Source organism: Streptomyces sp. RLA131 (genome assembly GCF_056270125.1).
In genome coordinates, this window is record NZ_JBWDOQ010000002.1 from 956,009 (window position 1) to 1,069,763 (window position 113,755).

Below are 113,755 nucleotides of genomic sequence, written 5' to 3' on the forward strand. Positions count from 1 at the left end.
GGAGAACGTAATCATTCGGGGGAATCGCCACCCCCGTCCGGCACGCCTGTTTTGCCGGTTTGTCGGACCAGCCGACGATCCCTCTCATCAGTGCTTCACCGGCGATCACGAGAGGGCGTCCCCCTGTGCGGCGAGCTGTCATCCTGGGCGTGTCCGTGGTGCTGGCGGCAGGGGCGCTCGCCGCCTCTCCCGCCGCCGCGAACGCGCCGGATCCGGTCTTTGACGAACTACGCGCGGCGGGGGTGACCGTCGCCGCCCAGCAGGCCGCCGTGGCCGGCATCCGCTTCGGCGCGTGCCCGGCCGACACCCGCCTCAAGGCGCCCATCCAGTGCGGCCGGGTGCAGGTGCCGGTGGACTACGCGCACCCCCAGGGCGCGAAGATCTCGCTGCTGGTGAGCCGGCTCAGGGCCTCGGGTCCGGCCGCGCGCCGCCAGGGCGCGCTGGTGTTCAACCCGGGCGGCCCCGGCGCTTCCGGCCTGTGGTTCGCGCGTCTGGGGCAGGCCGACATGCCGGCGCCCACCAGGAAGATCTGGGCCGCCACGGCCCGTACGTACGACATGGTGAGCTTCGACCCGCGCGGTGTCGGCCACTCGTCGCCGATCTCCTGTGTGAACCCTGCGACGTTCCAGCACGCTCCGACGGCGGACCCGCGGCACCCCACCGCCGCGGTCAAGACCCGTGAGCGGGCCCGGGCCCTGGCCCGGGCGCGGGGCTGCCTGAGGCGTTCCGGCGCGCTGCTGGGCCACATGACGACGGCGGACATCGCACGCGACATGGACGTGATCCGGGCGGCACTGGGCCAGCCGAAGCTGAACTACTTCGGGGTGTCGTACGGGACGTATCTGGGCGCGGTGTACGCGCACCTGTTCCCCTCGCACGTCCGCCGCATGGTGCTGGACAGCGTCGTCAACCCGGACACGCGCGGCATCTGGTACGGCTCCAACCTGGAGCAGAACATCGCGTTCGAGAAGCGCTGGGCGAACTGGCGGGCCTGGGCGGCGCGCCACAACAAGGTGTACCGGCTCGGGTCGACACCCGGCCGGGTGCTGGCCTCCTTCAACAGGGCCATGCGGCGTCTCGCCAAGCACCCGGCCGGCGGGAAGGTGGGCCCCGGTGAGCTGCACGGACGCGCGGTGCAGGCCTCGTACTACGACACGGAGTGGGTGTCCTTCGCCTACCAGTTGTCGAGCTATCTGCGCGGCGACGCCAAGCCGCTGACGGCGGCCGCGACTCCCGCCCCGGCCACCGCCAAGGCCGACGAGAACGGCGAGGCGGTGTATCTGGCCGTGCAGTGCGGCGACGCGCCGTGGCCGCGCGACTGGCACACCTGGGACCGGGACAACACGCGGCTGACGAAGAAGTACCCCTTCGAGACCTGGTCCAACGCCTGGCTCAACCTGCCGTGCGCCTCCTGGCCGGTGCCCTCCTCGCACCCGGCCGACGTGCGGGTGTCGCCGGACGCGGGGCTGCCGCCGGTGCTGATGGTGCAGGCCGAGCGCGACGCGGCGACGCCGTACGCCGGTGCGCTGGAGCTGCACCGCCGGCTGCCCGGCTCACGGCTGGTCACCGAGGCCGGACGCGGCTCGCACGGGCTGATCAGCTTCCGCAACCGCTGCCTCAACGACCGTGTCGACCGTTATCTGCTGACCGGGCGCACGGACACGCACGACGTGCGCTGCACCGGGCACCCGCTGCCCGTGCCGGCGGGCCCGCGGGGTATCCGGGACGCGAACTCGGGCCGCTTCTACTGATCCGGCCGCTGATCCGGCCGCCGGTTCAGGAGGCGGCGAGACCGGACTGCTCGTGGTGGGTGATCCGGACGCCGCTGTCCCCGAAGGTGAGCCGGCAGGTGTCGGCGCGGTAGGTCGCCACGGCCACCGCGGCGACCCTGCCGGCGCTCACGTAGCGGGTGGTGACGACCAGCACGGGGGCGCCGGGCAGCCGGTCGAGCTGCTTGGCGTCCTCGGCGCGTGCGGAGCCCAGTTCCACGGCGCGGTCCTCCCCGTCCAGCGACAGGGCGTGCAACTCCCCCAGTACGGCGGGCCCGTGGGCGGCGGGGCTCAGATCCGCCGGCAGCCCGGGAACCGAGACGGGCGGGACGTAGAGCAGTTCGGTGGCGACCGACTGGCCGCGCATGACGCGCTCCCGGCGGACGGTGTGCACCGGCTCGTCGGCGCCGGTACCGAGGGCCTTGGCCACGGCCGGCGGGGCGGCGGCCTCCACACAGCCGATGGTGCGCCAGGCGTCGCCGCCGGCGGCGGGCCACTCGCCCTGCGACGGACCGACGGACACGCCCATCCGCGGCGGCGCGACGGTGGTGCCGACCCCGCGGCGCCGCTGCAACCGGCCTTCCAGCTCCAGCTGTTCCAGGGCCTGCCGCAGGGTGGCGCGGGCCACCCCGAAGCGGGCGGCCAGGTCACGCTCGTTCGGCAGGATCTCCCCGACCATGAACTCGGAGTCCAGAGCGTCCGCGAGCACGTTCTTGAGGTGCCAGTACTTGGGTTCCGGCACCGTTTCGAGCTGCGTGGTCCCCACCCTGTCCTCCGATTTCCGAACCGCTCTTTATTAAAGGTCCTTGCACTATTACGCGACCATAGGGCGGCCCCCGGAGTTGGTCAAGACCAATCCTCGATCCGGGGAGGTCGGGGGAACGGACGTTCTACGCGGTGTTCATGAGGTGTTCGCAGCGCCGATAGCCTCGGGTCCCGTGACTTCAGTGACGGTGGTGACCGGCGCGAGCCGGGGTATCGGGGCGGCGGTCGCGGTGCGGCTGGCCGGGCCCGGACATGACGTGGGCATCGGCTACGTGCAGGACCGCGAGGCCGCGCGGGCGGTGGCGGAACAGGTCCGCGCGGCGGGCGGCCGGGCGGTGGTCTGCCGGGCCGACACCTCGGACGAGCAGCAGGTCGACGCGCTCTTCGACGCCGTACGGGACGGCCTCGGACCGGTCACCGGTCTGGTCAACAACGCTGCGGTCACCGGGCCGTTGGGGCGCTTCGCGGAGACGCCCGTCGAGGTGATGCGGCGGGTCGTGGCGGTCAATGTGACCGGCGCGATGATCTGCGCCCGGCGGGCCGCCCGCGAGATGTCCACCCGGTACGGGGGCGGGGGCGGCGCGATCGTCAACATCTCCTCGGGGGCGGCGACGCTGGGCGCCCCCGGCGAGTACGTGCACTACGCGGCGAGCAAGGCGGCCGTCGACGCCCTGACGCTGGGCCTGTCCAAGGAACTGGGGCCGGACGGGGTGCGGGTCAACTCGGTGCAGCCGGGCGTGATCCTGACCGGGATGCACGCGGCCATGGGCGACCCGGACCGGCCGCGGCGGATGGCGCAGGGCGTCCCGCTGGGCCGGGCGGGCGAGCCGGATGAGGTCGCGGCGGCGGTGGCGTGGCTGCTGTCGCCGGAGGCGTCGTACACCACCGGAACGATCCTGCGGGTGGCCGGCGGACGCTAGGCCCTGTCTGACAAATAGCGCCGGCCGCCCGGAGGGCGGGTCCCGCGGCGTCTGGTGCGTGCGATCGCAAGGCGGAGGATCGCCCTCGTAGTGGGCTACTCGGGCGACTCCGACAACGCAGCGAGCGTGCGTGCCAGGCGCCGTGGGACAGGCGGGATTTGTCAGACGGGGCCTAGCGCGGAGGGCCTCCGCCGCTGTTTCGTCCTCGATCGCCGGGCGGGCTCGTCCGGCGATCGGGGACGACGCCACGAAGGCTGGGCCGGGCCGCCGGGGCGGGTCAGCGGCGGTCGGGGTCCCGGGCAAGGGCGGCCAGGGTGTTCCACAGCAGCCGCTGGACCGGGCGCGGCAGTCCGGGGAGGAAGAGCGTCTGGTCCTCGCCGTGGTTGAGCCGGGCTATCCGAAGCAACGGGGTGCGGCCGGTCCCGGCCTGGAGCCGCAGCATCTGCTCCAGGATCCCGGCCGGGGTGGAGATCGCGCGGAAGGTGACCGGCGTGTCCGAGCGGTTGGCGAAGGCGTGCACGGTCCCGGGCGGGACGCTGACGCTCCGCCCCTCCTCCACGTACCGTCGCCGCCTGCCCGTCCGTACCCACAACCGCCCCTCCAGGACGGCGAACTCCTCGGTCTCCCTGGTGTGCAGATGCGCGGGCGGTCCGGCCACGCCGGGCGGGAAGGTGCTCTCGATCTCCAGCAGCCGGCCGCCGTTGTCCCGGCCGCTGCGCAGGATCGTGATCACGACACCGTCGCGCAGTCTGATCTCGTCGAAGTCGGTCATACGGGTGTGGACGGATCGGGCGCCGGGTTCTGTGACATGACGCCCCGCAGTTTTCCGGGGTTGGTGAGGATGTAGACGGTCGTGACGAGCCCGTCGGCGACATCGAGGGCGAGAACGGTGTGCGGTGTGCCGCGCGAGGTGATGAGGACGGCGGGGGCGCCGTTGATCTCGCGGAGACCGAAGCCGGGTTCGGGGACGGAGGTACCGGCGATGCCGCGCAGGAAGCGGCCGACCTTGCCGGCGCTCTCGATGATCCGCAGCGGGGCCTTCCGGACGCCGCCGCCGTCGCCGACGAGCCGGACGTCGGGGGCGAGCAGGGCGAGGAGGTCCTCGAGGTCACCGCCGACGGCCGCGGCGAGGAAGCGCTGGGTGATCTCGGCGGTGCGGGCGGGGTCGGCGTCGTAGCGGGGGCGGCCGTCCTCGACATGGCGGCGGGCGCGTCCGGCGAGCTGGCGTACGGCGGGTTCGGCGCGGTCGAGGGTGGCGGCGATGTCGGCGTACGGAAGGCCGAAGGCCTCGCGCAGGACGAAGACGGCGCGCTCCAGCGGGGACAGTGCCTCCAGCAGGACGAGCACGGCCAGGGAGACGGACTCCGCGAGCACGACGCGTTCGGCTGCGTCGGGGACGGTGTGTTCGAGGTCGGTGGCGACCGGCTCGGGCAGCCAGGGCCCGACATAGGTCTCGCGGCGGGAACGGACGTGCCGCAGGCGGTCGACGGACAGGCGGGTGGTGACGGTCACGAGGAAGGCGCGCGGGTCGCGTACGGCGTCGTGGTCGGCGTCGGCCCAGCGCAGCCAGGCCTCCTGGACCACGTCCTCGGCGTCGGCGAAGCGGCCGAGCATGCGATAGGCAACGCCGGTCAGAAAGGCGCGGTGCTGCTCGAAGACCCCTGCCGCGATGTCGTCGGTCACGGCTACCATCCTCACACCTCCGGGCCGGGGACTCGTGACCGACCGGTAGGAATGAATCCCTGCCGTAACAGGGCCGCAATCCGGCGCTCACGGGTGCGGGACACAATCCATCGCGTTCTACACCCTGTTGCACTCATAGGAGCACGATGTCCGGACAGGTCGCAGACAAGTCAAAGATCCCCGTAGCAGGCGGGCCCGGCAGCGGCGGGCCGCTCGACCGATGGTTCCGGATATCGGAGCGCGGCTCGGACTTCCCCCGTGAGATACGTGGCGGCTTCGCCACGTTCTTTACGATGGCATACATTCTCGTCCTCAATCCGATCATCCTGGGCAGCGCCAAGGACAAGTTCGGTCATGTGCTCTCCACCGGGCAACTGGTGACCGCCACCGCGCTCGTGGCGGCCGTGATGACGATCATCATGGGTGTCGGCGGCAACCTGCCGCTGGCCATCGCGGCGGGCCTGGGCCTGAACGCGGTGGTCGCCTTCCAGATCGCCCCGCTGATGAGCTGGGACGACGCGATGGGAACCGTGGTCCTGGAGGGCCTGGTCATCTGCGTCCTGGTCGTCACGGGGCTGCGCGAAGCGGTGATGCACGCGATCCCGCAGGCCCTCAAGCAGGCGATCAGCGTCGGCATCGGCCTGTTCATCGCCTTCATCGGCTTTGTCGACGCCGGCTTCGTCTCCCGTATCCCGGACGCGGCCCACAGCACCGTCCCCGTCCAGCTGGGCGGCACCGGCACGCTGTCGGGCTGGCCGGTGCTGGTGTTCTGCCTCGGGGTGCTGCTGACCATCGCGCTGCTGGCCCGCAAGGTCAAGGGCGCGATCCTGATCAGCATCATCGCGATGACGGTGCTGGCGATCGTCATCGACGCGGTCGCGAACGTCGGCAGCTGGGGCCTGACCACCCCGAAGCTGCCCGACCACGTCTTCTCCGCCCCCGACTTCGGACTGATCGGCCACTTCAGTCTCTTCGGCGCCTTCGGGCAGGTCAGCGCGATCACGGTGGTGCTGATCGTCTTCACCCTGATCCTGTCGGACTTCTTCGACACCATGGGCACCGTTGTCGGCATCACCGCCGAGGCCGGACTGCTGGACGAGGAGGGCAAGGTCCCCAACCTCGGCCGGGTGCTGCTCATCGACGGCGCGGCGGCCGTCGCGGGCGGCGCGGCCTCGTCCTCGTCCAACACCGCGTTCATCGAGTCGGCGGCGGGCGTGGGCGAGGGCGCCCGGACCGGCTTCGCCAATGTGATCACCGGTGGTCTGTTCGCGGTGGCGCTCTTCCTGAGCCCGCTGCTGACCATCGTGCCGCTGCAGGCGGCGGCTCCCGCGCTGGTCGCGGTGGGCTTCCTGATGATCACCCAGGTCAAGAACATCGAGTGGGACAGCTACGAGATCGCCATCCCGGCCTTCCTCACCATCGCCGTGATGCCGTTCACCTACTCCATCACCAACGGCATCGGCGCCGGCTTCGTGGCCTACGTCGTGCTCAAGGCGGTGCTGGGCAAGGCGCGTGAGGTGCACTGGCTGCTCTGGGTGACCTCGGCGCTGTTCGTGGTGTACTTCGCGATCGACCCGGTCGAGCAGCTGCTCGGGGTGCGCTAGCCCCCCGAGCCCCCCCGAGAAGGGGAGCCCCGACCGGGACGGGGGTGCCCGGTCGGGGCCGTTGGCCGGGCCGGCGCTGCGCGCGGGCCCGTATCTGGAGCAACTGACGGCGCGGGGCGGGAGTTCCCGCCCCGCGCCGTCTTTTTTCGCGGGACACGCGCGCGTAACCCGCGAGCCCCGGACGAAACCCCGAATTCACCGCTCGCGCGACCGCTCCTGACAATCGTCGGAACGGCATCGTCGCAGGTGACGCGGCGGAACGCGGCGGGCCCCATCGCGTTACAGCGTGGTACTGCACCCGGTGTCGGCGAACTCCTAGTGTCAGCCGTCAACAGACCGGATCCCGGAGGGAAACCCATGAGTCGAGTAGTGCGCGCCGCGCTTGTGCAGACGAAGTGGACCGGCGACATGGAGTCGATGATCGCCCTGCACGAGCAGTACGCCCGTGAGGCGGCCGCGCAGGGTGCCCGGATCATCGGCTTCCAGGAGGTGTTCAACGCCCCCTACTTCTGCCAGGTGCAGGAGGCCGAGCACTACAAGTGGGCCGAGCCGGTGCCGGACGGCCCGACGATCGTCCGGATGCAGGCGCTGGCCAAGGAACTCAACATGGTCATCGTGGTGCCGGTGTACGAGGTCGAGCAGGCGGGCTTCTACTACAACACCGCCGCCGTGATCGACGCGGACGGCTCCTACCTCGGCAAGTACCGCAAGCACCACATCCCGCAGGTCAAGGGCTTCTGGGAGAAGTACTACTTCAAGCCGGGCAACCTGGGCTGGCCGGTCTTCGACACCGCCGTCGGCAAGGTCGGCGTGTACATCTGCTACGACCGCCACTTCCCGGAGGGCTGGCGTGCCCTGGGCCTGGCGGGTGCGGAGATCGTCTACAACCCGTCGGCCACCTCGCGCGGCCTGTCGGCGTACCTGTGGCAGCTGGAACAGCCCGCCGCGGCCGTCGCCAACGAGTACTTCGTGGCGGCCATCAACCGGGTGGGCGTCGAGGAGTACGGCGACAACGACTTCTACGGCACGTCGTACTTCGTGGACCCGCGCGGCCAGTTCGTCGGTGACGTGGCCTCGGACAAGGAGGAGGAACTGGTCGTCCGCGACCTGGACTTCGGCAAGATCGAGGAAGTCCGGCAGCAGTGGGCGTTCTACCGGGACCGCCGTCCGGACGCCTACGGCCCGCTGACCGAGGCGTGAGGGGGAATCCGGTGAGCCGAACCCTGATCCGCGGCGGACTGGTCATCACCGCCGCCGAGGAGATCCACGCGGACGTCCTCGTCGAGGGCGAGAAGGTCGTCGCCCTGGCCGCCACCGGCAGCGCCGTGGCCGAGGGCTGGACCGCCGACACCGTGATCGACGCGACCGGGAAGTACGTCATCCCGGGCGGTGTGGACGCGCACACCCACATGGAGCTGCCGTTCGGCGGCACCGCCGCCTCCGACACCTTCGAGACCGGCAGCCGGGCCGCCGCGTGGGGCGGTACGACGACCATCGTGGACTTCGCCGTCCAGTCGGTCGGCGAGTCGCTGCGCAGCGGTCTGGACACCTGGCACGCCAAGGCCGAGGGCAACTGCGCGATCGACTACGCCTTCCACATGATCATGTCGGATGTCACCGAGAACAGCCTCAAGGAGATGGATCTCCTGGTGGACGAGGGGGTGACGTCCTTCAAGCTGTTCATGGCCTATCCGGGGGTCTTCTACAGCGACGACGGCAAGATCCTGCGGGCCATGCAGCGCGGCGCCGCCAACGGCGGGCTGATCATGATGCACGCCGAGAACGGCATCGCCATCGACGTCCTGGTCGAACAGGCGCTGGCGGCCGGCCAGACGGACCCCCGCTACCACGGCGAGGTGCGCCGGGAGCTGCTGGAGGCCGAGGCCACCCACCGCGCGATCAAGCTGGCCGAGGTCGCCGGCTCCCCGCTGTACGTGGTGCATGTGTCGGCCGCCTCCGCGGTCGCGGAGCTGGCTCAGGCCCGCGACCGGGGGCTGAACGTCTTCGGTGAGACGTGCCCGCAGTATCTGTTCCTGTCCACGGACAATCTGGCCGAGCCGGACTTCGAGGGTGCCAAGTACGTGTGCTCGACGCCGCTGCGGCCCCGGGAGCACCAGGCCGAGCTGTGGAAGGGCCTGCGCACCAACGATCTGCAGGTGGTCTCCACCGATCACTGCCCGTTCTGCTTCTCCGGTCAGAAGGAGCTGGGCCGGGGTGACTTCTCCAGGATCCCCAACGGTCTGCCGGGGGTGGAGAACCGGATGGACCTGCTGCACCAGGCGGTCGTCGACGGTCGCATCTCGCGGCGCCGCTGGATCGAGATCGCCTGCGCCGCCCCGGCCCGGATGTTCGGCCTGTACCCGCGCAAGGGCACCATCGCCCCGGGCGCCGACGCCGACATCGTCGTCTACGACCCCCACGCCGAGCAGGTCATCTCCGCCGAGACCCACCACATGAACGTCGACTACTCGGCCTACGAGGGCAAGCGCGTCACCGGCCGGGTCGAGACGGTGCTGTCGCGCGGCACCGTGATCATCGACCAGGACCGTTACCTGGGGCGGGCCGGCCACGGCCGCTACCAGACCCGCGAGACCTGTCAGAACCTCATCTAGGGATTCCAGGGAGCAGAGCACATGGATTTCGGTCTCGTACTCCAGACCGACCCGCCCGCCTCGGGTGTGGTCGAGCTGATGAAACGCGCGGAGCGCCAGGGCTTCACCCACGGCTGGACGTTCGACTCGGCGGTACTGTGGCAGGAGCCGTTCGTCATCTACAGCCAGATCCTGTCCAGCACCGAGCGGATGATCGTCGGCCCGATGGTCACCAACCCGGGCACCCGCACCTGGGAGGTCACCGCCTCCACCTTCGCGACGCTCAACGACATGTTCGGCAACCGCACCATCTGCGGCATCGGCCGCGGCGACTCCGCGATGCGGGTGGCCGGCCGCAAGCCCAACACCCTGGCCCGTATCGAGGAGGCCATGCACGTCATCCGGGAACTCGCCGAGGGCCGCGAGGCCGACCTCGGCAGCGGCACGACCGTGAAGTTCCCCTGGGTGCGCGAGGGTGCCGAGCTGCCGGTGTGGATGGCGGCGTACGGGCCCAAGGCGCTGGCCATGACCGGTGAGAAGGCCGACGGTTTCATCCTCCAGCTGGCCGATCTGTACCTCACCGAGTGGATGGTCAAGGCGGTCAAGGACGCGGCGGTGGCGGCCGGCCGCGACCCCGCCGACGTCAGGATCTGCGTCGCCGCCCCGGCCTATGTCACCGAGGACGACTCGCCCGAGGCGCTGGCCCACGCCCGTGACCAGTGCCGCTGGTTCGGCGGCATGGTCGGCAACCACGTCGCGGACCTGGTCGGCAAGTACGGCCAGTCCTCCTCGATGGTCCCGGAGGAGCTGACGGATTACATCAAGGCCCGTCAGGGGTACGACTACTCCCACCACGGCCGCAGCGGGAATCCCGACACCGCCTTCGTACCGGACGAGATAGTCGACCGCTTCTGCCTGATAGGCACCGCGCAGCAGCACATCGACAAGCTCAACGCCCTCAAGGCACTGGGCGTCGACCAGTTCGCCCTCTACAACATGCAGGACGCCAAGGAGTCGACCATCGACACCTACGGCACGACGGTCATCCCGGCCGTCAACGGCTGAACACCGCCCCCCACCCCGCCCGCCCGCACGGCACACGTTCGACCGATCCGGCGTCCCCCGCCTCGAACGAAGGGGCTGCAGCCATGACAGCCACCGAGCCCTCCTCCGCCCAGAGAACCCAGGCCGACGGCCGCGTCGAGCTCCCCGCCGACGCGGTACCGTCCGGCCCCTACGCCAACGAGGACCTGCTCCCGGTCCCGTTCGCCCAACGCAAGTGGACCACGTACAACTTCGCCGCCCTGTGGGTCGGCATGGCCCACAACATCGCCTCCTGGACCCTGGCCTCCAGCCTTGTCGCGCTCGGCATGGACTGGAAGCAGGCGGTCCTGACGATCGCCCTGGCGAACGTCATCGTGCTGCTGCCGATGCTGCTGACCGGCCACGCCGGGCCGAAGTACGGCATCCCCTTCCCGGTCTTCGCCCGCGCGGCCTTCGGCATCCGGGGCGCCAATCTGCCCGCCCTGGTGCGCGCCGCCGTGGCCTGCGCCTGGTTCGGCATCCAGACCTGGATCGGCGGCTCCGGCATCTTCCTGCTGGCCGGCAAGCTGTTCGGTGACAGCTGGGCGAAGGCCGGTGAGATCGGCGGCTACCCCTGGACGCAGTGGCTGTCCTTCGCCGTCTTCTGGGCGATCCAGATCGCGATCATCGTGCGCGGCATGGAGACGGTCCGCCGCTTCGAGAACTGGGCGGCGCCCTTCGTCATCGTCGGTGCCGTCGCCCTGCTGATCTGGATCAGCGTGAAGGCGGGCGGCTTCGGCACGCTGCTGTCCCAGCCGTCCCAGCTGGGCTGGGGCAGCGGCTTCTGGAAGGTCTTCTTCCCGTCCCTGATGGGCATGATCGGCTTCTGGTCCACCCTGTCACTGAACATCCCCGACTTCACCCGCTACGCCTCCACCCAGCGCGCCCAGCTGTGGGGCCAGTCGCTCGGTCTGCCCACCACCATGACGCTGTTCGCCCTGCTGTCGGTGCTGGTGACCTCCGGCTCCGAGGCGGTCTACGGTGAGGCGATCTGGGACCCGGTGGCACTGGCCGCCAAGGTCGACAACTGGGTCGGCATCGTCTTCGCGCTGGTCACGGTACTGATCGCCACCCTGTCGGTGAACATCGCGGCCAACACCGTCTCGCCGGCCTTCGACCTGTCCAACATGGCGCCGCGCAGGATCAGCTTCCGTACCGGGGCACTGATCACCGCCGGTGTGGGTGTGGTGATCTTCCCCTGGAAGCTGATCTCCAGCCCCCAGGCGTACATCTTCACCTGGCTCGGCACGGTCGGCGGAATGCTCGGCACGGTGGCCGGCATCCTCATCGCCGACTACTGGATCGTCCGCCGCACCCGGCTCGACCTGGCCGACCTGTACAAGGCGGGGGGCCGCTACTGGTACGACGGCGGCTGGAACTGGCGGGCGCTGGTGGCCTTTGTCGTCGGCGGTGTGCTGGCGATCGGCGGCTCGTACTCCAACGTCGTCAAGGGCGTGAAGCAGGGGCCGTTCCCGGCCGACGGGCTGATCCCCTTCCTCAAGCCGCTCGCGGACTACGGCTGGGCGGTCGGGCTGGCCGCCTCCCTGGTCGTGTACTACCTGCTGACCCGGGTGGCCCCGGACAGCAACACCCACAGCGACGTCCACAGCGACGTCCACGGCGAGACCCATGGTGAGACCCACGGTGAGACCCACGGGGTCAAGGACTGAGACAGCCGCACGGCAGGCGCCGCGGGGCCCGGGTCGGAGCTACGACCCGGGCCCCGCGGCGCGCTGTGCCTCGTGGGCCAGGAGCGCGACATAGACGGAGGTCAGCTGCTCCCAGTCGTCCAGATCGGTGCCGAGCAGGGCCTCGATGCTCTGCAGCCGCCGGTAGAGGGCGGGGCGGCTGACGTGGTGCATCTGGGCGGCCAGTGACTTGTTGCGGCCGGTGTCGAGGTAGGTGCGCAGCACGTCGAGCAGGTCGGGGCTGCGCAGCAGCGGGCCGAGTTCGCGTTCGATGAAGGCCTGGAGTTCCGGCTCGTCGCGCAGCAGCCGTACGAGTCCGCGCAGCCGTACGTCGCGCAGCCGCGCCACCGGGGCCGCCGGGGGCCCGGCGACCGCCGCGTCGGCGACATGGACGGCCTCGACGAAGGAGCGGCGCAGCTCGTCGAGTTCGGTGCAGTCGAAGCCCGCTCCGGCCACCGCGGTCCGGCCGGCGGCCGCCAGCCCCTCGTGCACCTGGACGACGACGCGGCGCACGGCGGCGTCCGCGTCCTGGTCGTACGGGACGCTGAGCAGGACGGCCGTGCCCGCGGCACCGATACGCGCCACCAGCCCGGCGACACCGGGCTGGTCGGCCAGGACGCGGTCGATCAGCTCGGGCATGTCGTCGGGGCCGTTGTCCTCCAGCAGGCGGACCACGACGGGGACGAAGGTGCGCCGGTTGACCGGCAGCCCGGCGGCCCGGACCCGGGTGAGCAGCTGCTCGGGGCGGGCGGTGCCGGAGGCGAGGTCCAGCAGCAGCGACTCGGCGGCCTGGTCCTCCCAGCCCCGGTCGCGGTCGCCGAGCAGCCGGTGCATGACCAGGGCCTCGGCGGCGCGGGCGGCCAGCACCTGTCCGTACTCCTCCGGGCCCTGGTAGCCGAAGAGCACCATGCGGCCCCACTGCCGTCCGCGGGCCTCCAGCGAGGCCACGATCCAGCCGTCGGGGCCGACCGTCACCGGGCCCGCCGCACCGGACAGCTCGGCCACCTGCCGGGAGACCCGGTCCCAGTCCCGCAGCAGGTCGCTGAGGGATCCCTTGTCGCCGGCCGAGGCCAGGACCCGCTGCGCCAGGTTCACCAGGACCACCGGGCAGCCGCTGTAGGAGGCGATCTCGTCGAGCACCTGCTGCAGGGTGGCGCCGGACAGGTTGAGGGTGGTCAGCGAGGACCTGACGCGGTCGGAGAGGTCGAGGGCGGCGAAGCGGCCGTGCGCGAGCCGGGAGTGCACCTCCTCGGTGAGCCGGGCGAAGGGTGCCGGGCGGTGCAGCACGATCAGCGGCACCCCGCAGCGCTCGGCGGCGCGGCGCATCGGCTCGGGCGTGGTGCGGAAGGCCCGGCCCAGCCCGAGGACGACCGCCGCGACGTCGGCCCGCTGCATCGACTCGATGTACTCGCGCTGGGCGCGTTCGTCGCCGGCCAGCAGCAGCCCGGTGGTCAGCACCATCTCGCCGCCGTTGAGCATGACCCCGACATCCAGCGCCTCGGCGACATGCAGCCAGCGCACGGCCCGGTGCAGATGGGCGGAGCCCGCCACGACCTCGGCGCCCCAGGGCGCCACCAGGTCCAGGTCCAAAACGTCGCGCACGGTGAGCCGTCCTGCCGTGGCCTGCGGCTGGATGGCCGGTATCTGCTCGCTCACAGCGGTACGCCTGTCGCTCGTGCTGCCCCCGGGTGGAGTGTATGCGCAAGTTGTTCACCGCTCGTTGGGATCCACGGCATGTGACGGCGCTAGGAACGGTTCGGCACACACGGCACACAGCTCTCGGGAGGACACCCATGTCGAAGGCATCCGTGGACCGGCGGTCCGTACTGCGCGGAGGGCTGGCAGCCTCGGGGGCGCTGCTGGTGCCCACGGCACTGGCGGCGGCGCCCGCGCAGGCGCTGGCGGGCCGCCCCGGGGCGCCCTGGGGCGTGCAGGCCGGCGATGTGACGGCCGGCTCGGGCCTGGTGTGGGTGCGCGCGGACCGAGCGGCCCGGATGGTGGTGGAGACGTCGGCGACCGGTTCGTTCCGGGATGTCCGCCGCCGGCCCGGCCCGCTGCTCGGCCCGGGTACGGACTTCACCGGCACGGTGGCGCTGCACGGGCTGCCGCCGGGCGAGCAGATCCACTACCGCGTGGTGCTGGCCGACCCGGACGACCCCCGCCGTACCGGCGAGCCGGTGTCCGGCACCTTCCGTACGGCGCCCGCGCGGGGCCGGGACGGGGTGCGGTTCGTCTGGTCGGGGGACCTGGCCGGGCAGGGCTGGGGCATCAATCCGGACATCGGCGGCTACCGCATCTACGAGGCGATGGGCGCCCTGGACCCGGACTTCTTCCTGTGCAGCGGGGACAACATCTACGCGGACGGCCCGATCGCGGCCACCGCGGCCCTCCCCGGCGGGCGGACCTACCGCAACGTCACCACCGAGGAGAAGTCCAAGGTGGCCGAGACCCTGGCGGAGTTCCGCGGCAACTTCCGCTACAACCTGCTGGACGACAACCTGCGCCGCTTCAACGCCCGGGTGCCGTCGGTCGTCCAGTGGGACGACCACGAGGTCCGCAACAACTGGTATCCGGGCGAGGTGATCGCCGCCACCGACACCCGCTACACCGAGAAGAGCGTGGACGTGCTCGCCGCCCGCGCCCGGCAGGCGTTCTCCGAGTACTTCCCGGTCTCCACGCTGCGCCGACCCGACGGCCGCGTCTACCGGGTGCACCACCACGGGCCGCTGCTGGACGTCTTCGTGCTCGACATGCGCACGTACCGCAACGCCAACTCGGCCGACACCCAGACCGTTGACCCGCAGGGCATCCTGGGCGCCGGACAACTGGAGTGGCTGAAGCGGGAGCTGGCCAGGTCACGGGCGACGTGGAAGGTCATCGCCGCCGACATGCCGCTGGGGCTGGTCGTGCCGGACACCACCGAGGGCAGGGCCAACATCGAGGCCGTCGCCCAGGGCGACCCCGGGGTGCCGCTCGGGCGTGAGCTGCAGATCGCCGAGCTGCTGCGCTTCGTCAAGCACCGCCGGATCACCGGCACGCTGTGGCTGACGGCCGACGTCCACCACACCTCGGCCCAGCACTACGACCCGTCGCGGGCGGCCTTCACGGATTTCGAGCCGTTCTGGGAGTTCGTCTCCGGCCCGCTCAACGCCGGGGCCTTCCCGGCCAGTTCCCTGGACGGGACCTTCGGGCCGGACCGGGTCTTCGTCAAGGCCCCGACGGCGTCGAACGTCTCCCCCGCCGACGGTTTCCAGTTCTTCGGGGAGGTCGACATCGACGGCGGCTCGGGCGAGCTGACGGTCCGGCTGCGCGAGCAGGACGGCACCGTGCTGTTCACCCAGGTGCTGCAGCCGGGACGTGTGGGACAGTAGCCACCCGCGTGCGGTGTGTGACGGCCTGAGACAATGGGGGCGATGAACGACTTCACGTACGACGAGGTGGGCGCGACCCGGGATCCCGGGTCGCTGCCCCCGCCCGGCCACCACCTGCTGCGTACCCGGGTCCGGCTCGGGGACGGGCAGCGGGTCTTCGCGGCGGCCGGGCGGGCGCTGCTGCGCTGGGACATGCAGCGGGCCGCCGGGCTGCGGATCGCGGCCGGCACGCCCGACGCCTCGCCGGGGGTCCGGGTCGTGATGCGGGCCGGGCCGGTCCGGATTCCGTGCGAGGTGGTCTGGACGGTCGCCGAGGAGCGGCGGACCGGCTTCGCGTACGGCACCCTGCCCGGGCATCCCGAGTGCGGCGAGGAGTCGTTCGTCGTGGAGTACGAGGCCGGCGGGGCGGTCCGGCTGGACGTGACCGCGTTCAGCCGGCCGGCGGCCTGGTACGCGCGGGCGGCGGGGCCGGCCGGACGGCTGGTGCAGCGCCTGATGACCCGCCGGTACGGCCATGCCCTGCGTCGGCTGGCGCAGCGGCAAGCCCAACAGTAAAACTACAGAAGGAGAACTTAACGGACATGATTCACCCTTTACTCGTCGGTCATAAAGCGTTTGTGATCACGCAACAACAGTTAGGCATGGTGATGACATGCCTCAACTGACGTCTGCGACCACCACGACCCGCCGGCACCACTGGCGGCGCGACCTGATCGAACTCGCCGCGCTCTTCGGGGCCGTCGCCACCGCCGATCTGCTGGCCAATCTCGTCGCCCACGGCCCCCAGGGCCCCGTGCTCCTCGGTGTCTCGGCGGCGGCACTCGCCGCGACCGCCGGTTTCCACACCTGGTGGGCACGCCATCACAGCCATTCACCGCCCGCCGGAACCGCCGGGGATCATGTCCGTCGGACCCTCGAACCGGCCGGCACCCAGGACCGCGGGCCCGCCCTGCTGTGGCGGCTGCGCACCACCGTGCGCGACACACCGGGCAGCCTGGGTGCGGTGTGCACTGCGCTGGCCGCGCACGAGGTCGACATCCTCACCTTCCAGGCCCACCCGCTGGGCGACGGCACGGTGGACGAGTTCCTGCTCCGGGCCCCCGCCCCGCTGACCACGGGCACGCTGATCCGGGCCGTCTCCACGGCGGGCGGCCGCGACACCTGGATCGAGCGGGCCGACGCCCACGACCTGGTGGACACCCCGACCCGGATGCTCAACCTCGCCACCCGTACCGCCATGGACGCCGCCGAACTGCCGCTGGCGCTGCGCCAGTTGTTCGGCCGTTGCAGCATCCGCTCGCTGCCCGCCCACAGCGGCGGCCGGGCACCGCACGAGGACGTACCGGAGGACGTACTGGAGGGCACCGTGATGCGACTGCGCGACCCGTCCGGCGGCAGGATCATCGTGGAGCGCGCGTATCTGCCGTTCACCCCGACCGAGTTCGCGCGGGCACGGGCCCTGGTGGAGCTGGACGCGCACCTGGGTGTCCGGGTGCCGGCGGGCCGTGACGTACTGACGCTGCCGGAGGGCAACGAGATCACCGTCCGCCGGGCCGGCCCCGAGGACCTGGCCGCCGCCCGCGCGATGCACGACCGCTGCTCCGCGGCGACACTGAACCAGCGCTACCACGGCCCGGTGGGCGACGCCGACCGCTACCTGGCGCACCTGCTCAGCCCCCGGTTCGGGCAGACCCTCGCCGTCGAGACCGCCTCGGGGCGGATCGTGGCGCTGGCGCACCTGCTCTGGGACGGCGACGAGAACGAGGTCGCCGTCCTGGTCGAGGACGACTGGCAGCGCCGGGGCGTCGGCGTGGAACTCATGCGCCGGCTGGCCGCGCTGGCCGCCGAGGCCGGCCGCGACAGCGTCTACGCGGTGACCCGCTCGACCAACACCGGCATGGTCGCCACGATGCGCCGCCTGAGGCTGCCGCTGGACTACCAGGTCGAGGACGGCACGCTGGTCATCACCGCGACGCTGTCGCCCGCGGAAGCGCACGCTCCGTCGACGCGCTGAGCGCCCGGTCCAGGTCGGTCCAGAGATCCTCCGGATCCTCCAGGCCGACCGACATCCGCAGCAGCGACTCGCTCACCCCGGCCCGCCGCCGGTCGCCCTCGTCGACGATGCGATGGCTGATCGAGGCCGGGTGCTGGATGAGGGTGTCCACACTGCCGAGGCTGACCGCCGGGGTGATCAACCGCACCCCGGCGGTCACCGCGTGCGGGTCGCCGCGCACCTCGAAGGCGATCATCGCGCCGCCGATCCGCGGGTAGTACGTCCGGGCCACCCGGGGATCCAGGGCCAGCCGGCCGGCCAGCAGCGCCGCCGTCTGCGACGCGGCCCGTATCCGTACGGGTAGCGTGGCCAGCCCGCGCAGCAGCAGATAGCCGGCCAGCGGGTGGAGTACGCCCCCGGTGGCGAACCGCACCTGGCGCAGCCGCCGGGCGAACTCCTCGTCACAGGCCACCACTCCCCCCAGCACGTCTCCGTGCCCGCCCAGGTACTTGGTCGCGCTGTGCAGGACGATCCTGGCACCGCTGTCCAGCGGGCGCTGGAGTACGGGCGTGGCGAAGGTGTTGTCGGCCAGCAGCGGCACCGTGCCGCAGGAGTGGGCGACGGCCCGCAGGTCCACTTCGGCCAGGGTCGGGTTGGCGGGGGTCTCCACCATCACCAGGCCGGTGTCGGGGCGGATGGCGTCGGCGATACCGGCCGGGTCCGTCCAGGTCACCTCGGTGCCGAGCAGGCCGCTGCCCAGCAGATGGTCGCTGCACCCGTACAGCGGGCGGACCGCGACCACGTGCCGCAGCCCGATGGCCGCCCTGGCCAGCAGCACGGCGGTGAGGGCGGCCATGCCGCTGGCGAAGGCGACGGCGGCCCCGGCGCCTTCCAGGCGGGCGAGGGCGGTCTCGAAGCGGGCGGTGGTGGGGTTGTCCAGCCGCGCGTAGACCGGCTGCCCGGCGGGGAGTTCACCGGTGGCGGCGAAGGCGTCCAGGCGGGCGGCCTCGGCCCGGCTGTCCCGGCACGGGTAGGTGGTGGACAGATCCAGGGGGACGGCGTGCAGGCCCAGCTCCGCGAGGTCCTCGCGACCGGCGTGCACGGCCTCGGTGGCGAGCGATCGTGACTCCATGGGTGACTCCATCGGTGACTCCATGGGACCGATCGTGAACAATTACCGGAGAGTAGTGGCGGCAGCCCGTGCTACGTTCGAACGATGCCCGATTCCGTGCTTATGGATCCGGTCGATCTGGAGATTCTGCGGCTTCTGCAGAACGACGCCCGGACCACCTACCGCGACCTGGCCGCCGCCGTCGGGGTGGCGCCCTCGACCTGTCTGGACCGGGTCGCCCGGCTGCGCCGCAGCGGGGTGATCACCGGCGACCGGCTGCGGGTCGACCCCGCCCGGCTCGGCCGCCCGCTGGAGGCCCTGCTGTCGGTGCAGGTGCGGCCGCACCGCCGGGAGCTGATCGCCCCGTTCGTCGAGCGGATCCGGGCGCTGCCGGAGTCCCGGGCGCTGTTCCATCTGGCCGGGCCCGACGACTATCTGGTGCATGTCGCCGTGGCCGGCACGGGCGACCTTCAGCGGCTGGTGCTGGACGAGTTCACGGCGCGGCCCGAAGTCGCCCGGGTGGAGACCCGGTTGATCTTCCAGCAGTGGGACTGCGGCCCGCTGCTGCCCCCCGCCGCGGCGGCCCAGTGATCCGCCTGATCCTCCGATCCCCCTGATCCATAAGGGAGATGACGTGGTCGGCGGCGGCATACGAAGATGTCCGCATGTCCACGATCGAAGACCGCACACCGGGCACGCCCGGCACCTCACCCCGGCGGATCGCCGACGCCTATGTCGACGCCTACTGCGCGCTCGACCCGGTCACCGGCACCTTCGTCGGGGTGGCGGGAGTCCAGGACCGGCTTCCCGACTACTCCCCCGCCGGACTCGACGCCCTCGCGGACCTGGCCCGCCGGACCCTCGCCGAACTCGACGCCGCCGAACTCGCCGCCGAACCCGATGCCGGACCCGACGCCGAACCCGACGCCGGACCCGACGCCGAACCCGACGCCGCAGGGCCTGTGGACGACGAAGCCGAGCGCCGCTGCGCCCGGCTGCTGCGGGAGCGGCTGACCGCGGCACTGGCCGTGCACGAGGCGGGCGAGGGACTGCGCGGCGTCAGCAACCTCTTCAGCCCGGCCCACTCGGTGCGTGGCGTCTTCATGATGATGCCGACCGCCACCGACCAGGACTGGGCCGCGATCGCCGCCCGGCTGCGGGCCACCCCGGCGGCACTGGCCGGATACCGCGAGTCGCTGGCCACCGGCCTGTCCCGCGGACTGCCGGCCGCCCCCCGCCAGGTCACCACGGTGATCGGCCAGTTCGGCGAGTGGCTGGACGACGGCACCGGCCGCAACTGGTTCGCCGAGCTGGTCTCCGGCGGTCCCGAAGCGCTGCGCGAGGAGCTGGACGCCGCGGCCGCCGACGCCGCCTCCGGGGTCGCCACCCTGCGGGACTGGCTGCGCGATGTCTACGCCCCCGCCGTCACCGGCGCCCCGGACGCCGTCGGCCGGGAGCGCTACGCCCGCTGGGCACGCTACTGGACCGGCTCCGACCTGGATCTGGACGAGGCGTACGCCTGGGGGTGGGAGGAGTTCCACCGGCTGGACGCCGAGATGCGCCAGGAGGCGGAGAAGGTACTGCCCGGCGCCACCCCGCTGAAGGCCCTGGCCCACCTGGACACCGCCGGCGAGGCCATCGAGGGCGTGGACGCCGTCCAGCAGTGGCTGCAGAACCTCATGGACCAGGCCATCGACGCACTCGACGGCACCCACTTCGACCTGGCCGAGCGCGTGCGGCGCGTCGAGTCCCGGATCGCACCGCCCGGCAGCGCCGCCGCGCCGCACTACACGGCGCCCTCCCTGGACTTCTCCCGGCCCGGCCGCACCTGGCTGCCCACCCTCGGCCAGGACCGCTTCCCGGTCTGGGACCTGGTCACCACCTGGTACCACGAGGGCGTCCCCGGTCACCATCTGCAACTCGCGCAGTGGGTCCACGTCGCCGACCGGCTCTCCCGCTACCAGGCCACCCTCGGCCATGTCAGTGCCAACGCCGAGGGCTGGGCCCTGTACGCCGAGCGCCTGATGGACGAACTGGGCTTCCTCACCGACCCCGGACACCGCCTGGGCTACCTCAACGCCCAGATGCTGCGCGCCTGCCGGGTCGTCCTGGACATCGGCATGCACCTGGAACTGGCCATCCCGGCCGGCAGCCCCTTCCGCCCGGGCGAGCGCTGGACCCCCGAACTCGGCCGCGAGTTCTTCGGCCGCTACAACGGGCTGTCCGCCGCCATGCTCGACAGCGAGCTCATCCGCTACCTGGGCGTCCCCGGCCAGGCGATCGGCTACAAGCTCGGCGAACGCGCCTGGCTCGCCGGCCGCGAGGCCGCCCGCGCCGCGCACACCGCCCGCGACGGCTCCTTCGACCTCAAGCGCTGGCACATGGCCGCCCTCTCGCAGGGCTCGCTCGGACTCGACGACCTGGTGGACGAGTTGTCGCGGCTGTGACCCGAGCCCCCTTCCCCGCATGCCCCTTCCCGGCACACCTCCTGCCCCCACACCCCTTACCCCCGCCCCACCACCCGAACAGGACGGTTCAACCTCCATGCGCCTGCACGCCACGCACACCGACGACGGCCGTCTGGTCCTCACCGACGGCGACCGGGTCACCCTGCGCGAGCAGCTCCCCGACGAGGCCGCACAGCTCGCCGGCGGCGAGCCGGGCACGCTGACCTGGCTCGGCGGTACCCCGGGCGCCGGCACGGTCGTGGCGGCCGGGATGACGGTCAAGGCCGCCGAGGCGGGCCTGTTCGCCCCCGGGTGGGGGCTGTTCGCCATCCAGCGGACCGAGGACCTGGTGGCGCTGGGCGGCATCGGCTTCCACGGCCCGCCCTCGCCGGACGGTGTCGCCGAGATCGGCTACGACCTCGTACCCGGCGCCCGTGGCCAGGGCTGGGCGACCGACGCGGCCCGGCTGATATCACGCTGGGCACTGACCCGCCCGGAGGTCCGTACCGTCCTGGCCACCACCGACCCGGACAACCTCCCCTCCCAACGGGTCCTGGAACGCGCCGGGTTCACCCGGGTCGCCGACCGGGACGGAATGCACGCCTACGAACTGCCCGGCCGCCCGCCGGCGTCCTGACGCGGCCGCCGGAACAGCCTCCCGGGCCGACGTCTCTTTACCCGCTCTTGGGGTACACGCGGGCCATCGACGACCGGCCACCACGGGAGGGTGTGTGAACAGCATGGACGCCAGCCGGAACCAGGAGACCGAGGACGAGCGGGCCAACCGGCGCTGGCAGGAGCTGATCCAGGAGATCCGGGTCACCCAGACCGGGGTGCAGATCCTCTTCGGCTTCCTGCTCACCGTGGTCTTCACCCCCAGGTTCCACCAGCTCGCCGACACCGACCGGGTCATCTACGTCGTCACGGTGGTGCTCGGCGCGCTGGCCACCGGCGCGCTCATCGGCCCGGTGTCCTTCCACCGGATCGTCTCCGGCCGCCGCCTCAAGGAGCAGGCCGTGGCCTGGGCGGCCCGGCTCACCTTCGTCGGCGTGATCCTGCTGCTGCTGGCACTGACCTCCGCGCTGCTGCTCGTCCTGCGGGTGGCCACCCATGACGTGTTCGTGCCGTGGCTGGTCGGCGGCGTGGTCAGCTGGTACCTGCTGTGCTGGTTCGTACTGCCGCTGTGGGCCCGGTACCGGCACACGAGCCGCGACTGATGGTGCGTCAGCAGCCGCAGTCCGCCGCCCCGGCCGGCGCGGTGAGCGGGTCGGCCGGGCGGCTGCCGGGGCCGTCGGCGGTCTCGTAACCGAAGCCCTCGCGGATCCAGTACTCCATGCCGCCGAGCATCTCCTTGACCCGGTAGCCCCGGCTCGCGAGGGCGTGCGCGGCACGGGTGGCGCCGTTGCACCCGGGGCCCCAGCAGTGGACGACGACGGGCCGGCCGGGGTCGAGGAACCCGGCGGCGAGCAGCGGGATCCGCTCGGTGGGCAGATGTACGGCGCCGGGGATGCGGCCCTGGTCCCACGCCCGGGTGGAGCGGGAGTCGACGACCGTGAAGCCCGGGTCGCCGCCAGCGGCGAGGGCGGCGGCGACGTCGGACACATCGGTGTGGAAGGCGAGGCTCGCGGCGAAGTAGGCGGCCGCCTCGGCCGGTGCGGCGGGCGGGACGGCCAGGACGGGACCGGTGATGAGCTGCTGTGTCATGGCCACGAATCTACGGAGCCCGTACCGCGCCGGGAAGTGGCTTTCCCCGGCGGAACCGTTGCCCCGCCGGGGATTCCCCTGCTAGATATCGGCCATGACCGTTCATTCCCTCGACCCCACCGACTGGCGCATCCTCGAAGCCCTCCAGGCCGACGGCCGCGCCAGCTACGCCGAGCTGGCCCGGGCGGTGTCCATGTCCCCCAGCGCGGTGACCGAGCGCGTACGGCGGCTGGAGGAGGCCGGCGTCATCAGCGGCTACTCGGCGGTCATCGACCACGACCGCATCGGCCTGCCGATCCTGGCCTTCGTCCGCCTGCGGTACCCGCACGGCAACTACAAGCCCTTCCACGACCTCCTCGGCTCAACCCCGGAGATCCTGGAGGCCCACCACGTCACCGGCGACGACTGCTTCGTCCTCAAGGTCGCCGCCCGCTCGATGAGCCACCTGGAGGAGACCGCCGGCCGTATAGCGGGCCTGGGCTCGGTCACCACCAGCGTGGTCTACTCGTCACCGCTCGGGCGTCGTGCGGTGACGCAGGGCTGAGCCCGCAGCCCCCGCCGAAACCCCCGCCCCGGCACGTCGGCCGGAGGCCGGCACCGCCGCCCGAAGCCGCGAAGCGCGCGAGGACGGCAGACAAGAGGCGCCGTCACCGCTCGGGCGTCGTGCGGTGACGCAGGGCTGAGCCCGCAGCCCCCGCCGAAACCCCCGCCCCGGCACGTCGGCCGGAGGCCGGCACCGCCGCCCGAAGCCGCGAAGCGCGCGAGGACGGCAGACAAGAGGCGCCGTCACCGCTCGGGCGTCGTGCGGTGACGCAGGGCTGAGCCGCGGCGGCCCTTGACGACCTGGAGCTGGGCGGGGATGCGCTGGAGCAGGTCGGGGACGTGGCTGACGATGCCGACCGCGCGGTCGCGCTCGCGGAGGGCGTCGAGGACGTCGAGGACCTCGTCGAGGGTCTGCTCGTCGAGGCTGCCGAAGCCCTCGTCGATGAAGAGGGTGTCCAGCCGCATGCCGCCGGCCTCGTCGGTGACGACGTCGGCGAGGCCGAGGGCGAGGGCGAGGGAGGCGAAGAAGGTCTCGCCCCCGGACAGACTCGCGGTGTCGCGTTCGGTGCCGGTCCAGGAGTCGACGGCGAGGAGGCCGAGGCCCGAGCGGGAGCCTCGGGAGGCCTTGGCGTCGCTGTGGACGAGGGTGTAGCGGCCGGAGGACATCCGGTGCAGCCGGATGCTGGCGGCGGCGGCGACCTGTTCGAGGCGGGCGGCCAGGACGTAGGTCTCCAGCTCCATCCTGAGCCGGTTGTCGGAGGAGGTGCCGGCGGCCAGTTCCGCGAGGCGGCGGATGCGGGCGTACTCGTCGCGGGCGGGGGCGAGCCGGACGGCGCCGGCGGCGGCCTGGGCGCTGAGGCGGTCGAGTTCCGCGCAGCGGTCGCGGGCGGCGGTGGCCCTGGAAGCGGCGTGCTGGAGACGGCGGTTGGCGGACTCGGCGGCCCGGGTGGCCGCGTCGGGGTCGGCGGGCGGGCGGGCCGCGGCTTCGGTGAGGTCGAGCGCGGTGAGGTCGGCGGTGACGGCGGCCTGCTCGCGCTGCCACTGCTCGGCGCGGTCTTCGAGGCGCTGCCGCTCGGACGGCGGCAGCAGGGCGGCGGCGGCCGAGCCGGGCGTGTCGAACCCGGCCCGGTAGGCGGCGTCGGCGAGTTGGGCGTCGGCGTCCTTGACGCGGCGGGCGGTGTCCTGGGCGGTGCGGACCGTCCCGGCGGCGTGCGCGATCCGCCCGATGTCGGCGCCGAGGGCGGTGCGGCGGTCGGAGACGGTGGCGTACCCGCCGCGGGCCCGGGTGAGTTGGTCGGTGAGCTCTGCGTGCCGCAGGTCCAGGTCCTCGCGGTGGGCGGTGAGCGTGGCGATGCGGGTGGCGGCCTGCTGGCGGGCGTCGGTGCGGCGGGCGTGCTCGGCCTCGGCGCGGTCGAGGGCGTCGGCCGCGCCGCGGGCATCGTCGGCGAGGGCGGCGTTGTCGGCGTGGTCACGGTCCACGGCGGCGTGGGCGGCGGCGAGTTCGGCCTGCGGGGTGTCACCGGCCTCGGCGCGGGCGGCTTCGAGGGCGGCCCCGGCGCGGCTCACCGCGTCCTGGGCCTCGCCCTGGGCTGCGAACGCCGACTGGTAGGCCGCGTGGGCGCGTTCCTCGTCGTCGGCGGTGACCTGACGGGCGGAGGGCCGGGCGGGTTCGGGGTGCCGGTCGGAGCCGCAGACCAGGCAGGCGTGGCCGTCCCTGAGCTGGGCGGCGAGTTCGGCGGCGATGCCGGCGATCCTGGCCTCGCGGGCGTCGTGCCAGGCCTCGCGGGCGTCGGCGGCGGTGCCGCGGGCGGTACGCAGGCGTTCCTCGGCCCGGTGCAGCACGCGGGCGTACTCGTCGCGGGCGAGGGCCGCGTCGAGCCTGCGGCGGGCCCGGTCCCGGGCGGCGTCGAGCTCGCCGGCGCGGGCGGCGGCGGTCCGCGCGGCGTCGACCCGCCGCCGCAGCGAACGGCGGCGGTCGTCCCAGCCGTCGAGCCAGCCGTCGGCGTCGGCGACGAGCTGCTCGGCGGCGGCCGTCTCGCGCTCCAGGCCGTCGCGCTCGGCGGCGATGCCGGCCGCGCGCTGTTCGGCCTGTCCGGCCTCGGCGAGGGTGCCGAGCTCCTCACGGAGCCGGTGTTCGTGTTCGGTGAGCTGGTCGGCGCCGGCCTCGGCGAGGGCGGCCGGCAGCGCCCTCCTGGCCGCCCGCTCGGCGGCCTGAGCGCCGCCGTGTTCACCGGCGGCGCGTTCCCTCAGGTCGAGAGCGGGCTCGACGGCCGCGGCGCGGCGCGCCGACCCGAGCCGGTCGAGGGTCTCCTCGCGCCCGGGGCGGGCGGCGTCGAGCCCGGCGGCGCGGCGCACCGCGGCGTCGTGCCGCTGCTGGAGCGCGTACAGCTCGCGTACGGAGTCGGCCTGGCGGCGGGCCAGCGTGTGGGCGGCCTCGGCCTCCTCCAGGGCGGCCCGCGCGATGTCGGCCTGCTCACGGGCGGTGGAGCGGAGCACGGCCGCCCACTGCAGGATCCGCTCGGCAAGGCCCTCCTCGCCGGGCGCCCACTCCTGCGGCGGTTCCGCGTCCTCGCCGGCCGCCTGCCGGAGGCGGTGGGCGAGGCTGACGAGTTCGGCGTCGCCGCCGCGGAGCTGCTGTTCGGCGGTGCGGCGGCGGTCGCGGAGCCAGTCCTCGACGGCCTTGAAGCGGCGGGTGTCGAAGAGCCGGCCGAGGAGCGCGGCCCGGTCGGTGGCCCCGGCGCGCAGAAACCCGGCGAACTCGCCCTGCGGCAGCAGCACGACCTGGCAGAACTGCTCCTTGCTCATCCCGATGAGCCGCAGCAGCTCCTCGCCGGTCTCCTGGTGGGACCTGGACAGGGCGCGCCACTGCCCGTCGGTGTGTTCGCGCAGCAGTGTGACGGCCTTCTCGGCGGTCATACCGCTGCCGCGTTTCTTGGGGCGGAGCTGTTCGGGGCGGCGGGTGATCTCCAGCCGCCGCCCGCCGACCGTCAGATCGAGGACGACCTCGGTGAGCGTGTCGGGGCCTGCGTGGTCGCTGCGCAGCCGGGTGGCGGGGCGGGCGCCGGGCACGCCGCCGTAGAGCGCGAAGCACACGCCGTCCAGGACCGAGGTCTTGCCGGCGCCGGTCGCGCCGTGCAGCAGGAACAGTCCGGCGGAGGACAGCTCGTCGAAGTCGACGCTCTGGCTGCCGGCGAACGGGCCGAAGGCGGTGAGGGTGAGGCGGTGCAGTCGCATGTCAGTCGGTCTCCGCCCGGGCCCCGGCGGCGCGTACCGCGTCGAGGGCGGCGCCGAGCACGTCCCGTTCGCGGGGATCGGGGGCGGAGCCGCGTACATGGGTCACGAAGTCCTCGGCGATCTGCTGGTCGGTGCGGCCGCGCAGCCGCTGGGCGTACGAGGCGAGCGGGTCGTCGCCGGTGTGCTCGGGGTCGAAGGCGAGCGCGAGGGCGTGCGGGAACCGTTCGCGCAGCCGGGCCATGGGCTCGTGCGGGCGGCCGGGATCGGTGAGGGTGGCCTCGACCCAGGCCTGCTCGTGCCGCTCGTGGGCCGGGTCCTCCAGCAGGTCGTCGAGCCGTCCCCGGAGCCGGGCGAGCGGCCTGGGCACCGGGCACGTCACGCGCTCCGCCGTCACCGCGCCGTCCGCGCCCAGGTCGACCAGCCACATGCTCTTGCGGTGACCGGCCTCGGAGAAGGAGTACGCGAGCGGCGAGCCCGAGTAGCGCACCCGGTCCGTGATCGTCTGGCAGCCGTGCAGATGCCCCAGCGCGGTGTAGTCGACGCCGTCGAACACCCCGGCCGGCACGGCCGCGACCCCGCCGACGGTGATGTCCCGTTCGCTGTCGCAGGCGGCCCCTCCGCTGACGAAGGCATGCGCCAGCACCACCGACCGCGTACCGGCCGGCCGGGCCGCCAGATCCGCCCGCACCCGGTCCATCGCGGCGGCCAGCACCTCGGTGTGCCCTGCCCTCGCGAGCCCGAACTCCTCGCGTACGAGAGCCGGTTCGAGATACGGCAGCCCGTAGAAGGCGACCTCGCCGTGCTCGTCGGCCAGCACGACCGGCGTCGCGCAGCCCGCCGGGTCGGTCCGCAGATGGATCCCGGCCCGCCCGATCAGCCCCGACGCCACCCCGAGCCGCCGGGCCGAGTCGTGGTTCCCCGAGATCATCACCGTCGGCACGCCGAGGGCGGCGAGCCTATGCAGGGCGTCGTCGAACAGCTCCACGGCGGGCAGCGACGGCAGAGCCCGGTCGTAGACGTCCCCGGCGACCAGCACGGCGTCGACCCGCTCGGCCCGCACCGTGTCCAGCAGATGGTCGACGAAGGCCGCCTGGGCGTCCAGCAGCCCCACCCGGTGGAAGGACCGCCCCAGATGCCAGTCGGAGGTGTGCAGCAGTCTCACGTGTCCGCCCCGGCCCGCATCTCGTACACCCTCCCACGCCGTTCAGCAGGCACCACCGTAACCCCGTACGACCCCCTGCTCCCTCACGGCCCTCAGTGTCGCACCCGGGTACGACAACGCGCCGAAGCAGCGGCGGCGGGGCCTGTCGCGGTGGCCGCGCCGGTTCTGATGTCGAGGGGCGGGCGTTTCCGGACTCCGTGTACGGCCTTCGCCGTCACGTTGTACGGCACGATCGAGCACCTGCCGGGCAGCGTGGACGACGGGGTCGTGGTCGACGACCTCACGCGCATGCTCGGCGAAGCCGTGGCGACGATGCGGTACGAGAGCCTGACGCGGGATGTCCTGGACCGCTACGCCGATGCTCGGACGCCCCCGGACATCCCCGGCCCCGACGAGGGTCCCGGCCCTGACGATTTCCCCGACGAGCCGGGCCTCAGCCCCGGGCTGTGACGTCTACGCCCAGCTGTCGACGTACGCGCTGCCTGCCGCCTCGGCGACGGCCGTGCCCGCCGTGACGTCGGCGAGCCAGCCCCGGAAGGCGTCGAGCTCCTCCTCCGGTATGCCCAGGTCGATGCGTACGTCGGCGCCGTAGTGGACGTCGCGCACGGTACGCCCCGCCGCGCGCAGCTCGTTCTCCAGGCGGCCGGCGCGCTGGTGGTCGACGGCGACGGTTACGAGGGCGAGCTTGCGGCGCTCGACGGTGCCGAGCTCGTCCAGAGCGGCGGAGACGGCGCCGCCGTAGGCCCGGACCAGACCTCCGGCGCCGAGCTGGATACCGCCGTAGTAGCGGGTGACGACCGCGACGACGTCGCGGATCTCGCGGCGCAGGAGCACCTGGAGCATGGGGGTGCCGGCGGTACCGCCGGGTTCGCCGTCGTCACTGGCCTTGTGGACGCGGCCGTCGGCGCCGATGACGTACGCGAAGCAGTTGTGCGTGGCGCCCGGGTGCCGGGCGCGGATCTGCCGGACGAAGTCCTGCGCGGCCTGCTCGGTGCCGGCGGGGGCCAGTGCGCACAGGAAGCGGGAGCGTTTGATCTCGCTCTCGTGGACGCCCTCGCGCCCGATCGTCAGATACCGCTCCGCCATGACCGCCACCCTATGCCGGGGCGGGACGCCTCACGCGCGCCGGTGGCCCCACTGCGGGCCGACCTCGGCCCACTCGCGGTCCCACTCGGTGGCGCGGCGCCGGTCGAGGCCCCACCGTACGGTCCTGAGGCCGCCGGCCAGGACGGCCCAGGCCGCGCCCGCGACCACCGTTCCGGCCAGGCCGCCCTCGGCCTCGGCCATGGCGGTGCCGGCGGGTGGCTCGGTGAGGTGGCCCTGCCGGTCCAGCCAGACGCCGGCCCGGGTACCGGCCGCGCTGCCCGACTCGACGGGGGCGTCGCCGGTACGGGCGGAACCGTCGGACGCCGTCCAGCGGACCGTGGCCCGGACCTGGCCGTGGCCGGAGTAGGTGACGACGGTCGGGGCGTTCTCGGTCAGCACGGCCGAGACCAGGTGCCGGTCCTCGCGCTGCCGGAGCAGGGAGTCCTCCACGCCCCAGGCTGTCACCGCGCCGGCGACGGGCACGCCGACGACGGCGAGCGTCCCGAAGACCAGCACCACCCAGGCCTCCGTGACGTCCGTACGGCGCCGGAGCGGGTTGCGCCGCCAGCGCCACAGCCTCACCTTGCCGACCATCGACTGCCCCCTGCCCCCTGCTCGCGCGGACTGTGCTTCCACCGTCGCAGGCGCGGCGCTACCGCGCGAGGCAGGACCGGAGCTTCGCGGGAGGTCCCCCGCAGCCGGGGCCCGGTGTGGTATCCGGGCCCGCGGGGTCAGCGCAGCCGGGGGATCTCGATGGCGGGGCAGCGGTCCATGACCATCTCCAGGCCGGCGTCGCGCACCCGGTGGTACGCCTCCTCGTCGACGACGCCGAGCTGGAACCAGACCGCCTTCGCGCCGATGGCCACCGCCTCGTCGGCGACCGGGCCGGCGAGGTCGCTGTTGACGAAGACGTCCACCACATCGACGTCGAAGGGGATCGCGGACAGCGACGGGTACCCCTGCTCGCCGTGCACGGTCTCGGCCTTGGGGTGCACCGGGACCACACGTTTGCCGTGGCGCTGGAGGACGTCGGCGACCCCGTACGCGGCCCGGCGGTCGTTGGTCGACAGGCCGACGACGGCCCAGGTGTCACCGAGCCCGTTGAGAATCTTGCGGATCACCGCTGGGTCGCCGTACAAGGCTTGCCTCCTGAGGGATGGAAGGTCTGCTGTCCTGCCCAACCGGCGGCGGACGCGGGAGATTCCCCGCCGCGACCCGCTCCGGTCACCGCGGGCCGCTCCGCCAACTCGGGCAGCATCACAGGAATTCGGAGGTAGCGTGCCGCTATGTCAGATGTACGCCCCGCACGCCCCGAGGACGCCGCCGAACTGGTAAGGCTGCGCCGCCTGATGTTTCACGCGATGAAGGGCCTCGACGAGCCCGGCGAGTGGGAGGCGGCCGCCGAGGAGCTGCTGCGCGCGCAGCTCGCGGGCGGGACGGGCGCCGTCGTGGGGGCGTTCGTGGTGGACAGCCCCGGCGGCACCGGCGGCCGCGGCGGCACCGGCGGCACCGCCGGTCTCGCGGCGTGCGCGGTCGGCACCGTCGAGCAGCGGCTGCCCGCCCCGGGGCACCCCACGGGGCGGTTCGGCTTCGTCTTCAACGTGTGCACCGACCCGGGCCACCGCGGCCGGGGGTACGCACGCGCCACCACCGAGGCGCTGCTCGACTGGTTCGCCGCGCAGGGCGTCACCCGGGTCGATCTGCACGCCACGCCCGCCTCCGAGCACCTCTACCGGGGGTTCGGTTTCGCCGAGCACTCGACGGCCCTGTCGCTGGACGTGTCAGCCCGCTGACGTCGGCGGGCTCTCGGCGATCAGCGCCGTACCGACCCGACGGAAGCCCAGCCGCGCGTAGATGCGGGCGACGTCCTCGTCCCCGGCGGACAGGAAGACCGTACGCATGCCGTTGGCGAGGGCCTCGGACACCAGCGCGGCGGTGACCGCGTGGGCGAGGCCGCGCCGGCGCGCGGCGGGCAGGGTGCCGATGCCGACGATCTCGCAGACGTCGCCGATGGGGTTGTACTGGCCCGCGCACAGCGCCACCGTGCCGTCGACGGCCGCCGCGTACACGGTGAGTCCGGCGTCGATCCGGGCGGTGGCGCGGGCCATGGCGGCGGGGGCGGCGTGCAGCGGCACCAGCGCGGTGAGGGCACGGGCGTCCGCGGTGCCGACCTGGGTGCCGGGGGCGGCGAACGCGAGGTGCGGAACGGTGACGGCGGTGGGCAGCGCCGGGTCGCCGGCCCCGAGGATCCGTATGGACAGGCCGTCCTGCGGCGCGGGCACCGAGGCGGGCGAGGCGCCGGGGTCCAGCACCATCAGGGGATGCTCGTGCACGATGAGGCCGGCCGCCTCGGCGGCGGCGCGCAGGCCGGGGGCGCTCTCGTGGACCCACTCGAAGGCCTCGGGGACCAGCAGTTGGCGCTGGCGGGTACGGACCCGCGCCACGTCGGTGGCGTCGGCGGGCACGGGGTGTCCGAGCGTGGGCCGGGCGTAGAGCGGCCAGCCGGCACCCTCGCGGACGAAGAGGGTCAGCGGGCCGTGGTCCTCGGCGCGGCCGCCGGAGCGGGGGACGGCGTCGTAGAAGCCCTCCAGCCGCCGCAGCACGGAGGGGTCTGCGGACCCGGCGGCCGCTGGGAACTCGGCGGACTCGGCGGGCTCGGCGGACTCGGCGGACTCGGCGGACTCGGCGGCGGTCATCCGGGCAGCCCCAGCCCTTCCAGGACGACGGCGCCGGGCAGGCCGGCCAGGGCCTTGCCGGGGACGAGCAGTTTGCCGCGCCGCCGGCCGCTGCCGATGACGACGTACGGGGAGTCGGCGACGGCGGCGTCCACCAGCAGCGGCCAGGCACGCGGCAGGCCGATCGGCGTGATGCCGCCGTACTCCATGCCCGACTCGCCGACGGCGGTGTCCATGGGCGCGAAGGACGCCTTGCGGGCACCGATGTGGCGGCGGACGAGGCCGTTGACGTCGGCGCGGGTGGTGGCGAGCACGACGCACGCGGCGAGGGTGACGTCCTGGCCGCGCCGGCCGGCGACCACGACACAGTTGGCGGACTGCTCCAGGGTCACGCCGTAGGTCTCGGCCCAGACGGCGGTGTCGGCCTTGTCGGGGTCGCTGTCCACATGGATCAGCTCCTCGGCCGGCACCTCGCCCTGCCAGCCGGCGAGCGCGGCGGCGACGGGCGGGGCGAGCAGCTCCAGGACCTCGGCGGCCGGGCGGCCACGGTCGAACGTTCCGATGGGTGTGGGCATATGAAGCACGCTAGCCCAGCCCTCCGGCGCGACAGCCCGGGGGGGCCGGAGGGCCGGGAGCGGGAGCCGGGGCCCCGGGCAGCCGTATTCGATCCCATGTTCTATTCTGGGTGTCATGACCCGCCACCTCCAGGGCTCCCTCTTCGACAGCGCCGGGCTCGGCCTGCTGCCACCCGCCGGCCTGCGCCGCACGGTGCTGGGCCTCGGGGCCTGGATCGACGAGCTGCCGGGCTGGGTGACGGGCGCCGACGAGCTGTTCGACGCGCTGGTGGACACCGTGCCCTGGCGGGCCGAGCGGCGGGTGATGTACGAACGCGAGGTCGCCGTACCGCGCCTGCTCGCCGACTACGGCCCGGGTCGGCGGCTCCCGCACCCGCTGCTGGCCGAGGCCCGCGAGTCGCTCGGCCGGCACTACCGGGCCGAGCTGGGGGAACCGTTCGTCAGCGCCGGGCTGTGCCTCTACCGCGACGGACGCGACAGTGTGGCCTGGCACGGCGACCGCATCGGCCGGGGCGAGACGCACGACACGATGGTGGCGATCGTCTCCCTGGGCGAGGCGCGGCCGCTGCTGCTGCGCCCCCGGCACGGCGGCGGACCGACGCTGCGGCGCTCACTGGGCCATGGCGATCTGCTGGTCATGGGCGGTTCCTGCCAGCGCAGCTGGGACCACGCGGTGCCCAAGACCACGGCCGGCGCCGGCCCCCGGATCAGCGTCCAGTTCCGGCCGTACGGGGTGGCGTGAGCGCCGGGTCCTCCTCCGCCTCAGGGGCCTGCGGCACCCCCGGCACCGTCCGTTCGGCCAGCGCCAGGGCGACCAGTTGCTCGGCCGTCGCCCCGTCGGGAATGGGCACGGGGGGCGGCGTGCGCAGCGGGGGCTGCCAGCCGGCCTCCGGGTCCCAGCGGCGTACGACGCGGGCGGGCGCCCCCGCGACCACCGCGTGGTCGGGGACCTCGCCCCGCACGACGGCGCCGGCGGCGACGACGACGTTGCGGCCGAGGCGGGCGCCGGGCAGGATCACCGCGCCCGCGCCGAGCCAGCTGCCGGAGCCGATCTCGACCGGCGCGGAGCGGGGCCACTGGCGGCCGACGGGCTGCTCGGGGTCGTCGTAGGAGTGGTTGTCGCTGGTCACGTAGACATACGGGCCGCAGAAGACGTCGTTGCCGAAGACGACCGGCGCGGAGGCGATGACATGGCTGCCCCGGCCGAGTACGACGCCGTTGCCCAGCCGCAGGACGGGGTCCGGGCCGAGGTCGAGACCGGGCATCATGCCGGCGGTGAGGGTGACCTGCTCGCCGATGACGCAGTGGTCGCCGAGGTGGATCCAGTGCTCGCCGAAGACCGTTCCCTGGGGGAAGGCGAGCCGGGTACCGGTGCCGATGCGGCCGAAGCCGAGCGGGCCGGGGCGCTCGGCGGTGACGGCACCGGCGGACTGGAGCCAGCGCCATCCGCGATGGACCGCGCGGGAGGCGGTGCGACGGCGCCAGGCCGTCAGCGACCGGACCCAGGAGGAGAACAGGTTCTCGTTTTTCGGCACCCGCTCACCGTACAGCGGCGCACGGCAGGGCTCGGCCCGTACTCCCCCGCGGGCGGTCGCGCCGCTACTGTGCGGGACGACACATCACGGACCGGAAGTGAGGCGGGGACCCATGGCGGAGCGGGCGGCGGCGTTGGTGGCGGGCGTGGCGGGGCACACACCGAAGCTGGATCCGGAGGCGTTCACCGCGCCGACCTCGGTGGTCCTGGGCAATGTCACCATGGCCGCCGGGGCGAGCGTCTGGTACCACGCGGTGCTGCGCGGGGACTGCGAGTTCATCTCGGTCGGCGCCGGCAGCAACATCCAGGACAACTCCACGGTGCACGCGGACATCGGTTTCCCTGCTGTGATCGGCGACCATGTCACCGTCGGCCACAACGCGGTCCTGCACGGCTGTGTGATCGAGGACAACGTCCTGGTCGGCATGGGCTCCACCGTCCTGAACGGCGCCCGCGTCGGCGCGGGTTCGATCGTCGCGGCCAACGCCCTCGTCCCGCAGGGCATGCAGGTGCCCCCGGGCTCACTGGTGGCGGGGGTACCGGCCAAGGTGCGCCGCGAGCTGACCCAGGAGGAACGGGACGTCGTGACGCTCAACGCCGAGCACTACGTGCTGCTGGCGATGGCCCACCGCGACGCGTTCGCGCAGGACTGAGCGGGCCCGGCAGGCGGCCGGGCCGCCGCGGTTCAGTCCGTCGCGGCCGCCGCGGTCCGGTCCGCGGCGGTCCGGTCCGCGGCGGTTCAGTCCGCGGCGGCCGCGACCGGGTCCTGTTCGGACTCCAGGGACGCGGCTGCCGCCTTCGCCCGGCGGCGTACGACCAGGAAGGAGGCGAGCCCGATCAGCAGGGCCGCCGCGAGGCCGGCCCAGGAGAAGCGCTTGAGCCAGGGCTCGGCCACCACGCCGACGTAGTAGATGACCGCCGTCGTGCCGCCGGCCCAGGTGATGCCGCCGAGGACGTTGGCGGTCAGGAACTTCCAGTACGGCATCTGCAGCACACCGGACAGCGGTCCGGCGAAGATCCGCAGCAGCGCGACGAAGCGGCCGAAGAACACCGCCCACATGCCCCAGCGTTCGAAGGACGCCTCGGCGGAGGCTATGTGGCCGGGCGAGAAGTGCTTGGGGAATCTGCGGCCCAGCCGGTCCAGGAGCGGGCGGCCGCCTCGGCGGCCGATGGCGTAGCCGATGGAGTCGCCGATGATCGCCCCGGCCGACGCGCAGCCGCCGACGATCCAGGGATCGACATGACCCTGCGAGGACAGCAGCGCCGAGCTGACGAGGATGATCTCGCCGGGCAGCGGAATGCCCAGGCTCTCCACCCCGATCACCAGCGTCACCAGCAGGTAGATACTGACCGGCGGGATGGTTCCGAGCCACTCCTGGACGTGCAAGGCTGTTTCCTCCCCGAGGCGCTGGCTCTGACCGCAGCGTAGCCCAGTTGCCGGAGCCCGCCGCCGCCCCGGCCGGACGGGGGCCCGGACGGGGCCCGGACGCGGGCCGGTCCCAGCCAGGCTCAGGCGTTCGGGCGCAGCGTCCAGACCACGGTCATCTCGCCGGTGACGGCCTCGTCGTCGCGCTGGATGGCGATGGCGACCGGGAACTCGGGGCGCAGGCCGGCGTCGAGTTCGGCGACGACCTCGGCGGCCGGGCGGCCCAGGGTGGCGGTGGCGGTGACCGCGCCCTTGGCGAGCTTGCGGTAACCGATCTCGGCGCTCACGGCCAGCGGAACGGCTCGCGTGAGCTGGTCCCCGAAGGCCGCCAGGACGATGGCGCCGCTGGCGGACTCCGCGAGGGTGAACATGGCACCGGCGTGGGGGCCCGCGACGTGGTTGTGGAAGTCCGGCTGGTCGGGGAGGCGGACGACGGCCCGCTCGGGGGTGGTTTCCAGGAACTCCAGGTTGAGGGTCCGGACCATGGGAACGGTGGCGGCGAGCTGCTCGCCGACGGACATCTTGGCAGCGGTCATGGCCATGATGTTACTCATGAGTAGCTATCTGGCGCCACCTGCCGCCGGTCCGGAAAACGGCTTTGCCGGACCACCGTCCGCACGCCATAGTCCCCCGGGTGACCTCACCGGCTACTCCCCCGGACACACCCCGCCCACAACCGCCGCTGTCCCCGCGGTCCCGCCCGGCCCGGCTGCCGGAGTGGGCCGAGCGGAACTTCCTGCTGCTGACGGCGTCGGCCATCGTGACGAACCTGGGCAGTTCCGGCGCGGCCATCGCCTACGCCTTCGCCGTCCTGGACGCGGGCGGCAGCGGCACCGACATCGGACTGGTCGCGGCGGCCCGCACCCTGCCGCTGGTGGTCTTCCTGCTGATCGGCGGCGCGATGGCGGACCGGCTGCCACGCCACCGGGTCATGGTCGGCGCCAACCTCCTCAACGCCCTGTCGCAGGCGGCCCTCGCCGTACTCGTGCTGTCCGGGACGGCCCGGATCTGGCAGATGGCGGCGCTGGCCGCCGTCGGCGGCGCCGGGTACGCCTTCTACGCGCCCGCGGCCGAGGGCATGGTGATGGCGACCGTGGACGGTACGCACGCCGGCCGCGCCTTCACCCTCTTCCGGATGTGCGTCAACGGCTCCAACATCGGCGGGGCCGCGCTGGGCGGGGCGCTGGCCGCCGCCTTCGGCCCCGGCTGGGTACTCGCCGTCGACGCGGGCTGCTTCGCGCTGGCCGCGGCGCTGCGGGCCTTCCTGCGGGTCACCGGCCTCGCGCGGCCCGCCCATGGAGCGGGCCTGCTGCACGATCTGCGCGACGGCTGGCGGGAGTTCGCCGGCCGGCGGTGGCTCTGGGCGATCGTGCTGCAGTTCTCGGTGGTCAACGCCGTGGCCACCGCCGCGCTGGCGGTGTACGGACCGCTGGTCGCGGACGAGCGGCTGGGCGGGGCCGGCCCCTGGGGCATCGCGCTGGCCGCCTTCGGGGTGGGCACGGTCGGTGGCGGACTGCTCATGCTGCGCTGGCGGCCGCGCCGCATCCTGCTCGCCGGCACCCTGTGCGTCTTCCCCTGGGCGCTGCCGCAGGTCGCCCTGGCCGCCGCCGCGCCGGCCCCGGTGCTGATCGCCTCGATGCTGGTCAGCGGGGTGTCCATCGAGGTCTTCGGCGTGACCTGGATGCTGGCCCTGCACCAGGAGATCCCCGAGGCGAAGCTGTCCCGGGTCTCCGCCTACGACATCTTCGGTTCGGTCTCCCTCATCCCCGTGGGGACCGCCCTGGCCGGCCCCGCCGCCGGCGCCCTCGGGCTGTCCGCCGCCCTGTGGGGGTGCGCGGCGCTGACGGTGCTGCTGACCGGCGCAGTGCTGCTCGCCCCGGAGGTGCGGCGGCTCAGCCGCACCGACGGCGGCGGCCCGCAGGTTCAGCCCACGCCGAAGGCGCCGTCCGGCGGTTCGGGCGACGGGACCGCCGTGCTGTCGTGAACCGCCACCGCCCCGGCGGCGAACCGTCGCAGCGCGGTGCCGTGCACCACCCTGGCCGGAAAGGCGTCGGCGGCCACCCGGCGGGCCAGGAGGTCCAGCGGCAGTTCCCGGCGGCTCGCGGCCAGCACCGTGTTCCCGAAGCGGCGCCCCCGCAGCACCCCCGGCTCCGCGATCACGCACACCTCGCCGAAGGCCCCGCGTACGGTGGCGATCTGCGAGCGCAGAAACGCGAACGGCGCCGCGTCCGCCAGGTTCGCCAGATACAGGCCGTCCGGGCGCAGCACCCGCGCCGCCTGGGCCAGGAACTCCGCCGTCGTCAGATGGGCCGGCACCCGCGAGCCGCCGAACACGTCCGCCACCAGCACGTCCGCGCTGCCGGCCGGAGCCTGTTCCAGCCACTGCCGGGCGTCCCGGAGATGCGGGGTGATCCCCCGCGCCGCCCCGTCCAGCGGTACGTGCTCCGCGACCAGGGCCGCCAGCGCCCGGTCGGCCTCCACCACCTGCTGCCGCGAGCCCGGCCGCCCGGCCGCCACATAGCGCGGCAGGGTCAGCGCCCCGCCGCCCAGGTGGACCACGTCCAGCGGCGCCCCGGCCGGCGCGGCCGCGTCCAGGGCGTGCCCGAGCCGGCGTACGTACTCGAATTCCAGGTGCGCCGGGTCGTCGAGGTCCACGTACGACTGCGGTGCCCCGTCGACCGTCAGCAGCCAGGCGCGGCGCCGGTCGATGTCGGGCAGCAGCCTGGCGGTGCCGAAGTCGACGGCCCGGGTGACCGGTACGGGGGATATCGCGTCGTCCACCGGCCCATTGTCCCGTACCGGCCCCGCCCCGGAGGCGGGACCGGTACGGCCCGCTAGCCGATCACCTCGCCCACCGTGCCCGCGCCGACCGTGCGGCCGCCTTCGCGGATGGCGAAGCCGAGCCCGGGCTCCAGCGGCACCGCCCGGCCGAGCTCGACCGTCATCTCGACGGTCTCGCCCGGCAGCGCCGTCCCGGCGGTGCCGAGGTCCACGTCCCCGACCACGTCGGCCGTACGGATGTAGAACTGCGGCCGGTATCCGCTGACCACCGGGGTGCGCCGGCCGCCCTCGGCCGCCGGGACGACGTACACCCGCGCCCGGAACCGGCGGCGCGGCGTCACACTGCCGGGGGCCGCCACGACATGGCCACGGGTGACCGCGTCACGCTGCACACCGCGCAGCAGCAGCGCCACGTTGTCGCCGGCCCGCGCGTCGGCCATCGGCTTGCCGAAGGTCTCCAGGCCGGTGACCACCGTGGCGGTGTCCGCGCCCAGCACCTCGACGCGGTCCCCGACCCGTACCGTGCCGCGCTCGACGGCTCCGGTGACGACCGTGCCGCGCCCGCTGATGGTGAACACGTTCTCCACCGGCAGCAGGAAGGGCGCGTCGGTGTAGCGCGTCGGGACGGGTACGCAGGTGTCGACCGCGTCCAGCAGCGCCTCGATCGCCGCCGTCCACCGCGGGTCGCCCTCCAGCGCCCGCAGCCCCGACACCCGCACCACCGGCAGCCGCTCGCCCGGGTAGCCGTGGGCGGACAGCAGCTCCCGCACCTCCAGCTCCACCAGGTCGGTCAGCTCCGGGTCCCCGGCGTCGGCCTTGTTGAGCGCCACCACGATGTGCTCGACGCCCACCTGGCGGGCGAGCAGCACATGCTCGGCGGTCTGCGGCATGATCCCGTCCAGCGCGGAGACGACCAGGATGGCGCCGTCGAGCTGGGCCGCGCCCGTGATCATGTTCTTGACGTAGTCGGCGTGGCCGGGCATGTCGACATGCGCGTAGTGCCGGGTCCGCGTCTCGTACTCCACGTGCGCGATGGTGATCGTGATCCCGCGGGCCGCCTCCTCCGGAGCCTTGTCGATCCGGTCGAACGGCACGAAGGTGCCGGTGCCACGCGCGGCCAGCACCTTGGTGATCGCGGCGGTCAGGGTGGTCTTGCCGTGGTCGACATGGCCCATCGTGCCGATGTTGAGGTGCGGCTTGGAGCGGATGTACTCCTGCTTGGACATGCTGCTTCCTTGATACGAGATGCCGTACGGGACCCCTCGGCCGGACCGACCCTCCCCCTGCGGGGTCCGCCGGATTCTCCGGGGAGGGTCAGCGTCGGGCGCCGTCGAGGAAAGCAGCCGGGGCAGCCTTCGACGCGTCCGCGACTGCGGACGTATCGGCGAGGAAGGCGTACCGGAACATAGCGACGATGATCGGCCACGTCCCCGGTCCGCGTCGACCGGTTTTCCGCGCGTCGCCGCGACGCAGGGGGGAGCACAGCGGAGTCGGCCCGATCCCGGAGCCACGGCTTCCTCGGCTAGTCTCCGAGGATGCTCGACGCTCCCCCCGCATCCGTCGGCCCGGTCGTGCTCCGGACGACGCGGCGTACGGCACGTGCGCTGATGTCACCCTGGGCCCGACTGTCCCTGCTGGTCACGCTGCTGGCCGGGGCGGGCGCCTGCGTCCTGGTGTGGGAGCCGCAACGGCTGCTGGCGCACGGCTGGCCGACGCAGCTGACGGGCGCGATGGCGGTGCTGCTCTTCGGGGCCGCGTACGGGCTGTGCGCCGTGGCGTTCGTGCCCCGGCCGCTGCTCAACGCCGGTGCCGGCGCCCTGTTCGGCTCACAGGCGGGCCTGGTGGGGGCCCTGGGCGGCACGGTCCTGGGGGCGGGGCTGGCCTTCGTCCTGGGACGGCTGCTGGGCCGGGACGCGCTCCGTCCGCTGCTGCGCGGGCGGCTGTTGCTCTCCCTGGACCGGCAGTTGAGCCGGCACGGCTTCCGCAGCATGCTGGCGGTACGGCTGTTCCCCGGGGTGCCCTTCGCCGCCGCGAACTACGGCGCCGCCCTCTCCGAGATGCGCCTGGCCCCGTTTCTGGCGGCGACCGCGCTGGGCAGCATCCCCAACACCGCCGCCTACGTCGTCGCCGGCAGCCACGCCGCGACCCCGACCTCGCCGGTCTTCCTGCTGGCCATGGGCTTCATCGCGGTGACCGGACTGGCGGCCATGGCGGTGGCCTGGCGGCGCCGGTCGCGGCGGCCGGGTCAGTGACCGACCGCCTGCCAGGTCGCGACGACCAGGGCGCACAGCCCGGTCAGCGCCGCGACGCCCGGCAGCGGCCAGCGGCCCCGCTCCAGGGCGGTGACGCGCGCTTCGAGGTCGTCCAGGCCCTTCTGGATGTGTTCACCACGCTGCACCAGCAGGGCGAGCCGTCCGTCCATACGCGTGAAGCCGACGTCGAGGCTGCGGCGCAGCTCGGTTAATTCCGCGGTGATGGTCGCGTGCTCCGGCTCCGGCATGACGGCAGGCGCCCCCTTCTCTCGGCGCCGCACGCCCGCCACGGGGGAGGCGCGGCGGGCGGCGGCCGACAGGGCGGGGGTCTCGGGGTCCCGGCCCGCCCGGCCACTCAGCGGCACACACAGTGAACCGCGCGCGGGTGGGCGCGGGAAGCGTGTGCGGCGCATGGAGTCGGGTGGGCCGTTCACACCCCGTGCGAAGCGAGGAGGTCTACGCTTTCCAGCGTTCCGCACCGGGCTGCACCTGGGAGTGGCCGTGGAATCCAACATCCTTCTGGACGCGCTCCTCTCGGAGTCCGGTCTGTCGCACGCCGGGCTCGCCGCCCGCGTCAACGCGGCCGGCCGGGCCCTGGGACTGACGCTCCGTTACGACCGTACGGCCGTCACCCGCTGGATCGGCGGCCAGCGCCCCCGGGGCCGGGTACCGGACCTGCTCTGCGAGGTGCTGGGCCGGGAAGTGCGGCGGCCACTGGCCCTGGACGACATCGGCATGCGCTCCCCCAACACCGGCCGGACGGCGCCCGGCGTCCCGCTGTCCGGCTTCGTGGACGCCGCGACCGCCCTGTGGCGCTCGGACGACAAACGCCGCCCCGGCGTGCGCAACGCCGTGCCGCTGACCGGCACCGACGCCGTGATCCCGGTGTGGGAGTGGGAGAACCCGCCGGAGGACACCGATGTCTCCCGGGGCGGCCGCGACCAGGTCGGCATGGCCGACGTGGCGATGCTGCGGGCCGCCCGCGCCCACTTCGAGGGCCTCTACCGCAGCGCCGGCGGGGTGGCCACCCGGGACCGGGTCACCGGCTTCCTCACCGCCGAGGCCGCCCCCGTACTGCGCGGCAGTTACAGCGACGCGGTGGGCCGGCACCTGTGCCGCGCGGTGGGCGGACTGGTCGGCATCGCCGGCATCTGCGCCTACGACGCCGACGCCTACGGCCTGGCCCAGCGCTACTTCCACCAGGCACTGCGCCTGGCCAAGGCCTCCGGCGACCGTCACCTGGGCGCCTGCGTCGTCGGCATGCTCGTCTACCAGTCGCTGTGGCTGGGCGACTTCCGGCAGGCGGTCGCCTTCGCGGAGGCGGCACTGCGCACCGCGGGAACGCGGATCACCCCGGCGCTCGCCGCCGACCTGTACGCGATGCAGGCGAAGGCGTACGGACACCTGGGCGATCCGTCCGGAGTGGCCCGCTGCGCCCGGCTGGCGGTCACCGCGGAGGGCCGTATACGCGCCGAGGAGGAACCGTCGGAGACCGGCTACGTCCAACCGGGCCTGGTCGACGTGCAGTTGGCGGAGGCCTACCTCAGCCTGGGCGAACTCGTCCCGGCCCACGAACACGCCCGCCGCGCCGCCGGCCTGCCCGCCCACCCCCGCGGCCGCGTCCACCGGCTCGCCGTCCTGGTCCATGTCGAACTGCGCCGGCGGCAGCCCGAACACGCCTCCGCGCTCGCCGCCGCGATGGTCGAACAGGGCCGGGGCATGGAGTCACAGCGGCTGCGCGACCGCTTCCGCGCCGTACGCGACCACCTGGCCGCATATGACGGAGCGATATCCATGCAGGCCATCGAGCTTCTGGACGAGGCCCTGCGTGTGCCGCTCTGACCGCCGCCGTGCTGCGATGTTGACAGCGGCACGGCGGAAGGCGGCGGCAACATGCGTTGGAAGAATCTCGGGGAACACACCGTGTACGAGAACCGATGGTTCCGGGTGAACCTCGCCGACGTCGAACTACCCGACGGAAGCCACCTGGACCACTACCTGATCCGGCTGCGACCGGTGGCGGTCGCCACCGCCGTCAACCGCGACAACGAGGTCCTGCTGCTGTGGCGACACCGCTTCATCACCGACAGCTGGGGCTACGAACTGCCCGCCGGCGTCGTCGAGGACGGCGAGGCCATCGCGTCGGCCGCCGCCCGCGAGATGCTGGAGGAGACCGGCTGGCGCCCCGGCCCGCTGCGCCACCTCCTCACCCTGGAACCGTCCAACGGCCTCAGCGACGCCACCCACCACGTCTACTGGTCCGACGAGGCGGCCTACCTCGGCCGTCCCCAGGACGACTTCGAGTCCGACCGCCGCGAATGGGTCCCCCTCAAAGCCGTCCCCGACCTGGTCGCCCGCGGCGCCGTCCCGGCCGCCAACATGGCCGCCGCGCTGCTCATGCTCCACGCCATCCGGCTCGGCTAGCGCGGTCACCACAAGTGGCCGACCGGGCCGTCTCGTCGCCCTCAGCCGGTCTTCCCGCCGTCCCAGTCCGCGTACCGGATCCGCGAGATCTCCAGGATCTCGCCCATCGTCCCCCACTCGTCCCTGCCCAGCCGGGACAGCGGCCGCAGCTTGCGCGCGTCCGGATGCCCGTCGACCAGCACCGCCTCGGACACCGCCGCATGCCGCACCCGCCCGAACACCACCGTGGAGTCCCCCAGCAGCACCGTGCTGTGCAACTCGCACTCCAGCACCACCGGCGAAGCCGCCACCCGCGGCGGCCCCACCACCCGGCTGGGCTCCCGCGCGATCCCGACCGCCTCGAACTCGCTCACCCCGTGCGGAAAGTCCGTCCCCGTCGCATTGACCTGCTCGAAGAGATGCTCGGGCGCGAAATTCACCACGAACTCACGCGTCTCCTCGATATTGCGCAGCGAGTCCTTCCGCCCGACCGACGTGAACTGCACCACCGGGGGGCTGACACAGGACACCGTGAAGAACGAGTGCGGGGCGAGATTCTCAACGGACTGTGCTGAACGCGTGGACACCCACGCGATGGGCCGAGGGACCACCACCGCCGTCAGAAGGCGGTAGAAGTCCTTGTTGTCCATGGCCTGGGGATCGAAGTCGATGCGCATGTCGACCAGTATCCCGCGCCGAGCCGCAGACCATACCACCAGGTCAGCGGCGCGGCGAAACCGCGAAAGCTGAGGAAGGTCCCGGGTGTCGGAAGGATCCGAACCCTGGAGCTGACACAGCACAGCAATGCCCACCGCCACCGACCTCGCCCTGTGGGACGACTTCGAGGTCCCCGCGCAGGTCCGACGCGGCCAGGTAACCCGGCGGGCACACCGGGACCATCCCCCAGGCGCGGGGAGCACCTGGGCCCTTCCGCAAAGGAAAGGGCCTCGCCGGCACGGCCCTGACGGTCGCCACCTCGTCGGATCTCGTCATCGGTGAGGATGAGGGCTGTGACTGTGACAGCGTCAGTGAGGGCGGTTCGTCGCGATGTCAACCGCATCGAGGATGGCTTTGTCGCTGTAGAGGGACAGAGGCCGGCCCGGTCCGGGTTCGCTTGGGCGCGCGCGGTGTCGCGTTGCTGCCAGGGCCTGGTGACCATGCCTTTTGCGAGCGGGCTCCACGGGATGCTGCCCCACGCCCTGGTCGGAGGGCAGGCCGAACATCTCCCGGTCCTCTTCGCGCTGGATCAGGTTCTCCTGGTCCTGCATGGACACACCGGGTCCAGCCTTGGATGTCGGTGGCGTGTTGCGTCGGTGGCGTGTTGCGTCTTGGCGAACTGCCAGGCCCACATCAACGAGGCACCGATCTTCCGGGCCTTGCCGGCCCTCACGACGTGATGGAGCCCTTCCGTGGTCTCCTCCACCGGCGTGTTGGGGGCGAGGCGATGGATCTGGCAGAGGTCGACGTGATCGGTGTCCAGGCGCCGCAGGAATGCGTCGATCTGTTCCATGAACGCTTTGCAGGACAGGGTGGCGCCGCCCGGTCCGCAACTTGGTGGCGCCTCGTTTTAGGGCCGGTTGGCCCCCGGCGCGGGCCTTCGGCCCACAGCGCGACGACGGGCGGGGCGGGACATTGGAGAAGTCACCGCACTCGCGGTGGCGGTGTCAGGAGGACGGGATCGCTATGGCAGTTCCTGATCATTCGAGCGGGCGGGCGGGACTGCGATTTCCCTCGCGCCGCAGAGCACCGGCCTCGGCGACATCCGTCGCGGCGCGTGACACCACCCGGTCCACCGCGTTCGCCATGGTCTTCGCGGGAGTACGGATCCTGACCGGGTTCGTCTTCCTCTGGGCTTTCCTCGACAAGACGTTCGGGTGGGGGTACGCGACCGGTTCGGGCAAGGGCTGGATCGATGGAGGTTCACCGACCAAGGGCTTCTTGAGCGGGGTCGTCGCGGGACCCTTGCAGTCGACCTTCCATGGCATGGCGGGTGACGCCTGGGTGAACTGGCTGTTCATGCTGGGGCTGCTGGCCATCGGCGTCGCCGTGATGGCGGGCGTGGCACTGCGGTTCGCCGCGGTGGTGGGCACCGTGATGATGGCGTTGATGTGGGCTGCCGAGTGGCCGCCGGCCCAGCACCTTTCGACCGGTGCGCCGAGCATGTCGCCGAACCCCCTGGTCGACTATCACGTCCTGTACGCCGCGGTTCTCATCGCGCTCGCTGTCGGCCATGCCGGTCGTGTGTGGGGCCTGGGCCGTGGCTGGGAGCGCACGGCGATCGTGCGCGACAACCGCTGGCTGAGCTGAGAGGTCGAGGGGCATGCGGCACAGCAGGCTCGGCTCCGTGATGACGGGCGACGTCGTACGCGCCGAGTTCGGCCCTCCGTTCAAGGAGCTGGCCCGTCTTCTCGCTCACCACGGGATCAGCGGCCTGCCCGTGGTGGACGGCGATGAGCGGGTGTTGGGGGTCGTCTCCGGCACCGACCTGCTGCGCGACCAGGCAGGCACAGCGCGTTCCCCCGGGCCGCCGCCGCGCCTGCGCCCCCTGCCCGACGGACGAGGCACCGGGGACAGGGATGCCAGGGTCCGGGCACATTCGGCCGGCCGGCTGATGTCGAAGCCTGCCGTCACGGCGCACGCCGAGGACACCGTCGCCGTCGGCGCGCGGATGATGGCGCAGCACTGGGTCGAACGGCTGCCGGTCGTCGACGCGGAGGACCGTCTCGTCGGCATCGTGACCCGGCGGGACCTTGCAGCTCTTCCTCCGGCCGGATGCGCACCTGCACTGCGAAGTCGTGGAAGAGGTCCTGGGCGGGGCCCTGTGCCTGCCGCTCGCGGCGGTCGCTGTCGACGTCCACGACGGGGTGGTCACTCTCACGGGCGAGGTGGAGCGACGCATCGAGGCCACGGTCGCGCAGCGGATGACCCGACAGGTCGACGGTGTGATCGATGTCGTCCCCGAGCTGACCTGGCGTATCGACGACAGCGTGGGCGAAACGATGGAGGAGGACCTGAAGGACGTGGCGGACGCCTGGATCCACAAACTCTGAGACGGAGAACCGGCCATGGCACGGCGGGCACTCGTCGCGTACGGAACGAGGAACGGTTCGACACGAGGGATGGCCGAGGCCGTCAAAGACGCCTTGCGCACCCACGGGATCGGGATCGGGGCCGGGGTGCATGCCGCGTCCGAGGTCAGGGACGGGACTCCGTACGACGTGGTGGTTCTCGGCGGCGCGCTGTACGCGGGCCACCGACACGGGGGCGCCGTACGATTCGCGCGCCGACACCGTGCCACGCTGCTGGATCGGGCGGTGTGGCTGTTCATCAGCGGCGGTCCGCTCGACGCATCGGCCGACAAGCGGGACATCCCGCCGGTGCCCGGTGCGCGGCGCCCGGTGCGCGGTGACACGCCGCGATGCCCGACGGCACGTGACGTTCGGCGGCCGGCTCGAAGCCGGGGCGCGAGGGCAGGTACTTGCCCACCGGCTCCACGCGGTCAGTGTCCGCCTGCTGGGTCTCTACGGGCCCGCCCGTAGCGGGTCGCTTCGCTGACGATCCCGGTCGGACGGCTCTGCGGGCGCTACGGGCAGTGGTTGGTGCTGAACGAGCCCGGCACGATCGACGGGGACAACTACGCCCGGAGGGCGATGTGAGCCAGGAACGCGTTTTCACACCGGAGTCACCGATCCGGGTCTTCCTGCTCGACGATCACGAGGTCGTACGACGTGGGGTTCACGACCTGCTCGACCTGGAACCGGACATCGCGGTGGTCGGCGAGGCGGGAACCAGTGCGCAGGCGCTGGTCCGCGGTCCGGCGCTGCGTCCGGACGTCGCGATCCTGGACATTCGCCTCCCGGACAGTGACGGCATCGCCGTCTGCCGTGAACTGCGTGACCGGATGCCGGAGTTGGCCTGCCTGATGCTGACTTCGTCCGACGATGACGACGCCCTGCTGGACGCGATCATGGCCGGGGCGGCCGGCTACGTGTTGAAGCAGATCAAGGGCTCCGACCTGGTCACGGCGGTGCGGACGGTGGCCTCGGGGCAGTCGATGCTGGACCCGGCGACCACCGGACGGCTGATGAGCAGTCTGCGCTCCCCCTCCGGGCAACCTGCTTCAGAGGCAGAACCGTTGGACGCTCTGACCATGCGCGAACGCCAGATTCTGGATCTCATCGGTGAGGGACTCACCAATCGCCAGATCGGCAAGCGTCTCTATCTGTCGGAGAAGACCATCAAGAACCACATATCGCGGCTTCTGGCGAAACTCGGGGTCGAGCGCCGCGTCCAGGCGGCGGTTCTGGCAGTCCGGCTGACCTCACCGCCCCACGAGGACGCCTGATCCCGCTGGGGCCCCGGCTAGCGGCGATCAGGCAATGGGACGGCCCAGCGGAGAAGGGTGCCGCCCTCGGGCGGGGCGGTCAGGGTGAGTTCACCACCCAGGTTCCGCGCGCGCTCACTGAGATTGCGCAGCCCGCTGCTGTGTCCGCCTTCGCCGATTCCGACGCCGTTGTCGGTGACGGTCAGTGTGAGCCGCTCGTTGCGGACGACGAGTGCGATCTCCGCGGACGGGGTGTGTGCGTGCCGGGCGATGTTCGACAGTGCTTCGCTCAGCACCGCCACGACCTCGTCCGCCACGGTGTGCGGGACATCGGTGTCGAGCAGGCCCTCCATGAGCAGGGACGGCGTGAACCCCAGAGAGGGAACGGCTTCCTCGGCAGTCCTGGAGGCACGGGCCCGCAGGCCGTGGCCGATCACGGTGCTGTCGTGGGCCCGCAGACCGAAGATCGTGGACCGGATGATTTTGATGGTGGTGTCGAGGTCGTCGACCGCCCGGCCGATCCGCTCGGTCGCTTCCGGGTGCTCGACGAAGCGATTCGCGCTCTGCAGCGTCATTCCCGTGGCGAACAGCCTTTGGATGGCGAGGTCGTGGAGGTCGCGTGCAATGCGGTCGCGGTCCTCCAGCAGGCTCACCTGCTCGGCCGTCCTGCGTCGGTCGGCGAGTTCCAGCGCGAGCGCGGCCTGGCCGGCGAAACCGGGCAGCGGCGCGATCTCCGCCTGGGTAAAGGGCGGGCGCCCCGCGGTGCGCGCGAGTACGAGCACCCCGCGATCCTTGTCACTGGTACTTATAGGAACGGCGACCGCGGGTCCCAGCCCCGTCCACCGTTCGGGACAGTAGGTGACCCGCGGGTCACTCCCCACCTCCGAGGTGACGATCAACTGCCCTGCGGCCAGGGCCTCCCCGCTCAGAGTCCCATCGCGAGGCAGCCTCACACCACGATGCAGCGCGGCACCTTCCCCGAGCGCGAGTACCCCGCGCAGTTCCTGCCTTCCGGGGGTGACCAGTTCGACCACGCCGAGATCGGCCGACGTGATGTCCTGCGCCCGGTTCAGCATCAGCTCCAGTACCTTCGTTTCAGGCGTTCCGGAGAGCAGGCCACGAGTGAGTTCGGCACTGGCTGCCAACCAGCGTTCCCTGACCTGTCCCTCCGCGTACAGACGGGCGTTGTCGATCGCCACCCCTGCGGCTGCGGCCAGGGTCGACAGGACGGCTTCGTCCTCGCTGTCGAACGGGAGACCACCGCGTTTCTGGGTGAGGTAGAGGTTGCCGAACACTTCTCCCCGGACACGGACGGGCACACCCAGGAAGGAGTGCATCGGCGGGTGGTGCGCGGGAAAGCCGTGCGAGGCCGGGTGTTCCGACAGCTCTGTCAGCCGCAATGGCTCCGGATGGCTGATCAGCTCGCCGAGGAGCCCGTGCCCGGCGGGCAGAACCCCGATCCGTGCCTGCTCGGCCTCGCTGACCCCGACCGGGAGGAACTGCACGAGGCTCTGATCGGGACCTATGACACCAAGTGCGCCGTATTCGGCATCGACCAGAACCACCGCGGCCTTGGTGATGTGGCGCAGCACCTGGGAGAGATCGAGCTCGCGGCCCACCGACAGGACGGCCTCCAGCAGCCCGTGAAGGCGCCCCTGGGTGCCGCGAACCTCCCCGATCTGCGCCTGAAGCTCTTCGAGCAGCTCGTCCAGGCGTAGTCGTGGCACCGTCTCGGACGGTGCGGGTTCCTTGGCGTTCACTTGCTGCCTCCGGTCGCTTGGTCGTCCCGGGTGACCCTGCCGTTGCTGGTGCCTGGTGGATGCCGCGGGCAGGTCAGAACTGGTGCTCCGCGTCATGACAGATGAGGCACGTAAGGCGGCGAGCAGGCTTCTTGAGAGTGGCGAGGCCCATGCCTTCGTTCCGCTCCAGATGCTGCACGGTGACCTCGATGTGATCGGGGCAGAGCGAGGCCCCGCAATTCCGGCAGACGGCGACGGCCGAGGTGGTCACCCCGGACTGGTGACAGTCGTAGCAGTTCATGCTTCCTTCTGCTCTCCGAGTGGCCGACGGATACGACGGGGTGCGAAAGCACGCCCGGTTGAGCCGAGTCCTGCAGCAGGTGCACGCTCAAGTGGCGCACAAGCTCGGGTGCCCCGTTCTGCGGTTCCTACGAGCGTGCGGTGGTGGTCATCGGCCGACATCTCGGCGAGGGCAGAGGGGCGAAGGGGCACGACCACCGACGCTGCGGTGAGCCCTTCGGGCTGTCTTGGCGGGATCAGGGAGTCCTCCCACCAGGACAGCCCCCGTCATCGTGCCGATCAAGGCGAGCGGGAGCGCCGCCGGTAGGAGCACCACGTTCATGAGTACCGCCAGGACTTCGATGGCCTGTTGAGGAGGGCGGGGCAGATGAAGACGCCTCGCTGGACGCATCGGGAGCCCAGGGCCACCGTGTGGAAAGAAGCGAGAAACGGCCCTGCGACGGGTGAGCGCAAGTGCTCCGGCGCGACATCGCGGTGAAAGCGGCGCGGCCGGGGACCAGGGCGGCACCATCCACACCGGCTAGTCCCCGGATTCGGCCCCGCACAGCCGCGGTCGCCCGGGGGCGCCGGGATCGGACCGGGCCGGGGACAGGGCCATTCGGCACCTGTGCCCGGTCGGGCGTGGTCCTGGTCCGGGAGACCGGGCTCCGGTCCCCGACGGCCGGACCACGCCAGGAAGTCAACAACGTCCTGCCAACCCACGATCTGAAGCCCCTCGGCTTCTTCGCGTAATCCCTCCGGCGGCCGCCCCGCCGCGTGGGTCAGCGGGCGCCGATCCGGCGTCCGGTGACCCGCTCCGGGGCGATGCGCACCCGCAGTTCGCGGTCGCCGCCCGCCCACGGTGCGGAGCGGGCCGCGCCGACGAGGTGCCGGGCGGCGGCGGGGTCGGTCACGTACTCGGCACGGCCGAAGACGAGAACGCTCCAGCCCTGGCTCGGCGCATCGTCGATATGGTCCACCTCGAAGGCGGCCTCGGTTCCGGCGGCCAAGGCGGGCGTGGCACCGGGCGCGGTCCTCCTTTCACCTGGTCACTCATCAGTCATGGGGTGTGGGCCGGTCAGGCCCGGGCCTCGTCCGGGCCTGCCCGGTGGCCCGTGTGGACCGGCTCTCCGCGCGGGCTGTGCCGAAGCCGACCAGGCCCGCGGCGAGAGCAGCCACAAGACCGGGCCAGGACGGCGGTGAGGTCTCCAGGACGGCCCGCAGGAACGGCATGTACAGCGCGGCGGCGCCCAGACCCACCGCGGCCAGCACCGCCCAGGGCAGGAAAGGGTTCTCACGGGTGAACAGCCGCTCCCGCAGGCCCAGTACGACGCCGAGCTGGGCGGCCAGCAACGCGAGGAACAGCGTGGTCTGCCAGGGCTGCCCGGCGTGCCGGGCCCACAGCCCCGCGGCGAGGCTCGCGGCGGTGACCACCGTGGCGAGGCGGAGTATCCGCTGCCACAGCCCGCCGCCGAGCACATGCTGCCCAGGCGGGCGCGGCGCGCGGCGCATGGCATGCCGGGAGACCGGCTCGGCACCCATGGCGACGCCCGTCAGACCGTGGGTGAGGAGGTTGATCCACAGGATCTGGCCGGCCCGCAGGGGCAGCGCGAGCCCGAACAGCGGGCCGAGCAGCATGACAAGGATCTCCGCGACGCCACCGGCCAGGGCGTAGAGCAGGAAGCGGCGGATGTTGTCGTAGACCCGTCGGCCCTCCTCCACCGCCGTGACCACGGTGGACAGTTCGTCGTCGGCGAGCACCAGGTCGGCCGCCTGCCGGGCGACTTCTGTTCCCCGGCGGCCCATGGCCACGCCGATGTCGGCCTGCCGCAGCGCCGGGCCGTCGTTGACGCCGTCGCCGGTCATGGCGGTGACGGCACCACCGGCGCGCCAGACCTGGACGATGTCCAGCTTCTGCTGCGGGGTGGTGCGGGCGAACACCCGGACCCGGGTGAGGTCCGGGACCTGCCCGTCGGCCAGGTCCTTGCCGGTTACGACCTCGTCGGAGGCGGTACTGCCGGAGACACTGTTGCCGGGACCGAGGATTCCGACCCTGGTCGCGATGGCGCGGGCGGTGGCCGGGTGGTCGCCGGTGATCAGCACCGGGGTGATGCCGGCCAGCCGGCAGGCCGTGACGGTCGCCGCGGCCGCTTCCTTGGGCGGGTCACTGATGGCCACCAGGCCCAGCAGCCGCAGCCCGGTCTCGGCCTCCTCGTACCGGGCCGGGAGGTCAACACGCAGGGCCGATGCCACGGCCAGGACGCGGAAGCCCTCGGCGGAAAGCGTGGCGGCCTCCTTACGGGCGCGTTCCAACAGGTCGGGGCTCTCGTCCAGGGTCTCGCCGTCGAGCACCGCCTCCGGCGCGCCCTTGAGACAGACCTCCACCTCGCCGGAAGGCGCGCGGTGCAGTGTGGTCATGCGCTTGCGGAGACTGTCGAACGGCACCTCGCCGACGCGCGGGTGCGCGGGCAGCAGTTCGTCTCGGTCGCGGCCGGCCTTCGCGGTGGCGGCGAGCAGCGCCGCCTCGGTGGGATCCCCGAGTGCGGTCCAGCCGTCCGTACCGTTCTCAGGGGGCCGCAGCGAGGCGTCGTTGCACAGTGCCGCCGCCGTGAGCAGTTCCTGTACGGCACGCAGCGCGGCGGGGGCAGGGGGCTTGCCCGCGACCAGGACCTCACCGGTGGGCCCGTAGCCGGAACCGGTGAGCGCGGCCGTGCCCCTGGTGGTCCAGACACGTTCCACGACCATCCGGCCCTCGGTGAGCGTGCCGGTCTTGTCGGTGGCCAGCATGGTGACCGAACCGAGTGTCTCGACTGCGGACAGTCGTCGTACCAGCGCGTGGCGGGCGGCCATCCGCCGGGCGCCGAGGGCCAGTCCGAGCGTGACGACGGCGGGCAGCGACTCGGGGACGGCGGCCACGGCGAGGCTGATCGCGGTGACCGCCATGATCTGCGGCGACTGGCCGCGGGCGAGGCCGAGAACGAAGACGATCAGACACAGACCTACCGCCACCAGGGCCAGCACCCGGCCGAGACCGGCCAGTCGGCGCTGCAGCGGGGTCGGTTCCTCGTGCGGGTGCAGCATGGCGGCGACGCGGCCGAGCGCGCTGTGCGGCCCGGTCGCGGTGACGGTGGCGACGGCCCGGCCGCGTACCACGACGGTGCCCGCCTGGAGCCCTCCGGTGTCCGGCTCCCCGCCCCGCGCGTCCTTGTCCACCGGCACCGACTCCCCGGTCAGCGCCGACTCGTCGACCAGCAGCGCGGACGACTCGGTCAGTGCCGCGTCGGCGGGGACGATGTCGCCCTCGCCGAGCACCAGCGCGTCGCCCGGTACGACGGCCGCGGAGGCGACCTCGCGCTCGGTGCCGCCGCGCAGCACCCGGGCTGTCGGCGCGGTCATGGCGGACAGCGCCGCGACGGCGTTGTCCGCGCGTACTTCCTGGGCCACCCCCACGGTAGTGTTCGCCACGATCACCAGGGCGATGACCACCGCGTCCGCGTGGTCCCCGGTCAGCACGGTGAGCACCACCGCCGCCAGCAGGATCAGGATCATCGGGTCACGCAGTTGGGCGCCGACTCGCGACCACAGCGGTATCCGGCGCTGCGCGCCCAGCTCATTGGGACCGCATTCCGCCAGTCTCCGGGCGGCCTGGTCCTCGGTGAGACCCGCCGCTTCTACGACGCCGGGCGTGGGAGCGGGTTGAGGTGTCATGGTCTTCCTGGGTTCGTTGCGGTGGCTTTCGGCAGTGCACGGTCTCCGGGCGTGCACCGGCCTCCGCGGGTTCGTTCCGGTCCTGGCACGCGATCACGCTGTTGTCCGCCTCGTCCTCATCCCGGCAGCAGGACCGGTTGGACCTCTTGCCCGGACACCTCTTGCTCCGACTCCGGACCGGGATCAGGCGCGCTTCCGGTCCCACTGGGGGCCGGTCCTGGCCCAGGCCCGCTCCCACTGCGCCGCGCGGCGCCTGTCCAGTTGCCGCCGTACGATCAGACGGCCGCCGAGCAGCAGCAGGGCAACACCGCCCGCGGCCAGCGCTCCGGCGAGGGCGGACTCCGCGAGTGCCTGTCCCGGGCCGGGTGGCTCACCGACGAGCCGGCCCTGGCCGTCCGTCCAGATCACGGTCCTGGCACCGGCCCTGCTGCCCACCCCGATCGGCGCCCGCGCCGTACGGAGGGAGCCGTCGGACGCCGTCCACTGCACGGTCGCCCAGGTACGGGCGTACATGCCGGGCTCCGGCTTGGCTGCGTTCCCGGTCAGCACGGCGGAGGTGCGGTGCCGTTCCTGGCGCTGGTGGAGCAGCCCGCTCCCGACAGCCACCGCGCTCAGAGTGCCTGCCAGGGGCGTGCCCACCGCCATCACCACGGCCGTCACCAGGACGAGCCACGCCTCGACGGCATCCGAGCGGCGCCTGAGCGGATTGCGCCGCCACCGCCAGCACCTCACCTTCGCACCCATGACCGACTCCGCTTCCCGAACGCCGCAGTACGAATGACCCTCCAGCGACCGTCGCACGCACACCGCGCACAGGAGCAGGGCCCAACGGCCCGGATATGAGACCGATGGACCCCGTTTGACCGCCGGCGGAGGCCGACCGGACAGCGCGGCCGGCCGGCACCTCGATGGCCGTGCGTGCGTCGGCGACCGCCTGCTCGGCGAAGCAACCGCCCACGGACCAGCCGGTGTTGACCTGGCTCAGGCAGAGGGGGCCACGCTCACCGGCACCACCGGATCCGGTGTCTCCGCCGGTGTGCCCGTCGGCACCTCCACCGACGCCGCCCAGCACCGCGCCCGTGCTCCCTGGTACACCATCAGGACCGGCCCGTCGCCGTCCGACATGATCACCGATCTCCGCCGCACAATCATCGCCGGAGTTCGGGCTCGGACCTGGACCCGGGCTCGGACCCGGGCTGGGGCTCGTCGTTGTTGCCGTACGCCGGCCAGTCGCCCCCGACCTCGTAGTCGACGGCCAGGCCCTTGGCGTCCCGGATGACCTTCACCCGGGCGTGTTTGGTGGCCGAGAGAGACTGTCCGCGGCCACCGAAAGACCTGCGATGCCGCAGGCCATCGTGCGATGGACCGGGTGGTCGTGCAGGGCGGCCATCTCGATGCGCTCGTAGGCGTACTTGTCGTGCATGTAGTGGATGACGTTGAGGGCGTTGACGTAGGTCTCCGCGAGCCGGTCCAGCATCCGGTCGTAGGCAGCGGCCAGCTCGACCGGATCGAGGTACTCGCCGGTCAACGGCGTTTCGGCGGTCGTTATCTGATTGCCAATCACTTCGCCGCGGCCACCGTTGATCGCGTAGAGCAGGGCCTTGGCGAGGTTGACCCGGGCGCCGAAGAACTGCATCTGCTTCCCGACCGCCATGGCCGAGACGCAGCAGGCAATCACAGTGTCGTCGCCGGTGGCCGGGCGCGGCAGATCGTCGGACTCGTACTGGGCGGAGCTCGCGACGATGGAGACCTGGGCGCAGAAGTGCGCGAAGCCGGTGTGCGGTTGGGGCGACCAGAGGACGGTGAGGTTGGGTTCGGGGGCCGGGCCGAGGTTGTAGAGGGTCTGGAGGACGCCGAAGGAGGTGCGGGTGACCAGCGTGCGTCCGTCCTCGCCGGGGCCGCCGATGGACTCCGTCATCCAGGTGGGGTCGCCGGAGAACAGCGCGTCGTATTCCGGCGTGCGCAGGAAGCGAACGATCCGCAGCTTGATGACGAAGTCGTCGATCGGCTCCTGGGCGCGGGTCTCGTCGATCAGGCCCTCGGTGAGGTCGCGGGCAAGGTAGATGTCGAGGTAGGTGGAGGTCCGGCCCAGCGACATCGCGGCGCCGTTCTGCTCCTTCACCGCGGTGAGGCAGCCGAGGCAGAGCCATTGGACGGCTTCATGGGCGGTGGCGGCGGGGCGGGTGAAGTCACAGCCGTACGAGGCTGCCATCGTCGGCAACTCGCCCAGGGTGCGGGCTTGTTCGGCGGGTTCCTCGCGGTCGCGGATCACGTCGGCGGTGGAGAGGCGGGCGTACAGCAGGACGCGTTCGGCGTGCTCGGCCTCGATCAGGCGGGTGGTGCCGTAGAGGGCAACACGGAGGTAGTCCCCGATGATCCGGCCGCGGCCGTAGGCGTCGGGCAGCCCGGTGATGGTCCCGGCCTTGCGGGCGGTCTTCATGGCGGGGGTGCAGGCGCCGAAGACCCCGTCGTTGTGGGTCTTGCGGTAGGTTCCGAAGACCCGGCTGACGAACGGGCCGGGCCTGTAGCCGTACGCCCGCAGGCCGTTCTCCACCATCCGCAGACCGCCGCCCGGCATGATCGCCCGCTTCAGCGGCGCGTCGGTCTGGAGGCCGACGATCAGCTCGCGGTCGCGGTCGATGAACCCGGGCGCATGCGAGGTGATTGTGGACGGGGTGGCGGCGTCGACGTCGAGAATGCCCCGGCGGCGCTCCTCGGGGAAGAGCGCCGAGGCCTTGCCCCACACCGCGCGGGTCCGCTCGGTCGGGCCGGCAAGGAAGCCCTGATCGCCCTTGCAAGGCGTGTAGTTGGCCTGAACGAAGCCGCGCACGTCGATCTTCTCGCGCCATTGCCGTCCGGCGAAACCCTGCCATGCCGCAGCGGGTGCGTCCGTCTCTGTCGGTGCCGTTACGGTCATCACTGCCTCCGAATCGTTCCCCGCGTCGACCACCGGTGATCGCGAAGCCGTCTTCTCCTTCACGATGCTTGTCGTTCATGGCACTTCGGGGCAGGGCCGATGGGAGCCCGGTGGCCGTGCCGTCCAGCCCTTTGCCGGTGACGTCCCGGGGGCCATAGGTCCTCCCCCGCCAGGCCGTTCGGCCCTCGGCCCGGTCACCCGTCGGCTCTCCAGGTCCGTGAACAGGTCGGCCGGCGGTTCGCGCGGATCGGGAGCGGAAGGATCAGCACCGGGCGGACCGGTGGCCGGCGTGGAGGCTGCCTGCTGAATCAACTGCGTTTCTGTCCCGTCGCGTTGGTGGGCACGGGCTCGCTCGCCGTTCCGGGGCCGGGCCGGGCGCCCGTACGGTGGGTGCGGCCTGCGGTGATGGTGGTTCCGGCGCTGCCGTCCAGGACCGCCGTCGCCTCGGACAGCGAACCGATGGCGGCTCGCCGGCCGGTGGCTGCGACGAAACGGTGGCAGGCGGCGGTCTTGGGGCCCATGGAACCGGCCGGAAACCGCATACGGGCCAGGTCGTCCAGGTCGAGGCGGCTCAGCGGGACGGCCTGGGGGGTGCTGAAGTGTGCCATCACGGCGGGCACGTCGGTGAGTACCAGCAGCCGGTCGGCCTGCACGGTGACGGCGAGCAGGGCCGCGGTGAAGTCCTTGTCGACGACGGCCTCGACGCCCTGGAGCCGGCCGGTGCCGTCGTCGACGACCGGGGCTCCGCCGCCGCCACCGCAGATGACCACCGCCCGGCTCTCCAGCAGGTGGGTGATCGAGTCCTGCTCGATGATCCGCTGCGGCTCGGGGGAGGGGACGACCCGCCGCCAGTTGTCGCCGTCGGCGGCGACGCGCCAGCCGTGCAGTTCGGCCAGCCGCCGTGCGTTCGGGTGGTCGTAGACGGGGCCGACGAACTTCGCCGGCTCGGCGAAGGCCGGGTCGTGCGCGTCGACCAGCGTCTGGGTGACGATGCTCAGGACCGGCTTCGCCACTCCGGCGTTGCGCAGGCACTGGGCCAGCCAGTAGCCGATCATCCCCTGAGTCTGCGCGACGAGCGCGTCCAGCGGGTAGGGGCGGGTCAGTGCAGGGTCGTTCTCGCTCTCCAGGGCGAGCATGCCGACCTGCGGGCCGTTCCCATGGCAGACGATCAGCTCATGGTCGGCGGCCAGCGGGGCGAGTGCCTCGGCGGCGGCGCGGACGTGCTCGATCTGGATGACGGCGTCGGGCTTCTCGCCGCGTCGCAGGAGTGCGTTGCCGCCGAGCGCGGCCACGATGCGCATATCAGCGGCTCAGTCGCCGAGGGCGGCGACGAGGACCGCTTTGATGGTGTGCAGCCGGTTCTCGGCCTGGTCGAAGACGATCGAGCGGGGGGATTCGAAGACGTCGTCGGTGACCTCCGCGCCGCTGAGGCCGTACAAGTCGTGCAGGCGCTCACCGAGCTGGGTGCTGCGGTCGTGGACGGCGGGGAGACAGTGCAGGAACCTCGTGTCGGGCTTGCCGGAGGCGTGCAGGACCTTCTCGGTGACCCGGTAGGGCAGGAGCAGGTCGACGCGGGCGCCCCACTGTTCGTCGGACTCGCCCATGCTGACCCATACGTCGGTGTAGACGAAGTCGGCGCCCGCCACGCCCTGTTCGACGTCGTCGGTGACCAGCACACGGGCGCCGCTGGTGGTGGCGAGGCGGTGGGCGGCGGCGATGACATCCTCGGGGGGCCACAGTCCACGGGGCGCGGCGATGCGTACGTCCATGCCGAGCAGGGCGCCGGTGACCAGCAGAGAGCGGGCGACGTTGTTGCGGCCGTCGCCCAGGAAGCAGTAGGCGGTCTGCTCCAGCGGGCCGGAGTGGTGCTCGGTCATGGTGAGGACGTCGGCCAGCATCTGGGTGGGGTGCCAGGTGTCGGTGAGGCCGTTCCACACCGGCACCCCGGCGTGGTCGGCGAGCTGTTCCACGGTGTCCTGGGCGAATCCCCGGAACTCGATGCCGTCGAACATCCGGCCAAGGACGCGGGCGGTGTCGCGGATCGACTCCTCGCGGCCGATGTGGGAGCCGTCCGGCCCCAGGTAGGTGACGTGGGCGCCCTGGTCGTGGGCGGCGACCTCGAACGCGCAGCGGGTGCGGGTGGAACTTTTCTCGAAGACCAGCGCGATGTTCCGGCCCGTCAGCAGACGGCGTTCGGTGCCGTAGGCCTTGTCCTGCTTGAGCTGTGCGGCCCGGGTGATGAGTGCCAGGAACTGCGCCTTGTCCAGGTCGAGTTCCTTGAGCAGGGAGCCCGGGTGGCGGGCGGTGGCGGTGAGTGGAGCGGTCATGGGAGCAGTCCTCAGGAGTGGTGTGGGCGAGGTGATGATGAGGCGTCAGGTGCCGTCGCGCCGAGTGGGGCAGGTCATGCACCGCGCGCCGCCCCGGCCGCGGCCCAGCTCGTTGCCCGGGATGCTGATGACCTCGATGCCGTTCTCGCGCAGCATGGTGTTGGTGACGGTGTTGCGCTCGTAGCCGACGACGACGCCGGGGGCGACGGTGAGGAAGTTGTTGGCGTCGTCCCATTGCTCGCGCTCGGCCGCCCTGGCGTCCTCGTCCGCGGACAGGATCCGGAGTTTGTCCAGGCCCAGGGCGTCCGCGATGGTGGCGAACAGGTCGTCGCGGTGCTCGACGTGCAGACCTCCGGTGTCGTGCTCGACGACCTCCGCCGGGTCGGCGGGGACTATCACCCAGGTCCGCATGGCCTTCGGGTCAAGGTAGGGGTAGCGGACGAAGGTGTCGGTGTCGATCATGGTCAGGACGGTGTCCAGGTGCATGAACGCGTGCGACTTCGGCAGTTGTACGGCGATCACCGTGGTGGCCTGGTGGCTGCGGAACAGCTCTCGGGCCAGGATCTCCACACCCATCGGGGTGGTCCGCTCTCCCATCCCGATCAGTACGACGCCCCGGCCCAGGACGTGGATGTCCCCGCCCTCCAGGGTTGCGGGCTGGTGTCCGGTGTCATCGCCGCCGTAGTAGACGGAGAACGCGGCGCCGGCGAACAGCGGGTGGTACCCGTACACGGCCCTGGTGTGCAGGGATTCGCGCCGCCGGGCGGCCTTGGCCATCGGGTTGATCGTGACGCCGCCGTAGATCCAGGCCGAATTGTCCCGCTGGAAAAGGGTGTTGGGCAGTGGTGCCAGTACGAAGTCGTCAGGGCCGAGGGCCTGCCAGCGCAGGCTGCGCACCCGCAGCGGGGAAAGATCCGTACGGGTCACCCCGCCGATGAGCAGCTCCGCCAGCATCGCCGGATCGGCCTCGTCGGCGAGCGCGCGCAGCGGTCCGGCCAGGGTGGGCCCGACCTGTTCCGGGGTGCAGACGCGGTCGAGTACGAAGGCCCGCGCCTCGGGGAGCGCCAGGGTTTCGGCGAGCAGGGCGTCGAAGTGGTGGACGGTGACGTCACGTTCGCGGAGCACCTCGGTGAACGCGTCGTGTTCCTCGCGGGCCTTCGCGGCCCACATCACGTCGTCGAAGAGCAGTTCGTGGCAGTTGGCAGGGGTCAGGCGGCTGAGCTCCAGCCCGGGGTGGTGGACGACGGCTTCGCGTAGCCGGCCGACTTCGGAGTGCACTCCGAGCGTGCGGGTCACAGTGGTCTCCTTGGCAGAGCGGACGGTTGCGGTGGCGGGGCGGCTCATGACGGGAACCCTCCGGTGCCGGGCCGGTCGGCCGGCACCGCGAGGGCGGCCGGGGCGTCGTAGGGCACGACCGGGCTCTCGCCGTACTCGCCGCGCCCCGACTTCAGCCAGATGTAGACGGGCAGGCCCAGGAGCAGGCAGAACGTGCCGTAGTAGACGGCCTGGTAGCCGCTGCCGGCCAGCGACCAGAACGAGAAGACCAGCGCCACGCCGGACACTCCGCAGTCGCGGACCAGGTGCCGCCACCGGGTCTGCCGGCCTCGGGTCAGCAGCCAGTACAGCTGTGCCCCGGCGCTGAACAGATACGGGATGACCGCGGTGACCACGGACAGCAGCACCAGGGTGGTGAAGACGTTCTCGAAGCGGGTGTAACTGACGGCGGTCAGGACGGAGGCGAGCAACGTCGAGCTGACGATGCCGAACGCGGGCACCCCGCGGCGGGTGCGGGCGAACGCTGCAGGAAAGAGCCGGTCCTTGGCGGCGGCCATCGGCATCTCGGCGACGATCAGGGTCCAGCCGATCAGTGCGCCGAGACCGGAGACGATCGCGGCGACCGCCACGGTCTGGCCGGCCCACCGGCCGCCGAAGATGGCGTCGGCCGAGTCGGTGAACGGGGCGGATGATTTCCGCAGGGCGGCGTTGGACACGGTACCGAAGACGGTGAGCGTGCCGAGGATGTAGACCACCGCGCAACCGAGGGTGCCGAGCACCGTCGCGCGGCCGACGTTGCGCTGCGGATCGCGCACCCTGCCCGCGGCCACAGACGCCGTCTCGATGCCGATGTAGCTGAACAGCGCGATCGCGGCGGCGGCGGAGATCGCCGAACCGGCTGACGTGCCACCGGCGTTGAAGGGGCCGAAGTTGTGGGCCCTGATGAAGAGCAGGCCGACGGTGGCCATGAACAGCAACGGGGCGAATTTCAGCACGGTCGTCACGTTCTGGGTGACCGCCATGTTCCGCACGCCGGACAGGTTGATGGCCGCCGGGATCCACAGGCCGGCCATCGCGATCACGATGGACCAGGACTTGGCGTGTCCGTTGTTCCAGAACACCTCCACATACCCGACCCAGGCCACGACGATGGCGGCGTTGCCCGCCCAGGCCGTGATCCAGTACGACCAGGCGTTGAGGAAGCCGCCGAAGTCCCCGAAGGCGTCCCTGGCGTACACGTACGGGCCGCCCGAGCCCGGCACCCGCTTGGACAACGCGCCGAACGTGAACGCCAGGGCCAGCGCGCCGATGGTGACCAGCACGAACGCGACCAGACTGATCGGGCCGTACGGCGCCAGCGCGGAGGGCAGCGCGAACACCCCGGTGCCGATCACCGAGCCGATGACCAGCGCGGTGGCGGTCGGCAGACCGAACCGCCCCTTCGGCGAAGCGTTGTCAGAGGACGAGTCCGCAGACTGGTCCGGAGACTGGGCCTGCGGTACCGGAGGCGCGCCGGACGCCTCGTCGTTCACCTGGGCGCTCATAGGAGGTCTTTCTCGCTTCTGCTCATGTGCAAGGCGGGCGGACGAGGACGAGGCTGTTTCAGGTCAGGCCGTGGCGGTGGGGAGCCGGCCCTGCGGCGAGTGGCCGGAGTCGCCGTCGCAGGGGGTGAACAGCACCCACAGCCCTGAACGGAGGCGGGCTGCGACGGAGCGCTCGGGGAGGCCGAGCGTTTGGGAGACGGTCGCGCAGGAGCGGTCTCCGACGAGGTGGAGCGCGAGCTCGATGCGGTCGAGTGGAGAGGAGGCGCTGTCGGGACAGCGGTCCCTGGTGACGGGCAGGTGTGCGCGAGTGGCCCGTGTCGGGGACGGAGCGGGGAGGGCAGCGGGGTATTCGCCCGGGCCGGGGGCCGCGGGAGGGTCGACGGGGTCGGTGAGCACCTCGGCCAGGGCGGCGTCGACAACACCGGGGGTGTCCGTCATGAGGGTGGACAGGGCGTGGATGGCCGTCAGGTGACGGTCGCACCAGGCGACGACCGAGCGTCGGCGGGTGAGGAGCCGTTCGACCTGGTGGTGGTGTCGGCGGGGTGCCGCGCCGGCGGCCCGGGTCCTGCCCGGTGTGGTCACCACGGCCGGCTCCGTGCAACGGTCCCGAGGCCCGGGTGCGTCGGCCGAGGCTTCCCGGGAGGTCCCATATGCGGCACCGGATCGTGGGCGGGTTCGCCTGCCCCGGTGATCAGGGCTCGGTCGTCAGCGCCGTGCCAATGGGCTGGCAGCACCTGGGAGGTGGGCATGGTGCTCCGTCCGGAAGGGGTCGGCACGGCGCCGTGGAGCGAGACAGGAGGTCCCTGTCTTCGCGAGGGGAAGACTGGAGAAACGGTCCTTCCTGATGCCCCAGGACAAGCTCATGGACTCCGGGCGCAGCGCCACGGGTCGGTGAATGCGGCCGTACGGCAGAAGAGTTCGGGATCGAGCCGGCAGCCGCGGGGGAGGCATCGGCGGCCGTGCGGAGGACGGCCGCCCTGGTGCATCCGTGTCAACTGGCAGTAAGCGCCGGGGTCCAGGACGTCTGATCACCAGGCTAGCCCCATTCAGCCCAGGCACAAGGGCCCACCACCCTGCGTCGGCATGCCGGTGAGGCTGATCAGACGGCCACGGTTGCCCCGTTCAGTTCCGGGTCCGGGCTGGTCGTGGTGCGGGCGGCGGGCGGCGTCGTCGCGTTGCCTGCTGCCGCCGTCTCGCGGGCGAGGAAGGAGCCGAGTTCGCCGATGGTGCTCATGAGGGGGGCGGGGAAGACGACGGTGGTGTTCTTGTCGACGCCGATCTCCACCATGCTCTGGAGGTTGCGGAGTTGGAGGGCCAGGGGGTGGTCCATCATGATGTCCGACGCGTCTCCGAGGGCCGCTGCGGCCAGGGACTCGCCTTCGGCGTTGATGATCTTCGCTCGCTTCTCCCGCTCGGCCTCGGCCTGGCGGGCCATGGCGCGCTTCATGCTCTCGGGCAGCTGGATGTCCTTGAGTTCGACCAGGGTGACCTCCACGCCCCACTCGACGGTGGCGACGTCGAGGATCTCGCGGATGTCCAGGTTGATGCGGTCGGTCTCCGAGAGCGTCTCGTCGAGGGTGTGCTGGCCGACGACCTTGCGCAGTGTCGTCTGGGCGATCTGGTTGATCGCCGCGTTGACGTTCTCGATCGCGATGACCGACTTCACGGCGTCCACGACGCGGAATACGCCACGGCCGACACGTCGACGCTGACGTTGTCGCGCGTGATGATGCCCTGCGACTGAATGGGCATCGTGACGATCCGAAGTGAGACCCGGTGCAGGACATCGACGAACGGAATGATGAACCGCAGACCGGGAGAGCGAGGCCCAACCAGTCTGCCGAAGCGGAACAGCACGCCCTGCTCGAACTGCTTGACGACCTTGATAGCCATGGCGATCGCCAGGACGACCAGCAGGGCCACTATGACGATCGGGAAGATGAGTGCTGCCATGGTGCTGCTCCTCAGATAGGGCACGAGACTGTTTGTCCTTCTCGCTCCAGCCGGAACGAGAAGGACACGGAAGCTGGACCGGGCTCGTGCACCAGAAGGAGCGAATGGCCCGCAGTGGCGGGCCTGGCCGGGTTCCGCAGTTCTTGCCGTGTTCCGAGCATGGCTCGCTGCCTGCGGCGCGGGCAGGGGCCAACCGGTCCCCAATCGCGTTCGCCTCGGCCTGGCTACAGGTGGGCCATACGGAGAGGGCCATACGGCCCTGGAGGTAGGGCCGGACGGCCAGTTACGGGTTCGGCGAGGGTGCGTAGCGTGAAGCTGTCCGTCCGGTGTCCCAGTGACGGCCGGCACATATGCGTCCGCACCTCCATCGAAATCCGGGGGCGAGACTGCGCTGCCCGCCGCGCAAGCCGGCTCTGTTCGTAACACCGGCAGGAGAACGACATGGCCCAGTACACCGATGCGAAGCCCCGGCCCGTCGTCGTGGGGGTCGACGGCTCGACCTGCTCACAGACGGCACTGAGGTGGGGACTGGCGCAGGCCAAGTTGACCGGCAGCCCCATCGAGGCGGTCGCCGCCTGGCAGTACCCCGAGGTGTACGGATACGGCTACGGCTGGGTCCCGTCGATGCCCGAAGGAGCCGAGTTCGAGAAGACCGCCGAACGAGCCCTGCAGGAAACCGTGGCCACGGTGCGCGACCAGCTGGACCACCCCGCCGAGGTGGCGATCCGCGTGGTCGAAGGCCATCCCGTACAGGTATTGACGGACGCAGGCCGCAACGCACAGCTTCTGGTCCTGGGCAGCCGGGGCCACGGCACCTTCAGCGGTATCCTCCTCGGCTCGGTCAGCCAGCACTGCGTGCAGCATGCACCCTGCCCCGTCGTCGTCATCCCCCAACCGTGACCCACGCGAGGGGAAGCCGGCCGGGCAGGGACACCACCCGACCACTCGTGGCGTGATGGCCCTGACAGGCAACGGCTTCAAGGCGCATCCGCGCCATCTCAGGCATGATCCTTCCCGGGGAGGGCCCCTCATGAGCCGGTCATCAGACACCGACGAGAGAGAAGCCCACCCGCCCGGTGAGCCCGACAAGGCCGAGCAGGCCGACGAGCGGCGGCCACCGGCGGAACTCTTCCGCGACCTGCGCACCTCCCCCTCGGGCCTCACCAGCCGGGAGGCGACCCGCAGACAACTGGTCTACGGCCCGAACGTGCTGACCCGATCCGGCGGCAGGCGCTGGCCCGGCGAGCTGCTCTCCCAGTTCACCCAGCCACTGGCGATCCTCTTGGCCCTTGCCGCCGTCCTGGCCTGGGCCGGAGGAACACCGGCCCTCTCGGTCGCCGTTGTGGCCGTGATCCTCCTGAACGCCGGGTTCGCCTTCGTCCAGGAGATGCAGGCCGAGCGGGCCGTGGAGGCGTTGGCCGCGTTCCTGCCGCCCACCGCCAGGGTCGTACGCGACGAGGTGCGGTGCGAGATCGCGGCCAGGGACCTCGTGCCCGGAGACATCCTCATCGTCTCCGAGGGCGACCGGGTCTGTGCCGACGCGCGGATCATCGAGGGCACCCTCACGCTGGACCTGTCCTCACTGACCGGCGAATCCCTTCCGGTGACCCGCTCGCCACAGCCGTCCGACGAGACCGGCTCCCTGCTGGAGGCACACGAACTCGTCTTCAGCGGCACCACGTGCAGCGGCGGCGAGGCAGAAGCGGTCGTGACCCGGACGGGCATGCACACCGAACTGGGCCGCATCGCCGCGTTGTCCCAACGCGTACACACGGAACGCAGCCCTCTGGAGAAACAGGTGCGGCGGGCCACCTGGATCATCGCCGTCGTCGCTGTCGCGATCGGCGCGGCCTTCCTGCCGGTCGGGGTCGCCGCCGGGCTGGGCTGGAGCGCGGCCATCAGCTTCTCCATCGGACTGATCGTCGCCAACGTCCCCGAAGGGCTGCTGCCGACCATCACCCTGGCCCTTGCCGCGGGAGTCCGGGAACTCGCGGCCGGCGGAGCCGTCGTCAAACGCCTCTCGGGAGTCGAGACCCTGGGATCGACGACCGTGATCTGCACGGACAAGACCGGCACCCTCACCGAGAACAGGATGCGGGTGACCCGGCTGTGGCTGGCGGGCGGCGAGATGGACGCGGACCGGACCGTTCACGAGCCTCAGGCGGCACTCCTCGCAGCGAGCGCCGCCGCCTGCACCACCGCGGAGGCACCCACACCAGCACAGCCCCAGGGCAGCGGCGATCCCACCGAACTCGCGATCCTCCGCCTGGCCGAGGACCTCGGCGTCGCCATCGAGCCCTCCCAGCGCAAGGCCGCCCGCCGCACGATCTTCCCCTTCGACGCTCACCTGAAGCGCATGTCCACCGTGAACGACGAAGCAGGCGCCACCACGGTCCACACCAACGGCGCCCCCGAAGCCGTCCTGCCCTGCTGCACCCACCTCCTCGACCCGCAGGGGAAGAGGGTCGAACTGGACGCCGCCCTGCGCGGAGAGCTGAGCACCACCATCGACGGCTACGCGGCTTCCGGACTGCGGGTGCTCGCCATCGCCCACCATGTTCTGGACGACGGGGAGAAGCCGCCGGCGGAGCGGTCGGCAGCGGAATCCGACCTGACCCTGATCGGCCTGGTCGCCATGGCAGACCCGGCACGTGACGGCGTCGCCGACGCCGTCAGGGACGCACACCAGGCCGGAATCCGTATCCACGTCATCACCGGCGACTACGGACTCACCGCCGCGGAAATCGCCCGCCAGGTCGGCATCGGCCACGTCGGCAGCCCGGTCCTCGCAGGCGACGTACTGGACCGGATGGGCGACAAGGACCTCGACGAACTGCTCTCGCGACGCCAGGAGATCGTCTTCGCCCGCACCTCACCAGAGGCCAAACTGCGTATCTGCGAAGCCTTGCGAGCGCAGGGCGAGGTGGTGGCGATGACCGGAGACGGCGTCAACGACGCCCCCGCACTGCGCCACGCCGACATCGGCGTCGCCATGGGCAAATCGGGAACAGACGTGGCCCGTGAAGCAGCCACCATGGTGCTCACCGACGACAACTTCGCCACCATCGTCTCAGCGGTCGACGCAGGACGACGCGTCTTCGACAACGTCCGCAAGTTCGTGCTCTACATCTTCGCCCACGCGGTGCCCGAGGTCGTCCCCTTCCTCGTCTTCGCACTCTCCGGGGGCCACATCCCGCTGCCACTGACGGTCCTGCAGATCCTGGCGATCGACCTCGGCACCGAAACACTCCCCGCGCTCGCACTCGGACGCGAGCCCGCCGAGCCCGGACTCATGTCCCGCCCGCCTCGATCACGCAAGACGGGAGTCATCGACCGGGCCCTCCTCTTCCGCGCATGGGCGTTCCTGGGAACCATCTCCGCGGCCCTGGTCATGGGCGGCTTCCTCTTCACCCTCTGGCACGCCGGCTGGCACCCAGGAGATCCCACAGGCAGCGGCACCCCCCTGCACCAGGCATATCTGGAAGCGACGACCATCACGTTCGTCGGCATCGTCGCCTGCCAGATCGGCACCGCGTTCGCCGCCCGCACCGACCGCGCCTCCCTGTTCACAGTCGGCATCTGGACCAACCGCCTGCTCCTGTGGGGCATCGCCTTCGAGCTGGCCTTCACCGCGGCAGTCGTGTACGCGCCGCCCCTTCAGCACATCTTCGGCACGGCGGCCCTCAGCCCGGCTCAGATGGCGGTCATAGCCCCGTTCCCGCTGATCGTCTGGGGAGCCGACGAAGCCCTCCGCTGGGCCCGCCGCCACCACGACGCAACAAGGGACACGACGCCCAATACGCCCGTGACCTCACGCCTCGTAGAGGGGCGTGAGGCAGAACGGACAGGGTGAGCAGCGGTCTCAGCAAATGTCGAACTCGCGTCGGCCATGCCCGACCCGGAAGTCACCGACGGCCTGTTCTCCTCACCCGCGTCGATCGTCTTCGACCAGGCGACCAGGCAACCAGGCGGAGAACCAGCTGCACACCATCAAGGCCGTACTCGTCGCCACCCTGGAGAACTGAGCCATGCGCATCGTCATCGCCCTCCGCGGCAACGCCCTGCTGCACCGCGGCGAGCACCCCGACACGGTGGTCCAGGAGGCGAACATCGACCGGGTGACCACCGTATCGCCGCCCTCACCCATGATCACGAGATCGTCATCACCCACGGCAACGGCCCCCAGATCGGCCTGCTCGCCGTGGAGAGCGCGGCCGACCCCGCTCTGAGCGCCCCCTACCCGCTGGACCTGCTCGGCGCCCAGACCCAGGGCATGATCGGCTCCCTGCTGGTCCGCACCCTGCACGACGCCCTGCCCGGCCGCCGGATCGCCGCGCTGGTCACCCATACCCTCGTCCGGGCCGACGACCCGGCCTTCGGGCACCCCACGAAGTTCGTCGGCCAGGTGTATCCCCACGCCATCGCGTCCGCGCCCGCCCGCGAACGTGGCCGGCACATCGCCGCCGACACCACCGGCAGGCGTCGCGTCGTCCCCTCCCCGGCACCCGAACGGATCCTGGAGGCGGAGACCATCCACGAACTGGTGAGCAGCGGCACGCTCGTTCTGCGCCGGCGGAGGAGGCGTCCCCGTCACCGCCGACCCCGGCACCGGCGCGCTCACCGGGGCGGAGGCCGTCGTCGACAAGGACCTCACGGCGGCGCTGCTCGCCGGGGACCTGAAGGCAGACTTCCTGCTCATCCTCACCGATGTGCCCTGCGTCTACACCGGCTACGGGACTCCCGACCAGCGGCCCGTCCTCGGCGCCACCCCCGCCGGCCTGCGCCGGGGCGACTTCCCCGAGGACTCGACGGGTCCCAAGGCCGAAGCCGCCGCCCTGTTCGTCGAACGGACCGGGTCACCGGCCGCGACCGGTGCCCTGGACGCGGCGTACGAGATCGTCCACGGCAGGTCGGGCACGCTCGTCCGCCCGGACCTGCCCGCCGTGTGACGGTCGCCGGCCGGAGGGCCGTCCGGCCCTGGCAGCAGGGGGCCGGACGGCCGGGCCCCACGCCCCTGTCCGGCCCTCCCGACGACCAGCGCGTCGCACGAGCATGGAGTCAGGGAGACATCCCAGTGCCGAGCAGGGGAGAGAACCGGCGATGACAGCGACAGCGGGAACGCGCGCATCCGAGGCATGGCACGGCTTCGTCGGCGCCCCGTGGCGCGACCGCGTCGACGTGCGCGCCTTCATCCAGGCCAACTACACGCCGTACGACGGTGACGCGTCCTTCCTGACCGGCGCCACCGATCGCACGCGAACGGTGTGGGAGACGGTCAGCGCCCTGTTCCCGGAGGAGCGGCGCCGGGGCATCCTCGACGTCGACACCGCCACTCCCTCCACGATCACCTCGCACGCGCCCGGATACATCGACCGCGAACGGGAGTTGATCGTCGGCCTGCAGACCGATGCCCCGCTGAAGCGCGCGATCATGCCGAACGGCGGTCTGCGGATGGTCGAGAACAGCCTGAAGGCGTACGGGTACGAGCCCGACCCCTTCGTCTCCCGCGTCTTCGGGACCTACCGCAAGACCCACAACGACGGTGTCTTCGACGCGTACACCCCCGAGATGCGGGCCGCCCGCAAGGCCGGGATCATCACCGGCCTGCCCGACGCCTACGGCCGGGGCCGGATCATCGGCGACTACCGGCGCGTCGCGCTGTACGGCACCGCCTTCCTCGCGCACGCCAAGCGTGCCGAGCGCGCTCTGCTCGACGCCGGGCCGTCGACGGCGGACACCATCCGGGACCGTGAGGAACTCGCCGAGCAGATGCGGGCGTTGGGCGAGCTGACGCGGATGGCGGCCACGTACGGCTGCGACGTCTCCCGCCCTGCCGTCACCGCGCACGAGGCCGTGCAGTGGCTGTACCTCGGCTACCTGGCCGCGGTGAAGGAGCAGAACGGCGCCGCGATGTCGCTCGGCCGCACCTCCACCTTCCTGGACGTCTACCTCCAGCGGGACCTGGACGAGGGGACCATCGACGAGACCCGCGCCCAGGAACTGATCGACGACTTCGTGATCAAGCTGCGGATCGTACGGTTCCTGCGCACTCCCGAGTACGACGCGCTGTTCTCCGGCGACCCGACCTGGGTGACGGAGTCGATCGGGGGCATGAGCGCGGACGGGCGGACCCTGGTCACCCGTACCTCCTTCCGTTTCCTGCAGACCCTCCACAACCTCGGCCCGGCACCCGAACCGAACCTGACGGTCCTGTGGTCGCCACAACTTCCGTCTTCCTTCAAGGAGTTCTGCGCCCAGGTGTCGATCGACACCAGCGCCGTCCAGTACGAGTCCGACGAGCTGATGCGGTCCCGTACCGGTGACGACACCGCGATCGCCTGCTGTGTGTCGGCGATGGCGGTCGGGAAGCAGATGCAGTTCTTCGGGGCGCGGGTCAACGTGGCCAAGGCGCTGCTGTACGCGGTCAACGGCGGCCGGGACGAGATGACCGGCGAACAGGTCGCGTCCCCGACGCCTCCGCTGACCGGGGAGTACCTGGACTACGACGAACTGTCCGCGGCGTACGACCGTGTCCTGGACTGGCTGGCGCGGACGTACGTCGACGCGCTGAACGTCATCCACTACATGCACGACAAGTACGCCTACGAGCGCGTCGAGATGGCGCTGCACGACCACCCTGTGCACCGTTTCATGGCCTGCGGCATCGCAGGTCTGTCGGTCGCCGCGGACAGCCTGTCCGCCGTCAGGTACGCGCGGGTGAAGGTGTTCCGGGACGCCACCGGCCTGGCCGTCGACTTCCGTACAGAGGGCGAGTTCCCGGCGTACGGCAACAACGACGACCGCGCGGACAGCATCGCCGTCGGCCTGGTGGAGTCATTCATGGCGAAGGTGCGCGAGCACCCCGCCTACCGGGACGCCGAGCACACCCAGTCGGTGCTGACGATCACCTCGAACGTCGTCTACGGCAAGCACACCGGGCACACCCCCGACGGGCGCCGGGCCGGACAGCCCTTCGCGCCCGGCGCCAACCCGATGAACGGCCGTGACCGGCACGGGGTCGCCGCCTCCGCGCTCTCGGTCGCCAAACTCCCGTACGAGCAGGCCCGCGACGGCATCTCACTGACGACGACCATCACCCCGGAGGGCCTCGGCCACTGCCCCGAGGAACGCGCCGGCCACCTGGTCGGCATCCTCGACGCCTACATCGCCGCCGGCGGCTTCCACATGAACGTGAACGTCCTCGACCGCGCCACGCTGGAGGACGCCATGGAACACCCGGCGAACTACCCGAACCTGACCATCCGCGTCTCCGGTTACGCCGTCAACTTCGTCCGCCTGACCCGGGAGCAGCAGCTCGACGTGATCAGCCGTACCTTCCACGGATCGCTGTGAGCACGATGACGACGACCGGCCGGATCCACTCCTGGGACCTGTCCACCGGCGTGGACGGCCCCGGGACCCGGTTCGTCCTCTTCGTCTCCGGCTGCCCGCTGCGCTGCCTGTACTGCGCCAACCCCGACACCTGGCACATGCGGGACGGGCGGGAGGCCACTGCCGACGAGGTGATGGCGGAGATCGAGAAGTACCGCGCCTTCATCACCACAGCCGGCGGCGGCGTGACCCTCACGGGAGGCGAGCCGCTGCTGCAGTCCGCCTTCACCGGCGAGGTCCTGCGCCGCTGCAAGGAGGCGGGACTGCACACCGCCCTCGACACCTCGGGCTTCCTCGGCGCCCGCGCCTCCGACGAACTCCTCGCCGACACCGACCTGGTGCTCCTGGACATCAAGTCCTTCGACATCACGACCTACCGCCACCTGACGGGCGGCGAACTCGCGCCCACCCTGAACTTCGCCACCCGTCTCGACCGGCTCGGCGTCCGGATGTGGATCAGATACGTCCTGGTACCGGGCTGGACGGACGACGCGGAGTCCGTGGCGGGTCTGGCCGACTTCGTGGCGGGTCTCGGCTCGGTCGACCGCGTGGACGTGCTGCCGTTCCACAAGCTGGGCGCCGCCAAGTACGAGGCCCTCGGCGTTCCGTTCTCGCTGCGCGACACTCCCGTCCCCACCTCCGAACTGGTCGAACGTGTCCGTGAACAGTTCCGGGCGCATGGCCTGCCGGCCTACTGAGCGCGGCACCAGGCACAGCAAGCACAGCAGGCAGTCCGACCGTGGCAGTGAGGGTGGCCACCGGTGGCCGCAGGGTGGCGTAGCGCATGTCGACGAACCCGTTCACCGACTACCACCTCCTCAACGCCGTCGCCCTGATCGCGCCGGCCGCCGTCTCCGCCGGCGACTCCCTCGGCCTCGGCAGGCTCTGGGTGAAGCTCCCGCTGGTCCACCGCAGCCGCCGGCCGCGGTGACCACGGGAGGGGCCGCGGGCTCGTCGGTGGGCCCGCCGCGCCGAACACGTGCCAGGGCCGTTCGGTCGCCCGGCAGGGACCTGCGGCCCCTGCCGGGCCACTCGTCCGAGGACGAAGCTCTCGTCAGGACCCCCGATCCGGAAGGTGGGCATCATGCCCCGCACCGTCACCGTCGGCCTCGACGGTTCAGCCGAGAGCCGTGCGGCGGCCGAGTGGGCCGCCCGCGAGGCACAGCTGCTCGGCCTGCCGCTGAAGCTGGTCCAGGTCTGGGAGCCGGTGCCGGCGCCCATGGCGCAGGCACCGCTGCTCGGCGCCGAGACGCATCAGTACTGGACCGAGAGGATTCCCCGCGAGACGAGCGAAGGGATCCGGCTACGCCATCCCGGCCTCGACGTGACCGGCGAACAGCTGTCCGGCCCGCCCGCCGACGTACTGGTGAGCGCCATGAAGGACGCGGAGCTGCTCGTTCTCGGCTCGCGCGCGCTGGGCGGGATCGGCGGGTTCATGGTCGGCTCGGTCGGGCTGTCCGTCGTGGCACATGCCGACCGGCCGGTCGTGTTCGTCCGCGCCGGGGAACAGGCCGCCGACGAACACGAGATGGACCCGGTCGGCATTCCGTCCGCGGCGACTCCGTTCCGGCCCGTCGTCCTCGGCCTCGACACCGAGAACCCCGACGACGAACTGATCGGCTTCGCGTTCGCCGCCGCCGCCCGCCGCGGCACCTCCCTTCGTGTCGTGCACGGCTGGAACCCGCCCGCCTACTACGCCTACGGCCCGTCCGCCGACCTCGAACTGCACGGGGCCCTGGCGCTGAGCGAATCCACCGCCCTCACCGAGGTGCTGCGCCCGTGGACCGAGAAGTTCCCGGAGGCCGAGGTCACCGAGGAGTGCCATTACGGCAGTCCCGGCAACCACCTCGTCGACGCCTCCCACAGGGCCTCCCTGATCGTCGTCGGCCGTCGTCGCCGCCGCAGCACGCTCGGCGCCCACATCGGCTCCGTCACCCACGCCGTCCTGCACCACTCCACCGCCCCCGTCGCCGTCGTTTCCCACGGCTGACCCATCCCAAGGAGCAGCAATCATGAAGGCAGCGGTTGTCCGAGCCTTCGGCGAACCCCTGGTCATCGAGGACCGCCCCGACCCCGAGCCCGGCCCCGGCCAGGTCCGCGTGCGCGTCGAGGCGTCCGGGCTGTGCCACACCGACATCCATGCCGCCCACGGCGACTGGCCGCTCAAGCCGGCCCCGCCCTTCGTCCCCGGCCACGAAGGCGTCGGACTCGTCGAGAAGCTCGGCGACGGCGTCACCCACCTCTCCGTCGGGCAGCGAGTGGCCGTGCCGTGGCTCGGCTGGGCCTGCGGCCGGTGCGAGCACTGCCTGTCCGGCTGGGAGACGCTGTGCGAGCAGCAGATCAACACCGGCTACGGCTGCGACGGCGGGCACGCCGAGAAGATGCTGGCCTGGGCGGACTTCGCCCAGCCGGTGCCCGATGGTGTGAACGCCGTGGACGCCGCCCCGCTGGCCTGCGCCGGGGTGACCACGTACAAGGCGCTCAAGGTCGCCGGTGTGCGGCCCGCGCAGCTCGTCGCGATCTCCGGGATCGGCGGGCTCGGCCACCTGGCGGTGCAGTACGCGAAGATCGCCGGGGCGACCGTCGCCGCGATCGACGTCACCGACGAGAAACTCGAACTGGCCGCCGAACTCGGCGCGGACCTTGTCATCGACGCCCGCAAGGACGACGTCGGCCAGGTCCTCAAGCAGCACGGCGGAGCGCATGCCGCGATCGCGCTGGCCGTGAACGAGGCCGCGTTCACGGCCGTCAACTCGGGCCTGCGGCGCGGCGGGAAGCTCGTCATGGTGGCGCTGCCCGCGCATGGCACGATCCAGGTCCCGATCTTCGACACCGTGCTGAACGGCACCTCGGTGATCGGCTCGATCGTCGGCACCCGGCAGGACCTCGCCGAGGTCTTCCAACTGCACGCCTCCGGCCGCACCAAGGTCATCTGTGAGACCCGGCCGCTGGCCTCCGTCAACGAGTCCATCGACGAGGTGCTGCGCGGCGAGGTCAGGGCCCGGATCGTCTTCGACCTCGGTACAGGAAGGTGAGGACGATGGACCTCCCGATCGTCGTCGGAGTCGACGGATCCGAGCCGAGCCTGCGGGCCGTCGACTGGGCGGCCGACGAGGCCGTACTGCGCGGGCTGCCGCTGCGGGTGGTGTACGCGTCGCTGTGGGAGCGGTACGAGGGCACCTCGCTCGCCGAGGACGTCGGCAAGCCGTCCGAGCAGGTGCTGGCCGAGGACATCGTGGAGACCGCCGCCGGGCGCGCTCGCCGGCGTCAGCCCGACCTGAAGGTCTCCACCGACGTGCTGCCCGAGGAACCCGAGTACGCGCTGGTACGGAAGAGCCGCAGCGCCACGCTGCTGGTGACAGGCAGCCGTGGCCGCAGCGGCCTCGCCGAGGCGCTGCTGGGCTCCGTGAGCCTGACCGTGGCCGGCCACGCGCAGTGCCCGATGATCGTAATACGCGGCAACCACGACACCCAGGCCCGGACCGGAACGCACGGCCGCGTCGTCGTGGGCGTCGGAGAGAAACCGGCGGGCTCGGCGGCGGTGCGCTTCGCCTTCGAGGAGGCGCGGCGACGCGGGGTGCCGCTGGACGCCGTACGGGCCTGGCGGTGGCCCGCGCACGAGAGCACCGACCATCCTCCCCCGGACTTCGTCCGGGGGGACCCCCAGCTCACCGGAGAACCCGCCCGACTGCACGAGCAGCAGGCGGTGGAGACCCTGGATACGGCGCTCCAGGACGCCCCCGCCAACGTCGCGTCACACCGCCGCACGGTCGAAGGCCACACCCGGACCGTGCTCGTGGACGCCTCACGGGACGCCGACCTCCTGATCATCGGAGCCAAGCGCCGCCCCGGGCACCACGGGCTCCAGCTGGGCCGGGTGACCCACGGAGTACTGCACCACTCCGCCTGCCCGGTCGTCATCGTGCCCGAGCGGGGGTGAGCGCCGGGGCACGGCAGCTTCTCGCACCAGGCCCCCGGCTTCATCGACCAGGTTCTCGACAAGAGCCCTGAGGTCGTCCGCGCCCGCTTGCCGCCGGACACCGACGCCCGCCTGTCCGTCGCCGACCATGTCCTGCGCAGCCGGGACCACGTCGAGTGATCGTGTCCGGCAAACAGCCCTGCTCCGACTGGTTGTCCATGGACCGGGCCCGCGCCCACCGCGCGCGGTGCCGGGATGTGGGAGTGGCCCGGCACGGAGCACGGCACCGATCCGCCCGAGGTCGCGGACTGGGCCTGGAACGCCTGAACCGACCACTCACCAAGAGGAGTTCACCGTCATGACCGTACGCGTCGGCATCAACGGCTTCGGCCGTATCGGCCGCACCTACCTGCGCGCGGCCCTCGACCGCGCCGAGGCGGGCACCCAGGACGTCGAGGTGGTCGCGATCAACGACATCGCCTCACCCGCCACCCTGGCCCATCTGCTGGAGTACGACTCGACGTTCGGCCGCATCGGCCGCGACGTCCAGCACGACGACAGCTCCATCACCGTCGACGGACGACGCATCGCCGTCACCGCCGAACGCGACCCGGCGGCCCTGCGCTGGTCCGACTACGGTGCCGGCATCGTCGTCGAGTCCACCGGCCGGTTCCGCGACCGCGACTCCGCGGCCCTGCACCTCAAGGCCGGAGCCCACACCGTGCTGCTGTCGGCGCCGGGCAAGGGCGTGGACGCCACCATCGTCCTGGGCGTCAACGACGACACGTACGACCGCCACCGCGACCGGATCATCTCCGCCGCCTCCTGCACCACCAACTGCGTCGCACCGATGATGAAGGTGCTCCACGACGCCTTCGGTGTCGAGCGCGGCATGATGACCACCATCCACGCCTACACCAACGACCAGTCCCTGCTCGACGGCCCGCACAAGGACCTGCGCCGCGCCCGCTCGGCCGCAAGGAGCATCATCCCGACCAGCACCGGAGCCGCCCGCGCGGTCGGCCTCGTGGTGCCGGAGCTGGCAGGGGCGCTGGACGGCATCGCCGTCCGTGTCCCCGTCGAGGACGGCTCGCTCACCGACCTCGCCGTGGTCCTGAACCGTGAGGCGACCGCGGACGAGGTCAACGAGGCGTTCACCGTGGCCGCCGAGGGCTCACTCAACGGCATCCTCCGGGTGTCGAAGGCGCCCATCGTGTCCCGTGACGTCATCGGGGACCCTGCCTCCTGCATCTTCGACCCGGCCCTCACCCAGGCCAACGGCACGCTCGTCAAGGTCTTCGGCTGGTACGACAACGAGTGGGGCTACACCAACCGGCTCCTCGACCTCACGGCGCTGGTGGCGGACGACTGACGCGCTGCCGTTCCTTCCCGCACTGCGCTACGGCCGCACGGTCCTTTCCCCGGCCCGCTGGATACTCGACGGCGACGAGATGCCCGGCGGGGCGGCATCGTGGCCGCAGTGGGACCAGGCCCTGACCGAATGGTGCCGGGACGTCCTGCTGCCCCAGCGGGTGTACCTGGGCGAGGGCGACCAGTGCGTGAGCCTGGACCTGGTGCCATCACACCGGGCGCTGCTGCGCACACACCTGGAACGCGACGGCAAGGCGCTACTCCGTACCGCACCGGCACCAGGGGATCTGGGATGGGCCGGCGGGCGCGCTCACGAGATCGTCATACCCATGGCCGCCGGTCCGGCTGTCGCCCCGGTCAGGTGGCCGGGCCATGTCGTCGGCCGCGAGCACGGCCATCTGCCCGGCTGCGACGGCCGGCTCTACCTCAAGCTCTACGGGCACCCCGACCGCCAAGACCCTCTCCTGACCCGGCATTTGCCGTCCCTCCTCGATGACGTGGGAGAACCGCACTGGTGGTTCGTTCGCTACCGCGATCCCGAGGAGCACCTGCGGGTCCGTCTGGCACTTCCGGCCGACCCGATCGGCGCCACCGGCGAGCGGGTCGGCGCGTGGACCCGGCAGCTTCAACGCGCGGGCCTGATCACCCACGCGAGCTGGGACACCTACTACCCAGAGACCGCGCGCTTCGGGGGCACCGTGGCAATGGAGGCGGCCGAGGAGTTCTTCGCCTCCGACTCGGCCGTCGCCGTGGCCCAACTGACGGCGCAGGCCAGGAAAGGCGGTCCCGACGTGCGCGCCGTGACTGCGGCAAGCCTGGTGGACATCGCTGTCGGCCTGATCGGGAGCGACACAGAGGCGATGCACTGGCTGATCGAGCGCACCCGTACGGACGCGACCGCGCCGCCACGAGCCGTCTACGACCAGGCCGTCGCCCTGGTCAACCCCGCCGCGCGCCGCACCGCCAACACCCAGCTCGACGCAGGCGTCGCCGAGAGCTGGTCAGCGCGGCGCGCCGCGCTGGCCGCATACCGCACCGCGCTGGAGCACACCGGGAGGTTGAGCCCGCCCGAGGCGCTGGCGGACCTGCTGCACCTGCACCACGTCCGGATGAGCGGGCCGGGACTGCCCCAGGAGCGCGCTCACCTGCACCTCGCCAGAGCCGCCGCCCTGAGCTGGACGGCACGAGCAAGGAGGACACAGTGACCACGACAGCCCGCGCCGCGCTGTCGGGCGCCGACCAACTGGCGGACGCACTGGCCGACCCGAACACCGTGTGGCCCGGCGACCGACCCAATGGCGGCCGGGCCTGGTCGCAGTCACTCGCCGGAGGAGCCTCGGGCATCGCCCTGCTGCACATCGAACGCGCCCGGACCGGCCGCGGCGACTGGGACACCGCACACACCTGGCTGGCCACGGCCCTGCACGGCGAGGTCAGCGCAGCGGCCAACGCGAACCTGTACTTCGGCGCTCCCGCCCTCGCGTTCATCACACACCGCGCAGCCAGCGCATCGAGCCGGTACCAGCACGTCCTGAAACGTCTGGACACGGCGACTTTCGCCGTAACCCGGAACCGCCTGGCCGAGGCCCACCAGCGCATCGCCCGCGGCGAGCGGCCCCCCATGGAAGAGTTCGACCTGATCCAGGGCTTGTCCGGACTGGCCGCCTACCACCTGAGCCACCATCCCCACCACGAGATCACCCGGGACACCCTGGCCTACCTGGTGCGCCTGACGGAACCCCTGCCCGATCCGGCCGGACTGCCGCCGTGGTGGATGAACGTCGCACCCACCGGTGCGCCCCACTCCGACCACCCCAGCGGGCACGGGAACTTCGGACTCTCCCACGGCATCGGCTCTGCCCTGTCCGTACTGTCCCTGGCCCTGCTGCGCGACCTGACCGTGCCCGGCACGGTCGACGCGATCAAGCGGATCTGCGTCTGGACCGACCAATGGCGCCAAGGCAACGAAACCGCCCCTTGGTGGCCGGGCCATATCTCGATACAGCAGGCGACCGACAACCACGTTCATTCCGGCCTTCGCCCCCGCCCCTCCTGGTGCTACGGAGTCAGCGGCACCGCCCGCGCCCAGCAGTTGGCCGGCCTCGCTCTCCGAGACCCGGAGCTCCTCGACGGAGCCGCCGGAGCGGCCCTCGCCTTGCACACCCTCGGCACGGGCAGCGCACCCGCACCGCACTGGGACACCTTCCTCGCCCTGGCATGAAAACTCCGGAGACCAGCCTCATGAACTCACCCTCCTGGTGCCAGGCCAACGTCGCGTTCCCGGACTGGGAACGCGCCGAGATCATCGCCCTGGCCCAACTCGTCCCGCTCCTACGCGCAGCAGAGGATGAAGGCGCCCTCACAGCGTGGTTCATCGTCCGCAAGCACCCCTGCTGGCGCGTGCGCTACCTGCCGGCCGCCGCTGACGGGCAAGACCGCATTCGCCAGGGCCTCGACGCGCTGATCGTCGAGGGGTACATCAAAGGGTGGACGGAGATCATCTACGAACCCGAGGTACACGCCTTTGGCGGCGCCGGAGCCATGGCATCCGCGCACCGCCTCTTCCACCGCGACAGCCGTAGCCATCGACTTTCTCCGGAGCGACGCCGGCAGACACCGACGCGAGACGTCCCTGATGCTGTGCAGCCTTATGATGCGCTCCGCTGCACTGGACTGGTATGAGCCGGGGGACGTCTGGGCGCGCGTCGGCGCGCATCGCGCGCTGCCTGAGGAGGCGTTTGAGTTCGGTCTGGCCGAGGCGTTGCAGGTTCCCGGCATGGGAGGAGGCTGCCAGGAGCCGGATGATGCCGGGGTCGCGGATCGGGTGCCAGTCGGGGACGTCGTCGGGGATCGGCGGGTTCGGCCGGCCGGTGATGATGACCCGTATCCCGGCCGGCGGGGCCGTGGGCAGCAGTCCGGCGATGCTGGGCGCATTGTGGTCGAGGGTGTTGCTGCGGTCCTCGTCCAGACCGTCGACGAGCAGCGCCAGCCGCCCGCCCGCGGCCTGGCTGGTGGCGGCGGCCTGGCCGAGCAGGTCCAGCAGGACCGTCTCCCGGGTCGCCTCACCCAGCGTCGTGGTGGGCAGTTCCTGGCCCGTCATCGCACACAACTGCTCGATCAGCACGGTGGCGAACGTGTCCCGGGTGTCCTGCCCGGCCAGCCGGGCCGTAATGGTGTCCAGCGCCCGGGGCAGACTTCGGCGCTTCGGGTTGCAGAACCAGCCCGACCGCGGCCTGGTCGATCCCAACCTGGGTGAGCCGGTGCGCTATCTGTTCCTGTGCAATGGCACCCTGGCCCACCCCGACCACCTGTTCGCCAAACCACTCCGGGACATCTGCGCCGACCTGTCGATCCTCAACGCCGAAGGCAAAGCAGCCAGCCACACGTACCGGTTCCGGCACACCCTGGGCGCCCAACTGGTTGAGAAGGGCTCCGTCCGTTCAGGACCCGCGATTCTTTCGCCGGGAGGTGGGGGCGGTCGGCAGGGGCACCTGCAGGGTGGCAAGCACGGTGGCCGGCTCAGCCAGGCGTTTCAGGACACGCCCCCGGCGATCACCGAGGGCTCGGTCCGCTGAGTGGAACAGAGCGTGACGTGCGGCTCCCGGCCGGTCACGCTTTCGGGACGGCTCTGCGGCATCGGTGAGCTGTACGCGTACGACACGTACGGCACGTACGCGCGTTTGGGGGGAAGAGTTGAAGAGATGGGAATCGAAGACCGCTGGGCGTTTCGCCGCCTTGGCGGGTCCGGTCCTCGCCTGGGGAGGGCCGGGCCGGGCCGGTTACAACCGTGGCCGGCGGGGGCGGGGTGTCGGTGAAAACGCAGGGCAGTGATGATCGAAGACTTCTGCCCCTACTGAAGGTGCCGACTTTCAGGAAGTTCTTCCTCAGCAGGGCCATCTCGCTCATGGGTGACGCGGTGGTGCCCACCGCGCTGGCTCTGAGCCTGGTGGACCGGGGCGGTTCCGCCGTCTGGCTGGGCGGCATGATGGCCGCGGCGATCCTGCCGAAGGTCCTCTTCCTGGCGCTCGGCGGCGTGGCTGCGGACCGGTTGTCCAAGCTGCCGTTGATGATCGCTTCCTCGGTCGTCTGCGGCCTCGCCCAGCTCGGCACGGCCGTCACCTTCATCGACGGCGGATCCTTGTGGTGGGCACTCGGCTGCCAGGCGGTCTTCGGCCTGTCCATGGCTGTCGGCTACCCCGCGACGTTCGGCTACCTCCCGCACTGCGTCGAGTCGATGGACATCGGTGCGGCGAACGCACTGCTGGGAGCGTGGACGGGAATGGCCTCGCTTGTGGGACCGACCGTCACCGCGGTGGCCGTGACCATCGGGCCTCCTGCCGTCGCGCTCGCGGCTGACGGAGCGTCCTTCCTCGTCAGCGCCTTACTGCTGGTGGGCATGGAGCGAGGTGGGCCCAGCGCGAAGCCCGAGGGCGGCACAGCCGCTCTGCTTGACGGCTGGCGTGCTCTGCGCAGCCTGCCGTGGCTGCTGCGTATGACGGTGATCGACAGTCTCATTCTGCTCTTCGTCGCCGCCCCGTTCATGGTGCTCGGCCCAGGCATCGTCGAGGACATCGCCGCGAACGGGTGGGCTGTGTTGTTGATGTCCTTCGCTGTCGGCGAGTTGCTCGGGAGTCTCGTCAGCGGACGGATCCGGCCGCGCCGCCCCATCCTGATCGCCGCGGTCGGGCTGCTGGCGATGGGGCTGCCCCCGCTGCTGCTGGCCGGTGGAGCCGGGATCGTGGCGCTGTGCGTCGCCCAGTTCTTCGCGGGCGTCGGTATCGCCGCGTACGGAGTACTTGTCAGCACCGCCGTCCAGCAGTCCGTCTCCGCAAGGCACCTCTCCCGCGTCGGGGCGATCTCCTCGATCGGCTCCTTTGCCTTCCTGCCCCTCGGATACGTGCTGGCGCCGCTGCTGGCAAGCGCTGTCGGTCCTGAGCCCCTGCTGTGGACCGCGGTGGCGTGGACTGCGATTTCCGTCGGGGCGTTGGCCACGGACCGCGAACTCCGGGAGTTCGGCCCTCAACGCCGGGTCGAGCGGCGGCACGAAACCACTGACAGAGAGCTTCAGGAAGAATTCTGATGTCTGTGACGAGATATTCCTGTGTGGATGGGTGGGCCAGAACCCGGGTGGCCGGAACGGAGCTTCCGGAATTGGAGCGCACCCTTCCATGGCTTCGGGCGGAAGAAGGGAGGATCAGCGCAGAGCAGTACATACTCGGCCTCGCGGGGCGGCGTGGAGAATTCGCGACCTGTTACGTCGTCCCACCCGGCTCCACCCACACGACCTATGCCACTTGGTCCGTTCTCTTCGGTTCCGCCGTCGACTCTCTCATCCGCCGGATTCCCGGCCCCGGGCAAGGCGAGCGGACGCGGGGCCTGGTGACCGCCCTCGCGGCCCAGGTGCCCGTCGCGGACACCGGCACACTGGCCGTGGTCACCCCCGGTTCGACCCGGCCCGGCATCACCGGCGGGACCGGCTCGGCGCGGGCCCTGGCCGAACTCGTGCAGGGTGCCGAGGATCTCGCCGCCGAACGATCGCTGCCGGTGGTCCAGATCGGCAACGTCCGTGACGAGCCCGGATCGGCGCAACTGCACCGGGTGCTGCTCGATCGCGGGTACGCGCCCGTGACAACGGGCGCGGACGCCGTGCTCGACGTCCCCGGCACCGAGCTCGACGCCTACTTCGACGGCTTTCGCTCCAACCGGCGCAAGGTGCTTCGCAAGGAGCGCAACCGGTTCCTCGCCCAACAGCCGCGCGTGGAGGTGCTGGGAGCGGACGGTCTCACCCCCGACCTCGTGGAACTCCAGCTCGACCGGTACCGGCGATACGGCCACCACGCCGATGCCGCCGCCGTACGGGACCGGTTCGCGCGCGCCGCCACCATCCCCGGTCTCAAGATTCTGCGTGCCTACGGCCTCGCCGGACTGCTGGGCTTCGTCGCCTTCTACGAGGACGTTCCGCACCGCCGGATCGTGCCGCGCCTGGGCGCCTTCAACCATGAGGACCGGGGCTGCTACTTCAACCTCGCGTACTACGAGCTCATCGGCCATGCGGCGCGCGGCGGTGGATTCCGCATCCACTACGGGGAGTCCACCTACGAGGCCAAGACGGCGCGCGGTTGCCGGCTCACCCGGCTCGTCACCTACTTCCGTGCCGCCGACCCGCTCCTGCACGAAGCCCTCACCGCGGCCGGGAGGATCCGGTCGAAGCTGGAGGAACAGCAGATCTCGGCCGCTCTCGCCAAACCGGCCTCCTGACCGGCGGATCGCCCGGCACCATCCGGTTCCCGGGCCCCGCCCTGCCTGCCTTCCGAAGAAAGAGATGACCATGATCGCGTCCGATATCCGGCCCTCCCTCGTCGGCATGAGCATATTCCGCGCCGCCGCAGACGTGCGGCACCTAATCTCCCTGGACGTCGCCGGGGAGCGGCACCCCGTCTCACCTGTCTCCAGCGGGTTCGTGGCCATCCAGCCGGGTGGGTTCAAGGAGCACATGACGATCGCCCTCGGTGCGCTGGGCTGGGGGCGACCCGTCGCCTTTTTGGAAGACACCTGTGGCCTGGCCGAATTCGCGGCCTCGGCAACCGAGTCAGAGTTTCTCCCAGCCGCCGACGGCGCCGCACAGCCCGTCGCGTTCGCCGTGCCAACGCTGTTCCGGTCCCGCCGGGCCGCCGCGATCGAACGACGTCTGGAACGATGTCTGCGCTACCGCGACGTCGCCCGGAAGAAGGCCGCACAGTCTCCGTGTCTCCAGGTCGTCCACGCGGTGGGGGTCGGCCCGTGGACGCTCGGCGCGGGCCCGCAGGCCCTGCGTTCCCTGGAATCGGTTCCGGACGTCGTCATGACCGACTGGACGCACAGCAACACGTTCACCCGGATACCGGGACACGAACGCTTCATCGCGCACATCCTCCAGTACCGCTACGGCGACTTCGACCGGAACATCGACCAGGTGGATGAAGCCCTGTGCCGTCTGAGCGCGGCCGGCCGGGATCAGGTGGGACTACTCGTCGAGGGGAACCCTGACACCTACGACGTCCTCGACGGACTGCCGCTGACCAGCCGGGAGGTCCGCGTCACTCCCGGCGTCCCCATCGGGCTCCTCGCCGCCTCTCGGACAGCACGGCACTTCCGGGAGGACCCGTTCGCCCGCTCCTTCGCATACCTCTCGGCACTGCACGGCCGCCACCACCTCCCTCCGGAGCAGTTCCTGGGAGAACTCACGAGTTACCTGTCCGCAGGGATCAGCTGTGTCCTGGTGGAGATGCACAAGGGTGACGTCGAACTCGCACAGCGGGCGATCGGCCTGTGCGGCAGGGAGAAGTCGGCGGTGCTGATGAGCAACCACTTCTCCAGCGAGGAGGAGACCCTCCTCTTACAGGGATCACCGCACGGTCTACAGGGCGCGTTCCCGGCCGACCGCGGCGGACTGTCCACTCTCCTGATCGCTGACGGAGGACTGCGATGAACCCCCGGCTGCCCGCCGTGCTCTTCGACGCGGCCGACACCCTCATCGAACTGACCCCGGCCTTCCCCGAACTGCTCTCCACCGCCTGGCTCGGCTCCGAGGGCGCACCCTCGGCCGAGGCGGTGCGCCAGGCACTGTGGGCCATCGGATCGGAAGGCGACTGGCCTGACGACGAGCCCGACGCCGACGCACGGCTGACCATGTGGACCGTTTTCTTCCGCGAGGCACTGCGCCGGGCGGGCGGAGCCGACTCCCCCGCCGCCGCGCACCGCGCCGCCCGGTACGCTCTCGACCCCGCGAACTACCGCCATTACCCCGACGTTCCGCTGTGCCTCGACCGGCTGCGCGCGGCAGGGCATCAAATCGCCCTGGTCTCCAACTTCGACCGGTGGCTGCGCGAGATCCTCGACACCCACCAGCTGACGGAACGGTTCGACACCGTAGTCATCAGCAGCGAAGTCGGCTGTGAGAAGCCCCGCCCTGAGATCTTCGCCCTCACCTGCGACCGGCTCGGACGCCCGCCGGAGCAGTGCGTGTTCGTGGGCGACTCTCGCGTCGTGGACATCGACGGAGCGGAAGGCGCGGGCATGCATCCCCTCCTCATCGACCGCTACAACCGCTTCCCGGACTTCACGGGACCGCGGGTCACCTCTCTCACCACGCTCCCGGACCTGGCAGCCCGTCTTCCCCTTGAGACTTCGCAGCCCTCGGCGCCTGGCGCGACGGAGAGCGTCCGATGACGACCGAACAGTCCTGCGGGGCCGTCGTGGACATTGCAGCGGTCGCCCGGCATGTGGCCGCCGAACACAGCCTCACACTCGGCGGACCGGCAGGCGACGGAGTGGACTTCGTGATCTACCGCGTCCGCCACGCCGAAGGCGGAGAGTCGGCACTGCGTATTCCCAGGCACCGCGTTTACGCTTCGCCATACGGAGACGTGGACAGCGCGGATCTGGTCCGCCAGGAGCACGAGATCGCCATGTGCCTCGGACCTCGCGGTCTGCCTGTGGCCGCACCGCTGGAACTGATCAGCGGGCCGGACGGCCTGGTCGTCTCGCTCGCCGCCTTCGTCGAGCACGATGACACCCCGCTCGACGGTCGGGAGGTGGGCCGGTTCCTCGCCGCTCTCCACGCCGTACCGCCGCCACAGCTGAAACTCGCCTACCAGGCTCCGGGTGACTTCACTGCCTTCTTCGTCCAGCGGCTGGCCGACCGGCACACGAACCTGCGCCGACTGGCCCCGGCCCTGCTACCGCTTCCCGGTCCTGACTGGGCCGCGTGCACGCTGGACGCGGCCCGGACACCACTGAGGTTGCTGCACCTCGACATCCGGCGCCAGAATCTGCTGAGCCGCCGAGGTCGGCTCACAGCTGTGGTCGACTGGTCGAACGCCCTGACCGGACCGCCGTTGATGGAGCTCGCCAGGGTCAGCGAATACGCGCTCCTCCCCGACAACGGGATCGATGCCACGGCGATCCGAGCCGGCTACGCGGAGGCGACGGAACTTCCGGACCTCGTGTCACCGGCGGCCCTGCTGTACCGCCTGGACACGGCCCTCATGCTCGCCCTGGTGTTCCATTGCGTGGCCCCGGACCCCGAGCGCGCGGACCGCCTCACCGCGCGTGCGGACCGCTTGCTCGCGCGACTCCAGGACCACGGCGGAGAGAGGAACCCCCGATGAACATCGTCGACCGTTACGGACTCACCGTCGCCGAGATCAGCACGGACGAAGCCTTGCATGGGGGCGGCGACTGGGGCGGGTTGGACATCGATCTGCTGCGGGTCTGCCGACCACGCCCGCAGGACCAGGCGCTTCTCGTCGAGGCCGGATTCGTGGTGAAGCCCAGTTGGGTCAACTGGGTCGCGCCACTGCGGGATTCCGAGGCGGACTACCTGGGCGCCCTGACGAAAAAACAACAACGCAATGTGCGCTGGGGGTTGGACTTCGTTGCCTCGGCCGGACTGCGGACGCGATTCCACCACCCCTTGGAGGAGAAACCGCTGGAGGAGTTCCTGCGTATCTACGAGGAGCAGGTCGCAACCATGCGCAACGGCCTCAACCTGGCCCGTGGCGAGCAGCGGTCCTTCCTCGACGAGGCAGACTCCCACCTCGGGGTCTTCGCCTATGACGGCAGCCGGATGGTGGGCGGATGCGTCGGCTGGCTTCGCCCGGACGCCTCACTGTTCCAACTCCGGTACATGGCCGCCGCACCGGACAGCCGGCGCGGCGCTCTGACCCGCGCCCTCTACATGGCAGCCTTCCGGGCGGGACGCGAGCTGGGCTGCACGCGCATGTCCCTGGGGAACGACCCCTCCCTGTACGGACACGTCACCGCCCCGGGTCTGTACCAGTTCAAGAAGCGGCTCGGCTTCACGCCGCTCCCCTCGCAGACCGTCGACCCCGGCGTGGGCACTGACGAGGCCGACCGGTTCGTCTCCCTGCGCGCCCTCACCCACCCGTCCCTGCTCCTCGCCTACGACGAGGACTACGCCCGGTGGGACGGCACCGAGACGGACCGGCCCCAAGGCCTCAAGCTGCATGTCCTCGCAACGCGTGACGACGTGGACACCTCCCTGTACCAGGCCGGTTTCCTCGCGAGCCTCGAGATGACCGTCGTATGCGCTGCGCGTCGGGCCGACACGGTGTGCAGCTGAGTGCAGGTGCAGGTGTCGAGTACCCCGGACGGGAGGCGGTCAGCCACGGCGGCGCTCCCGGGGATGGAACCCGTGGAGCCCGTCACCCCGGTACTCGCTGTGGAGACCATTCTGAGCGTGGTGGTGATCCGAGCCGGTCAGAGTCCCGACGGATGACTGGAAAGCCAGTAGGCATGCCGATCGCGCATCCGGTCCCGTTCCTAGGGCGTGGCCTGGTTCATGGCTGCCTGCCGGGCATCTCCCACCGCTCATCCGGTACCGGACCTCAGCAGGCGGGGTCCTGCCGCACGAAGGACAGTGGGCGGCAGCGGCGGTCCGCCGACAGGCGCACCTTGCTGGTCAACCCGCCGCGTGAGCGCCCCAGTTCGACAGCGCGGGGCCGGGCTTTGCGGCGTCGGCGCAGACGCCGTCGCTCCTCGTGGACGGCATCCGCCTGCATATCGCTATCTTGCCGAGTTCTGCAGCCTATAGAGAGATGGCATACAGCTTACTCTTATCCCTGTCCGAATCATAATCAAAATTATAGGCTCTGCCATTGGCTATCACCGGGACACTGTGGCCGGCAGGAGTTACCCATTTCCGATGCCCGCTCGCCGCATCCAAGGCATACAGATCGCCCTCGCGAGAAGCGGCAACGTAGACCACACCGTTGACTACTGCTGGGTAGGACATATAATCAAGAGAAAGAGCCCGTCAGGTCCAAATGTTGCGAGTGGCGACCAGTCGTGGACCGCGACTATTGATGGAGCGGCTTATGGGATTGCGGCAGATAATGGCGTGGTATAAAGATTGCGTGCATCCGGCGAGAAATAAGATAGTGACGAACAGTAGGATGAATACCCTTTTCGACAAAGGGGGAAAATATGTAGACATTCTAACTCTCCAAATCCTTCAGGATTATTGTTTACCAGGCCGCGAGGGTGTTCGTCGCAGCGTCTGTGTTGCCAGGGCGCCGAGGGGCTCTTAAAGTGATCAGATCGAGGAGTTCACGGTCTGCGAGCCGGTGCACAGCGCACGGCTGTATGTGACCGCACTGGGGGTGTACGACGCCACGATCAACGGCCGGCCGGTGTCGGGCGCCGTACTGGAACCGCCGGACACGGACTACGCCCGGCGGATCGTGTACGCGACCTACGACGTGACCGCGATCTCGCTCATAGGTCAGCACCACATCGGCACCTTCCCGCGCGTGCCGCAGCGCCACCGCCGCGCCGATGCCACGGCTGCCGCCGGTGACCAGGGCTACTTTGCCTTCGCTCCGGCGTCGACCACTGAGTAATTCCATGCCGAGGGGCCCGTCCCCAGCAGGTGAACGGGTGTGGGGAGCACACCCGTTCACCTGCTGGGAAAGGGGACGTCACGCCGTTGCGAGGGCCTCGGTCGGCATCAGCCGGGCCGCGCGGACGGAGGGATAGACGCCGGCCAGCACCCCGATGCCGATGGCGCCGCCGAAGCCGCCGCCCACGGCGAGCGGCGGCACGACGGCGGGCCATCCCTGCGAGGCGGCGTAGCCGATGGTGGCGAGGATCCCGATGACGGTGCCGGCCAGACCGCCCAAGGCGGAGAGCAGAACGGACTCGGTGAGGAACTGGCCGCGGATCTGGCCGCGGCTGGCGCCCAGCGCCCGCCGCAGACCGATTTCGCGGCGCCGTTCGAGCACGGAGACGACCATGGTGTTGGCCACCCCGACGCCGCCGACGAACAGGGCGACCCCCGCCAGGCCGAGGAAGAGTGAAGAGAACGTGTTCTGCATGTCCCGCTTGGCGGCCAGGGCGTCGGTGGGGCGGCTGACCTGGACCATGCCGGGCAGTCGCGGGTACAGCGTGGCCGGCAGCACGTCCCGTACGGACTCGATGGCGTCCTCGTGCGCCTTGACGTAGATGACCGTGGGGTGGCCGTCGAAGTTGAGCTGACTGCGGGCGGCATCCCACCCGACCAGCACCGAACGGTCGATGTCCGGGGAGAGCGGCGTCTTGGTAAGGATGCCGATCACGCTGAACCAGCGACTGCCGACGTAGATCTGCGGGACCTGTTCGTCCGGGGTCAGCCGGGGGACGCCGAGTCTGCTCGCCGCCACCGAACCCAGCACCGCCGTGGGGAAGCGTTCGGTCGACGCACTGAGAAACCGGCCGGACTGGACACTGCCGTTGATCGCCGGCAGCAGGTTCGACCGGGCGGCAAGGACGGACAGGCCCGAGTAGTCGCCCGGGTCCACGAGGTCGGAGCGGTGGACGGCGGCGTGGGTGTTGGCGACGGCGCTCGCCGTGGTGACCGGCCCGATGCGGGCGACCATGGCTGCGGCGTTCTCGGGCAGCAGGACGGGCGGTTTCTGGTTCGGGGGCGGCGTGACCTGGAGCATGTTGGTACCCAGCGCCGACAGTTGGTTCATCAGAGCCTTCTGACTCGATGCGGGAATGCCGGTCACGACGATCAGGGTGGCGATCCCGATCGAGATGCCGAGCGCCGACAGGGCAGCCCGCAGCTTTCTCGTACGGATGCCGAGCAGGCCCAGACCCAGCACGTCGAGCGGGGCCAGCCGCACCCGGGCAGGAGTGGATTCGGAGGCGCTCGTCGTGACAGGCGCGGAGACACCGGAGACATTGGTCATGTCGGCTGCCCGCTTCCGCCGGGGGCACCGATCAGTGCGGCGCCGGCGGCGGTGTCGGACAGGACGCGGCCGTCCCGGATCGTCACCTGGCGCGGCAGCCGGACGGCGAGGTCCCGGTCGTGCGTGATGATCACGATCGTGGTTCCCTCCTTGTTCAGTGCGGTGAGCAGGTCCAGGACGGCTGTGCCGTTCGCGGTGTCCAGGGCGCCGGTCGGTTCGTCGGCGAGCACCAGGGCGGGCCGGTTGACCAGGGCGCGGGCGATGGCGACGCGCTGCTTCTCACCGCCGGAGAGCTGGTGGGGCAGATGGGTGACGCGGTGGGCGAGCCCCACCCGGGCCAGCGCGGCGGATGCCAGCGGACGGCGCTGCCGGCGTGGCACTCCGGCGTACAGCAGCCCGGTGGCCACGTTCTCCCAGGCGCTCAGGCCGTCGGTGAGGTGGAACTGCTGGAAGACAAAGCCCAGTCGGCGTCCGCGCAGTACGGACAGCGCACGGTCGGAGAGCGACGTCACGTCCCGGCCGTCGATCTCGACGGTGCCGGCGGTCGGGCGGTCCAGGGTGCCCATGATGTTGAGCAGGGTGGACTTGCCGGACCCGGACGGGCCCACGATGGCCAGCAGCTCGCCCCGCACGATGGCCAGCGACACCCCGTCCAGGGCCCTGACGCCTCCCGGGTACTCCATCACGGCGTCCCGCACGCCGAGCACGAAGGGCGCGGCGTGCGCGGCGACCTGAGTGGTCATGACGCGGTCACCACCTTCAGGCCCGCGCCGACACCGGAGCCGCTGACCTCCACCAGCCCTTTGGCGAACATCCCGATCTTCACCGCCGCCAGGTGTCCGTCCGGAAGCTGCACCGCGTAGCCGCCCTCGCTGAGCGCGATCAGCGCGTCCACGGGCACGACGAGGACGCCCTTGCGGGTCTCGGAGGTGAACGAGACCTGGACGGGCGCGGACTGGAGGCCCAGCACGGATGACGCGTCGTCGAGCGTGACCGTCACCGTCTGCTGCGACGTTCCGCCGCCGTCGCCCGAACTGCCGTCGCCCGAGCTGTCGCTCTGAACGACGGTGCCGATGGATTTCACGGTGCCGTGCGCCGTCGAGTTGTCGGGCAGCGTCACCGTCACCTTGTCGCGCGGGCGGATCGAGCCGATGTCGGAGCTGTCGACCGGGACGGTGACCTGCTTGACCGTGGAGGTGACCGACAGCAGCGGCTCCGTGACCGGATCCCCGGGCTCGGCCGTGACAGAGCCGATCCGTACCTCACCGGACACCACCACCACGGCGCCGGGGACGAGCGTCCCGGTGCCGGGCAGCCCGGCATGGGTCTGCCATCGCTTGACAGCGGCGACGAGGGAGTACGTCAGTACGCCGTCGCCCTGCTCGACCCGGACCGGGGCGGGCCCCGACGGGGGCGCCGTCGGTTCCTCCGTCGGATCGGACAGCGACGGCTCGGACGAGGACGAGGACGAGGACGAGGAGGTCGGCAGGCTGCTGTCCACCCCGCCGTCCGGGCGCTCCGGCGTCCGCTGTGCGACGTAGGTACCTACGGCGGGCTGCGACCCGATGTCGTATCCGAGCGCCCGGAGGTTGCCCGCGACGACTTTGACGTCACGGCCGACCGTGCCGATGTCCTTCAGGGTTCGGAAGAGCGGCGTGTCCCCGTAGAAGAGGGGCACCGGCCGGTCGTCGACCCGGTAGATCTGGTGTCCGCGGGAGACGACGGCGCCGCCGGCGGGCAGCCAGGTGACCAGTCCGTCCCCACTGCCCTTGATCACACGTGTCCTGCCGTAGCCGAGCCTTCCCGGGAGCGTCCGGTCGTCGGACAGGTCGGTCCGCTTCACCACTGTCGTCGCCACCCGCGCCGCTGCGGCGGGCGGAGCCGGGTGCGATCTGTTCGCCCGCCATCCAACCGCGCCCACGGTGACTGCGGTGACTGCGGTGACGACCGCCACGGCGACGGCTACGAGGGCGATCGGGCGCCGTGCGACAGCGCGCGGAGCGGGATCGGCGAGATCGGTGTGCTCACTTGGCACTGAACGCCTCTCGTTCGCAGTCCGTCTCGGCCTTCTCGCTCTGGGGGGTGTCGGGCTTGATCGTGCCCATGTGGTCGTAGTCGTAGTTGTAGCCACTGCCGTCGGACAGCGCGGTGACGGCAAGTCCCTTGTGGTTGAGGCACTCGATCTCGGCCCGGAAGTCGTCCATGTAGTCCGGGTTCTTGCTCTGGTCCAACTCCGGCGGCTGGATGGGCTTCTTCGACTCGCAGGCCTTGTACGCCTTCGGGTACTTGTCCGGGCCGCCTTCCGGGAAGGACAGCTCGGCGTGCCCCTTGTTCCCGGAGGGCACACCCTGGTCCTTGAGGCAGTGCGTGTACGCCTGGGAGATGTGGTCCTTCTCCTGTTCGGTCATGTCCAGGCGGAGTTGTACGCCCGTGTCCGAGCCGTCCGGCGACCCGCCCGCGGGCGTTGCCGCACCGCTCTCGCCGCTCGCGGACGGGGTACCGATCGAAGCGACCTGATCGTTGTGCCCTGCTGTCGCCCCGCCACCCGAGCCACCACAGCCGGCCAGGGCCACGGCGGCACACGCGGCCGCTCCGGCGATCGTGGCCCGAGCTACCCACCGGCGGTCGCTCACCGCATGCTGAATGGAATTCGTCATGGCGGACACGGTCACGAAACTGTATGAGGAAGTTGTCAGGCCAACATCAGATTTCTGTTCGGCGCTCTGGTGGCCCCTTATAGTTCGGCTATGTGCGCTCATCTCCTGGTCGCCGAGGACGACCCCAAGCAGGCCGAGGCGATCCGCCGCTATCTGGAGCACGAAGGGCACACCGCGGTCGTCGTCCACGACGGCCGCGCGGCCATCGACGAGACCAGGCGGCTCTGCCCCGACCTGCTCGTCCTCGACGTGATGATGCCCGTCGTGGACGGCCTGGACGTGTGCCGGGTCCTGCGCGCGGAGAACGCCGACCTCGCCGTACTGATGCTGACCGCCCGCTCCGGCGAGGAGGATCTGCTGCTCGGTCTGGACCTGGGCGCCGACGACTACATGACCAAGCCCTACAGCCCCCGCGAGCTGATGGCCCGGATCCGTACGCTGCTCCGCAGAAGCCGGCGCTCCGCCGACGAGCGCGAGAGCGTCCTCAGCGTCGGCGCTGTCGTCGTGGACACCGAGCGGCGCACTGTACGGGCCGACGGGCGGGCGGTCGAGTGCACGCCAGGAGAGTTCGCCATGCTCGCGGCGATGGCAGAGCGTCCGGACCGGGTCTTCACCCGCGCCCAGCTGCTCATCTACACCCATGGATTCGACCGCTACATCACGGAGAGATCGGTGGATGTCCATGTGATGAACCTTCGCAAGAAGATCGAACCCGACCCGCGGCGTCCCCACCGCCTGGTGACCGTGTTCGGCGTCGGCTACAAACTCACCGACGGCTCCGGCGAAGCGGGCGGTCCAGACGATGCGCGCTGACGTCTCGCTGCATCGCAGCCTGCTGATGAAACTCCTGGTCGCGTCCGTCGTGATCGCCGTCTGCTCGGTCGCGGCCACCGCCTGGCTCGCCTCGCGCACCACCGCAACGGCCCTCCGCCACGAACAGGGGCAAGTCCTCTCCGACGACACCGACATCTACAACACCCTCGTCGGATACGCCGCCACGCACCGCGGCTGGAACGGCGTCGAGCAGACCGTGCGGGACCTGGGCAAGCGCACCGGCCGCAGGATCACCCTGACGACCCAGGACCGCTCCACCACTCTCGCCCGTTCAGGTCCGGCCGCCGCGCTACCCCGCCGGGAGTCGGCCGTGATCGACCCGCTCCACGTCGACACGTCGCCGGCCACCACCGCGACAGCGGGCACTGGCACGAGTACCGCCACAAGCACCGCCCGCATCGACCCGCGAGCTGTCGGCCCCTACCGGCTGACCGTCGGCGAACGCCGCGTCCTGGACCACCAGGCGGACAAGAGCTTGTACTGCCTGGACGTAAACAGATTCACCGCGCACATCGCCGAGCGGCCCGACGGCCACCCCTACCTCGCCATCAGCGGATCCGCCATGCTCGTCGAGAAGGCATCCCAGGGATGCTCGATCCGCCGGCTCGACCAGCCCACCCCAACCGAGCACAATGCCCTGCAGAAGTTGCGCGCACTGGCGGCGGACTGCCTCACCCGCCACGGCCAGGGCCACGCCCTCATCGGTCCGGACTTCGTCGTCCTGTCCGGATCAGCGTCCGCGCAATCGTGCGTCGACGCCGCCCGGCAAGAGCAGCTTGCCCCGTACGTCGCCCCTGCGGCCCTGCTGTTCGTCGACAATCCCTCGACCGCGGGCCCAGGCACCGCCTTCGCCGTGTCGCCGGCCGGCACCGCTCGTATCGCCGGGGTCGCGGGCCTCGTACTCGCGCTCACCGTGGCGGTCACCGTGCTGGTCGGCCGCCGCTTGGTCAGGCCGCTGCGGGCACTGACAGCCGCCGCTCAGCGCACCGCGGGCACCCACATACGCGTCCCCGTCACCACACGCGACGAGATCGGCCACCTCACCGCGGCCTTCAACGACCTGACCGAACGCCGCGAACGCATCGAGGAACAGCGCAAGTCGATGGTCAGCGACATCGCCCACGAACTGCGCACCCCGCTCAGCACCATCCGCGTCTGGCTGGAGGCCGTCCAGGACGGCATCGCCGAACCCGACCGCGCCCTGACCTCCTCCCTGCTGGAGGAGGCGCGTCAGCTCCAGCACATCATCGACGACCTGAGGGACCTCGCCGCGGCCGACGCCGGGACCCTGCGGCTACACCCCGAGCCTGTCTATGTCCGTGACCTCCTCGGCCAGGTCGCGTCCTCGCACCGCGCCCCGGCGGACGCCTCGGGCGTCCGCCTGGGCGTGCGCGCAGTCAGGGATCCGGTGCTCGAAGCGGACCCCGTACGGCTGCGGCAGGCCGTCACGAACCTGGTGTCCAACGCAATACGGCACACCCCGCCAGGGGGAACGGTCACTCTCACTGCCTCTCAGACCGCAGACGAGGTAGTGATCGAAGTCTCCGACACAGGCACGGGCATCTCCTCCGAGGACCTCCCCAACGTCTTCGACCGCTTCTGGCGGGCCGAGAAATCCCGCAGCCGCCGAACCGGCGGCACCGGCCTCGGGCTCGCCATCGTCCGCCAACTCGCACAAGCCCACCACGGCACGGCCGAGGCCCGCAGCACCCCCGGCGCCGGAGCGGCCTTCACCCTCCGGCTCCCCGCGCCGAGCCGCGATCACCCGGGCTCGCCGCCCTGATGTCCGCCGAGGCCGACACCGTCTGCGGCGCCGAATAAAGGCCTGGTACAGGACGGCGTAGACGCGCGTGCTCTTGCGGTCGATGAGCAGGCCCAAGGAGTACAGCGCCGCAACGAGTGGCCCTTGCAGCAGGGGCGTGAGCAGATATCCCAGCAGCAGGCAGACCGGCCGGATTACGTAAAGCTGACGGACGACTCCTCAGCTCACTCGGGCGGCCTCATACGAAAGGCTGGGCCGGGGACGCTCTCGATGTCCTTCGCTTGCACCGGGTGGCCCCGTTCGCAGCGAATCCGGACGTCGACGTGCGCGCCGCACTCGCGGTGTCGCGCCAGTACCGCCGGCCCTTCGGGGTCGGCGCGGTAACGGTCACCCCACTGCAGCAGCCCCATCACGGCCGGCACCAGATCCATGCCCTTAGAGGTGATCACATACTTCGGCCGACTCCGCGAACCGGGCTCCTTGTACGTCTCTGTCGCCAGGATCCCTTCCTCCACCAGCATCCGCAGCCGCGCGGCGAGGAGGTTGCGAGGACAGCCGAGGACGCGTTCGAAGTCACCGAACCGGGACGAGCCGTACCAGACCTCGCGCAGGATCAGGATCGTCCACTTCTCGCCCACGATCTCAAGAGTCCGCGCGATCGAGCAGTTGGACGTGTCCCGGTCGAGTCGGTGGTCCATGCCGGTGTCTTGAAGAACTTCGGTCCACGCATCCATGCGAGCAATTCTAACCGAGTTTGAGTTTACTTTTAAATACTCAGCCATTGGTGCCGCGATCGGCCACTCGGCCTGGCCGGATACGAGAAACGTCAAGGCCTCCCGCGGGTCCGTCATCGGACCGATCCGCCGGACCGACCCGAGCACAGGGCTGGAACCCGCGACCCGCCCTGATGGCGTTGAGTCACTGGGGCAAGGCGCACACCCTCGACGCCGAGGATCCCGCAATGGACGTCCGCCGCGCCGGCCGCGGCGCTCCGGTCCGCGACGTCGCCCAGATTGCCCGGCGGAGCACACGCCCCTCACCGAGACGAGGAAGTCACGGCCCACCCGGGGTCGGGTACCCACCTCGGGTCGTAAGCCATGCAGACGGGTGATCATCGGGCTCAGAAGCAGGACGACGAAGGGTCCCCACCCGGCCGACCACGCCCACACGGTGACTGCCCCGTCCATGGCCGTCCGCCACCCATAACCTGAGGAATCATCCATGCACAACGCCCTGTGGAACCCGATCGCCGCCGGGGAGATCACCCTGCCGCACCGACTGGCCATGGCCCCCCTGACACGGAGCCGGTCCACACCGGACGGCGTGCCGACCGACCCGGTGACCCCCGGCATCTACACCGACGAGCACATCGCAGGCTGGCGCAAGATCACCGACGCCGTACACGAGGCCGACGGACGCATCGTCATCCAACTCATGCACGCCGGCCGCATCTCCCACCCCGACAACACCCCCCACCGGCAGCCGGTCGCCCCCTCCGCGATCAAGCCGGCCGGCCTCACCTTCACCACCTCAGGGCCCCAGGAGATACCGGTACCGCGCGAACTCTCCACCGAGGAGGTCGCCGCCACGGTCGACGACTTCCGCCGCGCCGCCGCGGCCGCCATCGCGGCCGGCGCCGACGGCGTCGAGATCCACGGCGCCAACGGCTACCTCGTGCACCAGTTCCTCTTCCCCGCCGCCAACCAGCGCACCGACCAGTACGGCGGCTCCCTCGACAACCGCATCCGCTTCGCTGTCGAGATCGCCACCGCCGTGGCCGACGAGATCGGCGCCGGCCGCACCGGCATCCGGCTCTCCCCCGGCAACCCCTTCCGGATCAACGACCTCGTGGAGAACGACCCCCACGAGCTCTACCCGCACCTCCTGCGCGCCCTCGCCTCCCTCGACCTCGCCTACCTGCACATCGGCCACGGCGGCGACGTCCACGCCGCCTGAGCAGAGCACCCCGCGCCCGAGGGAAACGTCTCCCCCGGGCGCCCAGGCATGGCTGCGACACACCAGCCTCACAATCGACGAGTCCCCAAGGGGCAGCGGGCCGCCGCCGAGTGGAATATCGATGTACTCCCCGTTGTCCCGGCTGCCCCCACGGACCGAGGGCCCTGCCTGCGGAGTCACACCCGAGGGGCGGGTACCTGGAAGAGCATGCAGCTGCTGGTGGCGTGGGCGAGGAGACGATCCTTCGCGTCGACCAACTGGGCCTGGGCGAGTGCGGTTTGGCGGCCCTTGCTGACGACCGTGCCGATGGCGCGCACCGGGCCCGTGTCCACGGTGATCGGTCGCAGGAACTTCACCGTCAGGTCGAGCGAGGTGTACGCCATGCCCTGCGGGAGGGTGGACTGGACGGCGCAGCCCGCCGCCGAGTCGAGCAGGGTGGCGAAGATGCCGCCGTGCACGCTGCCGATCGGGTTGTAGTGCTCCTCGCCCGGCGTCAGCGAGAAGACCGCTCTGCCGGGCCCCACCTCGTCCAGGGCGAAGTCGACGGTGCAGCTGATCGGCGCCCTCGGCAGCCGCCCCGCCTGTACCTCGCGCAGAAAGTCGATGCCGGCCATACGCCCGGCGGCCTCCGCCGAGATCGCGGGATCTTTCCACTGATACGTACGCGTTCGCCCCACGGTCCAGCGCCCTTCCATCTGACTGTCAGCTGACTTTTTAAAGTGAAGCTAGACTTCTGTTCACCTGGCTGTCAATGGCGAAGGCAGCCCCTTACGATGGCGGGATGGAGTGGCTTGAGGCGAGCACGCAGAACTGCCCCGTCCAGCGCACGCTCGACGTGATCGGGGAGAAATGGACGCTGCTGATCCTGCGTGACGCCGTCAACGGCGTCCGCCGCTTCGACGACTTCCACCGCCACATCGGCCTGTCGGAGGCCGTCCTCAGCGACCGCCTCCGCAAGCTGACCGTGGCCGGCATCCTCAAGACCGTCCCCTACCAGGAGCCCGGCACCCGCTCCCGCAACGAGTACCGCCTGACCCGCAAGGGCTGGGACCTGTGGCCCGTCCTGATGGCGCTGACCCAGTGGGGCGAGGCCTACACCCTCGGCTCCGAGAGTCCTGTACTGGACGTCCGCCACACCGACTGCGACGCCCCGGTCCGCGTCGTCGTCCAGTGCTCCGCGGAGCACTCCACCCTCACACCCCGTGAAGTCACCGCCCGGCTGGGGAAAGGCGCCCGCCTCCTGTCGTGAGCCATCGACCTCGCGGTCGCGAGCCAGACTGCGGTGAGACATCAGCCGCGTGCCGTGTACTCCGCTCCGCCACCCGTTGCCCTCAGGGCATGATCCGCTTCGGCGCGCCGACGAACCGATGGGCGCTCCGGTCGCAGGGTCGAGCGGCTTTGCCGTCCCCGCCGTACTGTCTTCGCGTTCCCGTGCGAAGGCCGCGCTGAGCGCACTCATCACTTCGTTCATGGTGAGGGGCTTGCCGCACCCTTCACACACGGTGCCACTCAGGCCCACCTCGCGACCGCATGCTGTGTGGATCCGCTGGACGGCGACCTCGCCCTCGGACTCTTCGCACCGGCTCTCGCCCCGTGTACGGACACGTCGGCAGTTGATCGACATCATGCGGTGACGGACCGGGACAGGTGCCCCGTGGCGGGGTGTGCACGCGCGGTACGGGCCGTGGCTCGGGTCTACGACTGTGGAGAAGGGAAGTCCAACACGAACCCACTCCTACCGCCGGACCGCCGTTGCGAGGCTATCGGGTTGCGCCCCAGGGTGCCGGTAGTGCCGATGGTGCGCGGGCGGTGGGGCATGCCGGGGCACGGTTACCGGCGAGACCGCTGCGGTGTCGCTACAGCCGCCCCATCACGGCCGGGACCAGATCCATGCCCCTGGGCGCGATCACGTACTTCGGGCCGACTCCGCGAGCCCGGTTCCTTGTAGGTCTCGGTGGCCAGGATCCCTTCCTCCACGAGCATCCGGAGCCGCGCCGCGAGAAGGTTGCGAGGACAGCCGCGGACACGTTCGAAGTCGCTGAAGCGGGACGAGTCGTACCAGACCTCGCGCGGCATCAGGATCGTCCACTTCTCACCCAGGATCTCAAGGGTCCGGGCGATCGAGCAGTTCGACATGTCCCGGTCGAGGCGGGGGTCCATGCCGGCGTCCTGAAGAGCTTCGGTCCTCGCATCCATGGGGGTGATCCCAACCCGCCTGAGTTTACTTTTCTATACTCAGTCGGTAGCGTCGTGACCAGCGCATCGAACCGGCCGCACGCGGGAAACGGGCGCGCAGGCGACCTGCGCGAAGAAGCACATCGACCACCGGAACACCCAGAGAAAGGCGGCCGGCATGAAGGCATTCGTCGTCGAGAAGTACGGCAAGGACGGCGCACGCGCCGCAGTAGTACCCGAGCCCACGGTCGGAGACCGCGACGTCCTGGTCAGAGTGAGCGCCGCCAGTATCAACCCGCTGGACAAAATGGTCCGCAACGGGGAGTTCAAGCAACTCCTGAAGTACAAGCTTCCGTTCGTGCTCGGCCACGACGTGGCCGGAGTCGTGACGCGGGTCGGCTCCGCCGTACACGGCCTCAAAGTCGGCGACGAGGTCTACGCCCGTCCGCGCGACCTGCGGATCGGAGGCTTCGCGGAGTTCATCGCGATCGACATGGACGACGTCGCGTCCAAGCCGGCCTCACTCACCCTCCAAGAGGCAGCCGCAGTGCCGCTGGTGGCCCTGGCCGCCTGGCAGGTTCTCGTCGACCGTGCCCATGTGAAGCCGGGGCAGAAGGTGCTCATCCACGCCGGTGCCGGTGGCCTCGGCTCGACAGTCATCCAGCTCGCCAAGCACCTCGGCGCCACCGTGGCGACGACCACGAACACCGACACCGAGAAGCTGGTCAGGAGCCTCGGCGCCGACGTCGTCGTCGACTACACCAAGGAAGACTTCTCGAAGGTACTGTCCGGCTACGACCTGGTGCTGGACTCGCTGGGCGGAGCGAACCTCGAGAAGTCGCTGACCGTACTGAAGCCCGGCGGCCTGGCCATCAGTGTCGTCGGGCCGCCGGACGCCGGCTTCGCCAAGCAACTCGGCGCCCCATCCTTCCTGGGCCTGGTAATGAACACGCTCAGCCGCAAGATCCGCAAGCAGGCCAAAGCACTGGGCGTGCGCTACCAGTTCTTCTTCATGGAGGCCAACGGCTCCCAGCTGCGGAAACTCGGCGCCCTCTACGACAGCGGGAAGCTCCGCCCTGTCATCGACAGCACCTTCCCGTTCGACCAGACGCTTGAGGCGATGGCGCACGTCGAGCAGGGCCGCACCAAGGCCGGCAAGGTCGTGGTCTCGATGGTGCCCGACAACGACTGAGACCGTGCCGGCGACAGACCCGCTGTCCGGCACGGTCACCGGAAGGGCAACGATGCCGTCGGCGGTCCAATGGCGACCACGATCGCGCAAGGCCGCCGCTGTCGGCGTCTCGGTGCCGAGCCGCACGTCAGATGGCTCGCGACACAGCGCGCCACGCGGCTGTACGCCGACCCGAGCCGTGGTCAAGCCCCCGTACCCGTCGCGTGTCGGGATTGATCACGGCGGACGGACCGCCACGCCTGCGTGAGCCCGCCAGGCAGAGAGACGAGGACGTCCCGGGTCTGGCGAGACACGGTCGATGGCGACGACCATGCCTGTCGTCAGGGCGTTGAGCGCCTTGGGCCGGTTCAGCAGGATGCGGCCGACGCCCCGGTGGACGTTGGCGAGAATCCCGCCCGCAGCGGTGTCAGTCATGGGTCAGCACCTCGTACTCCACGCGGACCTGGCTGTGTGATCAGCCCACTGCTCATGAACGTTGCTCTGCACGGACTGGAGCAGGCCGCAGGGTGTCAATACACGGTGCGGGCCGCTTACGCACCGGTCGCGCAGAGCCAGCTTTCCTGAACACGATGCCCATGGAATTCCCTTGCGCAGAAAGGGTGGTGGCCCGGTGATGAGGCCCCCGTAGGGCTGTGGCCGTCCATCGTCGGGGATGTCGCCCGCCATCTCGCCGCGGTCGCCTTCGACGTGGACACCGGTGTCTTGTAGGCGCGTCCCGCCTTCTCTGAACTAGCCATCACGGCTGGATCGCACGCATGAGAACCCTGCGCGGATCGACACGCGTGGCTCGTCGTTCAATCGGAGGTCTCGGCCGAGTCGGCCGGCTCGGAGTCGTCGGCCGGCGCGGACCGCTCGATGTCGTCGTTGGCTGCGGCCCAGCTGGCCAGCAGGTTCAGGGCGTCCTGGGAGGGTGAGGCGGGCTCGGCGGTGTAGGTGAGGAGGACCTGGCTGGGGCCGTCGCCGAGGGGGAAGGTCTCGAAGGGCAGGTCGAGGTCGCCGACGACCGGGTGGTGGAGGAGCTTCACGCCGGTGGTGTGCATCCGGACGTTGTGGGCAGCCCAGCGGTGGCGGAATTCCTCGCTGCGGGTGGACAGCTCGCCTATCAGGTCCGTCAGCCGCCGGTCGTAGAGATCGCGGCCGGCCTCGGCGCGCAGCATGGCGACCGTGTCGCCTGCGACCTGGTCCCAGTGGCGGAAGAACTCGGTCGCATGCGGATCGAGGAACACGAACCGGGCGTTGTTGGGCGGCCGGACCGGGTCGGCGTAGACCGGCGAGAACAGGGCGCGGCCGAGGTGGTTCGCGGCCAGGATGTCCCCGCGTCCGCTGAGGACGAACGCGGGTGTGCCGGCCATCGAGTCGAGGACGCGCTGCACCGAGGGCCGCACGCGCTGCTGGGCCGGCCGGCGGCGTGGTGGACGGGTCGTGCCGGCGCCGCGCAGGAGATCGAGCAGGTGGATTCGCTCGGCCTCGTCGAGCTGCAGAGCTTGCGCGATGCCTTCGATGACGCCTTCGGAGACGCCGGTGGCGTTGCCGCGCTCCAGCCGGGTGTAGTACTCGCTGGAGATGCCCGCGAGTAGGGCTACCTCCTCGCGGCGCAGCCCGGTGACTCGTCGGCGCTCTCCGCCGTAGAGGGGCAGTCCGGCCTGCTCGGGGGTGACCCTGGCCCGTCGCGTGCCCAGGAATTCCCGGATCTCCGCTCGGAAATCATCACGGAGGTCGCGATTGCTGCCGTAAGGGTCGTTTCTGCCTGCCATGGGCTCCACTCTACGAGCGCTTCCCGCCGGGTTGGGGGTCCCTGTCAGTGACCCCCTCATCAGGGACTCCCACACTCCCGTGACAACCGGTTCTGTTGGTGGTGCACCGCCCACGGCAGTGCCGAACGGCGCGAATACGGCGGCGCGCTTGTGCCCCCGGACTCCAGCCCCTCTCCAGCCCCTCTCCAGCCCCTCTCCAGCCCCTCTCCGGTCCCGTCGACGCTGCACGCATCACCACCGCACACACCGGGTGCCGGATCACGGCATCTGAAAGGAAACCCCTCATGAGCAAGGTCATTGTCGTCACCGGTGCCGGGCGCGGCCTGGGCACCGACATCGCCCGCGAGGCCCTCGCCGCCGGCCACCAGGTCGTCGCCACCGGCCGCCGCCCCGAAGAGGTCGAGAAGACGCTGGGCGGGCCGCGGGACAACCTGCTGGTCACCAAGCTGGACGTCACCAGCGTCGAAGACGCCGAGGCCGCCGCGCGGGCCGCCGTCGACCGCTTCGGCCGCATCGACGTCCTGGTCAACAACGCCGGGAACCTCTTCACCGGCTACTTCGAGGAGATCTCGCCCGCGCAGATGCGTCAGCAGTTCGAGACCAACCTCTTCGGCCCGATGAACGTCACCCGCGCCGCCCTGCCGATCATGCGAGCACAGCGCGCCGGTCACATCATCACCATCACCTCGACCGCCGGACTGGTCGGCATGGAGTTCACCTCCGCCTACGCCGCCTCCAAGTTCGCAGAAGAGGGCTGGATGGAGTCCCTGCGCTACGACGTCGAGCCCTACAACATCCACACCACCGTCGTGGAGCCCGGCTACTTCCGCACCGAACTCCTCGTGGAGGGCTCCACCACCTGGCCCGAGCTGTCCATCGACGACTACGCCCCGCGCACCGCCCCGAGGATCGAGGGCATGAAGAGCATGAACGGCCGGCAGCCCGGCGACCCCGCCAAGCTCGCCCGCGCCCTGCTCACCATCGCCGGCCAGGACAAGCCGCTGCTGCGCTTCGTCGCCGGTGCGGACGCCATCGAGGCCGCCGAGGCCAAGGCGAAGGAACTCCTCGCCCAGGCCGAGGCCTCCCGCGAGCTGGGCGGCGCCCTGGCCTACGACGACGCCCACGCCTGAGCAGCACATCCCGCGCCCGAGGCAGAGGCGGAGGACCGTTGCCGGGCGCAATCTTCGAAAGCATGGAGAGGCAACATGCCACTCAAAGGTGAGTACGAGCCGAGCAAGGCGCAGTTTGTACGTGACCAGGTGGAGCTGTACGAAAGCTCCGGCGGTACGGCAGGAACGACGCTGAGTGTTCTGGTCGCACGGCAAGAGGACGAGAGGCTACGGGACCTGCCCGTCGTCATCCTGGCCACCCTGGGCGCGAAGAGCGGCAAGATCCGCAAGACCCCGGTCATGCGGGTGGAACACGACGGCTCCTACGCCGTGGTCGCCTCCATGGCGGGTGCCCCCACGCATCCTGTCTGGTACCACAACGCGGTGGCCGACCCCCGGGTGGAGCTGCAGGACGGCCCGGTGCGCCAGGACATGCTGGCACGCGAGGTGACCGGGGACGAGAAGGCCATGTGGTGGGCCCGAGCCGTCGAGGCGTTCCCCGACTACGCGGAGTACCAGAAAAGGACAGACCGTGAGATCCCGGTCCTCGTTCTGGAGCCGGCTGCCCAGCAGCACTGACGCGGCACAGCCAATTCAGGCCACCGATTTCCGCCGCTTGTCCCTGGCAACCACAACGCCGGCCCTCGGCTGACAGCGGCCGGCTCGAAATCCCCCGGCATACGGCCACTGCGCGCCCGGCTGCCGGGACGAACTCCAGGCCTGACGGCCACTACAACAAGGAGTACCTGATGAAGCACGTAACACTGGGCGGGCTCGATGTCTCCCGCATCGGCCTGGGAGCCATGACCATGGCCGGCACGTACACCACGGGCGGGGGGCTCGATGACGCCGAGGCGATCCGCACCATCCACCGGGCGCTGGACCTCGGGGTCACCCACATCGACACCGCCGAGATCTACGGCCCCTTCCACAGCGAGGAAATCGTCGGCAAGGCCATCAAGCGCCGACGCGAGGACGTCGTCGTGGCGACCAAGTTCGGTCTCGTCTCCCACGCCGACGGCGGCCCCGGCGTCATCGACAGCAGCGCCGGCAACGTGAAGGCCGCGGTCGAAGGCTCGCTCAAGCGGCTCGGCACCGACCACATCGACCTCTACTACCAGCACCGCGTCGACCCGAACACGCCCATCGAGGAGACCATCGGCACGCTGGCCGAACTGGTCGCCGAAGGCAAGGTGCGCCACATCGGACTCTCGGAGGCCGCCCCCGAGACGATCCGCCGGGCGCACGCCGTGCATCCGGTGGCCGCGCTGCAGACCGAATACTCCCTGTGGACCCGCGACGTCGAGGCCGAGATCCTCCCGCTGCTGCGCGAGCTCGGCATCGGGTTCGTTCCCTACTCGCCGCTCGGCCACGGCCTGCTGACCGGGCAGATCCGCACCGTCGAGGACTTCACCGACGACGACTGGCGCAAGACCAATCCGCGGTTCACCGGCGAGAACTTCCAGCGCAACCTGCGCATCGTCGACGAAGTACAGGCGATCGGCGCCGAGATCGGCGCCACCCCGGCACAGACAGCGCTGGCGTGGATTCTCACCCGCGGCGACGACATCGCCCCCATCCCCGGAACCCGGCGGGTCTCACGCGTCGAAGAAAACACCGCCGCCGACGCCATCGAACTCACTCCCGCTCAGCTCGACCGCCTGAACAACCTCACGCCCGCCGCGGGCGAACGTCACGACGAAGCCAACATGGCCAGCATCGACCGCTGACCGCTTACGCCGGGGCGCCCGCCTCAGTCCGCGCTCCTGGACTTCGCGAAGGACTGACGCCCCGGCGAAGTTGCTGACCCGTCGCACCCGACCGACCCGCGTCCAGTCACGCATTTCACCGATCACTGAAAAGGTTCCTCATCATGTCCAAGGTTCTCCTTGTCGTAGGCCACCCCGACCTGTCCCAGTCGAAGGCCAACGCGGCGCTCGTGGACGCTGCCCGCGATCTGGCCCATGTCACCGTGCACGACCTCTACGCCACCTACCCCGACTTCCAGATCGACGTCCACGCCGAGCAGGCGCTGCTGGCCGAGCACGACGTGATCGTCTTCCAGCACCCGGTGTTCTGGTACAACACCACGCCTCTGTTCAAGCAGTGGCAGGACAAGGTGTTCACCCTTGGCTGGGCCTTCACCATGGACGGCTCTGCCTCGCAGCTGGCCGGCAAGAAGGCGATCGTCGCGGTCACCGCCGGCGTCCCCGCCGAGCACTACACCCCCGAAGGCGCGAACAAAACCACCCTGGAGACCCTCCTCAGCAACTGGCACGCGACCCTGCGGCTGTGCCAGTTCGACATCCAGCCGATGGTCAAGGTGTACGGCACCGCCTTCGGCCTCTCCGACCAGGGCCTGACCACCGCCGCCAAGCAGTACAACGAACTGCTCGCCTCCTTCGCCGCCTGACCGCGCTCTCACCACAGCGGCCGCTCTCGTCGATCGCGACGCAGTGGTGATGGGTCCCATCAGTCTCCGGCCGTTCGTCGCCCGATCGGCGTCGAGCGGCCGGAGACCTGGCCGCGCAACCGCAGGGTTCGCGACAGGTCGAGGACCTGGTGCGCGTCCCCTCGGCCTGCTGGGGCGGGCACTGGTGTGCTGGCGCTCGGCGACTTGGAGGGCTGTCTCGACAAGCTGTTCGGCAGTACGCGGCTGGCACCGGCACCCCGGCGTCCAGCCGGGTGTGGCCGGGGCCAGGCTGTAGGTGGAGCCGCGTGCCACCAGGGTGAGGTGTTCCACAGCGGCGCGGCGCAACCGCGAAGACAACGTCGATCCGCTGTCATGCGGCGAAGGTCGGCACCCCCGCGCCACACCAGGAACATCCGCCTGCCGGTCGGACCGCAGGTCTCCCGACGCTCACGCCGAGATGGCCCGGCCGCCGCCGTCGGCATCCTCCGCGCAGGCTGTGGCCAGGTCGTCCAGCGACAGGTCCAGGGCGTGGGCCAGGGCCGCCACGGTGAAGAAGGCCGGGGTCGGGGCCCGGCCGGTCTCGATCTTGCGGAGTGTCTCGGCGGACACCCCGGCCGCCGCTGCCACGTCCACCATGCTGCGGTCACCGCGGGCCTCGCGGAGCAGGGCCCCGAACCGCTCGCCACGTTGCCGCTCTTGCGGGCTCAAAGGAACTCTCACCATGCCCGTGATACTAATACCGGTATAAGTATTGGGTAGCATCGCACCGCGGGGAGTCACGACACATGGTGGAGATCAAGAGCGACACGGCGCTGGAGATGATGCGTGAAGCCGGACGCGTCGTGGCCCAGGCCCTCGCAGCCGCCCGCCGATCGGCAGCCGTGGGGATCCGTCTGCGCGAGCTCGACGAAGCAGCCCGCACCGTCCTGGCCAAGGCTGGGGCGCGCTCTCCGTTCCTGGGCTACCAGCCCTCCTTCGCCCCCACCCCCTTCCCGGCGGTGATCTGCGCCTCCGTCAACGACGCCGTCGTGCACGGCATCCCCGACGACTACCGCCTGCACGACGGCGACCTGGTCAGCCTCGACTGCGGAGCCGAACTGGACGGCTGGACCGGCGACGCCGCGATCAGCTTCACCGTCGGCACCCCCCACCCAGCCGACCTGGAACTCATCGCCGCCACCCAGCAGGCACTGGACGCCGGAATCGCCGCCGCCACCGTCGGCCACCGCATCGGAGACATCGCCCACGCCATCAGCGCCATCGCCCGCGAGGCCGCCTGCGGCATGCCGGCCGACTTCGGCGGCCACGGCATCGGACGCCGGATGCACGAAGACCCCCACGTCCCCAACCACGGACGACCCGGCCGCGGTTTCCCCCTGCGCCACGGCCTCACCCTCGCCATCGAACCCATGCTCATGGCCGGAGGGCGCAACGACTACCGCACCGACCCCGACGGATGGACCCTGCGCACGATCGACGGCAGCCGCGCCGCCCACATCGAACACACCATCGCCATAACCCAGGACGGCCCCCGCATCCTCACCCTGCCCTGACCTCGAACCCGCTTCCCGGCGTCCATGGTGCGCCGTTGGCCGCAGCGGGCGGTTGCACCTCGCACCCGAAAGCGCCGGCCGCCGGGGGCGCAGTGCCCCCGTCCGCCCGGGCCGGCCCGGACCTGTCACGGGCCGCCGCCGAGGTCGGTGGGCGGAGGCCCACCGACCTCCACGACGAACCGCCAGATCGTGATCAGCGCAATGACCCGGGCGAACAGATCGGCGGCCCGGAGGGAGAAGCAGCACATCTGGTACATGGACAGGAGCAGGCCCGACCAGCTTCGCCAGTGGCGTCGTTCACGCGGAAGGCGTCGAGGCCCAGCGCCCTGCCGGCGAGGGTGGGGGGAGAAGCATCATCGCGGCGTACAGGGCCGGATCGCTCCGCGGTTCGCCTGCCGCCCGGTTGCCCAGGGTGCGGCCCCAGGGGCAGGGCGTACGCGGCCGCGATCGGCAGGGCCTTGGCCGGGCCGCGACGGCCGGGGAGCTGACGCCGGAGGGCGCCGAGCAGGAATCCGGCGCCGACGCCGACGCGGGGAAGAGCCAGGCGAGCGCGCACATCACAGCCGTCAGCGCCACGGTCCACGTTCGCGACCGGTCCCCCTCATCGCAGGTGCGGGGCACTACATGACGGGGACCCGCACACCGAACTGTCGGCCACACCACCGCACTTACCTGGACCGGCCACTCACGACACGCCCGGGCCGGCCCGGGCGGCAGACCTCCACCGAAACGGACGTAGCCGGGAAAGCCCGCGAAATCACCCGTTCCGCCCTGCGCGGACCAAGTCAGGCCCATACCCCTAATCGCCCGAGAATTAAACAGAGTTGAGGCACAAAAATGGCGATGGAGCCGAACAGATGATCTAACATCAGGGGCGCGGACAACCGGCCGTCAACGCGAGGGAAGCGCGGGTGTGAGCCGGCAACGGAACTCCTTCATGACCTGGGTCACCCCGAGCCGGCCCAGGGTCGGGCACCACGCGGTCCGCCTGTGTGCGTCGGCACGGCCGGGAGTGTCGACAGAAACGGAAGACGGCTGTGTGGGATCTCTATCTACCCTCGACCGGTACGACAACCGGCGGTGCGGGCCTGGCCGAGACCGTGTTCGACAACGCGACGGCGAAGCCGGACTTCGTACAGCTCTCGCGCAAGGTCGACGGCGTCTGGCAGGACGTGACCGCGGCCCGCTTTCGCGACGACGTGCTGCAGATCGCCAAGGGCTTCATCGCCCAGGGGGTACGTTTCGGGGACAGCGTCGGCATCCTGGCGTCCAACTCCTACGAGTGGACGCTGGTGGACTACGCGTTGTGGACCCTCGGGGTCAGATCCGTGCCCCTCCATCCGACCGCGTCCTCCGAGCAGGTGGCCACCACCCTGTCGGAGACCGGGGCGATGGGATGTGTCGTCGACCACGACACCCACCTCATGACACTGGGCCCGATCCTGCGCCGGCTGCCGGGGCTGATCAGGATCTGGGAAGTGCACAACACCGGTGTGCGCACGCTGATGGACGCCGGCCGGGACATCGCCGACCCGGTGGTGCAGCGCTACCGGCAGGCGGTCACCGCGGACACCCCGGCCAGCGTGGTGTACACCTCGGGCACCAACGGCCGCCCCAAGGGCTGCGTGCTCACCCACGGCCAACTGGCCGCCCAGGCCGACAGCATGCTGCAGCACGCCGAGCCGATCGTCCACGGCATCCGCGGCGGGGCGGCTTCCACCCTGCTCCTCCAGCCGCTTTCGCATGTCTCCGGCCGTACGGCCCAGGTGTGCGCCCTGCGGGGGTCGGTGCGGCTGGCTCACCACGCCGGCGAGTCCGCGGCCGGCCTGATGTCCGATCTGGCCACCTTCCGGCCGACGTTCCTGCTCGCGGGGCCGGCCCTCTTCGAGCACGTCCTCGACACCGCGCGACGGCAGGCCGAGACCGCCGGACAGAGCGCGGGGTTCGAACGGGCCGTGGAGGTCGCGGTGACCTACGCCGAAGCCCGCGAACGCCAGCAGCTACGGCGGGGCCCCGGACCCGGCACCGCCCTGCGGCTGCAGCACCTCACGTACGACAAGAGTGTGTACCGCCGGATCCGCCAGGCGTTCGGCGACCGGTTGCGGAACGCCATCTCCGGTGGATCGGCCCTCACCCGCGAGCTCGGCCTGTTCTTCCTCGGTGCCGGTATCACCGTCCACGAGGGATACGGGCTGACGGAGTCCTGCTCCGGCGTCGTCTGCAATCCGCCCGGCCGCCCGAAGTTCGGCACCGTCGGCCGTCCCGTGCCCGGCGCGCATGTGTACATCGCCGACGACGGCGAGGTGCTGCTCGCGGGCGACCAGATCTTCAGTCAGTACCTCCTCGACAAGCCTCCGACCCGGCAGGTGCTGCGGGACGGCTGGCTGGCCACGGGTGATCTGGGCTTCGTCGACGACGAGGGCTATCTGACCATCACCGGCCGCAAGAACGACAGCATCGTCACCATCGGGGGCAAGAAGGTTTCTCCACACGTCCTGGAGGAGCAGGTCCGCTCCCATCCCTTCGTCGCCCACTGCGTGGCGGTCGGCGACGGCATGCCCTTCGTGTCACTGCTGGTCACCCTCGACCACGAGGCGCTGAGGCACTGGAGAAAGCTGCGCGGGGACGCCCCCAGGTCGCCGGAGCTGGAGGCGCAGTCCGCGGATGTGGAACGCGAGGTGCGGCAGGCGATCAACGCCGTCAACGCCCAGGTGTCGCGCGCCGAGTCGATCGGGGCCTTCCGCATCCTGCCCGCGCCCTTCACCCGGGAGGCGGGGCTGCTGACGCCGACGTCGAAGGTGCGGCGGGCCGAGGTGCTCAGGAGATACGCCGGAGAGATCCGGCAGATGTACTCCCAGGCCGCTCTGTCCTGACGGCACCGTAGGGACGGCGGGGGCTCGCGCGCGCCGGAGCGCGAGGCCCCGACGGTGTCACGGGGGGGGCCGCTGTCACATCGGGGGCACCCGGACGTTGTTCAGCGCGGCACGCACATGCTGCGCGAACGAGAGCGTCGTGGGGGTCACCCAGGCCGGCGGCGCGGCCTGCAGGGCGATGATCGCGTTGAGCCAGGCCGCCCGGCGGGCCCGGTCGGCGAACTCGTCGAGCGCCGAAGCCGCGTACAGGTGGACGTTGGCGTAGTTCAGTCCCTCGCACAGAGCCTGCTGCAGTCCCAGGTCGTCGACCGCCCCGCCGATGTTGACGTGGTTGTTCTTGCTGCCCGCCACGAAGTAGCGCAGCCCGGCGAGGCCGTCCGGTTCGACCAGCACCGTGATGCCGTTGGCGAACGCCTTGCTCAGCCCGTTCGGGGTCTCCCAGGTTTCGTGCCAGCTCTGCCCGGCGCCCGTGCCGTACATCTGGAAGTAGAACAGCTCCCTGCCGTTGCCCCCCGCGTTCTCCCCGTTGCGCGCGTAGTTCTCCAGCGTCAGGTAGTCGGTGCCGTCGATCGCGATCACGCCGGCCCAGTGGAAGCCCCACAGCACCCGGTTGATGTTGACGGCGTCCGCGACGACCCGGCCGTTGGTGTGGTCCTGGATCTGCCGTCCGGCCGGTGCCAGCGCATGCAGGGAGCCCAGCGAGCCGGAGTAGAGGCCCTGCCCGACGGCGGTGGGGCGGGCGAACCGGTTGACCCCCAGGGCCTGGATGTCGGCGGCGATGGTCGGCGTGTGCGGCGGCACACCCCCGGCCGCGACCGCCGCGAGATCCTGCCCCCAGTTCTGCGCGATGGCGTCCTGCTGGGCGGCCAGCCCGGCGAGCGGCGGGAGCGGCAGGTCGGCGATCGGCGCACCGTGCGAGAGGTGGTTGGCGATGTGGTAGTCGAAGTACTGGTGCTGGATCAGATTCGTACCGAGGAAGACCGGGGCCGGCAGCCGCGGTGTCGGCTGCTGCACCGACCCGATCACCTCCCGGACGGTGCCGTCGCAGTTCTCGGTGGTGGTCATGTCGTTGCCGATCGCCCGGACGGGGGCGGACAGGTTCGCCGGCCGCACCCGGGTCAGCGTGGTGGGTGCCCCGGCGCCGGGCAGGGTGAAGGTCACCGTACCGGGCGGGTCGGGGAAGAACTGGACCACGGAGCCCTGCCGGGCCAGCGTCCGGTTCCACTGCGCCAGCGCCGCCGGGGCCGCGAAGAAGTGCTTGGGCTGACGCCGGGTCAGGTCGGCGTCCTCGATCGCGAAGAGCCCGTTCGCCGAGACCCGCAGCGTCGGGTTGGGCGTCACCGCGATGTTCGGCGCGCCGAGCGCCGTGAGGAAGGTGTAACCCACCCCCGCCGCCGGGTCGGCCAGCCAGGCATGTGCCTCGAACTGCTGGTTGGTGGTGTACGTGGGCGCGACCGCGCCCGGTCCGGCCAGGTGGTAGAACAGCACGAAACAGCCCCCCGTATGCCTCTGCCGCACGGCGTCGTACGCGCGACGGCGCCGCGGCGCCCGGTCCGGTACGACGGCCCGTGCACCCGCTTCATTGGTAGCAGTCCGAAAGCGGCCCGCACCAGGTCAACGGCCCGCTCCCACCCGGCGCGGACGGGGGCGCTCGGGGGCTGCCCCGGCGCGGACCGACCGGGCACGCGCCTCCCGCAGGGCTCCGCGCGGGTCCCGCCCCGCGGACCCGGCCCCCTCGGGCGGGTCACCCGCGGCCGACGGAGCCTGCGCGATGCCTTGACGCGTCCTTGACATGGTGACTTGATGGGAGCGCTCCCAAGCTTCTTCCGACACCTCAGGTTTCTTGGCACTCACTCCCTGGAGTCGCAGTGAGAACAACAAGAAGCACGACACGAAAGAGCCCCGTCACCACGCTGCTGACCGCACTGGCGGCCCTGGTCGGGCTGGTCGTTCTCGGGGCCCTCTGCCCGACCACTGCCCAGGCCCGGACCCGGGCGCAGGCCCGGCCGGCCGACACCCTCGCCGCAGGCCTCCACATCAGCGACGGCCGCCTGCTCGAAGGCAACGGCAACGACTTCGTCATGCGCGGCGTCAACCACGCCTATACCTGGTACCCGGGCCAGACCCAGTCGCTGGCCGACATCAAGGCACTGGGCGCCAACAGCGTCCGCGTCGTCCTCGCCGACGGCCACCGCTGGACCAGGAACAGCGCCGCGGAGGTGACCGGCGTCATCTCCCAGTGCAAGGCCAACCGGCTGATCTGCGTACTGGAGGTGCACGACACCACCGGCTACGGCGAGGACTCGGCGGCCGGCACGCTCGACGAGGCGGCCGACTACTGGATCAGCCTCAAGGACGTACTGGCCGGCCAGGAGAACTACGTCATCATCAACATCGGCAACGAACCCTGGGGCAACACCGACCCCGCCGGCTGGACCGCGCCCACGATCGCCGCCGTCAAGAAGCTGCGCACCGCCGGGTTCGAGCACACCATCATGGTGGACGCGCCCAACTGGGGCCAGGACTGGCAAGGCGTCATGCGCGCCAACGCCCAGGCCGTCTACGACGCCGACACCACCGGCAACCTGATCTTCTCGATCCACATGTACAGCGTCTTCGACACCGCCCAGGAGATCACCGACTACCTCAACGCCTTCGTCGACGCCGGACTGCCCATCCTCATCGGCGAGTTCGGAGGGCCCGCCGACCAGTGGGGCGACCCCGACGAGGACACCATGATGGCCACCGCCGTACAGCTGGGGCTCGGCTATCTGGCCTGGTCCTGGAGCGGCAACACCGACCCGATCCTCGACCTGGCGATCAACTTCGACCCCGACCAGCTCAGTTCCTGGGGCCAGCGCATCTTCAACGGCGTCAACGGCATCGCCCAGACCTCCCGGGAGGCCACCGTCTACGGCGGCGCTTCGGGTGACACCCAGGCCCCGACCACCCCCGGCACCCCGACCGCCTCCGCCGTGGCGGCCACCTCCGTCACCCTGACCTGGACCGCCGCCACCGACAACGTCGGCGTCACCGCCTACGACATCGTCCGCGTCAGCGGCAGCACCGAGACCACGGTCGCCGCCTCCGTCACCAACACCGCCACCGTGACCGGCCTCACCGCCGGCACCGCGTACAGCTTCGCCGTCTACGCCCGCGACGCGGCCGGGAACCGCTCGTCCCGCTCGGCGACGGTGAGCGTCACCACCGGCAAGGACACCACGCCCGGCCTGAGCTGCTCCGTCGGCTACCGCGTCGTCAACGAGTGGCCGGGCGGTTTCCAGGGCGAGATCACCATCCACAACACCGGCACCACCACCATCAGCGGCTGGACCCTGGGCTTCACCTTCGCCGACGGCCAGACCGTCTCCAACATGTGGGGCGGGACCCCCACCCAGACCGGCGGCACGGTGAGCGTCGCCCCCGCCTCCTACACCTCCGCCATCACCGCCGGCGGCTCGGTCGTCGTCGGCTTCATCGGCGCCAAGGGCAGCACCAACACCGCCCCGGCCACATTCACCCTCAGCGGGTCCACCTGCGCCACCGTCTGACCCGGCCGACCCCGCCGACCGGCGGGGGCCGCCCGCCCCCCGCCGGTCGGCACCGCGTCCGCGAAGGCGCCCCGAGCCGTGGGCAGTCCGGCGATATTCCTTGGTCGCCGGCTCGCTGACCTGCCATTGTGTGAGCATGCGTGATCAGCACGATCTCGGAGTCGCACCCACGGTTCCCGATGTCCACGGCGTTCTGGAGAGTCACCTCACCGTGGTGTGCCCGATCGGCACCACGGACCGGCTGGCCGCCTGGGGCGCGGCGCGCGGGCTGGGGTTCGTCCATATCGTGCTGGCCCGTGGGCACACACCTTCCCAGCCCATGCTGAGTTCCGGGGCGAGGGATCGGCTCCGGCGCAGATACGCAGGGCGGCCGGCGTGGCCGCCGATCTGGCGGCCGACGGCTTCCGGGTGGACCGGATCAAGACGGAGGCGGTGACCTGGGCTGCCGGCGTGCCGCAGCACGACACCTCGGCTGCCGCCGAGGCCCCGTCCCTTCACTTCGAGCACCACGTCAAACTGCTGCTGAGGGCCGGGCAGGACCGCACGGCGCTGGAGGATCTCGCCATCCCCCACGGCGCGCACATCTCATGGAACGCCCGCCGGGTCCGTGAGGACGCCCAGGAGGAACGCTTCGTCACCCAGCGGTGCCACGGCGTGGGCCGCGTCACCGCCGAACGACGGCTGTCCGCCCTCCTCGACGACCTGCGCACTGCCGCTTTTCATGTCCTTGAGGTGGAACGGGAGTTCGTCGTGCACGACACCGGCCCCGGTCTGGACGACGGCTGGATCAGTCAGGAGCCCGCACGATGACGCACTCCCCCGACGGGACCGGTACCTGGAAGGGTCTGTGGCACGGGTCTCCCCACGTCCTGCACGTCCCTCTCGACGAGGAGACCCGGCGGCGGATGGATCTGCCGCGCACGCTGCTGCCGGCGCCGGCGGGCCTGGGTCAGCCCGTGGTGTTCGATCCCGCGCTGAAGCAGTTCGCCAACGCCTACCGGGCGGGAGAGCCCCGCTTCAAGAACGAGAAGGAGGGCCGGGCCTGGCACCGGGCACGGCGTACGGTGCTGGATCTCGTACTCGCCGCGATCGCCGACGGTCCGTGGGTGGACCACCTGGTGCTGCGTGGCAGTGTGTTGATGGTCACCTGGTTCGGGGACGCGGCCCGTGACCCCGGCGACCTGGACTTCGTCGTCGTACCGCCGGACTGGGCGGTGGACGAGTCCCGCACCGCGCGACTGTTCACCGGGATCGCACGGGACGCGGCGGCCGCCGCCGCCGGCAGTGGGGTCACGATCGACGCGGCAGGCGCGGTCACCGAGGAGATCTGGACATACGACCGGGTGCCGGGGCGCCGCATGCTGCTGCCCTGGACCGCACCGGGTGTCCCCGGCGGCTCCGTCCAGCTCGACATCGTGTTCAACGAGATCCTGCCGGCCCCGGCCGCGCTCACCGTCATCAGGCCGTTGGGTGACGGTCCCGGCAGCCGTGTACTGGCCGCCTCCCCCGGCCTGTCACTGGCCTGGAAGCTCCTGTGGCTGGTCAGCGACGCCTATCCGCAGGGCAAGGACCTGTACGACGCGGTCCTGCTGGCCGAACGTACCCCGCCGGAGTACGAACCGGTGCGGGACGCCTTCGTTCTCGGCGGGACCGAAGGGCTGCGGCCGGCCGGCCCGTGGTGGCTCGACACACTGGACGCGGAGGGCGAGTGGAAGCATTTCGCCACCGAACACCCATGGGTCCAGGGAACGGCCAAGCACTACCAGGAGCGGCTCGCCCGCGCCCTGGCGCCGCTCCTGGACGCGGCGGAACGACCCGGCGAGGACGCCCACAGCCGGTGGGCCCGATGGCTGCGACCGTTGGTGGACGCCACCCGGGCCGCCCACCCCGCCGACCCGGCCACAGTCCTCGGACACCTCGCGGGAGGCGGCCGGGACGGCCTGATCGCGGCCGTCGTCATCCTGAGGGAAATAGCCGGACCGCACACCCTCGGCCCGCACGACGCCCTCGCCGCTGTCCTGGCGCACCACGACAACTGGAGCGCCTG

The 113,755-nt window shown here is 71.2% G+C and carries 101 protein-coding genes and 11 pseudogenes (1 of these 112 only partly in view); 64 read left to right on the plus strand and 48 right to left on the minus strand.

Annotation, left to right across the window (positions count from 1 at the left end; all coding sequences use genetic code 11):
* The first annotated feature begins 125 nt into the window (after positions 1–125).
* Positions 126–1,751: an alpha/beta hydrolase gene (locus RWE79_RS05195; RefSeq protein ID WP_475938823.1), complete on the plus strand. Its 1,626-nt coding sequence runs from the start codon at positions 126–128 to the stop codon at positions 1,749–1,751.
* A gap of 25 nt (positions 1,752–1,776) precedes the next feature.
* Here the strand turns inward: RWE79_RS05195 and RWE79_RS05200 are convergent, their stop codons facing one another.
* Positions 1,777–2,535, minus strand: coding sequence for a GntR family transcriptional regulator (locus RWE79_RS05200; protein WP_475938824.1), 759 nt, complete (start codon positions 2,533–2,535; stop codon positions 1,777–1,779).
* A 172-nt stretch (positions 2,536–2,707) separates the two neighbouring features.
* Between RWE79_RS05200 and RWE79_RS05205 the strand changes: the two genes are divergently transcribed.
* Positions 2,708–3,454 (plus strand): SDR family oxidoreductase, encoded by a 747-nt coding sequence (locus tag RWE79_RS05205; RefSeq protein WP_475938825.1) that lies wholly within the window; start codon positions 2,708–2,710, stop codon positions 3,452–3,454.
* Positions 3,455–3,731: 277 nt separating this feature from the next.
* Here RWE79_RS05205 and RWE79_RS05210 read toward each other — a convergent pair whose 3' ends face one another.
* Positions 3,732–4,226, minus strand: coding sequence for a cupin domain-containing protein (locus RWE79_RS05210; RefSeq protein ID WP_475938826.1), 495 nt, complete (start codon positions 4,224–4,226; stop codon positions 3,732–3,734).
* Positions 4,223–5,137 carry an RNA polymerase sigma factor SigJ gene (sigJ, locus tag RWE79_RS05215; RefSeq protein ID WP_475938827.1) on the minus strand — a complete coding sequence of 305 codons (915 nt, stop codon included), beginning with the start codon at positions 5,135–5,137 and terminating at the stop codon, positions 4,223–4,225. The genes RWE79_RS05210 and sigJ overlap by 4 nt, the downstream gene beginning before the upstream one ends.
* A 146-nt stretch (positions 5,138–5,283) precedes the next feature.
* Here sigJ and RWE79_RS05220 point away from each other — a divergent pair, with 146 nt between their 5' ends.
* The 5 genes from RWE79_RS05220 to RWE79_RS05240 all read left to right on the plus strand — a co-directional run bounded on the left by RWE79_RS05220 (position 5,284) and on the right by RWE79_RS05240 (position 12,085).
* Positions 5,284–6,741: an NCS2 family permease gene (locus tag RWE79_RS05220; RefSeq protein ID WP_475938828.1), complete on the plus strand. Its 1,458-nt coding sequence runs from the start codon at positions 5,284–5,286 to the stop codon at positions 6,739–6,741.
* Between the two features lie 357 nt (positions 6,742–7,098).
* On the plus strand, positions 7,099–7,941 hold the full coding sequence (locus RWE79_RS05225) for a nitrilase-related carbon-nitrogen hydrolase (protein WP_475938829.1): 843 nt from the start codon (positions 7,099–7,101) through the stop codon (positions 7,939–7,941).
* Between the two features lie 11 nt (positions 7,942–7,952).
* The gene (hydA, locus tag RWE79_RS05230) at positions 7,953–9,353 is read left to right on the plus strand and encodes a dihydropyrimidinase (protein ID WP_475938830.1); all 1,401 of its coding nucleotides are present in this window, start codon (positions 7,953–7,955) and stop codon (positions 9,351–9,353) included.
* 21 nt (positions 9,354–9,374) lie between these two features.
* A complete protein-coding gene (locus RWE79_RS05235; RefSeq protein ID WP_475938831.1) occupies positions 9,375–10,397 on the plus strand; it encodes a TIGR03842 family LLM class F420-dependent oxidoreductase in 1,023 nt (340 codons plus the stop codon).
* Between the two features lie 83 nt (positions 10,398–10,480).
* Positions 10,481–12,085 carry an NCS1 family nucleobase:cation symporter-1 gene (locus RWE79_RS05240; protein WP_475938832.1) on the plus strand — a complete coding sequence of 535 codons (1,605 nt, stop codon included), beginning with the start codon at positions 10,481–10,483 and terminating at the stop codon, positions 12,083–12,085.
* Positions 12,086–12,124: 39 nt separating this feature from the next.
* On the opposite strand, the gene RWE79_RS05245 is transcribed toward RWE79_RS05240, so the two are convergent.
* On the minus strand, positions 12,125–13,759 hold the full coding sequence (locus tag RWE79_RS05245) for a PucR family transcriptional regulator (RefSeq protein ID WP_475938833.1): 1,635 nt from the start codon (positions 13,757–13,759) through the stop codon (positions 12,125–12,127).
* 137 nt (positions 13,760–13,896) lie between these two features.
* Here RWE79_RS05245 and RWE79_RS05250 point away from each other — a divergent pair, with 137 nt between their 5' ends.
* The 3 genes from RWE79_RS05250 to RWE79_RS05260 all read left to right on the plus strand — a co-directional run bounded on the left by RWE79_RS05250 (position 13,897) and on the right by RWE79_RS05260 (position 17,488).
* The gene (locus RWE79_RS05250) at positions 13,897–15,474 is read left to right on the plus strand and encodes an alkaline phosphatase D family protein (protein ID WP_475938834.1); all 1,578 of its coding nucleotides are present in this window, start codon (positions 13,897–13,899) and stop codon (positions 15,472–15,474) included.
* A gap of 42 nt (positions 15,475–15,516) precedes the next feature.
* On the plus strand, positions 15,517–16,029 hold the full coding sequence (locus RWE79_RS05255; RefSeq protein ID WP_475938835.1) for a DUF1990 family protein: 513 nt from the start codon (positions 15,517–15,519) through the stop codon (positions 16,027–16,029).
* Positions 16,030–16,126: 97 nt separating this feature from the next.
* On the plus strand, positions 16,127–17,488 hold the full coding sequence (locus RWE79_RS05260) for a GNAT family N-acetyltransferase (protein ID WP_475938836.1): 1,362 nt from the start codon (positions 16,127–16,129) through the stop codon (positions 17,486–17,488).
* On the opposite strand, the gene RWE79_RS05265 is transcribed toward RWE79_RS05260, so the two are convergent.
* Positions 17,439–18,599 carry a trans-sulfuration enzyme family protein gene (locus tag RWE79_RS05265; protein ID WP_475938837.1) on the minus strand — a complete coding sequence of 387 codons (1,161 nt, stop codon included), beginning with the start codon at positions 18,597–18,599 and terminating at the stop codon, positions 17,439–17,441. The two genes, RWE79_RS05260 and RWE79_RS05265, sit on opposite strands and share 50 nt — an antisense overlap.
* An 84-nt stretch (positions 18,600–18,683) precedes the next feature.
* Between RWE79_RS05265 and RWE79_RS05270 the strand changes: the two genes are divergently transcribed.
* From RWE79_RS05270 to RWE79_RS05285, 4 genes are all read left to right on the plus strand, one after another.
* Positions 18,684–19,169, plus strand: a complete 486-nt coding sequence (locus tag RWE79_RS05270) for an Lrp/AsnC family transcriptional regulator (protein WP_475938838.1) — start codon at positions 18,684–18,686, stop codon at positions 19,167–19,169.
* A gap of 74 nt (positions 19,170–19,243) precedes the next feature.
* Positions 19,244–21,025: a DUF885 domain-containing protein gene (locus tag RWE79_RS05275; protein ID WP_475938839.1), complete on the plus strand. Its 1,782-nt coding sequence runs from the start codon at positions 19,244–19,246 to the stop codon at positions 21,023–21,025.
* 97 nt (positions 21,026–21,122) lie between these two features.
* A complete protein-coding gene (locus RWE79_RS05280; protein WP_475938840.1) occupies positions 21,123–21,662 on the plus strand; it encodes a GNAT family N-acetyltransferase in 540 nt (179 codons plus the stop codon).
* A gap of 103 nt (positions 21,663–21,765) precedes the next feature.
* Positions 21,766–22,242: a DUF6328 family protein gene (locus tag RWE79_RS05285; RefSeq protein ID WP_475938841.1), complete on the plus strand. Its 477-nt coding sequence runs from the start codon at positions 21,766–21,768 to the stop codon at positions 22,240–22,242.
* 7 nt (positions 22,243–22,249) lie between these two features.
* On the opposite strand, the gene RWE79_RS05290 is transcribed toward RWE79_RS05285, so the two are convergent.
* Positions 22,250–22,729 carry a rhodanese-like domain-containing protein gene (locus tag RWE79_RS05290; RefSeq protein WP_475938842.1) on the minus strand — a complete coding sequence of 160 codons (480 nt, stop codon included), beginning with the start codon at positions 22,727–22,729 and terminating at the stop codon, positions 22,250–22,252.
* A gap of 94 nt (positions 22,730–22,823) precedes the next feature.
* On the opposite strand from RWE79_RS05290, the gene RWE79_RS05295 reads away from it, so the two are divergent.
* Positions 22,824–23,273 carry an Lrp/AsnC family transcriptional regulator gene (locus RWE79_RS05295; RefSeq protein WP_475938843.1) on the plus strand — a complete coding sequence of 150 codons (450 nt, stop codon included), beginning with the start codon at positions 22,824–22,826 and terminating at the stop codon, positions 23,271–23,273.
* Positions 23,274–23,515: 242 nt separating this feature from the next.
* On the opposite strand, the gene RWE79_RS05300 is transcribed toward RWE79_RS05295, so the two are convergent.
* Positions 23,516–26,506, minus strand: a complete 2,991-nt coding sequence (locus RWE79_RS05300; RefSeq protein WP_475938844.1) for an AAA family ATPase — start codon at positions 26,504–26,506, stop codon at positions 23,516–23,518.
* 1 nt (position 26,507) lies between these two features.
* Positions 26,508–27,668 (minus strand): exonuclease SbcCD subunit D, encoded by a 1,161-nt coding sequence (locus RWE79_RS05305; protein ID WP_475938845.1) that lies wholly within the window; start codon positions 27,666–27,668, stop codon positions 26,508–26,510.
* A 219-nt stretch (positions 27,669–27,887) separates the two neighbouring features.
* Between RWE79_RS05305 and RWE79_RS05310 the strand changes: the two genes are divergently transcribed.
* Positions 27,888–28,118 (plus strand): hypothetical protein, encoded by a 231-nt coding sequence (locus RWE79_RS05310; RefSeq protein WP_475938846.1) that lies wholly within the window; start codon positions 27,888–27,890, stop codon positions 28,116–28,118.
* Between the two features lie 3 nt (positions 28,119–28,121).
* Here RWE79_RS05310 and RWE79_RS05315 read toward each other — a convergent pair whose 3' ends face one another.
* The 3 genes from RWE79_RS05315 to RWE79_RS05325 form a co-directional block, all read right to left on the minus strand.
* Positions 28,122–28,754 (minus strand): YigZ family protein, encoded by a 633-nt coding sequence (locus RWE79_RS05315; protein ID WP_475938847.1) that lies wholly within the window; start codon positions 28,752–28,754, stop codon positions 28,122–28,124.
* A gap of 30 nt (positions 28,755–28,784) precedes the next feature.
* Positions 28,785–29,348: an Rv1733c family protein gene (locus tag RWE79_RS05320; RefSeq protein WP_475938848.1), complete on the minus strand. Its 564-nt coding sequence runs from the start codon at positions 29,346–29,348 to the stop codon at positions 28,785–28,787.
* Positions 29,349–29,485: 137 nt separating this feature from the next.
* Positions 29,486–29,893, minus strand: coding sequence for a CoA-binding protein (locus RWE79_RS05325; protein WP_475938849.1), 408 nt, complete (start codon positions 29,891–29,893; stop codon positions 29,486–29,488).
* 147 nt (positions 29,894–30,040) lie between these two features.
* Between RWE79_RS05325 and RWE79_RS05330 the strand changes: the two genes are divergently transcribed.
* Positions 30,041–30,547 (plus strand): GNAT family N-acetyltransferase, encoded by a 507-nt coding sequence (locus tag RWE79_RS05330; protein ID WP_475938850.1) that lies wholly within the window; start codon positions 30,041–30,043, stop codon positions 30,545–30,547.
* Here RWE79_RS05330 and RWE79_RS05335 read toward each other — a convergent pair.
* Together RWE79_RS05335 and RWE79_RS05340 are read right to left on the minus strand one after the other, a co-directional pair.
* Complete coding sequence (locus tag RWE79_RS05335; protein WP_475938851.1) at positions 30,536–31,450, minus strand: GNAT family N-acetyltransferase; 915 nt, start codon at positions 31,448–31,450, stop codon at positions 30,536–30,538. The genes RWE79_RS05330 and RWE79_RS05335 overlap by 12 nt on opposite strands.
* Positions 31,447–32,004, minus strand: coding sequence for a YbaK/EbsC family protein (locus RWE79_RS05340; protein ID WP_475938852.1), 558 nt, complete (start codon positions 32,002–32,004; stop codon positions 31,447–31,449). Before RWE79_RS05340 ends, RWE79_RS05335 begins: the two co-directional genes overlap by 4 nt.
* 115 nt (positions 32,005–32,119) lie before the next feature.
* Between RWE79_RS05340 and RWE79_RS05345 the strand changes: the two genes are divergently transcribed.
* Positions 32,120–32,746 carry an alpha-ketoglutarate-dependent dioxygenase AlkB gene (locus tag RWE79_RS05345; RefSeq protein WP_475938853.1) on the plus strand — a complete coding sequence of 209 codons (627 nt, stop codon included), beginning with the start codon at positions 32,120–32,122 and terminating at the stop codon, positions 32,744–32,746.
* On the opposite strand, the gene RWE79_RS05350 is transcribed toward RWE79_RS05345, so the two are convergent.
* Complete coding sequence (locus RWE79_RS05350; protein WP_475938854.1) at positions 32,712–33,539, minus strand: acyltransferase; 828 nt, start codon at positions 33,537–33,539, stop codon at positions 32,712–32,714. The genes RWE79_RS05345 and RWE79_RS05350 overlap by 35 nt on opposite strands.
* Positions 33,540–33,651: 112 nt before the next feature.
* On the opposite strand from RWE79_RS05350, the gene RWE79_RS05355 reads away from it, so the two are divergent.
* A complete protein-coding gene (locus tag RWE79_RS05355) occupies positions 33,652–34,191 on the plus strand; it encodes a gamma carbonic anhydrase family protein (RefSeq protein WP_475938855.1) in 540 nt (179 codons plus the stop codon).
* Between the two features lie 86 nt (positions 34,192–34,277).
* On the opposite strand, the gene RWE79_RS05360 is transcribed toward RWE79_RS05355, so the two are convergent.
* Positions 34,278–34,925, minus strand: coding sequence for a DedA family protein (locus tag RWE79_RS05360; protein WP_475938856.1), 648 nt, complete (start codon positions 34,923–34,925; stop codon positions 34,278–34,280).
* Positions 34,926–35,047: 122 nt separating this feature from the next.
* Positions 35,048–35,485 (minus strand): DUF4442 domain-containing protein, encoded by a 438-nt coding sequence (locus RWE79_RS05365; protein WP_475945612.1) that lies wholly within the window; start codon positions 35,483–35,485, stop codon positions 35,048–35,050.
* Positions 35,486–35,598: 113 nt separating this feature from the next.
* Between RWE79_RS05365 and RWE79_RS05370 the strand changes: the two genes are divergently transcribed.
* Positions 35,599–36,948 carry an MFS transporter gene (locus RWE79_RS05370; RefSeq protein WP_475938857.1) on the plus strand — a complete coding sequence of 450 codons (1,350 nt, stop codon included), beginning with the start codon at positions 35,599–35,601 and terminating at the stop codon, positions 36,946–36,948.
* On the opposite strand, the gene RWE79_RS05375 is transcribed toward RWE79_RS05370, so the two are convergent.
* Both RWE79_RS05375 and tuf read right to left on the minus strand, forming a co-directional pair.
* Complete coding sequence (locus RWE79_RS05375; protein WP_475938858.1) at positions 36,888–37,745, minus strand: spermidine synthase; 858 nt, start codon at positions 37,743–37,745, stop codon at positions 36,888–36,890. The genes RWE79_RS05370 and RWE79_RS05375 overlap by 61 nt on opposite strands.
* A 53-nt stretch (positions 37,746–37,798) precedes the next feature.
* Positions 37,799–38,971: an elongation factor Tu gene (tuf, locus tag RWE79_RS05380; RefSeq protein ID WP_475938859.1), complete on the minus strand. Its 1,173-nt coding sequence runs from the start codon at positions 38,969–38,971 to the stop codon at positions 37,799–37,801.
* 309 nt (positions 38,972–39,280) lie between these two features.
* Between tuf and RWE79_RS05385 the strand changes: the two genes are divergently transcribed.
* The gene (locus RWE79_RS05385; protein WP_475938860.1) at positions 39,281–39,997 is read left to right on the plus strand and encodes a TVP38/TMEM64 family protein; all 717 of its coding nucleotides are present in this window, start codon (positions 39,281–39,283) and stop codon (positions 39,995–39,997) included.
* Here RWE79_RS05385 and RWE79_RS05390 read toward each other — a convergent pair.
* Positions 39,991–40,362, minus strand: coding sequence for a hypothetical protein (locus tag RWE79_RS05390; RefSeq protein WP_475938861.1), 372 nt, complete (start codon positions 40,360–40,362; stop codon positions 39,991–39,993). The genes RWE79_RS05385 and RWE79_RS05390 overlap by 7 nt on opposite strands.
* 136 nt (positions 40,363–40,498) lie before the next feature.
* On the opposite strand from RWE79_RS05390, the gene RWE79_RS05395 reads away from it, so the two are divergent.
* Both RWE79_RS05395 and RWE79_RS05400 read left to right on the plus strand, forming a co-directional pair.
* Positions 40,499–41,839 (plus strand): transcriptional regulator, encoded by a 1,341-nt coding sequence (locus RWE79_RS05395; protein ID WP_475938862.1) that lies wholly within the window; start codon positions 40,499–40,501, stop codon positions 41,837–41,839.
* 51 nt (positions 41,840–41,890) lie between these two features.
* On the plus strand, positions 41,891–42,421 hold the full coding sequence (locus tag RWE79_RS05400) for an NUDIX hydrolase (RefSeq protein WP_475938863.1): 531 nt from the start codon (positions 41,891–41,893) through the stop codon (positions 42,419–42,421).
* A gap of 41 nt (positions 42,422–42,462) precedes the next feature.
* On the opposite strand, the gene RWE79_RS05405 is transcribed toward RWE79_RS05400, so the two are convergent.
* The 3 genes from RWE79_RS05405 to RWE79_RS05415 form a co-directional block, all read right to left on the minus strand.
* Positions 42,463–43,077, minus strand: coding sequence for a flavin reductase family protein (locus RWE79_RS05405; protein ID WP_475938864.1), 615 nt, complete (start codon positions 43,075–43,077; stop codon positions 42,463–42,465).
* Between the two features lie 348 nt (positions 43,078–43,425).
* Positions 43,426–43,668 (minus strand): hypothetical protein, encoded by a 243-nt coding sequence (locus tag RWE79_RS05410; protein ID WP_475938865.1) that lies wholly within the window; start codon positions 43,666–43,668, stop codon positions 43,426–43,428.
* A complete protein-coding gene (locus RWE79_RS05415) occupies positions 43,647–43,910 on the minus strand; it encodes an aldo/keto reductase (RefSeq protein ID WP_475938866.1) in 264 nt (87 codons plus the stop codon). The genes RWE79_RS05410 and RWE79_RS05415 overlap by 22 nt, the downstream gene beginning before the upstream one ends.
* A 173-nt stretch (positions 43,911–44,083) precedes the next feature.
* On the opposite strand from RWE79_RS05415, the gene RWE79_RS05420 reads away from it, so the two are divergent.
* The 5 genes and pseudogenes from RWE79_RS05420 (at position 44,084) to RWE79_RS05440 (ending at position 46,745) form a co-directional block, all read left to right on the plus strand.
* Positions 44,084–44,707, plus strand: coding sequence for a hypothetical protein (locus RWE79_RS05420; protein ID WP_475938867.1), 624 nt, complete (start codon positions 44,084–44,086; stop codon positions 44,705–44,707).
* A 40-nt stretch (positions 44,708–44,747) separates the two neighbouring features.
* Positions 44,748–45,095 (plus strand): annotated as a pseudogene (locus RWE79_RS05425) (CBS domain-containing protein); the annotation flags it as partial.
* Between the two features lie 100 nt (positions 45,096–45,195).
* Positions 45,196–45,450 (plus strand): BON domain-containing protein, encoded by a 255-nt coding sequence (locus RWE79_RS05430; protein ID WP_475938868.1) that lies wholly within the window; start codon positions 45,196–45,198, stop codon positions 45,448–45,450.
* A gap of 69 nt (positions 45,451–45,519) precedes the next feature.
* On the plus strand, positions 45,520–45,939 hold the full coding sequence (locus RWE79_RS05435; RefSeq protein ID WP_475938869.1) for a flavodoxin domain-containing protein: 420 nt from the start codon (positions 45,520–45,522) through the stop codon (positions 45,937–45,939).
* Positions 45,940–46,052: 113 nt separating this feature from the next.
* Entirely contained in the window at positions 46,053–46,745 is a 693-nt protein-coding gene (locus tag RWE79_RS05440) for a response regulator (RefSeq protein ID WP_475938870.1), read from the plus strand.
* A gap of 17 nt (positions 46,746–46,762) precedes the next feature.
* Here RWE79_RS05440 and RWE79_RS05445 read toward each other — a convergent pair whose 3' ends face one another.
* The 12 genes and pseudogenes from RWE79_RS05445 to RWE79_RS05500 form a co-directional block, all read right to left on the minus strand.
* Positions 46,763–48,580 carry a sensor histidine kinase gene (locus tag RWE79_RS05445; protein ID WP_475938871.1) on the minus strand — a complete coding sequence of 606 codons (1,818 nt, stop codon included), beginning with the start codon at positions 48,578–48,580 and terminating at the stop codon, positions 46,763–46,765.
* Entirely contained in the window at positions 48,558–48,764 is a 207-nt protein-coding gene (locus tag RWE79_RS05450; RefSeq protein WP_475938872.1) for a DUF2180 family protein, read from the minus strand. The genes RWE79_RS05445 and RWE79_RS05450 overlap by 23 nt, the downstream gene beginning before the upstream one ends.
* A 760-nt stretch (positions 48,765–49,524) precedes the next feature.
* A pseudogene (locus tag RWE79_RS05455) lies at positions 49,525–49,764 on the minus strand (pyridoxamine 5'-phosphate oxidase family protein); the annotation flags it as partial.
* A 34-nt stretch (positions 49,765–49,798) separates the two neighbouring features.
* A complete protein-coding gene (locus tag RWE79_RS05460) occupies positions 49,799–52,450 on the minus strand; it encodes a cation-translocating P-type ATPase (protein WP_475938873.1) in 2,652 nt (883 codons plus the stop codon).
* A 183-nt stretch (positions 52,451–52,633) separates the two neighbouring features.
* Positions 52,634–53,194: an Rv1733c family protein gene (locus tag RWE79_RS05465; RefSeq protein WP_475938874.1), complete on the minus strand. Its 561-nt coding sequence runs from the start codon at positions 53,192–53,194 to the stop codon at positions 52,634–52,636.
* 458 nt (positions 53,195–53,652) lie between these two features.
* Positions 53,653–55,367, minus strand: a pseudogene (locus RWE79_RS05470) (pyruvate formate lyase family protein); the annotation flags it as partial.
* Between the two features lie 308 nt (positions 55,368–55,675).
* Entirely contained in the window at positions 55,676–56,668 is a 993-nt protein-coding gene (locus RWE79_RS05475) for a carbamate kinase (protein ID WP_475938875.1), read from the minus strand.
* Between the two features lie 9 nt (positions 56,669–56,677).
* A complete protein-coding gene (gene argF, locus RWE79_RS05480) occupies positions 56,678–57,694 on the minus strand; it encodes an ornithine carbamoyltransferase (RefSeq protein ID WP_475938876.1) in 1,017 nt (338 codons plus the stop codon).
* 45 nt (positions 57,695–57,739) lie between these two features.
* Positions 57,740–58,990, minus strand: coding sequence for an arginine deiminase (locus RWE79_RS05485; protein WP_475938877.1), 1,251 nt, complete (start codon positions 58,988–58,990; stop codon positions 57,740–57,742).
* A 44-nt stretch (positions 58,991–59,034) separates the two neighbouring features.
* A complete protein-coding gene (locus tag RWE79_RS05490) occupies positions 59,035–60,513 on the minus strand; it encodes an APC family permease (RefSeq protein ID WP_475938878.1) in 1,479 nt (492 codons plus the stop codon).
* Between the two features lie 63 nt (positions 60,514–60,576).
* Entirely contained in the window at positions 60,577–61,098 is a 522-nt protein-coding gene (locus RWE79_RS05495) for a hypothetical protein (RefSeq protein ID WP_475938879.1), read from the minus strand.
* Between the two features lie 514 nt (positions 61,099–61,612).
* Positions 61,613–62,466: pseudogene (locus RWE79_RS05500) on the minus strand (slipin family protein).
* Between the two features lie 441 nt (positions 62,467–62,907).
* On the opposite strand from RWE79_RS05500, the gene RWE79_RS05505 reads away from it, so the two are divergent.
* From RWE79_RS05505 to RWE79_RS05610, 22 genes and pseudogenes are all read left to right on the plus strand, one after another.
* Positions 62,908–63,366 (plus strand): universal stress protein, encoded by a 459-nt coding sequence (locus tag RWE79_RS05505; RefSeq protein WP_475938880.1) that lies wholly within the window; start codon positions 62,908–62,910, stop codon positions 63,364–63,366.
* 130 nt (positions 63,367–63,496) lie between these two features.
* Positions 63,497–66,319 (plus strand): cation-translocating P-type ATPase, encoded by a 2,823-nt coding sequence (locus tag RWE79_RS05510; RefSeq protein WP_475938881.1) that lies wholly within the window; start codon positions 63,497–63,499, stop codon positions 66,317–66,319.
* A gap of 175 nt (positions 66,320–66,494) precedes the next feature.
* A pseudogene (locus RWE79_RS05515) lies at positions 66,495–67,415 on the plus strand (amino acid kinase family protein).
* A 151-nt stretch (positions 67,416–67,566) separates the two neighbouring features.
* Positions 67,567–69,819, plus strand: coding sequence for a formate C-acetyltransferase (pflB, locus tag RWE79_RS05520; RefSeq protein WP_475938882.1), 2,253 nt, complete (start codon positions 67,567–67,569; stop codon positions 69,817–69,819).
* A gap of 5 nt (positions 69,820–69,824) precedes the next feature.
* Positions 69,825–70,556: a pyruvate formate-lyase-activating protein gene (gene pflA / locus RWE79_RS05525; protein WP_475945614.1), complete on the plus strand. Its 732-nt coding sequence runs from the start codon at positions 69,825–69,827 to the stop codon at positions 70,554–70,556.
* An 86-nt stretch (positions 70,557–70,642) separates the two neighbouring features.
* Positions 70,643–70,789 (plus strand): annotated as a pseudogene (locus RWE79_RS05530) (hypothetical protein); the annotation flags it as partial.
* 153 nt (positions 70,790–70,942) lie between these two features.
* On the plus strand, positions 70,943–71,848 hold the full coding sequence (locus tag RWE79_RS05535; protein ID WP_475938883.1) for a universal stress protein: 906 nt from the start codon (positions 70,943–70,945) through the stop codon (positions 71,846–71,848).
* Positions 71,849–71,870: 22 nt separating this feature from the next.
* Positions 71,871–72,893, plus strand: coding sequence for a zinc-dependent alcohol dehydrogenase (locus RWE79_RS05540; RefSeq protein ID WP_475938884.1), 1,023 nt, complete (start codon positions 71,871–71,873; stop codon positions 72,891–72,893).
* A gap of 5 nt (positions 72,894–72,898) precedes the next feature.
* Complete coding sequence (locus RWE79_RS05545; protein ID WP_475938885.1) at positions 72,899–73,798, plus strand: universal stress protein; 900 nt, start codon at positions 72,899–72,901, stop codon at positions 73,796–73,798.
* A gap of 9 nt (positions 73,799–73,807) precedes the next feature.
* Positions 73,808–74,080, plus strand: a pseudogene (locus RWE79_RS05550) (phosphoketolase family protein); the annotation flags it as partial.
* A 55-nt stretch (positions 74,081–74,135) separates the two neighbouring features.
* Complete coding sequence (gap, locus tag RWE79_RS05555; protein ID WP_475938886.1) at positions 74,136–75,149, plus strand: type I glyceraldehyde-3-phosphate dehydrogenase; 1,014 nt, start codon at positions 74,136–74,138, stop codon at positions 75,147–75,149.
* A 22-nt stretch (positions 75,150–75,171) separates the two neighbouring features.
* Positions 75,172–76,353, plus strand: coding sequence for a thiopeptide-type bacteriocin biosynthesis protein (locus RWE79_RS05560; RefSeq protein WP_475945616.1), 1,182 nt, complete (start codon positions 75,172–75,174; stop codon positions 76,351–76,353).
* Positions 76,350–77,369, plus strand: coding sequence for a lanthionine synthetase C family protein (locus tag RWE79_RS05565; protein ID WP_475938887.1), 1,020 nt, complete (start codon positions 76,350–76,352; stop codon positions 77,367–77,369). The genes RWE79_RS05560 and RWE79_RS05565 overlap by 4 nt, the downstream gene beginning before the upstream one ends.
* A gap of 20 nt (positions 77,370–77,389) precedes the next feature.
* Positions 77,390–77,830 (plus strand): thiopeptide-type bacteriocin biosynthesis protein, encoded by a 441-nt coding sequence (locus RWE79_RS05570; protein WP_475938888.1) that lies wholly within the window; start codon positions 77,390–77,392, stop codon positions 77,828–77,830.
* 122 nt (positions 77,831–77,952) lie between these two features.
* Positions 77,953–78,723, plus strand: coding sequence for a hypothetical protein (locus RWE79_RS05575; RefSeq protein ID WP_475938889.1), 771 nt, complete (start codon positions 77,953–77,955; stop codon positions 78,721–78,723).
* A 284-nt stretch (positions 78,724–79,007) separates the two neighbouring features.
* Positions 79,008–80,228, plus strand: coding sequence for an MFS transporter (locus tag RWE79_RS05580; protein WP_475938890.1), 1,221 nt, complete (start codon positions 79,008–79,010; stop codon positions 80,226–80,228).
* Positions 80,229–80,527: 299 nt separating this feature from the next.
* The gene (locus RWE79_RS05585) at positions 80,528–81,406 is read left to right on the plus strand and encodes a hypothetical protein (RefSeq protein WP_475938891.1); all 879 of its coding nucleotides are present in this window, start codon (positions 80,528–80,530) and stop codon (positions 81,404–81,406) included.
* Between the two features lie 106 nt (positions 81,407–81,512).
* Complete coding sequence (locus RWE79_RS05590) at positions 81,513–82,616, plus strand: SAM-dependent methyltransferase (RefSeq protein WP_475938892.1); 1,104 nt, start codon at positions 81,513–81,515, stop codon at positions 82,614–82,616.
* Positions 82,613–83,356 (plus strand): HAD family hydrolase, encoded by a 744-nt coding sequence (locus RWE79_RS05595; RefSeq protein ID WP_475938893.1) that lies wholly within the window; start codon positions 82,613–82,615, stop codon positions 83,354–83,356. The genes RWE79_RS05590 and RWE79_RS05595 overlap by 4 nt, the downstream gene beginning before the upstream one ends.
* On the plus strand, positions 83,353–84,297 hold the full coding sequence (locus tag RWE79_RS05600) for a phosphotransferase family protein (RefSeq protein ID WP_475938894.1): 945 nt from the start codon (positions 83,353–83,355) through the stop codon (positions 84,295–84,297). Before RWE79_RS05595 ends, RWE79_RS05600 begins: the two co-directional genes overlap by 4 nt.
* Positions 84,294–85,271 carry a GNAT family N-acetyltransferase gene (locus tag RWE79_RS05605; protein WP_475938895.1) on the plus strand — a complete coding sequence of 326 codons (978 nt, stop codon included), beginning with the start codon at positions 84,294–84,296 and terminating at the stop codon, positions 85,269–85,271. Before RWE79_RS05600 ends, RWE79_RS05605 begins: the two co-directional genes overlap by 4 nt.
* 1,039 nt (positions 85,272–86,310) lie before the next feature.
* Positions 86,311–86,367: pseudogene (locus RWE79_RS05610) on the plus strand (hypothetical protein); the annotation flags it as partial.
* A gap of 57 nt (positions 86,368–86,424) precedes the next feature.
* Here the strand turns inward: RWE79_RS05610 and RWE79_RS05615 are convergent.
* The 5 genes and pseudogenes from RWE79_RS05615 to RWE79_RS05635 all read right to left on the minus strand — a co-directional run.
* Positions 86,425–86,556: pseudogene (locus tag RWE79_RS05615) on the minus strand (SDR family NAD(P)-dependent oxidoreductase); the annotation flags it as partial.
* A gap of 72 nt (positions 86,557–86,628) precedes the next feature.
* On the minus strand, positions 86,629–87,879 hold the full coding sequence (locus RWE79_RS05620; RefSeq protein ID WP_475938896.1) for an ABC transporter permease: 1,251 nt from the start codon (positions 87,877–87,879) through the stop codon (positions 86,629–86,631).
* Positions 87,876–88,622: an ABC transporter ATP-binding protein gene (locus RWE79_RS05625; protein WP_475938897.1), complete on the minus strand. Its 747-nt coding sequence runs from the start codon at positions 88,620–88,622 to the stop codon at positions 87,876–87,878. The genes RWE79_RS05620 and RWE79_RS05625 overlap by 4 nt, the downstream gene beginning before the upstream one ends.
* Entirely contained in the window at positions 88,619–89,725 is a 1,107-nt protein-coding gene (locus RWE79_RS05630) for an efflux RND transporter periplasmic adaptor subunit (RefSeq protein ID WP_475938898.1), read from the minus strand. The genes RWE79_RS05625 and RWE79_RS05630 overlap by 4 nt, the downstream gene beginning before the upstream one ends.
* Positions 89,726–89,903: 178 nt before the next feature.
* On the minus strand, positions 89,904–90,536 hold the full coding sequence (locus RWE79_RS05635; protein ID WP_475938899.1) for a hypothetical protein: 633 nt from the start codon (positions 90,534–90,536) through the stop codon (positions 89,904–89,906).
* A gap of 90 nt (positions 90,537–90,626) precedes the next feature.
* On the opposite strand from RWE79_RS05635, the gene RWE79_RS05640 reads away from it, so the two are divergent.
* Positions 90,627–91,349, plus strand: coding sequence for a response regulator transcription factor (locus RWE79_RS05640; protein WP_475938900.1), 723 nt, complete (start codon positions 90,627–90,629; stop codon positions 91,347–91,349).
* A complete protein-coding gene (locus tag RWE79_RS05645; protein ID WP_475938901.1) occupies positions 91,339–93,153 on the plus strand; it encodes a HAMP domain-containing sensor histidine kinase in 1,815 nt (604 codons plus the stop codon). Before RWE79_RS05640 ends, RWE79_RS05645 begins: the two co-directional genes overlap by 11 nt.
* A 203-nt stretch (positions 93,154–93,356) precedes the next feature.
* On the opposite strand, the gene RWE79_RS05650 is transcribed toward RWE79_RS05645, so the two are convergent.
* Positions 93,357–93,983 (minus strand): winged helix-turn-helix transcriptional regulator, encoded by a 627-nt coding sequence (locus tag RWE79_RS05650; RefSeq protein WP_475938902.1) that lies wholly within the window; start codon positions 93,981–93,983, stop codon positions 93,357–93,359.
* 370 nt (positions 93,984–94,353) lie between these two features.
* Here RWE79_RS05650 and RWE79_RS05655 point away from each other — a divergent pair, with 370 nt between their 5' ends.
* A complete protein-coding gene (locus tag RWE79_RS05655; protein WP_475938903.1) occupies positions 94,354–95,088 on the plus strand; it encodes an oxidoreductase in 735 nt (244 codons plus the stop codon).
* 176 nt (positions 95,089–95,264) lie between these two features.
* Here the strand turns inward: RWE79_RS05655 and RWE79_RS05660 are convergent, their stop codons facing one another.
* The gene (locus RWE79_RS05660) at positions 95,265–95,765 is read right to left on the minus strand and encodes a PaaI family thioesterase (protein ID WP_475938904.1); all 501 of its coding nucleotides are present in this window, start codon (positions 95,763–95,765) and stop codon (positions 95,265–95,267) included.
* Positions 95,766–95,869: 104 nt separating this feature from the next.
* Here RWE79_RS05660 and RWE79_RS05665 point away from each other — a divergent pair, with 104 nt between their 5' ends.
* On the plus strand, positions 95,870–96,337 hold the full coding sequence (locus tag RWE79_RS05665; protein WP_475938905.1) for a winged helix-turn-helix transcriptional regulator: 468 nt from the start codon (positions 95,870–95,872) through the stop codon (positions 96,335–96,337).
* A gap of 581 nt (positions 96,338–96,918) precedes the next feature.
* Here the strand turns inward: RWE79_RS05665 and RWE79_RS05670 are convergent.
* On the minus strand, positions 96,919–97,284 hold the full coding sequence (locus RWE79_RS05670; protein WP_475938906.1) for a winged helix-turn-helix transcriptional regulator: 366 nt from the start codon (positions 97,282–97,284) through the stop codon (positions 96,919–96,921).
* Positions 97,285–97,441: 157 nt separating this feature from the next.
* Between RWE79_RS05670 and RWE79_RS05675 the strand changes: the two genes are divergently transcribed.
* Positions 97,442–98,455, plus strand: a complete 1,014-nt coding sequence (locus tag RWE79_RS05675; protein WP_475938907.1) for an NADP-dependent oxidoreductase — start codon at positions 97,442–97,444, stop codon at positions 98,453–98,455.
* A gap of 216 nt (positions 98,456–98,671) precedes the next feature.
* On the opposite strand, the gene RWE79_RS05680 is transcribed toward RWE79_RS05675, so the two are convergent.
* Together RWE79_RS05680 and RWE79_RS05685 are read right to left on the minus strand one after the other, a co-directional pair.
* Positions 98,672–98,869, minus strand: a complete 198-nt coding sequence (locus RWE79_RS05680; RefSeq protein ID WP_475938908.1) for a hypothetical protein — start codon at positions 98,867–98,869, stop codon at positions 98,672–98,674.
* A 380-nt stretch (positions 98,870–99,249) separates the two neighbouring features.
* Positions 99,250–100,209 carry a helix-turn-helix domain-containing protein gene (locus RWE79_RS05685; RefSeq protein ID WP_475938909.1) on the minus strand — a complete coding sequence of 320 codons (960 nt, stop codon included), beginning with the start codon at positions 100,207–100,209 and terminating at the stop codon, positions 99,250–99,252.
* Positions 100,210–100,493: 284 nt separating this feature from the next.
* Here RWE79_RS05685 and RWE79_RS05690 point away from each other — a divergent pair, with 284 nt between their 5' ends.
* The 4 genes from RWE79_RS05690 to RWE79_RS05705 all read left to right on the plus strand — a co-directional run bounded on the left by RWE79_RS05690 (position 100,494) and on the right by RWE79_RS05705 (position 103,731).
* Positions 100,494–101,339 (plus strand): SDR family oxidoreductase, encoded by an 846-nt coding sequence (locus RWE79_RS05690; protein ID WP_475938910.1) that lies wholly within the window; start codon positions 100,494–100,496, stop codon positions 101,337–101,339.
* A gap of 75 nt (positions 101,340–101,414) precedes the next feature.
* Positions 101,415–101,897 carry a nitroreductase family deazaflavin-dependent oxidoreductase gene (locus RWE79_RS05695; RefSeq protein ID WP_475938911.1) on the plus strand — a complete coding sequence of 161 codons (483 nt, stop codon included), beginning with the start codon at positions 101,415–101,417 and terminating at the stop codon, positions 101,895–101,897.
* 170 nt (positions 101,898–102,067) lie between these two features.
* Positions 102,068–103,048 (plus strand): aldo/keto reductase, encoded by a 981-nt coding sequence (locus tag RWE79_RS05700; protein WP_475938912.1) that lies wholly within the window; start codon positions 102,068–102,070, stop codon positions 103,046–103,048.
* 143 nt (positions 103,049–103,191) lie between these two features.
* Positions 103,192–103,731, plus strand: coding sequence for an NAD(P)H-dependent oxidoreductase (locus tag RWE79_RS05705; protein ID WP_475938913.1), 540 nt, complete (start codon positions 103,192–103,194; stop codon positions 103,729–103,731).
* Between the two features lie 447 nt (positions 103,732–104,178).
* Here RWE79_RS05705 and RWE79_RS05710 read toward each other — a convergent pair whose 3' ends face one another.
* On the minus strand, positions 104,179–104,454 hold the full coding sequence (locus tag RWE79_RS05710; protein ID WP_475938914.1) for a helix-turn-helix domain-containing protein: 276 nt from the start codon (positions 104,452–104,454) through the stop codon (positions 104,179–104,181).
* A 62-nt stretch (positions 104,455–104,516) separates the two neighbouring features.
* Here RWE79_RS05710 and map point away from each other — a divergent pair, with 62 nt between their 5' ends.
* Positions 104,517–105,284, plus strand: a complete 768-nt coding sequence (gene map, locus RWE79_RS05715) for a type I methionyl aminopeptidase (protein WP_475938915.1) — start codon at positions 104,517–104,519, stop codon at positions 105,282–105,284.
* A 125-nt stretch (positions 105,285–105,409) separates the two neighbouring features.
* On the opposite strand, the pseudogene RWE79_RS05720 reads toward map, so the two are convergent.
* Both RWE79_RS05720 and RWE79_RS05725 read right to left on the minus strand, forming a co-directional pair.
* Positions 105,410–105,574 (minus strand): annotated as a pseudogene (locus RWE79_RS05720) (DUF6185 family protein); the annotation flags it as partial.
* A 140-nt stretch (positions 105,575–105,714) separates the two neighbouring features.
* A pseudogene (locus tag RWE79_RS05725) lies at positions 105,715–105,867 on the minus strand (DUF6185 family protein); the annotation flags it as partial.
* 454 nt (positions 105,868–106,321) lie between these two features.
* Between RWE79_RS05725 and RWE79_RS05730 the strand changes: the two are divergent.
* Positions 106,322–108,157, plus strand: a complete 1,836-nt coding sequence (locus tag RWE79_RS05730; protein WP_475938916.1) for an AMP-dependent synthetase/ligase — start codon at positions 106,322–106,324, stop codon at positions 108,155–108,157.
* A gap of 75 nt (positions 108,158–108,232) precedes the next feature.
* Here the strand turns inward: RWE79_RS05730 and RWE79_RS05735 are convergent, their stop codons facing one another.
* Positions 108,233–109,645: a hypothetical protein gene (locus RWE79_RS05735; protein WP_475938917.1), complete on the minus strand. Its 1,413-nt coding sequence runs from the start codon at positions 109,643–109,645 to the stop codon at positions 108,233–108,235.
* Between the two features lie 380 nt (positions 109,646–110,025).
* Between RWE79_RS05735 and RWE79_RS05740 the strand changes: the two genes are divergently transcribed.
* From RWE79_RS05740 to RWE79_RS05750, 3 genes are all read left to right on the plus strand, one after another.
* A complete protein-coding gene (locus tag RWE79_RS05740) occupies positions 110,026–111,708 on the plus strand; it encodes a cellulase family glycosylhydrolase (protein WP_475938918.1) in 1,683 nt (560 codons plus the stop codon).
* 375 nt (positions 111,709–112,083) lie between these two features.
* Complete coding sequence (locus RWE79_RS05745) at positions 112,084–112,518, plus strand: hypothetical protein (protein WP_475938919.1); 435 nt, start codon at positions 112,084–112,086, stop codon at positions 112,516–112,518.
* A protein-coding gene (locus RWE79_RS05750) for a nucleotidyl transferase AbiEii/AbiGii toxin family protein (protein ID WP_475938920.1) crosses the window boundary here: on the plus strand, positions 112,515–113,755 show its 5' portion. It continues 100 nt past the right edge of the window; only the first 1,241 of its 1,341 coding nucleotides appear in the window; it begins with the start codon at positions 112,515–112,517; its stop codon lies beyond the right edge, outside the window. The genes RWE79_RS05745 and RWE79_RS05750 overlap by 4 nt, the downstream gene beginning before the upstream one ends.

What these genes read in the sequence shown, in the direction of transcription:
- RWE79_RS05210 (WP_475938826.1), bottom strand. Translation starts at nt 4,226, where the DNA reads ATGACCGACTTCGACGAGATCAGACTGCGCGACGGTGTCGTGATCACG.
- RWE79_RS05220 (WP_475938828.1), top strand. Translation starts at nt 5,284, where the DNA reads ATGTCCGGACAGGTCGCAGACAAGTCAAAGATCCCCGTAGCAGGCGGG.
- RWE79_RS05225 (WP_475938829.1), top strand. Translation starts at nt 7,099, where the DNA reads ATGAGTCGAGTAGTGCGCGCCGCGCTTGTGCAGACGAAGTGGACCGGC.
- RWE79_RS05235 (WP_475938831.1), top strand. Translation starts at nt 9,375, where the DNA reads ATGGATTTCGGTCTCGTACTCCAGACCGACCCGCCCGCCTCGGGTGTG.
- RWE79_RS05240 (WP_475938832.1), top strand. Translation starts at nt 10,481, where the DNA reads ATGACAGCCACCGAGCCCTCCTCCGCCCAGAGAACCCAGGCCGACGGC.
- RWE79_RS05250 (WP_475938834.1), top strand. Translation starts at nt 13,897, where the DNA reads ATGTCGAAGGCATCCGTGGACCGGCGGTCCGTACTGCGCGGAGGGCTG.
- RWE79_RS05255 (WP_475938835.1), top strand. Translation starts at nt 15,517, where the DNA reads ATGAACGACTTCACGTACGACGAGGTGGGCGCGACCCGGGATCCCGGG.
- RWE79_RS05260 (WP_475938836.1), top strand. Translation starts at nt 16,127, where the DNA reads ATGCCTCAACTGACGTCTGCGACCACCACGACCCGCCGGCACCACTGG.
- RWE79_RS05265 (WP_475938837.1), bottom strand. Translation starts at nt 18,599, where the DNA reads ATGGAGTCACGATCGCTCGCCACCGAGGCCGTGCACGCCGGTCGCGAG.
- RWE79_RS05270 (WP_475938838.1), top strand. Translation starts at nt 18,684, where the DNA reads ATGCCCGATTCCGTGCTTATGGATCCGGTCGATCTGGAGATTCTGCGG.
- RWE79_RS05275 (WP_475938839.1), top strand. Translation starts at nt 19,244, where the DNA reads ATGTCCACGATCGAAGACCGCACACCGGGCACGCCCGGCACCTCACCC.
- RWE79_RS05280 (WP_475938840.1), top strand. Translation starts at nt 21,123, where the DNA reads ATGCGCCTGCACGCCACGCACACCGACGACGGCCGTCTGGTCCTCACC.
- RWE79_RS05285 (WP_475938841.1), top strand. Translation starts at nt 21,766, where the DNA reads ATGGACGCCAGCCGGAACCAGGAGACCGAGGACGAGCGGGCCAACCGG.
- RWE79_RS05290 (WP_475938842.1), bottom strand. Translation starts at nt 22,729, where the DNA reads ATGACACAGCAGCTCATCACCGGTCCCGTCCTGGCCGTCCCGCCCGCC.
- RWE79_RS05295 (WP_475938843.1), top strand. Translation starts at nt 22,824, where the DNA reads ATGACCGTTCATTCCCTCGACCCCACCGACTGGCGCATCCTCGAAGCC.
- RWE79_RS05300 (WP_475938844.1), bottom strand. Translation starts at nt 26,506, where the DNA reads ATGCGACTGCACCGCCTCACCCTCACCGCCTTCGGCCCGTTCGCCGGC.
- RWE79_RS05315 (WP_475938847.1), bottom strand. Translation starts at nt 28,754, where the DNA reads ATGGCGGAGCGGTATCTGACGATCGGGCGCGAGGGCGTCCACGAGAGC.
- RWE79_RS05320 (WP_475938848.1), bottom strand. Translation starts at nt 29,348, where the DNA reads ATGGTCGGCAAGGTGAGGCTGTGGCGCTGGCGGCGCAACCCGCTCCGG.
- RWE79_RS05330 (WP_475938850.1), top strand. Translation starts at nt 30,041, where the DNA reads ATGTCAGATGTACGCCCCGCACGCCCCGAGGACGCCGCCGAACTGGTA.
- RWE79_RS05335 (WP_475938851.1), bottom strand. Translation starts at nt 31,450, where the DNA reads ATGACCGCCGCCGAGTCCGCCGAGTCCGCCGAGTCCGCCGAGCCCGCC.
- RWE79_RS05340 (WP_475938852.1), bottom strand. Translation starts at nt 32,004, where the DNA reads ATGCCCACACCCATCGGAACGTTCGACCGTGGCCGCCCGGCCGCCGAG.
- RWE79_RS05345 (WP_475938853.1), top strand. Translation starts at nt 32,120, where the DNA reads ATGACCCGCCACCTCCAGGGCTCCCTCTTCGACAGCGCCGGGCTCGGC.
- RWE79_RS05355 (WP_475938855.1), top strand. Translation starts at nt 33,652, where the DNA reads ATGGCGGAGCGGGCGGCGGCGTTGGTGGCGGGCGTGGCGGGGCACACA.
- RWE79_RS05365 (WP_475945612.1), bottom strand. Translation starts at nt 35,485, where the DNA reads ATGTCCGTCGGCGAGCAGCTCGCCGCCACCGTTCCCATGGTCCGGACC.
- tuf (WP_475938859.1), bottom strand. Translation starts at nt 38,971, where the DNA reads ATGTCCAAGCAGGAGTACATCCGCTCCAAGCCGCACCTCAACATCGGC.
- RWE79_RS05385 (WP_475938860.1), top strand. Translation starts at nt 39,281, where the DNA reads ATGCTCGACGCTCCCCCCGCATCCGTCGGCCCGGTCGTGCTCCGGACG.
- RWE79_RS05400 (WP_475938863.1), top strand. Translation starts at nt 41,891, where the DNA reads ATGCGTTGGAAGAATCTCGGGGAACACACCGTGTACGAGAACCGATGG.
- RWE79_RS05405 (WP_475938864.1), bottom strand. Translation starts at nt 43,077, where the DNA reads ATGCGCATCGACTTCGATCCCCAGGCCATGGACAACAAGGACTTCTAC.
- RWE79_RS05410 (WP_475938865.1), bottom strand. Translation starts at nt 43,668, where the DNA reads ATGCAGGACCAGGAGAACCTGATCCAGCGCGAAGAGGACCGGGAGATG.
- RWE79_RS05415 (WP_475938866.1), bottom strand. Translation starts at nt 43,910, where the DNA reads ATGGAACAGATCGACGCATTCCTGCGGCGCCTGGACACCGATCACGTC.
- RWE79_RS05420 (WP_475938867.1), top strand. Translation starts at nt 44,084, where the DNA reads ATGGCAGTTCCTGATCATTCGAGCGGGCGGGCGGGACTGCGATTTCCC.
- RWE79_RS05435 (WP_475938869.1), top strand. Translation starts at nt 45,520, where the DNA reads ATGGCCGAGGCCGTCAAAGACGCCTTGCGCACCCACGGGATCGGGATC.
- RWE79_RS05445 (WP_475938871.1), bottom strand. Translation starts at nt 48,580, where the DNA reads ATGACGCGGAGCACCAGTTCTGACCTGCCCGCGGCATCCACCAGGCAC.
- RWE79_RS05450 (WP_475938872.1), bottom strand. Translation starts at nt 48,764, where the DNA reads ATGAACTGCTACGACTGTCACCAGTCCGGGGTGACCACCTCGGCCGTC.
- RWE79_RS05460 (WP_475938873.1), bottom strand. Translation starts at nt 52,450, where the DNA reads ATGACACCTCAACCCGCTCCCACGCCCGGCGTCGTAGAAGCGGCGGGT.
- RWE79_RS05465 (WP_475938874.1), bottom strand. Translation starts at nt 53,194, where the DNA reads ATGGGTGCGAAGGTGAGGTGCTGGCGGTGGCGGCGCAATCCGCTCAGG.
- RWE79_RS05475 (WP_475938875.1), bottom strand. Translation starts at nt 56,668, where the DNA reads ATGCGCATCGTGGCCGCGCTCGGCGGCAACGCACTCCTGCGACGCGGC.
- argF (WP_475938876.1), bottom strand. Translation starts at nt 57,694, where the DNA reads ATGACCGCTCCACTCACCGCCACCGCCCGCCACCCGGGCTCCCTGCTC.
- RWE79_RS05490 (WP_475938878.1), bottom strand. Translation starts at nt 60,513, where the DNA reads ATGAGCGCCCAGGTGAACGACGAGGCGTCCGGCGCGCCTCCGGTACCG.
- RWE79_RS05505 (WP_475938880.1), top strand. Translation starts at nt 62,908, where the DNA reads ATGGCCCAGTACACCGATGCGAAGCCCCGGCCCGTCGTCGTGGGGGTC.
- RWE79_RS05510 (WP_475938881.1), top strand. Translation starts at nt 63,497, where the DNA reads ATGAGCCGGTCATCAGACACCGACGAGAGAGAAGCCCACCCGCCCGGT.
- pflB (WP_475938882.1), top strand. Translation starts at nt 67,567, where the DNA reads ATGACAGCGACAGCGGGAACGCGCGCATCCGAGGCATGGCACGGCTTC.
- pflA (WP_475945614.1), top strand. Translation starts at nt 69,825, where the DNA reads ATGACGACGACCGGCCGGATCCACTCCTGGGACCTGTCCACCGGCGTG.
- RWE79_RS05535 (WP_475938883.1), top strand. Translation starts at nt 70,943, where the DNA reads ATGCCCCGCACCGTCACCGTCGGCCTCGACGGTTCAGCCGAGAGCCGT.
- RWE79_RS05540 (WP_475938884.1), top strand. Translation starts at nt 71,871, where the DNA reads ATGAAGGCAGCGGTTGTCCGAGCCTTCGGCGAACCCCTGGTCATCGAG.
- RWE79_RS05545 (WP_475938885.1), top strand. Translation starts at nt 72,899, where the DNA reads ATGGACCTCCCGATCGTCGTCGGAGTCGACGGATCCGAGCCGAGCCTG.
- gap (WP_475938886.1), top strand. Translation starts at nt 74,136, where the DNA reads ATGACCGTACGCGTCGGCATCAACGGCTTCGGCCGTATCGGCCGCACC.
- RWE79_RS05570 (WP_475938888.1), top strand. Translation starts at nt 77,390, where the DNA reads ATGAACTCACCCTCCTGGTGCCAGGCCAACGTCGCGTTCCCGGACTGG.
- RWE79_RS05575 (WP_475938889.1), top strand. Translation starts at nt 77,953, where the DNA reads ATGCCGGGGTCGCGGATCGGGTGCCAGTCGGGGACGTCGTCGGGGATC.
- RWE79_RS05590 (WP_475938892.1), top strand. Translation starts at nt 81,513, where the DNA reads ATGAGCATATTCCGCGCCGCCGCAGACGTGCGGCACCTAATCTCCCTG.
- RWE79_RS05595 (WP_475938893.1), top strand. Translation starts at nt 82,613, where the DNA reads ATGAACCCCCGGCTGCCCGCCGTGCTCTTCGACGCGGCCGACACCCTC.
- RWE79_RS05600 (WP_475938894.1), top strand. Translation starts at nt 83,353, where the DNA reads ATGACGACCGAACAGTCCTGCGGGGCCGTCGTGGACATTGCAGCGGTC.
- RWE79_RS05605 (WP_475938895.1), top strand. Translation starts at nt 84,294, where the DNA reads ATGAACATCGTCGACCGTTACGGACTCACCGTCGCCGAGATCAGCACG.
- RWE79_RS05620 (WP_475938896.1), bottom strand. Translation starts at nt 87,879, where the DNA reads ATGACCAATGTCTCCGGTGTCTCCGCGCCTGTCACGACGAGCGCCTCC.
- RWE79_RS05625 (WP_475938897.1), bottom strand. Translation starts at nt 88,622, where the DNA reads ATGACCACTCAGGTCGCCGCGCACGCCGCGCCCTTCGTGCTCGGCGTG.
- RWE79_RS05635 (WP_475938899.1), bottom strand. Translation starts at nt 90,536, where the DNA reads ATGACGAATTCCATTCAGCATGCGGTGAGCGACCGCCGGTGGGTAGCT.
- RWE79_RS05640 (WP_475938900.1), top strand. Translation starts at nt 90,627, where the DNA reads ATGTGCGCTCATCTCCTGGTCGCCGAGGACGACCCCAAGCAGGCCGAG.
- RWE79_RS05645 (WP_475938901.1), top strand. Translation starts at nt 91,339, where the DNA reads ATGCGCGCTGACGTCTCGCTGCATCGCAGCCTGCTGATGAAACTCCTG.
- RWE79_RS05650 (WP_475938902.1), bottom strand. Translation starts at nt 93,983, where the DNA reads ATGACGGACCCGCGGGAGGCCTTGACGTTTCTCGTATCCGGCCAGGCC.
- RWE79_RS05655 (WP_475938903.1), top strand. Translation starts at nt 94,354, where the DNA reads ATGCACAACGCCCTGTGGAACCCGATCGCCGCCGGGGAGATCACCCTG.
- RWE79_RS05665 (WP_475938905.1), top strand. Translation starts at nt 95,870, where the DNA reads ATGGAGTGGCTTGAGGCGAGCACGCAGAACTGCCCCGTCCAGCGCACG.
- RWE79_RS05670 (WP_475938906.1), bottom strand. Translation starts at nt 97,284, where the DNA reads ATGGATGCGAGGACCGAAGCTCTTCAGGACGCCGGCATGGACCCCCGC.
- RWE79_RS05675 (WP_475938907.1), top strand. Translation starts at nt 97,442, where the DNA reads ATGAAGGCATTCGTCGTCGAGAAGTACGGCAAGGACGGCGCACGCGCC.
- RWE79_RS05680 (WP_475938908.1), bottom strand. Translation starts at nt 98,869, where the DNA reads ATGACTGACACCGCTGCGGGCGGGATTCTCGCCAACGTCCACCGGGGC.
- RWE79_RS05685 (WP_475938909.1), bottom strand. Translation starts at nt 100,209, where the DNA reads ATGGCAGGCAGAAACGACCCTTACGGCAGCAATCGCGACCTCCGTGAT.
- RWE79_RS05690 (WP_475938910.1), top strand. Translation starts at nt 100,494, where the DNA reads ATGAGCAAGGTCATTGTCGTCACCGGTGCCGGGCGCGGCCTGGGCACC.
- RWE79_RS05695 (WP_475938911.1), top strand. Translation starts at nt 101,415, where the DNA reads ATGCCACTCAAAGGTGAGTACGAGCCGAGCAAGGCGCAGTTTGTACGT.
- RWE79_RS05700 (WP_475938912.1), top strand. Translation starts at nt 102,068, where the DNA reads ATGAAGCACGTAACACTGGGCGGGCTCGATGTCTCCCGCATCGGCCTG.
- RWE79_RS05705 (WP_475938913.1), top strand. Translation starts at nt 103,192, where the DNA reads ATGTCCAAGGTTCTCCTTGTCGTAGGCCACCCCGACCTGTCCCAGTCG.
- RWE79_RS05710 (WP_475938914.1), bottom strand. Translation starts at nt 104,454, where the DNA reads ATGGTGAGAGTTCCTTTGAGCCCGCAAGAGCGGCAACGTGGCGAGCGG.
- map (WP_475938915.1), top strand. Translation starts at nt 104,517, where the DNA reads ATGGTGGAGATCAAGAGCGACACGGCGCTGGAGATGATGCGTGAAGCC.